Annotated in this window: 77 protein-coding genes and 2 pseudogenes (1 of these 79 cut by a window edge); 38 read left to right on the top strand and 41 right to left on the bottom strand. The window is 62.8% G+C overall.

The features are described 5' to 3' along the window. Positions 1 to 379, top strand: partial view of a hypothetical protein gene (locus tag XI08_RS25010; protein ID WP_271576395.1) — the 3' portion only. It extends 56 nt beyond the left edge of the window; 379 of the gene's 435 nt are visible here — the last part of the coding sequence; its start codon lies beyond the left edge, outside the window; its stop codon occupies positions 377 to 379. A gap of 280 nt (positions 380 to 659) precedes the next feature. On the opposite strand, the gene XI08_RS25015 is transcribed toward XI08_RS25010, so the two are convergent. From XI08_RS25015 to XI08_RS25030, 4 genes are all read right to left on the bottom strand, one after another. Next, positions 660 to 908, bottom strand: coding sequence for a hypothetical protein (locus tag XI08_RS25015; protein ID WP_271576396.1), 249 nt, complete (start codon positions 906 to 908; stop codon positions 660 to 662). A 533-nt stretch (positions 909 to 1,441) separates the two neighbouring features. Beyond that, entirely contained in the window at positions 1,442 to 1,948 is a 507-nt protein-coding gene (locus XI08_RS25020) for a methyltransferase family protein (protein WP_271576397.1), read from the bottom strand. A 1,046-nt stretch (positions 1,949 to 2,994) separates the two neighbouring features. Beyond that, positions 2,995 to 3,324 (bottom strand): hypothetical protein, encoded by a 330-nt coding sequence (locus tag XI08_RS25025; protein ID WP_271576398.1) that lies wholly within the window; start codon positions 3,322 to 3,324, stop codon positions 2,995 to 2,997. Between the two features lie 192 nt (positions 3,325 to 3,516). Next, positions 3,517 to 4,464: an ABC transporter substrate-binding protein gene (locus XI08_RS25030; protein WP_271576399.1), complete on the bottom strand. Its 948-nt coding sequence runs from the start codon at positions 4,462 to 4,464 to the stop codon at positions 3,517 to 3,519. 313 nt (positions 4,465 to 4,777) lie between these two features. Here XI08_RS25030 and ku point away from each other — a divergent pair. After that, positions 4,778 to 5,203, top strand: a pseudogene (gene ku, locus XI08_RS25035) (non-homologous end joining protein Ku); the annotation flags it as partial. A 357-nt stretch (positions 5,204 to 5,560) separates the two neighbouring features. Beyond that, on the top strand, positions 5,561 to 7,216 hold the full coding sequence (locus XI08_RS25040; RefSeq protein WP_271576400.1) for a recombinase family protein: 1,656 nt from the start codon (positions 5,561 to 5,563) through the stop codon (positions 7,214 to 7,216). A 385-nt stretch (positions 7,217 to 7,601) separates the two neighbouring features. On the opposite strand, the gene XI08_RS25045 is transcribed toward XI08_RS25040, so the two are convergent. The 6 genes and pseudogenes from XI08_RS25045 to XI08_RS25070 all read right to left on the bottom strand — a co-directional run bounded on the left by XI08_RS25045 (position 7,602) and on the right by XI08_RS25070 (position 14,498). Further along, positions 7,602 to 9,431, bottom strand: coding sequence for a carbamoyltransferase family protein (locus XI08_RS25045; RefSeq protein ID WP_271576401.1), 1,830 nt, complete (start codon positions 9,429 to 9,431; stop codon positions 7,602 to 7,604). Positions 9,432 to 9,436: 5 nt separating this feature from the next. Then, positions 9,437 to 9,586 carry a DUF5989 family protein gene (locus tag XI08_RS25050; protein ID WP_235886039.1) on the bottom strand — a complete coding sequence of 50 codons (150 nt, stop codon included), beginning with the start codon at positions 9,584 to 9,586 and terminating at the stop codon, positions 9,437 to 9,439. A 2-nt stretch (positions 9,587 to 9,588) separates the two neighbouring features. After that, the gene (locus XI08_RS25055; protein ID WP_271576402.1) at positions 9,589 to 10,014 is read right to left on the bottom strand and encodes a hypothetical protein; all 426 of its coding nucleotides are present in this window, start codon (positions 10,012 to 10,014) and stop codon (positions 9,589 to 9,591) included. 115 nt (positions 10,015 to 10,129) lie between these two features. Next, positions 10,130 to 10,433: pseudogene (locus XI08_RS25060) on the bottom strand (Hsp20 family protein); the annotation flags it as partial. Between the two features lie 201 nt (positions 10,434 to 10,634). Further along, positions 10,635 to 10,877: a GNAT family N-acetyltransferase gene (locus tag XI08_RS25065; RefSeq protein WP_135179575.1), complete on the bottom strand. Its 243-nt coding sequence runs from the start codon at positions 10,875 to 10,877 to the stop codon at positions 10,635 to 10,637. A gap of 3,426 nt (positions 10,878 to 14,303) precedes the next feature. Then, complete coding sequence (locus XI08_RS25070) at positions 14,304 to 14,498, bottom strand: hypothetical protein (RefSeq protein ID WP_271576403.1); 195 nt, start codon at positions 14,496 to 14,498, stop codon at positions 14,304 to 14,306. A 346-nt stretch (positions 14,499 to 14,844) separates the two neighbouring features. Between XI08_RS25070 and XI08_RS25075 the strand changes: the two genes are divergently transcribed. Next, the gene (locus XI08_RS25075) at positions 14,845 to 15,030 is read left to right on the top strand and encodes a hypothetical protein (protein WP_027545902.1); all 186 of its coding nucleotides are present in this window, start codon (positions 14,845 to 14,847) and stop codon (positions 15,028 to 15,030) included. Positions 15,031 to 15,042: 12 nt separating this feature from the next. Here XI08_RS25075 and XI08_RS25080 read toward each other — a convergent pair whose 3' ends face one another. The 3 genes from XI08_RS25080 to XI08_RS25090 form a co-directional block, all read right to left on the bottom strand. Next, entirely contained in the window at positions 15,043 to 15,192 is a 150-nt protein-coding gene (locus tag XI08_RS25080; protein ID WP_271576404.1) for a hypothetical protein, read from the bottom strand. 21 nt (positions 15,193 to 15,213) lie between these two features. Next, positions 15,214 to 15,387, bottom strand: coding sequence for a DUF3606 domain-containing protein (locus XI08_RS25085; RefSeq protein WP_271576405.1), 174 nt, complete (start codon positions 15,385 to 15,387; stop codon positions 15,214 to 15,216). Positions 15,388 to 15,459: 72 nt separating this feature from the next. Further along, the gene (locus XI08_RS25090; protein ID WP_235885733.1) at positions 15,460 to 15,651 is read right to left on the bottom strand and encodes a DUF3606 domain-containing protein; all 192 of its coding nucleotides are present in this window, start codon (positions 15,649 to 15,651) and stop codon (positions 15,460 to 15,462) included. Positions 15,652 to 16,087: 436 nt separating this feature from the next. Here XI08_RS25090 and XI08_RS25095 point away from each other — a divergent pair, with 436 nt between their 5' ends. Together XI08_RS25095 and XI08_RS25100 are read left to right on the top strand one after the other, a co-directional pair. Next, positions 16,088 to 17,338, top strand: coding sequence for an NRAMP family divalent metal transporter (locus XI08_RS25095; RefSeq protein ID WP_271576454.1), 1,251 nt, complete (start codon positions 16,088 to 16,090; stop codon positions 17,336 to 17,338). A 224-nt stretch (positions 17,339 to 17,562) separates the two neighbouring features. After that, positions 17,563 to 18,777, top strand: coding sequence for a mandelate racemase/muconate lactonizing enzyme family protein (locus XI08_RS25100; protein ID WP_271576406.1), 1,215 nt, complete (start codon positions 17,563 to 17,565; stop codon positions 18,775 to 18,777). Between the two features lie 6 nt (positions 18,778 to 18,783). Here XI08_RS25100 and XI08_RS25105 read toward each other — a convergent pair whose 3' ends face one another. From XI08_RS25105 to rocF, 4 genes are all read right to left on the bottom strand, one after another. After that, positions 18,784 to 19,068 (bottom strand): hypothetical protein, encoded by a 285-nt coding sequence (locus XI08_RS25105; protein WP_271576407.1) that lies wholly within the window; start codon positions 19,066 to 19,068, stop codon positions 18,784 to 18,786. A 114-nt stretch (positions 19,069 to 19,182) separates the two neighbouring features. Next, on the bottom strand, positions 19,183 to 19,725 hold the full coding sequence (locus XI08_RS25110) for a c-type cytochrome (protein WP_271576408.1): 543 nt from the start codon (positions 19,723 to 19,725) through the stop codon (positions 19,183 to 19,185). After that, complete coding sequence (gene soxC / locus XI08_RS25115; protein WP_271576409.1) at positions 19,712 to 20,983, bottom strand: sulfite dehydrogenase; 1,272 nt, start codon at positions 20,981 to 20,983, stop codon at positions 19,712 to 19,714. Before soxC ends, XI08_RS25110 begins: the two co-directional genes overlap by 14 nt. Positions 20,984 to 21,143: 160 nt before the next feature. After that, positions 21,144 to 22,121 (bottom strand): arginase, encoded by a 978-nt coding sequence (gene rocF / locus XI08_RS25120; protein WP_271576410.1) that lies wholly within the window; start codon positions 22,119 to 22,121, stop codon positions 21,144 to 21,146. Between the two features lie 270 nt (positions 22,122 to 22,391). Here rocF and XI08_RS25125 point away from each other — a divergent pair, with 270 nt between their 5' ends. After that, positions 22,392 to 22,652 (top strand): hypothetical protein, encoded by a 261-nt coding sequence (locus tag XI08_RS25125; protein WP_135176620.1) that lies wholly within the window; start codon positions 22,392 to 22,394, stop codon positions 22,650 to 22,652. Positions 22,653 to 22,680: 28 nt separating this feature from the next. Here XI08_RS25125 and XI08_RS25130 read toward each other — a convergent pair whose 3' ends face one another. Further along, on the bottom strand, positions 22,681 to 25,419 hold the full coding sequence (locus XI08_RS25130) for an EAL domain-containing protein (protein WP_271576411.1): 2,739 nt from the start codon (positions 25,417 to 25,419) through the stop codon (positions 22,681 to 22,683). Positions 25,420 to 25,478: 59 nt separating this feature from the next. After that, positions 25,479 to 26,654 (bottom strand): FecR family protein, encoded by a 1,176-nt coding sequence (locus XI08_RS25135; protein ID WP_271576412.1) that lies wholly within the window; start codon positions 26,652 to 26,654, stop codon positions 25,479 to 25,481. A 130-nt stretch (positions 26,655 to 26,784) separates the two neighbouring features. On the opposite strand from XI08_RS25135, the gene XI08_RS25140 reads away from it, so the two are divergent. The 3 genes from XI08_RS25140 (at position 26,785) to XI08_RS25150 (ending at position 30,159) form a co-directional block, all read left to right on the top strand. Continuing rightward, complete coding sequence (locus XI08_RS25140) at positions 26,785 to 28,581, top strand: ShlB/FhaC/HecB family hemolysin secretion/activation protein (RefSeq protein ID WP_271576413.1); 1,797 nt, start codon at positions 26,785 to 26,787, stop codon at positions 28,579 to 28,581. Positions 28,582 to 28,733: 152 nt separating this feature from the next. Further along, positions 28,734 to 29,564, top strand: a complete 831-nt coding sequence (locus tag XI08_RS25145) for an alpha/beta fold hydrolase (protein WP_271576414.1) — start codon at positions 28,734 to 28,736, stop codon at positions 29,562 to 29,564. Positions 29,565 to 29,844: 280 nt separating this feature from the next. Continuing rightward, positions 29,845 to 30,159: a c-type cytochrome gene (locus XI08_RS25150; RefSeq protein ID WP_027545890.1), complete on the top strand. Its 315-nt coding sequence runs from the start codon at positions 29,845 to 29,847 to the stop codon at positions 30,157 to 30,159. Positions 30,160 to 30,353: 194 nt separating this feature from the next. On the opposite strand, the gene XI08_RS25155 is transcribed toward XI08_RS25150, so the two are convergent. From XI08_RS25155 to XI08_RS25165, 3 genes are all read right to left on the bottom strand, one after another. After that, a complete protein-coding gene (locus XI08_RS25155) occupies positions 30,354 to 30,695 on the bottom strand; it encodes a phasin (RefSeq protein WP_027545889.1) in 342 nt (113 codons plus the stop codon). A gap of 140 nt (positions 30,696 to 30,835) precedes the next feature. Then, positions 30,836 to 31,021, bottom strand: coding sequence for a hypothetical protein (locus XI08_RS25160; protein WP_027545888.1), 186 nt, complete (start codon positions 31,019 to 31,021; stop codon positions 30,836 to 30,838). Between the two features lie 357 nt (positions 31,022 to 31,378). Continuing rightward, a complete protein-coding gene (locus XI08_RS25165; RefSeq protein WP_271576415.1) occupies positions 31,379 to 31,843 on the bottom strand; it encodes a hypothetical protein in 465 nt (154 codons plus the stop codon). 193 nt (positions 31,844 to 32,036) lie between these two features. On the opposite strand from XI08_RS25165, the gene XI08_RS25170 reads away from it, so the two are divergent. Next, on the top strand, positions 32,037 to 32,393 hold the full coding sequence (locus tag XI08_RS25170) for a hypothetical protein (RefSeq protein ID WP_027545886.1): 357 nt from the start codon (positions 32,037 to 32,039) through the stop codon (positions 32,391 to 32,393). A gap of 46 nt (positions 32,394 to 32,439) precedes the next feature. Here the strand turns inward: XI08_RS25170 and XI08_RS25175 are convergent, their stop codons facing one another. Beyond that, positions 32,440 to 33,015 carry a hypothetical protein gene (locus XI08_RS25175; RefSeq protein ID WP_027545885.1) on the bottom strand — a complete coding sequence of 192 codons (576 nt, stop codon included), beginning with the start codon at positions 33,013 to 33,015 and terminating at the stop codon, positions 32,440 to 32,442. Positions 33,016 to 33,061: 46 nt separating this feature from the next. Then, positions 33,062 to 33,583: a GcrA family cell cycle regulator gene (locus XI08_RS25180; protein ID WP_271576416.1), complete on the bottom strand. Its 522-nt coding sequence runs from the start codon at positions 33,581 to 33,583 to the stop codon at positions 33,062 to 33,064. A gap of 166 nt (positions 33,584 to 33,749) precedes the next feature. Here XI08_RS25180 and XI08_RS25185 point away from each other — a divergent pair, with 166 nt between their 5' ends. Continuing rightward, positions 33,750 to 34,358, top strand: a complete 609-nt coding sequence (locus tag XI08_RS25185) for a S24 family peptidase (RefSeq protein WP_027545883.1) — start codon at positions 33,750 to 33,752, stop codon at positions 34,356 to 34,358. 102 nt (positions 34,359 to 34,460) lie between these two features. After that, positions 34,461 to 34,736, top strand: coding sequence for a hypothetical protein (locus XI08_RS25190; protein ID WP_271576417.1), 276 nt, complete (start codon positions 34,461 to 34,463; stop codon positions 34,734 to 34,736). A gap of 38 nt (positions 34,737 to 34,774) precedes the next feature. Here the strand turns inward: XI08_RS25190 and XI08_RS25195 are convergent, their stop codons facing one another. Then, positions 34,775 to 35,749 carry a quinone oxidoreductase family protein gene (locus XI08_RS25195; RefSeq protein ID WP_011088878.1) on the bottom strand — a complete coding sequence of 325 codons (975 nt, stop codon included), beginning with the start codon at positions 35,747 to 35,749 and terminating at the stop codon, positions 34,775 to 34,777. Positions 35,750 to 35,972: 223 nt separating this feature from the next. Between XI08_RS25195 and XI08_RS25200 the strand changes: the two genes are divergently transcribed. The 3 genes from XI08_RS25200 to XI08_RS25210 all read left to right on the top strand — a co-directional run bounded on the left by XI08_RS25200 (position 35,973) and on the right by XI08_RS25210 (position 38,650). After that, positions 35,973 to 36,173 carry a hypothetical protein gene (locus XI08_RS25200; protein ID WP_027545881.1) on the top strand — a complete coding sequence of 67 codons (201 nt, stop codon included), beginning with the start codon at positions 35,973 to 35,975 and terminating at the stop codon, positions 36,171 to 36,173. 147 nt (positions 36,174 to 36,320) lie between these two features. After that, positions 36,321 to 37,268 (top strand): AAA family ATPase, encoded by a 948-nt coding sequence (locus tag XI08_RS25205; protein WP_025576438.1) that lies wholly within the window; start codon positions 36,321 to 36,323, stop codon positions 37,266 to 37,268. Between the two features lie 5 nt (positions 37,269 to 37,273). Beyond that, on the top strand, positions 37,274 to 38,650 hold the full coding sequence (locus XI08_RS25210; RefSeq protein WP_271576418.1) for a vWA domain-containing protein: 1,377 nt from the start codon (positions 37,274 to 37,276) through the stop codon (positions 38,648 to 38,650). Positions 38,651 to 38,676: 26 nt separating this feature from the next. Here the strand turns inward: XI08_RS25210 and XI08_RS25215 are convergent, their stop codons facing one another. After that, positions 38,677 to 38,859, bottom strand: a complete 183-nt coding sequence (locus tag XI08_RS25215; RefSeq protein WP_271576419.1) for a hypothetical protein — start codon at positions 38,857 to 38,859, stop codon at positions 38,677 to 38,679. Between the two features lie 350 nt (positions 38,860 to 39,209). Between XI08_RS25215 and XI08_RS25220 the strand changes: the two genes are divergently transcribed. Next, positions 39,210 to 39,431 carry a hypothetical protein gene (locus XI08_RS25220; RefSeq protein WP_271576420.1) on the top strand — a complete coding sequence of 74 codons (222 nt, stop codon included), beginning with the start codon at positions 39,210 to 39,212 and terminating at the stop codon, positions 39,429 to 39,431. A gap of 10 nt (positions 39,432 to 39,441) precedes the next feature. On the opposite strand, the gene XI08_RS25225 is transcribed toward XI08_RS25220, so the two are convergent. The 3 genes from XI08_RS25225 to XI08_RS25235 are packed head-to-tail and all read right to left on the bottom strand — an operon-like array spanning position 39,442 to position 43,389. Next, positions 39,442 to 40,833, bottom strand: a complete 1,392-nt coding sequence (locus XI08_RS25225) for an NCS2 family permease (protein WP_271576421.1) — start codon at positions 40,831 to 40,833, stop codon at positions 39,442 to 39,444. Between the two features lie 13 nt (positions 40,834 to 40,846). Then, complete coding sequence (locus tag XI08_RS25230) at positions 40,847 to 42,712, bottom strand: adenine deaminase (RefSeq protein WP_271576422.1); 1,866 nt, start codon at positions 42,710 to 42,712, stop codon at positions 40,847 to 40,849. An 8-nt stretch (positions 42,713 to 42,720) separates the two neighbouring features. Further along, positions 42,721 to 43,389, bottom strand: a complete 669-nt coding sequence (locus XI08_RS25235) for a TetR/AcrR family transcriptional regulator (protein ID WP_271576423.1) — start codon at positions 43,387 to 43,389, stop codon at positions 42,721 to 42,723. A 232-nt stretch (positions 43,390 to 43,621) separates the two neighbouring features. Between XI08_RS25235 and XI08_RS25240 the strand changes: the two genes are divergently transcribed. Continuing rightward, positions 43,622 to 44,635, top strand: coding sequence for a formamidase (locus XI08_RS25240; protein WP_271576424.1), 1,014 nt, complete (start codon positions 43,622 to 43,624; stop codon positions 44,633 to 44,635). 86 nt (positions 44,636 to 44,721) lie between these two features. Further along, positions 44,722 to 46,041, top strand: coding sequence for a dicarboxylate/amino acid:cation symporter (locus tag XI08_RS25245; protein WP_271576425.1), 1,320 nt, complete (start codon positions 44,722 to 44,724; stop codon positions 46,039 to 46,041). A 10-nt stretch (positions 46,042 to 46,051) separates the two neighbouring features. Here the strand turns inward: XI08_RS25245 and XI08_RS25250 are convergent, their stop codons facing one another. After that, positions 46,052 to 47,425: a hypothetical protein gene (locus XI08_RS25250; protein WP_271576426.1), complete on the bottom strand. Its 1,374-nt coding sequence runs from the start codon at positions 47,423 to 47,425 to the stop codon at positions 46,052 to 46,054. 106 nt (positions 47,426 to 47,531) lie between these two features. Continuing rightward, positions 47,532 to 48,791 carry an allantoate amidohydrolase gene (locus XI08_RS25255; protein WP_271576455.1) on the bottom strand — a complete coding sequence of 420 codons (1,260 nt, stop codon included), beginning with the start codon at positions 48,789 to 48,791 and terminating at the stop codon, positions 47,532 to 47,534. 411 nt (positions 48,792 to 49,202) lie between these two features. Here XI08_RS25255 and XI08_RS25260 point away from each other — a divergent pair, with 411 nt between their 5' ends. The 6 genes from XI08_RS25260 (at position 49,203) to XI08_RS25285 (ending at position 55,130) form a co-directional block, all read left to right on the top strand. Then, a complete protein-coding gene (locus XI08_RS25260; protein ID WP_271576427.1) occupies positions 49,203 to 50,315 on the top strand; it encodes a BMP family ABC transporter substrate-binding protein in 1,113 nt (370 codons plus the stop codon). After that, complete coding sequence (locus tag XI08_RS25265; protein ID WP_271576428.1) at positions 50,312 to 51,424, top strand: ABC transporter permease; 1,113 nt, start codon at positions 50,312 to 50,314, stop codon at positions 51,422 to 51,424. The genes XI08_RS25260 and XI08_RS25265 overlap by 4 nt, the downstream gene beginning before the upstream one ends. Further along, positions 51,424 to 52,350 (top strand): ABC transporter permease, encoded by a 927-nt coding sequence (locus XI08_RS25270; protein WP_007612833.1) that lies wholly within the window; start codon positions 51,424 to 51,426, stop codon positions 52,348 to 52,350. Before XI08_RS25265 ends, XI08_RS25270 begins: the two co-directional genes overlap by 1 nt. Before the next feature lie 11 nt (positions 52,351 to 52,361). Beyond that, positions 52,362 to 53,045 (top strand): biuret amidohydrolase, encoded by a 684-nt coding sequence (biuH, locus tag XI08_RS25275; protein WP_135176642.1) that lies wholly within the window; start codon positions 52,362 to 52,364, stop codon positions 53,043 to 53,045. Then, a complete protein-coding gene (locus XI08_RS25280; RefSeq protein WP_271576429.1) occupies positions 53,042 to 54,574 on the top strand; it encodes an ABC transporter ATP-binding protein in 1,533 nt (510 codons plus the stop codon). The genes biuH and XI08_RS25280 overlap by 4 nt, the downstream gene beginning before the upstream one ends. A 70-nt stretch (positions 54,575 to 54,644) precedes the next feature. Continuing rightward, positions 54,645 to 55,130, top strand: a complete 486-nt coding sequence (locus XI08_RS25285) for a nucleoside deaminase (protein ID WP_271576430.1) — start codon at positions 54,645 to 54,647, stop codon at positions 55,128 to 55,130. A gap of 175 nt (positions 55,131 to 55,305) precedes the next feature. Here the strand turns inward: XI08_RS25285 and XI08_RS25290 are convergent, their stop codons facing one another. Continuing rightward, positions 55,306 to 56,412 (bottom strand): hypothetical protein, encoded by a 1,107-nt coding sequence (locus tag XI08_RS25290; RefSeq protein ID WP_271576431.1) that lies wholly within the window; start codon positions 56,410 to 56,412, stop codon positions 55,306 to 55,308. 583 nt (positions 56,413 to 56,995) lie between these two features. Here XI08_RS25290 and XI08_RS25295 point away from each other — a divergent pair. The 4 genes from XI08_RS25295 to XI08_RS25310 all read left to right on the top strand — a co-directional run bounded on the left by XI08_RS25295 (position 56,996) and on the right by XI08_RS25310 (position 61,701). Then, positions 56,996 to 58,567 (top strand): ABC transporter ATP-binding protein, encoded by a 1,572-nt coding sequence (locus XI08_RS25295; RefSeq protein WP_271576432.1) that lies wholly within the window; start codon positions 56,996 to 56,998, stop codon positions 58,565 to 58,567. Beyond that, positions 58,551 to 59,642 (top strand): ABC transporter permease, encoded by a 1,092-nt coding sequence (locus XI08_RS25300; RefSeq protein WP_271576433.1) that lies wholly within the window; start codon positions 58,551 to 58,553, stop codon positions 59,640 to 59,642. The genes XI08_RS25295 and XI08_RS25300 overlap by 17 nt, the downstream gene beginning before the upstream one ends. Continuing rightward, positions 59,629 to 60,546, top strand: a complete 918-nt coding sequence (locus XI08_RS25305) for an ABC transporter permease (RefSeq protein ID WP_271576434.1) — start codon at positions 59,629 to 59,631, stop codon at positions 60,544 to 60,546. Before XI08_RS25300 ends, XI08_RS25305 begins: the two co-directional genes overlap by 14 nt. Before the next feature lie 78 nt (positions 60,547 to 60,624). Then, a complete protein-coding gene (locus XI08_RS25310) occupies positions 60,625 to 61,701 on the top strand; it encodes a BMP family ABC transporter substrate-binding protein (RefSeq protein WP_271576435.1) in 1,077 nt (358 codons plus the stop codon). A 106-nt stretch (positions 61,702 to 61,807) separates the two neighbouring features. Here XI08_RS25310 and XI08_RS25315 read toward each other — a convergent pair whose 3' ends face one another. Next, positions 61,808 to 63,157: an 8-oxoguanine deaminase gene (locus tag XI08_RS25315; RefSeq protein WP_271576436.1), complete on the bottom strand. Its 1,350-nt coding sequence runs from the start codon at positions 63,155 to 63,157 to the stop codon at positions 61,808 to 61,810. A gap of 153 nt (positions 63,158 to 63,310) precedes the next feature. Between XI08_RS25315 and XI08_RS25320 the strand changes: the two genes are divergently transcribed. Genes XI08_RS25320 through XI08_RS25330 form a run of 3 tightly spaced genes read left to right on the top strand, consistent with a single transcriptional unit; the run spans position 63,311 to position 68,279 of the window. Then, positions 63,311 to 64,138 carry an FAD binding domain-containing protein gene (locus XI08_RS25320; RefSeq protein WP_271576437.1) on the top strand — a complete coding sequence of 276 codons (828 nt, stop codon included), beginning with the start codon at positions 63,311 to 63,313 and terminating at the stop codon, positions 64,136 to 64,138. Beyond that, positions 64,135 to 66,858, top strand: coding sequence for a molybdopterin-dependent oxidoreductase (locus tag XI08_RS25325; RefSeq protein WP_271576438.1), 2,724 nt, complete (start codon positions 64,135 to 64,137; stop codon positions 66,856 to 66,858). The genes XI08_RS25320 and XI08_RS25325 overlap by 4 nt, the downstream gene beginning before the upstream one ends. A 23-nt stretch (positions 66,859 to 66,881) precedes the next feature. Further along, positions 66,882 to 68,279: a nucleobase:cation symporter-2 family protein gene (locus XI08_RS25330; RefSeq protein ID WP_271576439.1), complete on the top strand. Its 1,398-nt coding sequence runs from the start codon at positions 66,882 to 66,884 to the stop codon at positions 68,277 to 68,279. Here XI08_RS25330 and uraD read toward each other — a convergent pair. From uraD to XI08_RS25350, 4 genes are all read right to left on the bottom strand, one after another. Beyond that, complete coding sequence (gene uraD, locus XI08_RS25335; RefSeq protein WP_271576440.1) at positions 68,276 to 69,163, bottom strand: 2-oxo-4-hydroxy-4-carboxy-5-ureidoimidazoline decarboxylase; 888 nt, start codon at positions 69,161 to 69,163, stop codon at positions 68,276 to 68,278. The two genes, XI08_RS25330 and uraD, sit on opposite strands and share 4 nt — an antisense overlap. A gap of 6 nt (positions 69,164 to 69,169) precedes the next feature. Further along, positions 69,170 to 70,105 (bottom strand): allantoinase PuuE, encoded by a 936-nt coding sequence (puuE, locus tag XI08_RS25340; protein ID WP_271576441.1) that lies wholly within the window; start codon positions 70,103 to 70,105, stop codon positions 69,170 to 69,172. Next, positions 70,106 to 70,519: a DUF3830 family protein gene (locus XI08_RS25345; RefSeq protein WP_008134648.1), complete on the bottom strand. Its 414-nt coding sequence runs from the start codon at positions 70,517 to 70,519 to the stop codon at positions 70,106 to 70,108. It lies immediately after the preceding gene. Between the two features lie 90 nt (positions 70,520 to 70,609). Continuing rightward, positions 70,610 to 70,888, bottom strand: a complete 279-nt coding sequence (locus XI08_RS25350; protein ID WP_271576442.1) for a hypothetical protein — start codon at positions 70,886 to 70,888, stop codon at positions 70,610 to 70,612. Positions 70,889 to 70,890: 2 nt separating this feature from the next. Here XI08_RS25350 and XI08_RS25355 point away from each other — a divergent pair, with 2 nt between their 5' ends. Both XI08_RS25355 and XI08_RS25360 read left to right on the top strand, forming a co-directional pair. Beyond that, positions 70,891 to 71,328: a hypothetical protein gene (locus XI08_RS25355; RefSeq protein ID WP_271576443.1), complete on the top strand. Its 438-nt coding sequence runs from the start codon at positions 70,891 to 70,893 to the stop codon at positions 71,326 to 71,328. Positions 71,329 to 72,169: 841 nt separating this feature from the next. Beyond that, complete coding sequence (locus XI08_RS25360) at positions 72,170 to 73,576, top strand: tyrosine-type recombinase/integrase (protein ID WP_271576444.1); 1,407 nt, start codon at positions 72,170 to 72,172, stop codon at positions 73,574 to 73,576. Positions 73,577 to 74,866: 1,290 nt separating this feature from the next. Here the strand turns inward: XI08_RS25360 and XI08_RS25365 are convergent. Continuing rightward, positions 74,867 to 75,133: a hypothetical protein gene (locus tag XI08_RS25365; protein ID WP_027571093.1), complete on the bottom strand. Its 267-nt coding sequence runs from the start codon at positions 75,131 to 75,133 to the stop codon at positions 74,867 to 74,869. 480 nt (positions 75,134 to 75,613) lie between these two features. On the opposite strand from XI08_RS25365, the gene XI08_RS25370 reads away from it, so the two are divergent. Further along, entirely contained in the window at positions 75,614 to 75,799 is a 186-nt protein-coding gene (locus tag XI08_RS25370; protein ID WP_271576445.1) for a PRC-barrel domain containing protein, read from the top strand. A gap of 1,746 nt (positions 75,800 to 77,545) precedes the next feature. Here XI08_RS25370 and XI08_RS25380 read toward each other — a convergent pair. Next, complete coding sequence (locus tag XI08_RS25380; protein WP_271576447.1) at positions 77,546 to 77,722, bottom strand: hypothetical protein; 177 nt, start codon at positions 77,720 to 77,722, stop codon at positions 77,546 to 77,548. Between XI08_RS25380 and XI08_RS25385 the strand changes: the two genes are divergently transcribed. Together XI08_RS25385 and XI08_RS25390 are read left to right on the top strand one after the other, a co-directional pair. Further along, the gene (locus XI08_RS25385) at positions 77,721 to 79,544 is read left to right on the top strand and encodes an FG-GAP-like repeat-containing protein (RefSeq protein WP_271576448.1); all 1,824 of its coding nucleotides are present in this window, start codon (positions 77,721 to 77,723) and stop codon (positions 79,542 to 79,544) included. The two genes, XI08_RS25380 and XI08_RS25385, sit on opposite strands and share 2 nt — an antisense overlap. Positions 79,545 to 79,675: 131 nt before the next feature. Then, positions 79,676 to 80,116, top strand: coding sequence for a YybH family protein (locus tag XI08_RS25390; protein ID WP_271576449.1), 441 nt, complete (start codon positions 79,676 to 79,678; stop codon positions 80,114 to 80,116). 340 nt (positions 80,117 to 80,456) lie between these two features. Here the strand turns inward: XI08_RS25390 and XI08_RS25395 are convergent, their stop codons facing one another. Together XI08_RS25395 and XI08_RS25400 are read right to left on the bottom strand one after the other, a co-directional pair. Beyond that, positions 80,457 to 80,942 carry a hypothetical protein gene (locus tag XI08_RS25395; protein ID WP_271576450.1) on the bottom strand — a complete coding sequence of 162 codons (486 nt, stop codon included), beginning with the start codon at positions 80,940 to 80,942 and terminating at the stop codon, positions 80,457 to 80,459. A gap of 37 nt (positions 80,943 to 80,979) precedes the next feature. Next, complete coding sequence (locus tag XI08_RS25400; RefSeq protein ID WP_129557625.1) at positions 80,980 to 81,198, bottom strand: hypothetical protein; 219 nt, start codon at positions 81,196 to 81,198, stop codon at positions 80,980 to 80,982. A gap of 718 nt (positions 81,199 to 81,916) precedes the next feature. Between XI08_RS25400 and XI08_RS25405 the strand changes: the two genes are divergently transcribed. Beyond that, positions 81,917 to 82,159 carry a hypothetical protein gene (locus XI08_RS25405; RefSeq protein WP_271576451.1) on the top strand — a complete coding sequence of 81 codons (243 nt, stop codon included), beginning with the start codon at positions 81,917 to 81,919 and terminating at the stop codon, positions 82,157 to 82,159. Positions 82,160 to 82,263 lie beyond the last annotated feature (104 nt).

An 82,263-nucleotide genomic window follows, 5' to 3' on the forward strand; every position in this document is an offset into this window, starting at 1 on the left:
AGACACCGCGTTGCCGACGCCCGAGACCCCGCAGGAAACGTCGTTATCAGATGAAACTTTGCGGGAAGGGATTGCCAAGGCTGCCGATGACGCGCACTTGCAAGGCCCAATCGAAACATCCTCGCTGCGAAAAACAAGTCTCGGTCCGGGTTCATCTTTTGTCTGCTTGAGAGAGGCAAATCCGATCGCGGGCAAGCAGTCCTCACCCTACTCCGTGTTCTTTGAAGGCAACACCTACAAAGGTGCCCGGCTATCCGTCATCAGGGAAGAATGCGAACGGCAGGCCTATGCGCCCACCGAGAAGATCGACCTTCAGGCTGCAAAGTTGAAAGGTTGCGCCATGCCGGCCAAACCTTGCGCGCCCGTACGACGGTCCTGATTTTCACTGCCGCACGCTGGCAGCTCGCAAGGTGGAAATCGACGTAGTAATATTCGCCAATCACGAGCTGTACGCTTGATATCGCCAGCGCTCATCACGACCCGGCGATCAGCAGCATGGACGGCAGCCGCCAGCCACGCCCCCTCAAGTGCCGATCATGCCGAATGGACATTCTGCGCCAACCGTCCACATGATCAAGCTGATCGAAACGCAGAGCATCACGCCGTACAAGTGGGTCCACCCAAACGAAGAGCGCTGGAGGCGACGGGGCGAAGCTACCTCACTCTTCCGCCAGCTTCCGCTCGATATAAGCGTCCACCGTCTCCGCAAACGAGCGCTGCACGCCGACCGCGAGGTCGTGCTGGTCGAGCGCATCGCGCTGGAGCACGCGTAGGCCGCGCCCGCGGGCGCTGACCGGCGCCGTGTTGAGATATTGATCGATGGCGCCCTTGGCGATCGGGATGGCCTTCGGATCTCCCCTCGCGATCAAAAGGCGCAAGAGGCTCTGGCATTCGGCCAAGACGGGCATGGGATCACCGCCTTCAGCCTTGCCGCGATTTCGGCTTCGGTCGCTTGACCGGCTGGGTGTGGGTGCCGAACAGCGCCAGCAGGAACGCGACTTCTTCCTTCGAACCGATCTGGATCACGATTGTCTCCTTTTCGCTTGGTTGGTCGAGGCCGGCGGAAAAGGAGTTCAGGACAATCGGGTTTCAGGATTGTTTCAGGCGTGTTTCGTCGGGGTTGTCGCGTTGCAGATGGCCGCGTGGAGACAAAGCGGACGTCCACCCGTCGGCCCCCCGGACGTTTCCTGGCCGTGGCCTTTTTCTACGAGGCCTCGCGTACGGAGTGCACATCACGCGCGAAACCTGTTCGCGATAGCAAGTTAAGTGCACCATCACCGCAAAAACGGGCGCTCAGCCGGCAGGTCGGCTCTACCCTCCAACTCCAGACAAACCGCTGCATCCGACCAACTGATGCGAAGGGCCAATTGCAGAAAAACTTTGTTGAGGAGCCTTCGTGAAGCTCATCAATAATCAGCGCCGAGGTCATGCGCTACAGCAGCTACCGACCACCTCGCCACGCAGTTAGGCGCGGGATCCAACGCGGCACATTGATGCAGAACGCATCGTATTCCGCGCCGAATGACCTTATTAGCGTCGGCTCTTCGTAGCCCACGACAAAAAGGTGGAAGAAGACCCAGACGACTGCGCCGTAGGCGAACAGCCGCCAATCGCCGAACAGGAGCGCCTGGCCGAAAATTACGGCGGCGACCGCCACGTAGATTGGATTGCGCACATAGCGATAGAGGCCGGTAACGACGAGATGTTGGGTCGGGGCGATCGGCGCCGGCGTGCCGAGCCCCTGCAGCGCGAAACGCGCGAATGAATCCACGAGCCCGGCTACGCCGGCAAGAATTAGCGCGGCGCCGACGAAGCGCGTGAGCTCGACGCCGAGAAACGGCAAGCTGAACTCCCAGCGTGAAATCCACCACGGGACCACCCCAGCCAGCACGCAGGGCGCGAAGACGAAGAAGATGGCAGTGCCGATAACGGCAGCAGTTCTTGGCATAGGCACGATCCGTTCCCTGCAATTTTAACACACCGCACCAGGAGCGCGTCAGGTCCGCCTTTGGTCAAACTGGGAAGTCCCGGGCGCTCAGCCGGCAGGTCGGCTTTGCCCCCAAACGCCAGCTGCATCGGACCAACTGGCGCGATGGACCAGAAGCCGACATCGCAACGACGCAAGCGGCCGGCATAGAATTGGCTACCGTGTCAAAGGCGACTCATCGTCAGATGCGTTGCCGGTACAGGAATGCTGTGCTACAACCCGTAGCTGTCGGGACGGCTGTTCTGTCCCGGATTTGGGAGGTACCTTATGAGATTGTCATTTGGTTTCGCCGTGCCGTCAGTCGTCGCTACCTAGTCAACGGTCTTGCTGTGCAGCACAAGCGGCACCGCGATGTCGCAACCCACACCAAACTCCTCGATTCCCGCCGTCTCGGTCGAAGCGCCGAAGGCAAGATCGACCGTTGTGCCGCGGCAGGGGCCAACGACCGTAACCTCCCACCGGACAACCGGCTCTTCAACCGCTCAAGCGCCGGCATTCGCGCCGAATTCAGTCTTGGGGAAGATTGCCAAGCTGGAGCGTTCCGCCAGCACCTGCAACGGCGGTTGCGAAACAAGTTACAGGGTCGGCAACGCCCCCTGGGTTGGATGCAGTCATAGTAGCGAAATTTATATCGGAAACTTCTCGTCGACGTGCCGAGACACGCTCAGCTACAACACCTACGCACAGTGCGTAGATACCAAGGCTCTCCTTGGCGCGACCCCGAGAGAATCTCGGTGGATTTGCAGCAGCCTGCTAGCCGCAGGCAAGTTGCCCGGCGAAAAGCAAGTCGCCGAAATCAAGCAATCGGGCCGCCGCTAGTCCACGCCGCCCGCTGGCTATATCAGAGAGAGGGATCGGATAGCATGGCTCGAAGGTATCGAGCTATGCGGAATGCCCGCTTCGGTCAAAAGCGGTGGTTGGCCCCAGGGTCCGTCATGTCGCGTCTTCCGCGAGGAGCGGAAGCCGCCGCAATCGTTGCGGCATTCAGCTTCCAACGCGAACGATGGTTAGCGGGACTTGTCTCCCGTGCTTGCCCCCGTGGTCAGGTCGGTTTCCGGCCGGCCCGGAGGATGGGCAGAAGCGCCCGACTTGTCTTGATTGCTCACGTATCCGGGCTCCCCTGAATTGCGGGTCTTGATTCCTTTGTCTGCTTCGCGCTGCATTTGCGCTCCGGCCTGCTCGTCCGCCTTAAGTCCCTTGTCCGAATCCTGGTGCATCTGTTCGCTGGTTTGCGGGCTGGGTGCGGCCTGCTGCGGCCCGGGCTGTTGTTGCGCGGTTGCGGAAAAAGCGATTCCGCTTCCGGCAACGACAATGATTGCGAGAATCGAGGTTCGCATAGGTTTCTCCCTCAAGAGGGTTACTGCCTTTGGTAACGCGCCTGCTTCCGGACGTTTCCTGGCCGTGGCCTTTTTCTTCGGCCTCGCGTACGGATACGGAAGAGTGACACTTACGCACCCCGGACACCTGCTGATCACGCGCGAAACCTCTTCGCAATGGCACGGCAAGTGCACTGTCACCGAAATCGAGACTCACTCGATCGTCCTGTCGGCACGAGAGAGCAGCATCGGCGGCATTTCGACACCCAGCATTTTGGCTGTCTTGAGATTGACGACCAACTCAAGCTTGGTCGGCTGCTCAACGGGCACGTCAATCACCTTTGCACCCCTCAATAGCCTTGCGACCTGACGCGCGCATTGGTCGAAGACCTGGCTGAGGCGGGGTCCGTAACCCATCAGCCCGCCTTCTTCCGCCTGCTCGGGCCACTGCAGAATGGCGGGCAGGCGGCGCAGGGCCAGCCGATCGCGGATCAGGTACTGGAATCTCGATGACAGGATCGGCGATGCCAGCAGGTTGACCGCTTCGACCTCTTCGGCCCTCATGGAGTCGATCACACGGATAAGATCTTCCTCGGATCGTGCGGCAAACGGAACGATCTCGATGCCGAACCTCTTGGCGGCACTTTCGAGAGCGCTCATGTTTGGTATCGGCAGGCGGTCGGCGAGGACGGCTATTCGCCGGGCATTGGGCAGTGCTTCATGCAGCAGCTCCAGTCGCTTGGCGTCGAGCTGGAACGCAAAGATGGCAACACCAGTGGTGTTACCTTCGGGATGCGGCATGGAGGCGACAAGATTGCTGCCAAGCAAGTCGTCGGCGATCACCACGATTGGAATGTGTTGCGTTGCCTTCTGTGCCGCCCGCCCTGCTTCGGCCCCGACCGCCACCAGGACATTTGGATTCGCCGCGGCTAGTTCAACAGCCATGCTGGCGTAGGAGACGGCAGCCACGCCTTCGCCACGGCCGTCTATCTCAAGGTTGCTGCCTCTGACAAAGCCGGCTCTGCCCAGCTCATCGAAGAAGCTGGGGAATACCGGCCCCAATGTCGCAACGCGATACTGCCGGCCAGCCCGCTGTGCCCGGGCTTCGAGCGGCAATGCCGCAGCGCCAGCAATCAGCGTGATGAACTCGCGCCGCTTCATGGAGCCTCCGGGAGGATCTGACCCGGTTTCAGCCTAGCACATTGGAGGCGAGGTGTCGGCTACGGGTCAAACTGAGACGTCCGGGCGCTCAGCCGGCAGGTCGGCTTTACCCCCAACCCCAGACAAACCGCTGCATCGGACTAACTGACGCGATGGACCAGAAGCAGACTTCAGCGTCGTGGGCGATAGCGCTCCTTGCGGACTACGCGGGCGGCAAATCGAGGCCGTCGGGTAGCCTGATCCAAAGAACGCTTTGCTCGTATGAGGAGTGAGGAGACAGATGGCAATGCAAGCTTGGAGGCGAGGAAGAGCGTACCCGGCCACTTCCGAGAGCGAGAAGATCTCGTTCAACCAGCTCAACCGGCAGACCGGCCACCGCATCAAGTATCTCAAGGTCGACTCCGACCCTGGCGACGAGGTCGCCAACGAGGACATCGTTAAGGGTTACGCCCTGGACAAGGACACCTTCATCGAGGTGACCAAGGAGGAGCTTGAGAACGTGGCGCTGGAATCCACACGCACCATCGAGATCGACGAGTTCGTCGACCGTAGCGAGATCGATCCGCGATACCTGATCCGTCCCTACTACCTGCGGCCGGACGGCAAGGTCGGCCATGACGCCTTTGCCGTGATCCGCGAGACCATCCGCGAGATGGACAAGGTCGCTATTGGCCGCGTCGTGCTGACCAACCGCGAGCACATCATTGCGCTCTCACTGGAGAAAGGACTTGTCGGCACAACGACTCTAATCACATGGTCGCCCCATCCAGAGACGAATTGAGCATGGATGAGAATCGGTTGGGATTGAGGCGTGACGGTTGCTTGGTTACGAGGACCAAACGGCGCGCGCGACAAGTTCACTCTCGCAGCTACCGCTCAGAACTTTCGCAAGATGGCCAAGCATTATCCCGATGCAACCCCTCAAGCCCGCATAAAAGGCCGATACAGCCGTTCGGCCGCATCGCGCCGGCGTCAATGCATTGCCGCCCCTTTTCAACGGAATCGACCAGAATCAGACGCGCGGCGGGCTCCTAGAGCTGATCGACTGAAGTAGGACAGGAGGGCTGATTGTATTTCAGCTCGTTCCGTCTACAGCATGCAGTTTGAGCCTAAGAGCGCATGGTCGATCGGTGCTGTCACTGCCGTGATGTCAAAAGCTCTCATTGTACACAAAGACCGTTTGCTCCAACCGCAAAACACGTATCGCGCGGCGCAATACGTCCGGATGTCAACAGACCATCAGCAATACTCAATCGAAAATCAGGCGGCGGTGATCGCCACGTACGCCGAGCTTCACAATCTAACAATTGTCCGCACCTATCGAGACGAGGGTGAGAGCGGACTGAAAATCGAAAATAGGCAAGGTCTTATCAAACTAATTGATGACGTTCGGTCTGATCAGGCGGACTTTGGTCATCTGCTGGTCTTTGACGTTAGTCGTTGGGGGCGCTTTCAAGACGTCGATGAGAGCGCGCACTATGAGTTCATCTGTCGGAAGGCTGGGGTAAGAGTTACATATTGCGCGGAGCAGTTTGACAATGATGGCAGTCTGCTTTCCAGCATCATCAAGAATATCAAAAGAGTTATGGCGGCCGAGTTCAGTCGAGAGCTCTCTGGGAGAGTTCACGCAGCTTCTGTGCGTCTTGCAAGCAAAGGCTTCAAAGTAGGCGGTCGGGAGCCTTTTGGACTAGAGCGACGAGTTGTGGACGGCGAATTCGGGTGGAAAGGAACCCTACAAGCCGGCGAGCATAAATTTCTGTCGACAGACCGGGTAAGGCTGGCTCCTGGATCAGATGCGAAAGTCGAAGTCGTCCGATGGATTTTCAATGAATACCTCCGGGGAGCGTCCCAAGAGGCAATCGCGCGGGAGCTTAATAGGCGTGGTATTCTGACCAATAGAGGAGGGCCATGGTGCCAAAGCTCCATTAGCACACTTCTGCGGCGGGAGGCTTACATTGGCAACGTTATATACAATCGGCACACGCAGAAACTCGGCGCCAAGAGAGCCACCAATCCGAAAGACCTCTGGGTTAGAAGCGAGGGCGCAATCGAAGCCATAGTCGAGTGTGATGTGTTCAGACGCGTTAGCAAAGCCTTAGAGCAGCGTTGCGTCCACATATCGGAAGAAGAAATGCTTGTTCGCCTTCGGAAGCTTCTAATGAAGAAAGGGAAATTGAGCGCGCCAATTATTGATGCTGCGCCGGGCTTGCCATCTGTAGGGACATATCTAAAACACTTCGGCGCTCTGCGGAATCTCTACCGTATGATCGGTTATGCCGGCAACAAAAGCTACTGGGCCAAGCTTGATACGCATAAACGATTGGTAGAACGTCAGCTAGAAAATGCAGCGCTGCTCCAGGAGGCTTTCGAGAAATCGGGTCGGAGCGCCACCTTTTACTCATCGAATCACTGCTTACGGGTCGATGATGCAGTGAATATCTGTTTCCGTGTAGCTACATGCCGAAAATATGTCAGCATTCCGCCGAAATGGAAGCTAGTTCGCCGTGCACGATGGCCTGCGGGATGGGTGGTGGTTCTGCGGCTCGCCGAGAATAATGAAGCAATCCTGGACTACGTCATAATGCCGTCAACGTCGCTGTCGTTTCAGGGCCAGTTGTTCTGGTTCTCCGAGGCGTCTCGTGCATCTTGCAAAATTGAACGATTCGACACTTTTGAAGAAGTGTCTCGAGTCCTCATCGAAAGTGTCAACAAAGGAGTACGTGGCGCGAAATGTAGAACTCAATCCATTTGATCAGTGCGCAGCCAGACTGGATTAAGGGCAGGGCCCCGCCTATGTCAGGACGATTTGTTTGAGCTGACACGGCGTTCCCCGGATTATCAGCATCCTCCCGCGTAGCACTAAGATGGCCGGCAAGACCGAGCGCGAACAGGTGAACCGTGATCCTAGCCTAACATATGCTGCGCATATACCGATGCCGTGGCCCAACGCGCTGCAACGCCGGTCGCGGTTGCGATGCCGAGCAAAGCTACCAGCAGCAGTCCGCGGTGCTCTGGCCGCCGTTGTAGGACTTCAGGTTCAGCCCGTCGTCCACGCGGCACGGCGACCGCCGCATTCACCCTGCGGCGCGCTGAAACGCCAGAACAGAGCCCGCGCCGGCGACGGGCCTGAAGAAGCGCTAATCCAGTTCGAAAGCCGAACTGTAATCCCGCCTGAGATCGGGATTCTGCTCGCCCTTGCATAGCACGCAGTTGCCGACTACGAGCACATCCAACTCGTTGCCCATGAAGCAGCGGAAAGCATCTTCCGGCGTGCATACGATCGGCTCGCCGCGCACGTTGAAGCTGGTGTTGACCAGAATCGGGCACCCCGTCCGCGCCTTGAATCGCGTGAGCAGCCGATGAAAGCGCGGGTTGGTCTCGGCGCTGACCGTCTGGATGCGGGCGGAATAATCGACATGGGTTACCGCGGGAATGTCAGAGCGGGCAATGTTGAGCTTGTCGATGCCGAACAGCGCCTGCTCCTCTGCGCTCATGGCGCGCCGCTTGTCCTTCCTCACGTCGGCGACGATCAGCATGTAGGGACTGTCTGAATCGAGCTCGAACCAGTCGACGACGTCCTCACGCAGCACCGCCGGCGCAAAGGGACGAAAACTCTCACGGTACTTCACCTTGAGATTGAGGTTCTTCTGCATGGTCGGTGAGCGGGGATCGCCGAGGATCGAGCGCGCCCCCAGCGAGCGGGGGCCAAATTCCATACGGCCTTGGAACCACCCCACCGCGAGCTGATCGGACAGTGCCTTGGCCGTTGCCTCGATCATGTCGTCCTCACTCAGAACGGCATAGCGCGCCCCGCAAGCGGTCAGCCTCCGTTCAATCTCGCTGTCCGAAAATTCCGGCCCGAGAAAAGCGCCAGACATTCCATCAGTCACGGCGATGCTGCGCGGCCCGCCCTTGAACTGATGGAAGGCCGCAAGTGCCGCGCCGACTGCGCCGCCCGCATCGCCCGCCGCCGGCTGAATCCAGAGACGGTCGAACTGGCCGCCGCGCAGCACCTTCCCATTGGCCACGCAATTGAGGGCCACGCCGCCGGCAAGACAGAGATTGCGTGCACCGGTCCGGCTCGCGAGGCTGCGCGTCAGCCGCAGCACCGCTTCCTCCAGCACAGCCTGAATAGAGGCTGCGACATCCATGTGGAACGGCGTCAGCAACTGATCCGGCGAGCGCGCAGGCTGCCCGAACAGCTGGGCGAACCGCTCGTTGGTCATGGCGAGGCCAGTGCAATAGTCGAAATAGGACATGTTCAGCCGGAATGATCCGTCGGGCTTCAGGTCGACCAAATGATCCAGAATACGCTGTGCGTATTTGGGCTGGCCGTAAGGCGCCAAACCCATCACCTTGTACTCTCCGGAATTAACCTTGAAGCCCGTGTAATAGGTCACGGCCGAATAGAGCAGGCCGAGGGAATGGGGAAAATGAATCTCCTGGAAGATTTCGAGGCGGCTGCCGTCGCCTGTCGCCGCCGACGTCGTCGCCCATTCTCCGACCCCGTCCATGGTGAGGACTGCGGCCCTGTCGAACGGCGATGGGTAGAACGCGGACGCGGCGTGGCTCAGATGATGCTCGGAGAATAGCAGCTTCTCCGACGCGAAATCCTCATCGAACTCCCGAAGCAGATTTTGCAACAGGCTCTTCTGGAACAGCTTCTCCTTGAGCCACAGCGGAATCGCCATCTGGAAGGAGCGGAAGCCACGCGGTGCAAGCGCGATATACGTTTCAAGCAGGCGCTCGAATTTCAGGAATGGCTTGTCGTAGAACACGACATGATCGATTTTGGAAAGTCCTGCGCCCGCAGCTTCCAGGCAGTAGCGAACCGCATGGCGCGGAAACGACGCATCGTGCTTCTGGCGTGTGAAGCGCTCCTCTTGAGCGGCAGCGACGATGCGACCGTCCTCGACGAGCGCCGCGGCGCTGTCGTGATAGAACGCAGAGATGCCGAGAATGCGCATTTACCTCAGAACAGCGTGTAGATGAACGGCGCGACCGCAGAGCCCTTCGCTAGCACGATAACGCCCCCAAACACGACCATCATGATCAGGATCGGCAGCAGCCAGAATTTCTTCCGCAGACGCGTGAAGCGCCAAAGCTCGGCCAGAAACTCCATCATCAGAACTGGTCTCTCATCGTTTCCGGCGCGGGCCCCGGCGTGCGCGCGATCCAATAGCTTTCCGCACCGGGCTCGCGTTTCAGCCGCAGCAGATCTTTGCCGCGCAGCCGCATGACGAGGCCCGTCGGCAAGATCGTACCATAAAAGAGAAGACCCATGACGATGGGGTTGATGACCTTGTGCAGAAGCAGGCCGAATTTCATCCAAAGGCGATTGAGCGGGTGCAGCATGGACGGACGAATCCATGCCGCGGCGAGGAAAAGAGCCGCGGCGGATAGGGTCCACGGCCACAGCTGGCCAAGGTGCCAGCCGTTCGAAAGACTTAGAAGCGCGAGCGCACCCGCGATCACCCAGCCGAAGGTCCGGTCCGATCCGGGAAGCGATGCCTCCTCGCGAGTGAAACTTTCGTGGGTTGACTGCGGCATCAGAACTCTGCCTCCTTCACCGGGTTAGCTTGGCTGACTTGGAGCGCGAATAAGAAGATCATAGTCCCTGCCCCATGCATTCTGTCGAGACGCTCGGAGTTCATTTCGGAGATATTCAATGAAGCGATGGTTTCATTACCGCCAGTTCGGCCGAGACAGTCAGCGTCGTGTCGGTCTCGCAGAGCTCGACCTTCGGCCAACCGAAGCGACCTTCCATGGCTTCCGGGACCTCGCGGACGAGGTCGATAATCAGCAGGCCATCCTGGAACGAGGCCGGCTTGACTTGAACGTATTCGGCAAGGTTGAACACCCGCCGGAATGGACGCGCGGCAATTCCTTGGTAGAGATATTCGCGCGGCTGCCTCGGGCTTCCGGCCCTCGATGGTGAGCGCATTCCGCGCTGCCGTCACCGCGATGTCCTAGACCCTGTTGGTAAAGTTTCAACACCTCGAGCAGATCGTGTTCTGCTGCACGGCGGATAACGCCTTCTTTCACGTGCTAATCCCATGGAGATGAGATTTGCGCATATTAGCTGCATCGGACCAACCTTCGTTGCGAGCAGACGGAATAGCAGTTGACCTTGCCGGCGGCGAATGCACGCATTACATGCATCGCCGGGTTCAGCAACGGGTCACTAAAAAATCCGGAAAGGGGGAATGCTGGCCGGGCGGGTAATCGTCGAGTACGCCAAACGCCCTGTAGCCAAGCCGTTTGTAAAATGCGCGTGCTTGAAAGCTGTACGTGTCCAACCATGCCCCACGACAGCCCCGCGCAATCGCTTCTCGCTCCGCTTGGAGCATTATTCTTCTACCAAGTCCGGGGCCGCGCAGGCTGTGCGGTACGAATAGAAGATCGACACGCATGAATGAGAAATTCGTTGCTCCCCACAGCCACCAAAGGTTTCACCGCTGTCATGGTCAGATAGGATAAATTACCAAGGACCGGTAGCTTTCCGGCTGACTGGCCAGGCTAGCCAATCCAATAGGTCCCATAGATCCACATAGGTTGAAGCGTTTCACTCCCGTTGTATGCGCGAACCATCAAGCGCCCGCTTAGGGTACGCCGCAACTCCACCCGCTTACCGTCTCCATGCTCCCGCACACCATGGAGCGGCGGCAAACGCAGCGAATTCAGCGCAGGCATCAGATGCGCGATCGAGAAGGGGTGGCCCGAGCTGCACGAGAGCGGGCCCCACGTCCGGCTTCTGGCATCACGCCGAGCTGTTTCCGCGTCAGTAAAGCAACATTACCGACATCCACGTCGCCAGCGACGCGCAGGGAGCAATTCCGAAATAAGGCAATGCAAGGCGCATCGGGTTTTCCCACCGAGACGCGAATATACGCTTAGCTTCGCATGTCTACCGGCCGACGACTACGAATCTACGGTTGTGCGGTGGCGGCGCCAAGCGAAGCCTTGGTGGCGCGCTCACGCCTCGTGCCAGCTTGAGGGCGAGAACGACCAGATCGAAGAAAAACCCGCCGACCTTGTGAGCCGGCGGGGAGTTGGACTGTAGATTACGATCGGTGTCACCAATCGCCGTAAGATTGTATCCGTAAAAGCGCGCAGCGGGAACCACTTACCTCTTCAAGCAGAGCCCAACTGTTGGCGATGTCCCACACTTTGCGCCGTCGGCGCCGCCGCCGTTTGGGCAGAACACAGAAACAAGCGCTTCGCTGCCATCACAGTTCACAGCGCCATCCGCCTGCACTGCACGGACGCTCGGTTCGGCCTTGTCCCCTTTATCGCCCTTCGGCCCTTGAGGTCCCTGTGGGCCTTGTGCGCCGACTGCACCTTGAGGACCAGGGACGCCCTGAATACCCTGGGCGCCTTGCGGGCCGGCGGGACCTTGTGGCCCCGGATCGCCCTTCGGCCCAGGATCTCTCCCGCATGCTGCAAGTGCAAGGGCGGCGACGAGTGCCACAGCGGCTGTCAGCTTCTGCATGTTTCTCTCCCTCTGAGCGGCGTCATTAAAAGGGCTGCGGGCAGCCGCCGCAATAGAATGCCTGCCATGGGCCGGGCGCGAGCCACAAGCCTGGATCTTTCTGGTTTCACCGCGGATTGGTTCGTCACCGGCTATGCCGATTAGCCGGCTGGAATCCGGCTCCGGCGCCCCTGCCCCCCGTCGTGTACCGGAGCTGTTTAGCAGCTCTGCCCCCAATCGGTCAGCAATGTGATCGGATGCCCCGGAGCCGTTTCGCCAAACCAAACGACTACACGATGCCCCCGAAATCAACCCCGTCTTTGGCAAGCTTCTCCGCTTCTTCGGCGGACGCGGCTGGTTTGGTGTCGAGATAAGAATGCTCGGACGCTGGCAGGACAGTGCGGATATTTCGCCCATCGGCCCGCTTTATGCGAGCGACCCAGCGCTTTGGCCCCCGCTCGAATCGCTCGATATGCGTTTCGTTCCCCTTCTGTTTTTGCTCCTGTCCGGCTGTTCTTCAATGTCGAAAGACACCGCGTTGCCGACGCCGAGGCCCCGCAGGAAACGTCGTTATCAGATGAAATTTTGCGGGAAGGGATTGCCAAGGCTACCGATGACGCGCACCTGCAAGGCCCAATCGAAACATCCTCGCTGCGAAAAACAAGTCTCGGTCCGGGTTCATCTTTTGTCTGCTTGAGAGAGGCAAATCCGACCGCGGGCAAGCAGTCCTCACCCTACTCCGTGTTCTTTGAAGGCAATACCTACAAGAATGCCCGGCTACACCGGGTGGAACGACGCCAGGTCGGCCGGAGTTTTCTCCAGAGAGGCAACCGTGGATCTAACCGAGAGCGAGCGCGCGTTCTTGAAGTAGCTATCTCCCGACCAGTGGATCAGCACCCCGCTGTTTGATCACGAGCTCGTCGCAGGCCTAGTAGAGTTGGGGGCTTGGATGAGGCAATCCCCCAAACATCGGGCGACACCCCATACCGCATTACCGCATTGCGTTGAGCGGATAACGGTACAACTCACGAGCGATATGCACTCTCCCTCGCAGAAGCTTGGGGACATTCTGCCGTTAGGTCAGCGCGTCTGTATTTTCCGAATCGACAGTTCATGGTCGCTCAGCCACGCGCCACGTTCAGGGGTGTAGGAGTGAGCCAGTTTCTGTCGACGCTTCTGCTAGTTACCGCGGTAATTTTGACCGTCTGCTTTGGAGTGGCGGCCTGGCGCCTCTCTGACGAGAAGGACATCGACGTCACTGGCCAAATTCCGCGCCAGTCTTATGGCTGGAAACCGACATCGAGGAATTGAGCGGGCCGCACCGCGATCTGCTCTGGAGCAAGCCACTTTCAGAGTACGCCCTCTGTCAGACGTGCAAGCGTCTCTTGATCCCGCTGCCGATCCGTGGGCATTTCAAGAAGCGGCCGCCATTGGACCGGAGACCCGATAAGGGACCGACTCGACGAGTACGACGAGATAGGCCCGTCGGCGTGGTTCGCCCCACGCAAATGCAAAATCCCTAGCGCGCGAACGCTGGGGTGTCTTCGAAGAAAAATTTGGTCTAAGCAATGAACGAATGATAGCAGACGATGTCCGTTGCGCTTGTGAAGTAGTCCGCGAAGGGCCAAAAACCGACCTACGTGGCACCGACCAACAGTCTAGACGCGCCCCGGTCGCTTCATCGCCAAATCTTGCCAAGCGATCAGAAGGCGGACCAAATCCGTCGCCGAGAACCCATACGTGTCGGGCAGTCCACAGTTTCGGCCTGCGGTCAAACCAGCATTAAACTTCTCGAAAAAGCTGAAGTTTGGCTTCGCAGATCGAAACACCACCTTGCGAGCCGAAAAGACCCAAAGTCGCTGACCTGCCCCCAATAGAAGGCTCTTGTTCGATACAGACTGGTCACTTCAAAGCCGGCCTGACTAAGGCTCAGAGAGCGCGCGCCGAAGAAGAGCACTCTCGCGATGCCAATCGCCAGTCCAATGCCCGCATTGGCAGGAGAACGAGAAAGAGCATTCCAAATCACAAAGACGCAGCTCGCTGTCATTAATGCTGAGCCTAACGTCATGAACCACCATTTGACGCGAGACGGAATTAGGACAATGGGTCCGGGAAATCTTCCGATGACGCCTGATGCTGCTTTGGACACTTCAGCAGTCCCTGTTCGCAATGCTGCATCCTAGACGGGAAACTTATCCGAAACACCAACAAAGCGGCGCGAACTGTTGAAATCTCCGAATGTCGGCAACGGGTCAAAGGCTGGTGTCGCCGTCGCAGCGGCTGCAGCCCGCAAGGGTCGGAAGCGGCCATGCGGGGCTCTCCAGGCTGGGACACGCCCTCCCACGAGGGCGCAACCGGAATGGCGCTCTCACTGCCTCTGGATGATGTCGGGCGATTTGCTTGGCTGCGCTGGCAACGCTTCCTGGACCTGCGCAAGGTAGGCCTTGTCGTAATACTCCAAGGCGAGGATATGCATGGCCCTTGCTTTTTCTGGGTCGGATTCTGCCAGTGCCATCCGGGACGCAATTTCGGCTTGCTTCAAATAGTACTCAGCGGTCGGCACGATGGTTTCTCCCCACGACGCCCCCTAACGCACGGAATTGCAACTTGTTCCCGGGATAGATTCAAATTTCCGAGGCGGGCTTACCTAATCTGCCCAGGGTCAAAAGATCTGCCCAGGGTCAAAAGCCGGCGTCGCAGTCGCAGCGTCTAAAGTCCGCAAGGGTCAGAAGCGGCCATGCGGGGCTCACTGGAAATGCCCGATGCTGCCATCATGCCAGTGTTTTGCCCAACGGTGCAACTTTATTCAAATGCGGCAAATCGGATTTGGCGGAATGAAATCTGTTCGCGCCAGGATGGGACATGCCCTCCCACGAGGGCGCAACCGGAAAGGTTCGGAGAGAACGCCGATGTACTACGTCGCCGCCGCATTGCTGGGGTTGTCGGGACTGTTCTACTCCGCGAGCCATCACGAGCTCGGCCAGTTCGGCGCGGACGTGTGCCGCTACGGCGGTGCGTTCTGCGACAATCCGGTGGTCGTCTTCACCGGCGCGGCCCTGGCCGCGGCCTGGGGCATGTTCGTCAGCATCAAGTAGCCGGACGCCGTCTCACGTCTCGTTGTTCTCATAACGCTCGCGCACGATGCTGTCGGCGACATGCCGCTCGGTGCGGCTGCGGGTGCGGTTGCGCAGCACACCATAGATCAGCGCCACCAGCAGGACGAAGGCGGCGATGAAGAAGACTGCTTCCAGGCCCATGATACCCTCCAGCTGTATCAGCTACACCGCGAGCTCCTTGCGGACGGCCGCGGCCGAATTGCCGACCTTGTCGACGGCCTTTTGCAGCTCCTCCTTCGAGACGCCGAGCGTATGGGTCCAGTATTTGACCTCAAAGGCCTCGTCCATGTTGATCTTGCTGCGGTCCGGCTGCTCGCGCTTCGTCAGATTGTCCATCGGCCAATTCCTCGCTTCCTGAAAACGGGAAACGTCGTCATGGGCACGCCGTTCCTAAATCCGGCCGGCGGCTTACGCCTCCAGCTTGCCCGGTCTCGCGGCGGCCACTTCCTTGACGAGGGCCGAGATCGAATTGCCTGATTTCCGAAGCGCATCGGCGAACTGATCGGGCGACAGCTTGAGGCGCTTGCGCAGGGTCTTGACCTGCACCTTGTCGCTCAAGTCGAGCGAATTGCGAAGATTGACCGGCTTAAGCCTGTTCATGTGCGTCTCTGCTGCCGAGGGGATGGAGCCGAACCGCGACAAGGCGAGCATGACGCGCCGCCGTCGCGATGGTGACCGTCCCGCTCCTCGCTAAGAGACGTCGCCGCAAAGTCAACATGCGCGGTGAAGCGGCGTTCCTCCGCGTCCGGAATGATCGCTCAAAGGGAATGAACACCTCGCGGGTGCCGGAGAAGGCGTCAGCCCGCCAGTGTGCGGTCCGTTTCGAACGGAGCTGCACAGGCGCAAAAGAAAAGCCCGCGACCGATCACGGCGCGGGCTCGACGATGTCTGTGATGGTGCCACACGACGCTGGCTGCGCAGGAACTTTGCGGCCATGAACGCGCTTAAGATCTGGATTCGCAATTCCGGAAGGTCCGCCCTGAAACACCGCCCCGCCGAGAACGACCGCGCCGACGCACCGACGAAGTCCGGGACGATGCTGCTGCAACGACTGGGCCCCGGCCTCGTCACCGGGGCGGCGGACGACGATCCCTCTGGCATCGCCACCTATTCGCAGGCCGGCGCGCAATTCGGCTACGGGCTGCTCTGGACGGTGTTTCTGACCACGCCGTTCATGATCGCCATTCAACTCGTCAGTGCGCAGATCGGCCGGGTCACCGGAAAAGGGCTTGCCGCCAACGTGATGCGGATCGCGCCGCGCTGGGCGGTGCTGGCGCTCGTCGGCCTGCTCGTCGCCGCGAACACCTTCAACATCGCCGCCGACATCGCCGCGATGGCCGAGGCGCTCTCGCTCGTCATCGGCGGCCTCAACCACGAGCACGCGCTGATCTTCGCGGCGGGCTCGACCCTGCTCCAGGTGTTCCTGCCCTATCGCCGCTATTCGCCGGTGCTGAAATTCCTCACTTTGGCGCTGTTCGCCTATGTCGCGACCGCCTTCACCGTGGAGATCCCGTGGAGCACGGCGCTGCTCGCGGCGGTGTGGCCGAAGGCGAATGTCAGCGCCGACTATTTCATGATGGTGGTCGCCGTGCTCGGCACCACCATCAGCCCCTATCTGTTCTTCTGGCAGGCCTCGCAGGAAGTCGAGGAGATGAACCAGGGCAAGCGCGACAAGCCGCTGCGCGAGGAGACGCGGCGCGGCGGCGATCCCGAGCTCGCGCGCATCAAGGCCGACACCACGCTCGGCATGCTGCTGTCGAACGGCATCGCCTTCTTCATCATCCTGACCACGGCCTCGGTGCTGAACGCCAACGGCGTTACCCGCATCAGTTCGGCGACCGAAGCCGCCGAGGCGCTGCGGCCGCTCGCCGGCGACTTCACCTTCGCTTTGTTCGCGCTCGGCATCATCGGCACGGGCCTGCTCGCAATCCCGGTGCTGGCGGGCTCGGCCGCTTACGGGGTTGCGGAGATTTTCGGCTGGCGCGCCACGCTCGAGGCGAAGCCCGAGAAGGCGGTCGGCTTCTACACCATCATCGCGGCCGCGACCGCGATCGGCTTCGGCCTCGGCTTCACCGGCATCGACTCGATCCACATGCTGGTCTGGAGCGCCGTGCTCAACGGCATCGTCGCCGTTCCGATCATGGCGATGATGATGCTGATCGTCTCGAGCCGCACGATCATGGGCCGTTTCAGGGCCCGGTCGTGGCTGGTCGCGCTGGGCTGGCTCGGCACCGCGCTGATGGCGCTGGCCGTCCTCGCTCTGCTCGGCTCGTCGGCGATGGGCTGACTAACCTTGCGACAACGCCGCCGAAATCTGCGACGCGACGATGAAGGCCGCAAACACGGCCGGCGCGCTGATGAACCGCAAGAACTGGTCTATCGAAGGCAGATCATAGCTGTCCCCACCTGCTGCGGGCTTCACGCCGGTCCGTGGTTGGCTTAACAGTTGGCCAGGGTCGGGCCTGCGATTGGCCACAAGAAAAGAAGCCCGACCAGGCGACAGGGAGCGACATGACCAAATCATCAAAAGCAACAAGCCTTGAAATCCTCGCCTGCGATGCCGGTTGGCGAAACTACCACTTCGTCAAGCTGACGACCGACGACGGCGTCGTCGGCTGGAGCGAGTTCGATGAAGGCTTTGGCTCACCCGGTGTTGGCGCGGCGATCCAGCGCCTGTCCACCCGCATCATCGGGCAGAATATCTTCCAGCATGAGCGCATCTACGCCGAGCTGTTCGCCGCCACGCGCCCCGCCGCCGGCGGGGTGGTGGCGCAAGCGCTCGGGGCGATCGAGAACGCCCTGCTCGATGCCAAGGCGAAGTCTCTCGGCGTGCCCTGCTATGAGCTGCTCGGCGGCAAAATCCGTGACCGCGTCCGGGTGTATTGGTCGCATTGCGCGACGTGGCGGATCAATCATCCGTCCTGGTACAAGCCGCCGATCGAAAGCCTCGACGGCGTCAAGGCGATGGGCCGCGAGGTGCGCGAGAAGAAGTTCACCGCGCTCAAGACCAACATCTTCTCCTACGACGACGGCAAGCCGACCGGCTGGCGGCCCGGCTTCGGCTCGCCGTTCGCACCCGAGATCAACGTCGACCGCAAGATCCTGCGCGACCTGCGCATGCATCTGGAAGCGATCCGCGACGGCGCGGGCCCCGACGTCGACATTCTGCTCGACTGCAACTTCAACGCCAAGACCGAGGGTTACTTGAAGATCCTGCGCACCATCGCGGACCTCGACATGTTCTGGATCGAGATCGACAGTTTCAATCCGGAGGCGCTCGGCTACATCCGCAGGCAGGGCCCGCATCCGATCTCATCCTGCGAGACCCTGCTGGGCCTGCGCGAATTCCTGCCCTATTTCCATGAGCAGGCGATGGACGTCGCGATCATCGACACGCCCTGGAACGGCGTCTGGCAGTCGATGAAGATCGCAGCCGCCGCAGAAGCGTTCGAGGTCAACGTCGCCCCGCACAACTTCTATGGCCATCTCTGCTCGATGATGAACGCGCATTTCTGCGCGGTCGTTCCGAACCTGCGCATCATGGAGATCGACATCGATCGCCTGTCCTGGGACCGCGAGCTGTTCACGCACGAGCCGGAAATCCAGAATGGCCATCTGATCATTCCGGATCGGCCCGGCTGGGGCACCGAGCCGAACGAGGAGGCGCTGCGCGCGCATCCGCCGAAGACGAGCGGGGGGCTTCTCAACTATGGTCGCAAGAGCTGACTAGAACTACGGCGTCACGGGATTGACGGTCGGGGACGTCTTCGGCCCCGGCCGCTCCGGCTCGACCGGCGATTTCGGTTCGGTGGGAAGCACCTTGGCGCCGGCGGCATGTGCCGCCTCGCCTGTGGTTGCATGCATCGCGACATGGGCCGGCTGCGCCTTGGCCCGGCTCCACGGCCCATGATCCACGATCAGCATCGCAGCAATCGTCAAGGCGGCCACGATCAACGCGATCACGCCGGGATGACGAAGCGCCGTGGACATGGAGTTAGCGAAGCGATCAGCTGCCATCGAAGGATCCGCGTTTTTTTCCTCTCGCAGGTTAATTCAATGACGTCCCGCGAGTTCCCTCCTCGCCGAAGCAAGTTCCAAGCCAGCGCAGGGAACCTCGCCCCCCGCGCCCGTTCACTTTTTGACGTCGGGCCGCGCATCGCCGACAAACCTGTCGCGGTTCGGCATCTTCACGGCCGCAAGCGATTTCGCGTCGAGCGTCGCGTCCGCTCCCACCAGCCCGTTCAGGTTCAGGACATAGGCGGAGACCGCATAGACATCCTCATCGCTTAGCGACTGCGGCGCGTTCTGCGGCATGGCGCGACGGATATAATCGAACAGCGTCGGCGCATAAGGCCAATAGCTGCCGACAGTGCGAATGGGCTTGGCCGTTCCGATCGTACCTTGCCCGCCGGCAAGCCGATCACCCAAGCCGCCCTCGCCTTTCTCGCCGTGACACGCGGCACATTGCTGGGCGAACACTTCACGGCCACGGCTGACTGAACCGCTCCCCTTCGGCAGATTGCTGCCGTCGCGCCCGATATCGATATTCCAACCCGCGATCTCGGCGGGCGTCGCCGGCCGACCGATGCCATAAGGGCTTTGCGCCTGCGCTCCGCTCCCAAAGGCACACAGCACGATTGCTAATGCGATGCCGCAAATCTCACGCCAGCGCATTGGTCACCTCACCGTCCGCCGCGATGCGCCAGGGCCAGATCGCATTGTTGTGGTAGAAATAATTCTCGCCGCGCACTGCGAGCAGTTCGGCCAGCGTCGGCTGCACATAGCCGCTCTCGTCAATGGCGCGGCTCTGGATCACAGCGGGCTTGCCGTCCCATTGCCACGGCAAGCGGAAGCGTGTCAGGGCACGCGTCAGCACCGGCTCTTGCAATCGCGCGTCCTGCCAGCTCCTCCCGTCGTCGACGGACACCTCGACGCGGGCGATCTTGCCGTGCCCGCTCCAGGCGATGCCGGTGACCTCGTGGAAGCCGGGCGCGCTCAGACGCTGACCGCCGGATGGGCGGGTGATGATCGACTTCGCTTCCATGTAGAAGGAGAACTCCCGCGCCGTGCCGTCGGGCAGGAGATCGGTGTATTTCGAAGTCTCCTCGCGCGAATACACGGGCTCGGCAGTCACATGCAGGCGGCGCAGCCATTTCACGCTCATGTTGCCTTCGAAGCCCGGCAGGAACAGCCGCAGCGGATACCCTTGCTGCGGACGCAGCCGCTCGCCGTTCTGGCTGTAGACCAGCATGGCGTCCTCGAGGCATTTCGCGATCGGAATGCTGCGCGTCAGCGCGGCCGCGTCGGCGCCCTCGGCAACCACCCATTTGGCCTCCGGCTTCAACCCCGCCTCCTGAAGCACCAGCTTCAGGCTGACGCCGGTCCATTCCGCGCAGCTCACCAGGCCGACGAGGTCCGATGCCGTCTTGCCATAGGGTTTGGTGTAACCGGGATTGCCGGAGCATTCGAGAAAGTGGATGCGCGACTCCGACGGGAAGCGCCGCAGATCGTCGATGGTGAAGATCAGGGGCCGTTCGACAAGGCCGTGAAGCATCAACCGGTGCTGCGCCGGATCAATGGTCGGGACGCCGCCATGATGCCGCTCATAGAACAGCCCGTTCGGCGTGATGATGCCGTCGAGCTCCTGCAAGGGCGTCCGGCTGGACGCCGAGATATATTGCTTGAGAGTCTTCGAGATGTTCCTGACAACGCCCTCCTCGAAGGGCGATGGCGCACCATAGAGCTGGCCTCCCGTCGGCTCGCCCGGCGCCTTCATCCAATCGGGAATGTTGGGAGGAAGGTTATTCGTCTCTTCCCCCGCAGCCGCGCCCGCGCCAAGAACAGCGCCGCTCGCCACTGCGGTGCCGCCTTGCAGGAAGCGCCGGCGTGTTGTTGGCGCAGATTTCTCGTCGGCATCGATCATGCTGCTCATTGCGGATCCTCGGCTGAAGCTCGACCCGCATGAAACCCTCGGCGAACTGCATTTGCAATTCGCAGCTGTTTCAAAAGCAGGCGATTTCGATCATGACTGATCTAAATCCGCCGGCAGTGACAGCAGTTCCCTTCTTTGCAATGCACAAACGGCGCGCGCGTCACTCGCCCGGCGCGATCGCATTGCTTGGCGTCGGCCGGTCGGTGATCTGCTGCCCGAACAGGCTGCCGATCAACTCGACCGCGGTGCGCGCAGTTCGACCACGTTCGTCCAGGAATGGATTGAGCTCAACGATGTCGACCGACCCCACCACGCCGGAATCGTGCAGCAGCTCCATGATCAGATGTGCTTCGCGATAGGTCGCGCCACCCGGTACCGTGGTGCCGACCCCAGGCGCCACGCATGGATCGAGGAAATCGACATCGAAGCTGACATGCAGCACGCCATTGCTCGCCCTGACCCGCTCGATGACACGGCGGATCAGCACGGCGACGCCGAACTCGTCGATCTGGCGCATGTCGACAACCCTGATCCGGCGCGCGCGCATCAACTCCTTCTCGAGCTTGTCGATTGACCGCGCGCCGAACAGATCGAGCCTGTCAGGATCGATCGACGCACGCGGGTCATCGCCGAGCAGGCCATCGAGGCCCGGCTCGCCACACAGAAACGCGGCCGACATGCCATGCATGTTCGCCGTGATCGTCGTCTCCGGCGTATTGTAGTCGGCATGCGCATCGAGCCAAAGCACGAACAGCTCGCGTCCACGCTCCTGCCAATGGCGCGCCATGGCATTGACCGAGCCCATTGACAGCGTGTGATCGCCGCCGAGGAAGATCGGGAGCGCACCGGTTTTCGCGATCTCATACCCTCTGCCGCTCAGCACGCGTGTCCAGCGCTGGATTTCGCGGTAATGATTGGCTTTTTCGGGCGGCCTGTCGGCGAGGTCCCTGACCTCGGCCACGGAGAGATCGCCGTAGTCGACGACCTCGAAGTCCAGGCTCTCGAGCAGCGTCGCAAGGCCGGCGGTGCGCAGCGCCGCCGGGCCCATCAGGGTGCCGCGCTGCGAGGCCCCCATGTCGATGGGCGCGCCGAGCAAGGCGATGCGCCGGGCTCGATCCGGCATGGTCCGATCGGTCACGGCAGCCTCCTGACATCCACAAGGTGGTGCCAGCCTAACAGAGATTCGGACCCGTCGTTTCACGGGTATTTCCGGTGCAAAGACGCCGCGCGAGAAACCGTCCTGGAACTAAATCCCGCGCCCCGCATTTCCCCTGCAAGGCCGGCACCCGCCGTACATCACGGCGCCTGTCGCGGATAGCCAAAGGTCTTCGGACCCGCTAACGAGCGCTCGCGCGGATAGCCAAAGGTGCCGGCCTCATTCACTTCGTCAGGAGCGGAGTTCGCGAATTTGAGCACCGAAATTCCGCAGCCCCCGTCCCAGCCCGGCATGGCCGAGCGCGCCATCGACGCCGCGACCGACGTCTCCCACACGATCGGCGAGGTCGCGGGAGGCTTGCGCGCCGCCGTCGACCGCTTGACCCATGTCATCGACGAAGCTCGAAAGCCGGGTAAACCGCTCGCGACGGTCGCCGCAATCACACGTGAAGCGCCGCTCGCGAGCCTGTTCGTTGCCTTCCTGTTCGGCGTTGCCATCGCCCGCCGGCGTTAGCAATCAAAACTCGCGTGACGTGGGCCAGCTAGGCCGCGCTGACGGATTGAGGCTGCGTCAGGAACTGCCGTTCGAAGGCATCCGCGGGCATCGGCCGACCGAAGAAATAGCCCTGCCCTTCCTTGCATCCCATGCTGATGAGGAAATCGGCCGTAGCCCGGTTCTCGATACCCTCGGCCACGACGGTAAGCCCGAGCTGCTTGCTGAGGCCGATGGTCGAACCGACGATCGCGGCATCGTCGGAATCGGCGAGCAGATCGAGCACGAACGTCCGGTCGATCTTGAGCCCGTCGAGCGGAAACTTCTTCAGATAGCTCAGGCTGGCGTAGCCGGTGCCGAAATCATCGAACAGGACGCGGACGCCGAGCTCCTGGATCCGCTTGAACATGTCGAGCACGCGGCCCTCGTCATGGAGGAGGATATCTTCGGTGACCTCGAGCTCAAGCAGCGCCGGCGTCAGCCCCGTCGCGTCGAGCAAGGCCGCGACCGCATGCGCGAGATCGCCGGAGTGCAACTGCGACGGCGAGAGGTTGATCGCGACGCGCACGCTGTTGCCGGACAATTCCCACGCACGCGCCTGCCGGCACGCCGTCTCCATCACCCAGTTCGCGATCCGCTCGGACAGCGCTGAGGTATTGACCACCGGCATGAACTCCCCGGGGGAGACGTAGCCGCGCACGGGATGCCGCCAACGGATGAGCGCTTCCGCCCCGACCAGACCGCCGTCGACCAGGCGAACCTGCGGCTGGTAGAACAGTTCGAACTCGCCGTGGTCCGCGGCAAGCGCCAGCTCGCTCTCAAGCGTCAAGCGGTTCTCCAGCTCCTGCCTGATCGCACTCTCGAAGATCACGTGGCTGCCGCGTCGCGTCGCCTTGGCGCGGCTCAGCGCGAGATGGCCGTTGCTCAGGAGGTCGTCCGCGTTGTGTCCACCGTCGGGATAGACGGCGACGCCGATGCTGATCCGCACGCGGTGCTGCCGCGTGCCCGTTGCAAGCGGCGCTTCGAACGCAAGCGCGATCCGCTCGGCGAATTCCACAATGGGCTCGCCAGCCTCCGCGCAATCGAGCGCAATGGCGAATTCATCACCGCTGAGCCGGGCGACGACCGCTTTGCCACCGGCCTCGGTCCGAAGCCGCTCGGCGACGGCCCGCAGGACGAGGTCGCCGGTCGAATGTCCAAGCATATCGTTGATCTGCTGGAAGCCGTCGAGCCCCAGCACGAGCAGCGCGACGCCGGACGACCGCCGCTCCGCCGCGGAAATCAGACTGGTAAGGCCGGCATGCAGCATGTTGCGGTTGGCAAGACCGGTCAGCGCATCGTGTTCGGCGAGATATCTGACGCGTTCGACCTCACGCTTACGGACCGAAATGTCGCGCAGGATCGCTCCATACTGGAAGCCGTCCGTTCCCTGCCAGCCTGAGAAGCTCGCCTCGACGGGGAAGGTTTCACCATTCTTGCGCCGGCCCTCGAACTCCACGACGACCGCCCCGCCGGGCACGAGGAGCGCCTGGCGCGCGACATCGCGCATGGACGGCCTTGCGGCGCCGTCCGCCGGCGCGGCGCACAGGGTGTCGAATGGGCGGCCGATGATCTCGGCAGGCATATAGCCGAAGATCGCGCTCGCGCCGGGATTCCAAACCGTGATCCGGTGATCCGCGTCAGTGCAGACGAGACCGTCGCCGAGCGACATGGCGATACGATGAAAGCGGCTCTCGGCGATACGTCCGAGGAGACCGCGGAAATCGATCTCGTCCAGCGCGATCGCGGTCAGATAAGCGATGATCGCGATGTGGAGTAGCGATGTGTCGACGACGAGGGGCCATCTTGCCTGCACAAGGGCCGCGGTCAGTTCGACCGCCGCCCCGGCGGCGATGAGGACCGCAACGCGATATCCCGATGCCAAGCGGCGCCACGAATACATCATCAGCAGGCAGATCACACCCAGGCCGAGGATCATGCCGGCATCGGACGTCCAGCGCAGCATCCGGTGCTGGAGGATCGATTCCGCCGCCAGCGCCTGCAGGACGGGCCCCGAGACGATGCCGCCATTTGGAACGCTGAACCGGTCACCCAGTTCGAGCGCAGTCGCGCCGACGATGATCTTCTTGTCTCTCAGCTTGTCGAGTGTGGCGGCATCGCCGTGCAGCACGTCGGCATAGGAGACACGCGGAATGGAGGCTGCTTGAATACTGAAGTCGATAAGGAAGGGGGACCGCCGATTGGCGTCCTGCCCAGCCAGAACGACGGCCATCGACGGCATCAACGCGTCGCCGAGCTTCTCGCCGACCGGATAACGGCGAACGAGCCCATCGGATTCAACCCCAACATTGACGACGGCGGGCCACGACTGGTTGCTGAACGGCTTCAGGGGGCGATTGACGTGAGCCGCGCCACCATTCGGCGCCGGCTGCCTGAAGGACGGCAGGATCGTCGAGCCGCCGACCTCTCGAAGCGCCTTGACGAACGCCTCGTCGGAGGCCGTATCCGACGGCGTGCTGAAATCGACATCGAAGGCCACGTCCTGCGCGCCGGCACTTTCGAGTTTGTGCAACAGCTCCGCGTGGAGCCGGCGCGGCCAGGGCCATACCCCGATCTGGTCGATCGAGGGCGCGTCGATGGCCACCACGACGACATTGCCGCTGGCGGCATGCGATTGCCAGGCGAATCGCAGATCGGTGAGCGCGTTGCGAAGCGCACCATGCCATCCCGTGGACAGCACGACCGCCAGCGCGATCACGACAAGAATATGCGGCCGGTAGCGTTTCACCCGATCCTCCTGCACACCCGCTTCGGCGAGTGCGCCCCCTCATCCCCTAGGAAATCGCCTTAGCGTCTGTTGTGACCGTAGGCATTTCCGTGGCCGTGGCTGCCGTTACCGCCGCCGTTGTTGCCTTTGCCGTTACCGGTGGCACCGTTGTCGTCGTGACCGTTGTTGTCCTTGCTATTCCCGTTGCTGCCCTTTCCGGGGCTTCCTCCGGACGCATCGTTGGTGGACCCAGCGGTGGTCGCAACGGTCGTCGTCGCACTTGACGACGAGGTCGCCGCCGTTACGGCGGAGCTGCTGGCAGCCGTGGTCGTGCTCGCCTTCGTATCGCTCCAGACCGTCTCGGTACCGGTGTTCGCGTTGCGCACGCGCCCCGGTGCAGTTGCGTCGTGGGCCAGCCCGTGCGTGACCTTATGGACGTTCAGCCTGACCTCGCCGAGCGAGCTCGAGATGCGCACGACACCGGCCCTGGGTGGCTGACCTCCGGCCGTGAGATGCGATGGCTTCGGCGCACCGTTTGCCTTGGTCCCCTTGTCGATCGGACCGAGCGCATGGATCGCATGGCCGCTCGCCGCATTGCGCGGCGCCGACAGTCCCGATTTCGGCACAGGAATTCGCTCGATCGTCGAGGCCCGCGGCTTGCCATGTTCGATCGGGTTGAACGTCCCCGCACCGCTCAGGCTGAGGCCGGGCTTGCCATGCTCAAAGGCAGTGGCCGCTTGTCCGGGCATGACCTGAGCGATCTGTCCCGTCTTGAAGTCGGAGACTTCGACCTGGCCACGGAGCACGCCGACCCGGGTGCTGCCCGCATTCACGGTGACGCTGAACTGCGTTCCCTTGACCACGGCGGCGAGATAGGGCGTCTCGACCTCGAAATGCTTGACGTTGCGCTTCTCCACCTCGAGCAGGATCGAACCTGCCTGCTGGATGATGGTGGTCGAGAGACCCTCCTTCGTCTCGGCCGGCAAGCCGACCACCGAGTTGGGAGAGATCAGGATCGTTTCCTCGCCACGGACAAGCAGAACGCGCCCGCTACGTCCGGTGCGAATGGTATCGCCGGGCTTGAGCGCGTCCTGCTGATTCAATGACACCTGCTGCGCGCCGTTGGTGGCGACCCAGACCTCGCCGGCGGCTTTGCTGACCGACCAGACGCCATCCTCCGCAGCGAGTGCACCGGAAGCCATTCCCAGGGTCAGCACCGCCGCGAAGGTGCACCGCATTCCACTTCTGCCGAGCATGCCGATCCTCAGTCCGCGTTACAGCCAGACCTGAGGCGTATCCGAAATCACTCAAGAGAGAATTAGCGGGAACTGGCGAGCCGAGCAGCCGCATTAACCAATCATTGACCATAAAAAACTAAGAAAAATCATGCGACTAACGAACCCTTACCCTCCTATGCGAAAATCTCCGTCAAACTACGGAGACGGGTTCGCGGCGCGTGTTGAGAAGCGGTTCCTCCTTACCGCGATGGTACTGTTGGCACCGATTTTCACGGGAGTTCCGCAATCATTCGCTCAGCAGGCGAACCAGCCGGGTTTTGATCCGCGCCAGCCCGAGAAATACTTTGAAAACCAAACCGAGCGGGAAACGCTGAGCCGACCTCCGGTCAAGCTACCGACGGTCGGCCAGCCCAACACCGGCGGCGATACCAAGCCTCAGTTCGTGCTCCGCGGCATCAATGTCACTGGGGCCCACATCGTCTCCCGTGATCGCATCGCCGCGGTCTATCAGCCTTATCTCGGCAAGAAGGTCTCACAGGCTGACCTCGCCGCGATCGCCGGCGCGATCAGCGACCTCTACCGTGCCGATGGATTCCATCTGAGCCGGGCCGTCGTGCCGCCGCAGGACATTGCCGACGGCATGGTCCGGATCCAGGTGATCGAGGGCGCCATCGTACAGGCCGAACTGAAAGGCGACGGCGCCGAGCAGTTCGGTGTGAGGCCGATGCTCGGGCCGGTTCTGGCCGAGCAGCCGTCGCGCCTGGCAACGCTTGAACGCCAGCTTTTCCTCATCAACGGCAGGCCGGGCGTCCGGATCACCGATACCGCGTTGGAGGAGATCGGCGGTGCGACCGGCCGCTTCCGCCTCACCGTTTATTTGAAAACCTGGCACGTGTTCACATCGTTCGGCCTGGACAATCTCGGCTCGTCCTCGGTCGGCCCTTGGCAGACCTATGCGACCGGCGCGTTCAATTCCTACCTCGCGCCTGGCGACACGCTGGCGGTCAACCTGTCGACCATTGCCAACGATCCGCGCGAGCTCGGCTTCGCACGGCTGTCCTACGACGCGCCGGTCGGCGTCGACGGCGTGCGCCTTGGCGCGTCCGTCCTCTACAGCGCGGTCCGGCCGGGCGATGCCCGCCGCCTCGACAGCGACATCACGACGACCGAAGCTTTCGAGGTACGGGCAAGCACCGTGCCCTTCATGTCGCAATCGTCGGCACTGACACTTACGGTGGCTGGGGCCTTCAGCAACGTGTCCGAGCACGATCTTTACGGACCCTGGTACAACGACCACATCCGGACCGCGAGCCTGACCGCCGACTACCGGCTCCAGGACCGCTTCGGCGGCACCAATTTCGCAACGCTGACCTACCGTCAGGGCCTCGACGTCTTCGGCGCATCGCATTTCGACGACGATCTGTTGTCGCGCGACGGTGCCTCATCGAACTTCTCGGTGCTGAATCTCTGGTTCACGCGCTACCAGACGCTCAACGGCGCCTGGTCGCTCAAGTTCGCGGCGGCGAGCCAGACGGCATCGCGGCCGCTGTTCACCTCGCAGCAGTTCTATCTCGGCGGCGCAGCCTTCGGCCGGGGCTACGGCGCAGCCGAGATCAGCGGCGACAACGGTCTTGCCGGCTCGCTCGAGTTGCGCTTCGACCAGAAGCTCAATTTCCGCTACTGGACCGGCTACCAGCTCTACGCCTTCGGCGACGCCGGCGCAGTCTGGAACGACGGCTACCGGCTGAGGGACGGCCTGTCGCTGACATCGGCCGGAGTCGGCGCGCGGTTCTTTCTGTGGGACGATCTCCAGGCCGATCTCGGGGTTGCCGTCCCCTTGAGCTACCGGGCGCCGGACAACGAGCGCCGCAGCCCGCGTTTCCTGTTCACGCTGTCGAGCGCATTCCGGCTCTGCCCCGAACGCGGCAGGAGCGGCTGCCTCTAGCTGCAAACCCCTCATGCCGCGTACCCGGCATGCGGCCCTTTTGCGGCCTTGCTCATAGACTTGCCTAAATTTAATCCCGTAACCTGGTCACGATCGCTCGATCCGGGGGCTTCTAATGACCATTTTCAGTCGAATGTGATTGGGACGGAACCATGAAGAGGGTGTTTGCAATTCTGGCGTTTCTTTGCGTCCTCGGCATCGGCGAATATTTCGTCGTCAGCCGGTTCGCGATCCGCCATGAGGTTTGGACCCTGTTCGACGCCTCGCGCCAGCGGCCAATCTCGGTCGAAATCGCGGTGCGGCGCGATTACGAGACCAAGGCCAATCTCGGTCTCTGGAAGCTGCCGCTCGCCATCATCAGCAACGGTAATACCGTCAAGGCCACCGAGTATTCCTTCCTTGCCAACGCGCTCGCGGCGCGGGGCTATCTCGTCGCCAGCATCCAGCAGGACCTGCCCAGCGATCCGCCGCTAATGACCCATGTCGGCCAGCAATTTGTCGGCCGGCGCGAAGTCTATATCCGCTGCGAGGCCAACATCCTCTTCGCCTTGGGCGAACTGAAGAGGCGGCAGGAGAACGCCGACTACGACCACATCACCCTCGTCGGCCATTCCAACGGCGGCGACGTGTCCATGTATGTCGCCCATCAGCACCCGGAGCTGGTGTCGAAAGTGATCACACTCGACAATCTTCGGGTGCCTTTCGTGCTCAGCGACAACTTGAAGATCCTGTCGTTCCGCTCGAAGGATCCGCATTTCCTGACCGACCCGGGCGTGCTGCCGACGCCGGAAGAGGCCAAGGCGCGCGGCATCGACATCGTCCACACCGGTGCGCAGCACACCGAGATGAGCGATCGCGGACCCGACGCGGTCAAGGAGAAGATCCAGGCGACGCTCGACCGCTTCCTGCGCGACAGCGCCAGCAGCGCGCTCGCGCCGGCCGAAACGAAAAGTCCGATGATCATGAACCCCGGCGACTATTAGTTAGCCGGGGACGCCTTGCGGCAGATCAAGGCCGCTCCGGGCCAGCCACGATAGACACGGTCTCACAACTCGGAGAGGCACGTGTCGCACTACATCGAAAGCCTTGATACGAAACGGCTGGGCCTGCCCGCGACAAGGACGCCCGGATTCGTGCGGCATCTCTATCGTTCGGCCCGCAGGCTGCTGCGGTCGATCATCGCCCGCATCGATCTCTCCCAATTTCCGGGATCATGCTGCGGATGAGCACGGTGGCCGCAAGCGAACGCATGAGGGTTGCCTGATGCACCAGCATTTGAGACGAATTTGCCTGCTGCTTGCCGTGGCCTCGAGTTCCTCATCCGCTCTCGCCGCCGATGCCGGTCACGGTGCCGACCTGGCCAAGCGCTGGTGCGCAAGTTGCCATGTCGTGGCCAATGGCCAGGCGGAAGCCAGCGCCGACGTCCCTTCCTTCGCATCCGTTGCGCGCCGGCCGGACTTCAGTCCGGAGAAGCTCGCCTTCTTCCTGCTCGACCCGCATCCGAAGATGCCGAGCTTTCCCTTGAGCCGGACCGAAGCCGGCGACATAGCGGCCTATATCGGATCGCTGCGTCCATAGAGCGCCGGCCAATCGCGAAACTTGTCACAAAATGCAAATCCCTGCCGGAGGACCGACAGGGATCAGCAGAAAGGATGATGGACGGCGAATGAGAAACCATTCGGTGGCCCATCATGGACCTGCGCCAGCATCGAAATCCGGATCTCCATGCTGCGCAAGATCAATTTGTAGGCACGCAGCGCACAGACCGGGAATCAGGATTTGCCCTTGCCTGGCTGCATGAGACTGCCGGTCATCTGGCGCATGTGGTCTCCGGCGCTGGTGAACTGGCTGCGCAGGAAGTCGGACTGGATTCGCATCGCTTCCTGAAGGTCGGTGGCATGAACGAGCTTGCGCGCATGCTCGAACGCCGACTTCATGTTCTGCTCGGTGAAAGCGAGCGCCTGCTTCGACACTTCCGTCCCTGCTCCGGGAACCGATGACATCGATTTGGTGGCGGCATCGAAAAACATGCCGAATGCCTGTTCCGCCTGGTCGATCGTCTTCTCGGCCAAGTCGCGCAGTTCGGCCGGAACTTCGAGCTTCGGTTCGATCATGGTCGCACTCCTCCCTTTTTCTTAGCTGAATACCACACTTGCCGGACCGCATTCCAGCGGCGAACCCGGGGGCAAACGTCCCCCGGCGATCCGGCTTGGGCAGGAAAACGAAGGAAAAGGCGTTAGGACGTGCGCCCGGCTCAGGACAGGGGGTGTTCGGAAAGGGCTTCTTCGGTGGCGAGGTCTTCAACGAGCTTGATGACCTCGAAGCGCTGGCGAGGCGCGAGCTTCAAAAAAGCGCGGAGCAGGCGCAGGCTTTCGACCGTGCCGCTCGCAGGCGCGCCGAGCTTGAGGTGCAGTTCAGCGGCGAAATTGAGGTTCTTCATCTCGCACCCATGACAAGCATCGGCCTTCCTGATCGTCCCACTCGAGAGCCGAACACCATAACCGGGTGCCATGGAGAGGACGAACTCTCGGCTGGGGCCCCGGCGGGTTAGCACGCTCAGGCTCAACCGAACAGGTTGTAGTTATGCCAAGAAACAACCCTTCCGGCAAGCCCGACCAACGGCTTAGCGATGCTTCGTCTGCATCGCACCACCGCGATTCCGGATAACAGGAATATGGACCGCCGTCACCCACCTGCGTCAAGAAGCGGCATCAGTCACGCACACGGCCCTGATTGCTGTCAACCGGCACAGCATTTCGCCTTGTTTCCGGCATGAATGGGCATTGACGCAGGCGATCTAACGCTTCTTCAGCGTATACACGTAATTGTTGAGTCCCACCTCGGCGGTTGTATCGTCGACGAAATGAACGTCGATCTCGCAGCCGGTCTCCAAAGTCCTGATCGGGGCGCCCGCGAAGCCGAGCGAGGCGGCAAGCGCCTTGGGATCGGCCTTCTTGTCCGCACGTTGCATCTCGTCGAAAGCGCCCTGGAAGATCATGTCGGGGCCATACTCCGTCACCTTGTACTGCGGCCTGGCGCAGGCAAAGGGGCGCGGCCCCGAGATTTCCTTCGCCTTCAGGACGACTGTCTTGCCCATCAGCCGCGCCCGCTCCGTGTCGTCAGGCTTGCGTTGCGCATCGGCCCATGGCGCGACCACGGCAGCCGCAAATGTCCAGCTTCCGAGGTAGAAGGGATCTGCCGCCGCGGCGGTGCCTGCGGTACCGGCAGACACAAGAAGGCAAACAATGCCGGCGAATTTCATCTGACGTATCCCCTCGAGCCTTCTTGGACTCGCCTCTTCGCATCAAGGTTCATCGCTCCCGACATGTTGCCGCCGATGAACCATCGTTCAAGATCGGACGACCAAGCGTTGCGATACGGCCACGCAGATCACGGGCGCCATGGCTGACGGACTCAACCGATTCGGGCGCGCGTCAGCACCAAAGGACGACGGCATGCTTTCTCGCTGCGATCTCATCAAGGGCGCCGCGGTTGCGCTCTTCACCCTCTCGATACAAGGCGCATGGGCGCAGGAGACCAAGATGAATCTGTTCAAGATCGTCACCATCAAGGACGAAATCGTCGTCGGACTGTCGGCGGAGGAGCTTCAGGCGCTCGGCGGCAATGACGCGAGCGCGGTTGCGCACGCGCTGGCGCAGAAGGGTGACCTCACCGTCTGGCAATACAACGTGCATCGCGGCCCGAACGGCGAATTGCAGCAGGCACCGACCGCCAGAATCGGGCTTTTGGCCAACGCCTCGCTGCGTGTCGAGCCCTACACGACGCCTTACCAGATTGTACCGCATCCGTAAGCAGCAGACCGGCACGCCGGCGGCCGAGACCGCCGGCGGGCCGCAATCATCTGCGCTGGTCTGCACGCTGCGTCCCCGCCTCCGTCGCAAAGCCATAGATCAGTGCCAGCCGGTCCAGGCATTCGCGAAACCGCCGCGCAAAATAGTCGTTCCAGCGCTGCGTACGGACGGCGCGACGCTGCCCGATCTGATCCATGGTCAGCCCCAGCACCAGCACGTCGTGCACCAGCGCGGCGCCGTCGGTGCCGAGTTCGCGCTCGATCCGGTTCAGCCGCAGCACCGCTTGTCGCTGGCTCTCGGTGACAGGCTCGCGCGTGCGGGCGCCATCGACATATTCGCGGGTTGGGTCCATCGCCTGAGGGCCCCGCTCCGCCCGCTCCCAATCGTTCTGGAAGGCGCGCCCGCCGCGATATTGTGCCTCGTCGATCTGGTGGTGCGAGTGCAGGCGGCCGAGCGGATCGCTACGGATCGACCGGATTGCCATGATCTTCTCGCCGGGATCGAGCGCCAGCGGATTGTCGATCTCGACCTCCGCCACTTCCGCATTGAATGGCACCTCGCGCGACCGCCGGTCGTAGATCTGTGCCAGTTTGTAGGATCTGTTGCGTCGGACACGTCCCACTCGGATACTCCTTGCAAGATTGACGATTGAACGGGCGAGCGCACTTTCAGGCGGCGGAGACCAGCCTCAGCACGACGGGACCCGCGACACGGGCGGACGCTGCCCCGGAGCGGCGCGTCAGGCGCGCATGCGGCGCGCAATAGCTGGAGGCCGGCTGGCGCGGGTGGCCGCAGAAGGCGAGTTCCTCTCCGTCCTTGTCACCGCCATAGGGGTAACGGCAGTCGGCCGGCGCAAGATCGACCAGCTGGACGAGGCGCGGCTGAACGCCGACACAGCGCAACTTGGCCCGCGCGGGCTTCAGTGCAGACTTCGGCGGCAAATTTAACGCCGGCCGGCGCGGCGAAAGCAGACCGGTCTCGCCCGGCAGCGAAGGCACGATCGACGGGCTCGTCACCCGTTCCGGCGCAACGAGCCCGAGCCGCTTGGCGCGGCCAGCCACTGCGCTGCGCGTATAAGCCGTTCCAAACCTTGCGTTAATCCGCCTTCCGATCTCCGCATAAGATATTCCCTTGAGAAAATAGTCGCGAAGCGCGTCGGAGTGCTCCGACGGCCAATGACCCGGTTCCATGCTGCTGTCCTGTGATGCACCTCCTCCGATCGCACGACCGGGAGGCGAGACACACATTCCGGTATTCCGAAGCGAGAGTCAAGCCGTAATTCTGATATTCATAATTGCATCAATTCCGAATTTCGGATTACAAGAGGCGAGACGATGGGCAATCGAGGGAATCACCATGTTGGACGTTGCAATGATCGAGCGGGGCCTGGAGAAGACGGGCAAAAGCAAGGGGGGCCTGGCGGCAGCGATGGGCGTGCGCCCCGGCGCGGTCTCGGAGATTCTTGGTGGCGAGCGCCTTGTGAAGGCCTCGGAGATCATTCCGATCATGGAATATCTCGAGCTCAACCTCGCGCCGATCATGGGGCGCGTGGGTGCCGGCGCCGTGATCGAGCCGGACTATGAGCAGGTTCCTCCGGAGGGTCTCGGCGACATCGCGCTGCCCTTCCCGATCATGGAAGAGACGATTGCATTCGAGATCGTCGGCGATTCGATGCTGCCCAAATACGAGAGCGGCGACGTGATCGTGGTCTACAAGGACCAGCGTCATCCGCTGTCGAGCTTCTACGGCGAAGAGGCCGTGGTCCGGCTCAAGACCGGCGAACGCTATTTGAAGACCATCGAGCGGGGCAAATCCCCCTCCGTCGTCAATCTCACCAGCTTCAACGCCAAGCCGATCGTCGGCGTCAAGCTCGACTGGGTCGGGGAGATCTGCCTCTCCATGCCCAAGGGTCAGCTCGAGCGGCTGCGCGCCAAGTCGGCGCGCCCCCGCAAGAAGGGCAAATAAGTCGCCGATTTCCGATTTTTGGAAATCGAACTTGACTTAATTCTGTTTTTCGGAAATACTCTGCCGCGCTCCCGACCGCTGGGGCGCGGCAGGATCGTCTCCATGCAGTATTTCGTCGTGACGATCGACTACGGGCGGCGCGGCCGCGAGGCCGTCGTCGATCCTGAAATCACGAGGCGCGAGGTCATCGCCCGCGTTGCCTCGGGTGAATACCGGAACATCTCGTTCATCCACGAGATCGCGGAGAGCTCGGTCGAGGACGTCACCGAGGCCATCCTGACCGAGGCCGCCCTTCCCCACGTTCCGCCTGAAGATGTCGACCTCCAGGCGATCGGCCTCGATCACGTCCGCGACCTGCGCAAACACGAACGGACGTGACGCAGGCCGGGCGGTCTGCGTCAGCGTCCGGCAGAGCATCACACCAGGAGTACGGTCGATCCCGTCGTCTTGCGTGCCGCGAGATCGGCGTGCGCCTTGGCCGCGTCCTTCAGCGGATAGGTCTGGTGCACCTCGATCTTGACCGCGCCGGACTTGACGACGTCGAACAGCTCGCCCGCCATCGCCACCAGGCTCTCGCGCTTGGCGGCATAGGTGAACAGCGTCGGACGGGTGACGTAGAGCGAGCCCTTCTGGGCGAGCAGGCCGAGATTGAGTGGCTCGACCGCGCCGGAGGACTGGCCGAACAGCGCAGCGACGCCGAGCGGCGCGAGGCAGTCCAGCGATTTCAGGAACGTGTCCTTGCCGACGGAGTCGTAGACCACCGGCACCTTCTTGCCACCGGTGATCTCGTCGACGCGCTTCACGAAATCCTCGCGCGTGTAGATGATGACATGGTCGCAGCCATGCGCCTTGGCCAGCTTTGCCTTCTCGTCGTTGCTGACGGTGCCGATCACGGTCGCGCCGAGATGCTTGGCCCATTGGCTCAGGATCAGGCCAACACCACCGGCCGCGGCATGGAGCAGGATCGTGTCGCCGGCCTTCACCCGGTAGGTCTGCCGGATCAGATATTGCGTCGTCAGCCCCTTCAGCATCATCGCCGCCGCCGTCTTGTCGTCGACGCCGTCAGGCAGCTTCAGCAGACGGTCGGCGGGGATCAGCCGCGCCTCGGAATAGGCGCCAAGCGGCGAGGCGCCATAGGCGACGCGATCGCCCGGCTTCAGATCTGTGACACCTGGCCCGATCTCCTCGACGATGCCCGCCGCCTCGCTGCCGAGCCCGCTCGGCAGCTGCGCTGGATAAAGACCCGAACGGTTGTAGATGTCGACGAAGTTGAGACCGACGGCGGTGTGACGGATGCGGGCCTCGCCCGGTCCCGGCTTGCCGACACTGACCTCCTCCCAGACCAGGACTTCCGGCCCGCCGGTCTTGTGAAAGCGAATGGCATGCGTCATGGGGTTGCTCCCTTATCGTTGCAGTGAAGGTCCGAGAACCGGATCGGCCTGTGAAATAGGCATTTGATCTGCCCGTTACAGTACAGAGACGTAACAAGAATGTCACAGCGAACGACAAATGCCCGCCGTTCCGCCTCTGTTCGAAAGAGTTGATGACGGCCTCGGGGCAACCGGCAGTAGCTTTTGCGCGGGGTTTGGTGGTCGCCTGCGAAGGAGAACCGAGATGCCGGCTTATGTACAGCATCATCAGGATGTCGAGATCGCGCCCGTGAATTGCCCCACCTGCATGGGGTTCCTGCCGATGTATGTGCGCGAGGTCGAACCGCATTGGAGCCTTGCCAAGATCGACTTCGTTTATGAATGCGCCGATTGCGGCGCCGAGGTCCGGCAGACGATCCGGAAGCCGGAGCTGCTGCGGCACTGACCGCGCGATCGGAAAACCGCTCAAGTATTTGCGTTAAGCGGAAAAAACGCCGTTCACGCGGGTCTGATGTCTCCCAAAGGAGGCTTGTCCTTTGCCTGGAACGCAGGCAGAACAGGCTTCAAGCAAGACCTTTGGGAGCGCCCATTCGTGGCTGAACAGAAGCCCTCGACCGCGATCGAGGCAGTGGAGAGCGGCCTCGCCGCGCAGGGTTATATCGCGAGCCGCCAGATCGCGACCGCCGTCTATTTGTCGCAGCAGATCGAGAAGCCGATCCTGGTCGAGGGCCCTGCGGGCGTTGGCAAGACCGAGCTTGCCAAGGCGATCGCCGCCTGGCGCGGCATGAAGATGATCCGCCTGCAATGCTACGAGGGCCTCGACGAGGCCAAGGCGCTCTATGAGTGGAAATACGCCAAGCAGCTTCTCTATACGCAGATCCTCAAGGACAAGCTCGGCGAGGTGCTCGGCGGCGCGCAGACGCTGCACGCTGCGCTCGATCAGCTCCACGATTTCGGCGACGTGTTCTTCTCCAAGGAGTTCGTCGAGCCGCGGCCGCTGCTCCAGGCGCTGGAGCAGCCGGGCGGCTGCGTGCTGCTGATCGACGAGATCGACAAGTCTGACGCGGAATTCGAATCGCTGCTGCTGGAAATCCTTTCGGACTTCCAGGTCACGATCCCCGAACTCGGCACCGTCTCCGCCATCACACCGCCGACGGTGATCCTTACCTCCAACAGCGAGCGCGACCTGGGCGATGCCCTGAAGCGGCGCTGCCTGCATCTGCATATCGGCTTCCCCGAGCAGCGGCTGGAGGAGCGCATCGTCGAGAGCCGCGTGCCCGGCATCTCGCAGACGCTGCGGCGGCAGATGGTTGGATTCATCCACGAGATCCGCTCGCTGGATTTGAAGAAGCTGCCCTCGGTCAGCGAGACCATCGACTGGGCGCGCGTGCTGGTGCTGCTTCAGGCTTCCGAGCTCGACACCGAGATCGTCAAGGACACGCTCAACGTGCTCCTGAAATACGAAGCCGATATCGAGGCGGCCCAGCCCCAGATCACGACCTTCATTGCCAAGGCAGCACGATCCAACGTCTTCGGTTGACGCCGATGCGCGAGAACATCCATCGTTTCTTTCGGGCAGCACGTGGCGCCGGCGTACACGTCTCGCCCGCCGAAAGCATCGATGCGATGCGCGCGGTTGCGCAGGTCGGCTTTTCAGACCGAACCATCCTGCGCGACACCCTGCTTCTGACGCTCGCCAAATCGCAGGACGAGAAACTCGCGCTCGCCGACTGCTTCGACCTGTTCTTCAGCCAGCCCGAGCCGCGGCAGGAGCAGCCTGAGGGCGCTGACGAGGATGCGTCGCAGGATACGGATCAAGCTCCCTCTTCCGGAGCGGCCAGTGATGCGGGCGGCGGTTCGCCGCAAGAGGAATTGGGCCCGCTCGCGCAGATGCTGCTGTCGCAGGATCGCAATGCGACCGCGGCTGCGATCGCCAGCGCGGCCGGCGCCGCGTCCCTGTCCGACATCCGCTATTCCACGCAGCGCGGCATCTTCTCCAGCCGCATCCTCGACGCCATGGGCCTTCAGCGCCTGCGCGACGACCTCGACCAGCTGACTGCAACCAATCCCGCGCTGGCCGAGCGCCTGCGCGCCGCGCTCGACGCCTTGCGCGAAGCGGTCCGCGACACCGTCTCGCAGGGGCTTGCGCTCTATGCCCGCGAAGAGGCCGAGAACCTCCGCAACGATATCCTGCGCAATGCGCCGCTTGCGCGCATCGAGCGGCGCCAGGTCGCCGAGATGCGCGCCCTCATCCGCCAGATCGCGCGCCGCCTGCGCGAGCGCTATTCCAAGCCACGCAAGCGCCAGCGCCGCGGGCATCTCGACGTCCGCCGCACGCTGCGTCGTAACGCGGCCTGGGGCGGTGTGCCCTTCCTCACGGCGTGGAAGCGCAAGCATCGCGACCGGCCGAAAATCGTCGCGCTCTGCGACGTCTCCGGCTCGGTCGCGCAGGTCTCCGATTTCTTCCTGCTCCTGATCCACTCGCTGCACGAGGTGGTCGACGACGTCCGCTCCTTCGCCTTCTCCTCGCACCTGATCGAGGTCAGCGACATCCTGGAAGCGAAATCGCCGGAAGAGGCGATGGCCGAGATCATGTCCAAAGTCGGCTTCGGCTCATCCGACTACGGCTCGTCGCTGGTCGATTTCGAGAAGGATTTCATGAGCGCGCTGACGCCGCAGACGACGGTGATCGTGCTCGGCGATGCCCGCAGCAACAATCTCGATCCACGCGCCGACATCCTGCGCCGGATCTCCGAGCGCTCGAAGCGGCTGGTCTGGCTCAATCCCGAGGGGCGGCTCGCCTGGGGCTTTGGCGATTCCGAGATGCCGCGCTATGCGACCTTTTGCAGCGTGGTGCGCCAATGCGCCACGGCGCAGCAGCTCGAGCGCGCAGTGTCCGACATCGTGGCGACTTATCAGTAGACGACGATCACGTCCGTCGTCTGGCGTCAGGCGGCAGCCAACTCGGCCTGGACGAAGTTGCACTCCCGAAAGTGATACGCAATTTCGTCGAGTGCGCGCTGCTCCCATTCCTGGGCCTGCGCGAGCCAGAACACCCGGCGCTCCGAATCCAGCGCGGCGCGCTCCCGGCACAGGAATTCCTGACTGCGAATTTCCACCAGCCTGTTCATGCACTCACACTCCTGTCGTGTGAAGCCAATCCCCTGCGAATCAACGTAGCAAACTCCCGCACCTCCTCGCCTCACGATTTGTGTGCATATCGCGACGCAGAATGGGACAGCAATACTTCCCGTGCACTGCGGTAGCTCCGCACGATCAAGAGGCAATCATCAATTAGTGATCGCAGATCGGGACGATATTCGTGCGCGAACGATCTTAACTCTTGTGGCGCAACGAAGTGCGGCAATTCGTGAAGAGAAGTTCTAAACCGCCCACCGAATTCCCGACTCATTGTCGTCGCATGGTCTTCATGCAGCGCCGTTAACAGAGGCGTGCGAACGGTACGATCGCTTGAGGCAACATGAGCAACGATTTCGACTTCGATCTTTCACCCGACCAATGGGAAGCGCTGAAGGCGCTTCGCAACCCGGTGTCGAACGGTCGCCTCGTGAAGGCTTATGTCGTCGAAAGCCTCGTCAAGCTCGGCCTCGTCGTCGTCGATGACGGCACGCCAGCGATGACACTGGCCGGCCGCAAGGCGCTGGTGCGCGGATCGTGCAAGTTGCTGGATCTCGCGGCGTAGCGCCCGCGCGTCAAAAGATCTGGGCGATCACGATCGCGTAAGCGATGAACACGGCGCCGAGCCCCCACACCATCGCCGGAATCTGCGACCGCCGGCCGACAGCCACTTCCAGGGCGATGTAGCTCAGCGTGCCCAGGGCCATTCCGTTGATGAGGTTATTGGTCAGAACGGTGACGAGCAGCGTCAGCACGATCGGAACTGCGTTGCCGAGATCGGTCATGTCGATACGGGCAAGCCCCTGCATCATCAACACACCGACCAGCACCAGCGCGGGCGCAGTCGCTTGTGGCGGGATGATGACGAAGACCGGCCAGAAGAACAGCGCGAGAAAGAAGAGTCCCGCAACGGTCAGCGAAGTCAGTCCCGTGCGGCCACCAGCCTGCACGCCGGTGATTGACTCGATGTACGCCGTGACGACGGAGGTGCCGAGCAGCGGGCCGACGATGGATGCCGTCGCATCGGTTGCAAATGCGGCGGTGGCGTTCGGGATCGAGCCATCGGGCTTGCGCAGATTGGCGGCGCCCGTGACGCCGATCAGCGTGCCAAGCGTCGAGAAGAACTCGGCACACAGGAAATAGAACAGCAGCGGCAGCGCCACAACGAAATGGCTGAAGAGATAGCCGACGTCGAGCGCCATGAAGGTGCTGGTCGGCCAGCGGGGCCATGACATGATCGCCGAAGGCACCGACGTCACCATCTTGCCGTTGCCGCCGGGAACGAAGAAGCCGATCAGGGTGAGTACCGCGATCGACAGGATCAGCGCCGCCGGCACCCGGCGCGCCACCAGCACCGGCGTGAGCAGGAGGCCAAACAGCGTCAGCAGCACCGGCGGGCTGCGCAGCGATCCCATCGCGATGTAGGTCGACGGGTTCTGGACCACGAAGCCGGCGCCGCGCAACGCAATGAAGACGATGAGCGTGCCGACGGCCGCCTGGATGCCGATCTTCAGTGCCTCCGGAACGTCCTTCGCGACTTTCTCGCGCAGCTTCGACAGGCTGAGGATCAGGAACAGAACGCCGGTGAAGGCGACCATGGCGAGCGCGCCCTGCCAGGGCATGCCCATCTGCTTGACGATGACATAGGTGAAGATGACGTTCGATCCCATCGCCGGCGCAACAGCGAGCGGCAGGTTGGCCCACAGCCCCATCATCACCGAGCCGACAATCGCGGCGAGTGCCGTGGCGCTGACCAGATCGGCACGATCCATTCCGGCGTTGGACATGATCGCCGGGTTCACGGCGATGATATAGGCCATCGCTGCGAACGTCGTCGCGCCGGCCATCACCTCGCGGCCGACGCTCGTGCCACGTTCGGTGAGGCCGAAGATACGATCGAGCGGTCCAGCGGCTGCGCGCGGCGCCGGCTCCGTGGAGGCGGCTTGCGGCTTCGTCATCTCGTTCATCCCAATCCTCCCCCTACCAGACCACCGGGTGTGCTTCGCCGGTCTGCACGTTGATGAAGCCGAGCGGCGCCTGCTCACACGGCGCCACCAGCACCCAGCTCCAGGGCGCGCAGGTCAGCGTCGCGAACATCAGCCGCTCGGGGAATCCCGGATACCAGCGTGGCCGGTAGGTCGGCTCATACATCCAGTCGACCTTGCGTCCCTCCGCGTAGAGCGCCTGCATCTCGGCATCGAGCGCTTGCGCCGAGCGGCAGCTCATCAGCCCGCCGACCTCGAAGCGCACGGTTGCAACGAGCTCGCCCTCGCGCACCAGCGCCCATCCGCCCTGAAGTTCGATCAGCGCGTTCACCGCCTTCGCCATCGCCGCGTCGGACGAGCCGACCACCCAGATATTGTGCTTGTCGTGCGCCACCGAGCAGGCAACTGCCGTCTCCGGCGTGCGCGGTCCACAACCGCGCCAGAACATCTTTGCGATGCGTCCGTCGCCCGAAAAGCGGTCGACGATCGCAAATTTGGTGATGGCCTCGCTCTCGTCGCGCTGCACGGCACCGTCGCGCACCGGCAGTTCGAGGGTGTAGAATTCGGGATGCCAATGGAAGGGACGGATCACGGCCGCCTTCATCGTGGTGCGGCCGGGCTCGGCCCGCAGCTCGAAATCCTGAGGCTGGATCGAGCGCTTGATGTTGACCGTCTTCGTTGCCCAGTCCGGCCAGAGGATCTCGGGCACTTGGCCAACGTAGCGCTTGCCTTCGGAGATCTGGGCGCCATCGGCCCACACTTCGGCGATCGTGAGTTTGGCAACATCCGAAAGCAGCACCACGTCGCCGAAACGGCCTGGAGCCAGACTGCCGACGAACGGCGTGAGGCGCATGTGGCGCGCCGGATTGATGGTGAGACACTGGATGGCGATTTCCGGCGCAAGGCCGGCCTCGATCGCGACCCGCGCATTGTGGTCGCTGGCGCCGAGCTCGAGCGTGTGGCTCGCACTGCGGTCATCCGTCGTGAACGCGATCTGCGACCAGTCCTGCAGACCCTTCGCGAGCAGCCATCTGACGATCTCGTCCATGGCATAGACGCGCAGCTCGACGAACAGGCCGCGGGTGAGCTTGTCCCAGGTTTCCTCCGGAGTCTGCACTTCGTGGTCGGACGCGAGCCCGGCCGCGGCAAAGGCGTTGATGGAGGGCAGATCCCGCAAGCCAGAGGCATGGCCTTCGACGACGCCGCGCGCCGCGAATGTCGCCTCGATCATGCCCCAGAGCCGCTTGTAGGACGGATTGTCGGGATTCCAGACCGCTGGCCAGTCCATGACCTCGTCGAGCCCGGTCACCATTAGGCTCTCGCTCATGAAGCGCGCCTGCTCATCGTGGCCATACCAGCCGCCGCCCCATTCATAGGCCGTGGGTGGAACCGCCGAGCCGGGCTGCGGAAAGATCTTGAGCGGCGAGCCGCGGCGGCGTGCCTCGAACCAGAATTCGAGATTGCGCGCGCCGTTGACGTTGGAGAACTCATGGCTCGCCTCGCAGGTCCAGGTATTGCCGTGCGGCAGCACCAGCGCGGCTTCCCATTCCGGCGTCAGATGCGAGCTTTCGATATGCTTGTGCACCTCGCCGAAGCCGGGCACGGCCGCAACGTCCGGCCGATGCACCCGCTCGCGGACCTCGCCCGGATAGCTACCGGCGGGTCCGACCCAGGCGATGCGCCGGCCCTTGAAGACGATCTCCTGATCCTCGCTCCAGGTGCGGCTGTGTACATCGAGCAACCTGCCGACCCGCAAGGCACGATCGGCCGGGCGCCGGCCGAGCGCCGTCAGCACCAGATCCTGGCGGATGCGAACCTCGTCGGGCGCGTTGATCAGAAGATCGTCGGGGATCGCATTCATGGCCTACCTCACTCTACGCCGGTACGTTCGCGGATCGTGGCTCGCTTCCGCGGCGACTTGCCGGCCTTGCCGCTGCGCGCCGCGGCGGCATCGCGCTGCCGAACGTCCTTCAGGAGGGTGGTGAGCGCCCACTCGATCGCGTCGGCGATCTCGGCGCTGGACATGCCGAAATCCTCGCGCATCGCATTCCAGGCCAGCACGTTGTTGAGATAGGACGCGAGCGCCTCCGCCTGACGGACCTCCTTCGCAGGGAGATGCTGCACCAGCGGCGCCATCGCCTTGCGATGCTGGTCGATCAGATGCCGCCGGAAGCCAGCGCGTACCCGGCGGCCGGCCCGCGTCATCGCAATGGCGCGCGCCAGATGCGGATGGCGGTCGAACCGCTTGCACAGCTTGCGGAAGATCTCCGGCAGCTCGTCGGGCGAGGTGAAGGGAATGTAGCTGAAGACGTTGTCCTCGATCCATTCGCCGGCCGCAGCAAACAGTTCCGCGCGGGTCTTGAAGTGCCGATAGATGGTTCGTTCAGCCACCTTCGCGCGCTTGGCCACTGCCGCCATGGAAATATCGTCGGCCGCCTCGTCCTCCAGCGTCTCGACGAAAGCCGCAACGATGCGCTGCCGCGTCATCTCGGCATATTCGTCGCGAAGATTGGCGATATGTCGCTTTGCTGTACTCATGTCAGAAGTCTGACATCCGTCGATTTGGAGGGTCAAGCCGAGATTTGAGGCACGCCGCGCCGCAGCAATGGGCGTCGGCACCCTGGGGGCGGCGGGCGCATCACGCGATGCACGACTTTCGGCCGCCCGCCTGAAAAATGGACTTTTGCGCATCGTCGAAATCGGATTTGCTCTTCGACGAAACGATGGCGCGCAACGGCGCTGCGCTCTGGTTCCAGCAAGGGAGCTGATCATGAACGGGCTTGGCGGGCTGAACAAATCGCCTGAGGGCGTGGTCATCGGGCTGGTGCAGCTGCAACTGCCGAACGTCGTCACTCGGGCCGATCTGGCAAAGCAGACCGAGCGTATCGTCTGGATGGTCGGCAAGGCGCGCCGCAACCTTTCCACCATGGATCTGGTGGTGTTCCCCGAATACTCGCTGCACGGCCTCTCGATGGACACCAATCCCGAGATCATGTGCCGGCTCGACGGGCCCGAAGTCGCGGCCTTCAAGCAGGCCTGCGTCGACAACGGGATCTGGGGCTGCTTCTCCATCATGGAGTTCAACCCGCACGGCAATCCCTACAACTCCGGCCTGATCATCGACGATCACGGCGAGATCAAGCTGTACTACCGCAAGCTCCATCCCTGGATTCCGGTCGAGCCGTGGGAGCCCGGCGACATCGGCATTCCCGTGATCGAGGGACCGAAGGGCGCCAAGATCGCACTGATCATCTGCCACGACGGCATGTTCCCGGAGATGGCGCGGGAATGCGCCTACAAGGGCGCCGAGATCATGATCCGTACCGCCGGCTACACTGCTCCGATCCGCCAAGCCTGGCGCTTCACCAACCAGGCCAATTCGTTCCAGAATCTGATGGTGACGGCGAATGTCTGCATGTGCGGCAGCGATGGCTCGTTCGATTCCATGGGTGAAGGCATGATCGTCAATTTCGACGGCACGGTGCTGGCGCACGGCACCACCGGTCGCGCCGACGAGATCATCACCGCCGAGGTGCGGCCCGACCTCGTGCGCGAGGCGCGGATCAATTGGGGCGTCGAGAACAACATCTACCAGCTCTGGCACCGCGGCTATGTCGCCGTGAAGGGCGGCGCGATGGACTGCCCCTATACCTTCATGCAGGACATGGTCGCCGGCACCTTCCGCCTGCCGTGGGAAGACCAGGTCAAGGTCACCGACGGCAGTTCCTGTGGCTTCCCGGTACCGACGCGGATGTTCGGCAAGACTGCGAAGGCGGCGGAATAGGGCCGTTTTCGGTTCCCACCGCGACATTCTGGCACGGTAGTTGCTCCTTTTTGACGTCCAAGACGCGTCAAATTGGGGAGTCCACCATGTCGACCATTGCCGCGGCCCCGGCCGCCGAGCGCAAACCGCTTTACGCCTCACTGTTCGTCCAGGTCCTGGCCGCGCTGGCGCTTGGCGTCATCCTGGGGATGGCGGTCCCGGACTTCGCCATCGGGCTCAAGATCCTCAGCGACGCCTTCCTCAAGCTGATCTCGATGATCGTGGCGCCGATCGTGTTCTGCGTCGTCGTCCACGGCATTGCCGGCGCCGGCGACCTCAAGAAGGTCGGCCGGGTCGGCGTCAAGGCGCTGGTCTATTTCGAGGTCATGACGACGGTCGCACTCGTGGTCGGCCTGCTGCTCGCCTACCTCTTTGGCCCCGGCCACGGCATGAACATCGATCCCTCGACGCTCGACGCCAAGGCGCTCAACACCTACGCCGACAACGCCCACAAGCTGTCCGGCGGCGGCATCGGCGCCTTTCTGATGAACGTGATCCCGACCACCTCCTTCGATGCGCTGTCGCGCAACGACGTGCTTCAGGTACTGTTCTTCGCGGTGCTGTTCGGCGTCGGTCTTGCGCTCGTCGGCGGCGAGAAGGGCGCGCTCGTCACCTCCATCATCGACTCGGCCTCCACCGTGCTGTTCCGCGTCATGGGGCTTATCGTCCGTGTCGCTCCACTTGGCGTGCTCGGCGCAGTCGCCTACACCGTCGGCAAATACGGCGTCGGCTCGCTGAAGCAGCTCGTCTCACTGGTGATGCTGTTCTACGTCTCGGTCGGCATCTTCGTGCTCGGCGTGCTCGGGGGCGTGATGGCGCTCGCCGGAATCAACATCCTCAAATTCCTCGCCTACCTGCGCGAGGAGCTCACCATCGTGCTCGCGACCGCGTCCTCGGACGCGGTGCTGCCCCAGATCATGAAGAAGCTGGAGCGGATGGGCGTGAAGGATTCCGTGGTTGGCCTCGTGATTCCGACCGGCTATTCCTTCAACCTCGACGCCTTCTCGATCTACCTCACACTCGCCGTCGTGTTCATCGCGCAAGCGACCAATACGCCGCTGTCCTTCGGCGATCTCCTCTTGGTGCTCGGCGTGTCCCTGATCACCTCGAAGGGCGCGCACGGCGTGCCGGGCTCGGCCATCGTGATCCTGGCCGCGACGCTCAATGCGGTGCCGAGCATTCCGGCGATCGGCCTCGTGCTGGTGCTCTCGGTCGACTGGTTCATCGGCATGGCCCGCGCGCTCGGCAACCTCGTCGGCAACTGCGTTGCGACGGTCGTGGTGGCGGCCTGGGAAGGCGACCTCGACCGCGCCACGGCGGCCAAGGTGCTCGAAGGCGGCGAACTGGTGGACGTGACGGCGGGATAGCGCCTGCGGATCAATCATTCCACTGGAGGAGCGGCGTTCCATACGCCCTCCTCCAAACGGACAGGAAGCGCGGAAACCAGGAGTGAGCGACGGCGCCCTTGTAAGCCCAGGTGCGATATTTCAGACCATGTTCCGAGATCAGTTCCTGATAACCGCCATGGACCTCGGTCGCGGTCCGGATGTCCTTCAATATCCCTTGCGCGCAGGCCCGATAGGTATCCCCTCCCGAGAATTCATCATAGTCCAGCATGCGATCGGCAAATTCGACGTTGAACGTCGGCCAGGACGAACGCCCCTGGTAGGCGGGAGCCGCGATCTTGTGGATCATCTTGTTCCGGGGATTATCGGCGGACACCAGGAAATGAAACGTGCTGGGGATGCGGAAACGCGGTTCGGCAATGATCAGATCCGTCGTGGCCGCAAACAGCGCGCGCTCGCTGGCCTCGCTCATATCCCAAAATCCGCGATGCACGCCGACGAAGTCCAGGGCGACCGATGACACCGGCGAGCTCGCGGGGCCATCCAGGGAGTGCCTGATATAGCCGCCCTTGCCGAACAGGCGGAGCAGGTCCTTCTTGTATTGCGCGAGGTCGCGTCCGAGCAGCCGCTTCAGCTCGTTCTCGTCGACGACCCCGAGCTGCACGGCCCACGCGAACGTCGTGTAGACGCAGGCGTTGGTGACGAAACGCCTTCGTTCGGCACGCGTGTCCGTCGCCGCGGAACGCGGCGCGCGGGCGTCGCAGAGCAAATAGCTGACACCGTGGTCGTCGAACGGCTCCAGCTCGCTCGCGAGCTGAAGGGTCGCGCGCTTCAGGTCGCCGCCGTATTCGGCCAGCAGCAAGCGGCCGGCATGCGCGCATTGTGACATCGCCAGATAGGACGACGCCCTCTCCTCGGCGGAGATCATCTGCCGGAGGCCGGCCAGAATGCCGAGCAGCGTGTCCGACGGGCGCGAGAAATAGTTCACGCCGAGATACCGCGCGCGTCCCGCCGGGACGATGGTCGTCGTGACGACATCGGCGCGAACCGCCTCCAGCAACAGGCGAACGCTCTTCTCGAGCAGGCGCACCCGCCGCACCGCGTCCTGTGCATCCATGATAGTCTCGGGGTCGAGAACGTCAGGATAGAACCAGGCGAAATCGCGCGGGTAATAGGCGGAGGCGTGCGGCGCCCCCGTGACGAGGAAAGCCTCGGTCACCGAGAAGGCGCTGTCCATCGAATGCCGGTAGAGGTCCTCAATGGCCGACAACGAATGAGGCGATTGTCTCAGGAATCGATCGCCGAGAAAATTGACCGCCTGAAGGGCGTTGGCGACAAACGTCGCAGCCATGCCCTGGTAAAACCGGTTCTCGCGATGTGATGGAAAAGAGATGTCGCTGTTCATGTCCGTCAATCGGCTGATGTCTCGTGACCCCGGTGATGGCGGCCACCATTTTAAACATGACTGATTCGTATCTCTACCCGGTGACCTGCGGGCTCATGACGCTCGCCTACGCCGCCCGCGGCCGGAAATTCTCGACCACCCTGAGCAGCACCCGGGCGCCGGCGTCGGCGTCGGCGAGCTCGACATGCTCGTCCGGGTGATGGCTGACGCCGCCGCGGCAGCGGACGAAGATCATGCCGACATCGGCGATGTCGATCATGGCCATGCCGTCATGCCCGGCCCCGCTCGGCAGTTCGAACACGGACACGCCTTCCGCGGCGATTGCCCGCGCGATCTGGTCCTTCAGCCAGGGCGCGCAGGGTGCGGTGCGGTTCTCATGGGTGACATCGAGCTGGAGCGCCAGCTGCCGGCGCTTGGCGATCGCCTCGACCTGTCGGACGACGTCGGCGACCGCACGCTTGCGGTGCATGTCGGTCGGCGCGCGCATGTCGATGGTGAAGGACACCTCGCCCGGAATGACATTGGTCGCGCCGGGCTTTGCCTGGATGTAGCCGACGGTGCCGACCAGGCCGCCCTCGTCGGTCCGGCAGAACTGCTCGATCGCGCCGATGCATTCGGCAGCTCCAGTGAGCGCGTCACGGCGCAGCGCCATCGGCACGGTGCCGGCGTGGCCGGCCATGCCGTTCAGCCGTGCGGCCAGCCGTGTCGCGCCCGCAATCGCGGTGACCACGCCGACGGGCAGGCTCTGGGCTTCCAGCACCGGGCCCTGCTCGATGTGCAATTCGAGATAGGCGAGCAGCTCGCGCCGGGTCCGCGCGGCCGCGCCGATATGATCGGGATCGAGACCAAACTTGACCAGCGCATCGCGCATCGACACGCCATCGCGATCGCGCGTGTTCATGACGCTCTCGTCGAAAGTGCCGGCCACCGCGCGGCTGCCGAGCAGCGTCGAGGCGAAACGTACCCCCTCCTCGTCGGCAAAGCCGATGACCTCGATCGCGAACGGCAGTCGCTTGCCGCGGCGGTTGAGATCGGCGACGCAGGCGATGGCCGTGATCACACCCAGCGGCCCATCCCATTTGCCGGCGTCGCGCACGGTGTCGTAGTGCGAGCCGAGCATCAGGCAGGGCGCCCCCGGCCGCTCGCCCTCATAGCGACCGCAGACATTGCCGATCGCATCGAGATGCGCGCTCATGCCGGCCTCGCGCATCCAGCCGAGGATGAGATCCGCAGCCGCGCGCAGCTCCTTGCTGAGATAGATGCGAGTGAGCTTGTCGGTCTCTTCCGAAATCGCACCGAGCTCGTTGATGCGGCGAACGATCTCCTTGCCGAGCGATGCATCTTGAACGGCGGTGGCAGCACCCATCTCGGTCGAGCTTTCCATCTTCTGGGACCCGCAGCGGCGGCAGTCCTTGCGACAATCGATACAAGTTCGGTGCCAGCAAAATCACGCGTCCGGCGCCGTCCCGATCAGCGCGTGGTTAGCATGAATGCGCCTTGCCGGCAGACCGTCCGACGCCGGTCATACACATGCGAACGCTGGTTAAGACTGCTTAACTCCACTGCATACAATCAAACAATATTGCCTATAAAATAATCTGCCATTTTCCTCAGCAGGATTCTCGAAAGAACCATATCTATTATTTTTCAAATACTTGTATCGGAATGCACGCTTCATAGCCTCTGGCACAAAGCTTGCGACAACTTATCCAGGGCTCCGCCAACCCGGCGGTGGCCGCGAGATCAAGGCGGGACATCCGCCCAAGGGGAGCAAGCAATGGATTTTGGCAGGATTTCACGACGTCATTTGTTGCAGGGCGGCGCGGCCCTCACCCTCGGCGCGGCGGCCGGCGCCCGCCCGGCCTTCGCGGCCGACACCACCATCGGCTTCATCTATGTCGGCTCGCGCGACGACTACGGCTACAACCAGGCGCACGCGCAGGGCGCGGCGGCGTTGAAGAAGATTCCCGGGCTCAAGGTCGTCGAGGAAGAGAAGGTGCCGGAGACCGACGCGGTCGAGAAGACGATCGAGTCCATGATCAATCTCGACGGCGCCACCCTGCTCTTCCCGACCTCGTTCGGCTACTACAATCCACACATGATCAAGATGGCCAACAAGTACCCGAAGCTGCGCTTCGAGCACTGCGGCGGCCTCTGGACCGACAAGGACCCGAAGAACGCCGGCAGCTATTTCGGCTATATCGACGAAGCCCAATACATCTCCGGCATCGTCGCCGGCTACACCTCCAAGAGCGGCAAGCTCGGCTTCGTCGCCGCAAAGCCGATCCCGCAGGTGCTGCGCAACATCAACGCCTTCACCCTCGGCGCCAGGCTCGCCAACCCGAAGGCCACGACGCAGGTGATCTTCACCGGTGACTGGTCGATGCCGGTCAAGGAAGCCGAAGCCACCAACAGCCTGATCGATCAGGGCGTGGACGTGCTCACCTGCCACGTCGACGGGCCGAAGACGATGGTCGAGAACGCGGCGCGCCGCGGCGCCTTCGTCTGCGGCTATCACACCAACCAGTCGCCGCTTGCGCCGAAGGCGTATCTCACCGGCGCCGAGTGGAACTGGGAAGCGCTCTATCCGAAGTTCGTCAAGATGATCGCCGCCGGCGAGAGCATCCCGAACTTCTTCCGCGGCGGCCTCAAGGAAGAGATCGTCAAGACCTCGCCTTATGGCGAAGCCGTCGCCGCCGAGGCGCGCAAGCATGCCGACGACGTCAAGGCCAAGTTCTTGTCGGCGGAAGGCTACACGATCTTCAAGGGAGGCCTCCTCGACAACAAGGGCAAGATGGTGATCCCTGCCGGCACCGATCGCGGCCAGAAGGATCCCGAACTGGAGAAGATGGACTACCTCGTCGAAGGCGTGATCGGAGCGACTTCGTGACCACGGAAGCGGCGGATTCTGCCGAGGTGGCCGGGACAATTGCCCCGGCCGCCGACCCCGGCTTTCTCCAACGCCACGGCGGCACGATCGAATATGTCCTGATCCCGGGCGCGGCGCTCGCAGGCGCGCTGGTGGTCTTCGGCATCTTCGTCGCGATGTTCGGCAAGAATCCGCTCGACCTCTATTTCTACATGTACTACGGCGCCTTCGGCACCTGGTTCTCCTGGCAGAACACGCTGACGCGTGCTGCGCCGCTGATCCTCACCGCGCTCTGCACCGCGCTGCCCGCGCAGCTCGGCATGGTCATCATCGGCGGCGAAGGCGCGCTGCTGATCGGCGCGCTGTCCGCGACGAGTGCTGCGCTCGCACTCCAAGGCATGCCGCCGCTCGTCGTGCAGATCGCCATGATCATCGCCGGCGTGATCGGCGGCGGATTGTGGATCATGCTGTCCGGTGCGCTGCGGCAGTATCGCGGCGTCAACGAGACCATCTCGAGCCTGCTGCTCGTCTATATCGCGCTCGCGATCCTCAACCATCTCGTCGAGGGGGCGATGCGCGATCCTGCCAGCCTCAACAAGCCCTCGACCCGCGAGATCGGCGCCGCCAACATGATCGGCAGCATTCCCGGCACCGACGTGCATTGGGGCCTCGTCTTCGGCCTGATCGCCGCAATCGCCGCCTACATCCTGATCTACCACACCGTGTTCGGCTTCGCCGCGCGGGTTGCCGGCGGCAACATCCGCGCCGCGAAGATCGTCGGCCTCGGCGTCAGCAAGCTGATCCTGACCGTTTGCTTCCTCGCCGGCGGTGCGGCAGGCCTTGCCGGCATGGTCGAGGTCGCCGCCGTGCAGGGGCGCACCAACGCCAATCTCGCGGCCGGCTATGGCTTCACCGGCATTCTCGTCGCGTTCCTGGCGCGGCAAAATCCGCTCGCCATCATCCCCGTCGCGATCCTGCTCGGCGGCATCAGCGCCAGCGGCGGCCTCTTGCAGCGCCGCCTGGGGTTGCCCGACGCGTCCGTGCTGGTGCTCCAGGGCATCATCTTCGTCTTCGTGCTGGCCAGCGATGCGCTTTACGGCCGCATCGGATTCTTGAAGGGAAGATCCTGATGGCAGACGGATCGATCGGACTCTGGACCGTCCCGCTCGCCGTGCTCGGCGGTGCCATTCGCGTCTCCACCCCGTTCCTGTTCGTGAGTCTCGGCGAATGCATCACCGAGCGCTCGGGCCGCATCAATCTCGGCCTCGAAGGCACGCTGGTGATGGGCGCGATGAGTGCCTACGGCATCTCCTACCTCACGGGATCACCGTGGCTGGGTGTACTCGCCGCCGGCATCACCGGCGCGCTGCTGGGCGCACTGCACGCCGGCATCTGCTCGCTGCCGCGCGTCAACGACGTCGCGGTCGGCATCGCCTTGATGCTGTTCGGAACCGGGCTTGCCTTCTATCTCGGCAAGCCGCTGATCGAGCCCACCGCACCGCGACTACCCGCAATCGATTTCGGCTGGTGGAGCGACATCCCGCAGGTCCGCGCGGCGCTACGCGTCAACGTCCTGTTCCTGATCGGCGTCGCGCTCGCCCCGATCCTGTACTGGGCCTTCCGTACCACACGCTGGGGCCTTCTCATTCGAACCGCCGGCGAAAGCTCGGACGCGGCGCGTGCCATGGGCCACTCGGTGCTGCTGATCCGCCTGCGCGCCACCATGGTCGGCGGCTTCCTCGCCGGCATCGGCGGCTCGTTCCTGTCGCTGTTCTATCCCGGCAGCTGGAACGAGGGCCTGTCCTCCGGACAGGGCATCACGGCCGTCGCGCTCGTCATCTTCGCGCGCTGGGATCCCCTGCTCTGTCTGTGGGCCTCGCTCGCCTTCGGCGGCGCCGCGGCGCTGGGACCGGCGCTGCAATCGGTTGGCGTCACCTCCGGCTATCACCTCTTCAACGCCGCGCCCTACATCCTGACGCTGGCGATCATGATCATCACCTGCTCGCCGAAACGCACACTGACCGGAGCCCCGGCCGAATTGTCGATCACCCGCTAGAGAGCGAAATCATGCCCGAGCGCTACATCAAGTCCGAGCCCTACGCCTGGCCCTATAACGGTGACCTCCGCCCCGAGAACACGGCGCTGATCATCATCGACATGCAGACCGATTTCTGCGGCGTCGGCGGCTACGTCGACAAGATGGGCTATGACCTCTCGCTGACGCGGGCGCCGATCGAGCCGATCAAGAAGCTGCTCAGCGTCATGCGTGCCCAAGGCTTTCACATCATCCATACCCGCGAGGGCCATCGTCCCGATCTCTCCGACCTGCCAGCCAACAAGCGCTGGCGCTCGCGCCAGATCGGCGCCGGCATCGGCGATCCCGGCCCCTGCGGCCGCATCCTCGTGCGTGGCGAGCCCGGCTGGGACATCATCGAGGAGCTTAGCCCCCTGCCGGGCGAGCCTGTTATCGACAAACCCGGCAAGGGCTCGTTCTGCGCCACCGATCTGGAGCTGATCCTGCGCGTACGCGGTATCGAGAACATCGTTCTCACAGGCATCACCACCGACGTCTGCGTCCACACCACCATGCGCGAGGCCAACGACCGCGGCTTCGAATGCGTGCTGCTGCACGATTGCTGCGGCGCCACGGACAAGAGCAATCACGATCATGCGCTGAAGATGATCAAGATGCAGGGCGGCGTGTTCGGTGCGGTCTCCACCTCCGACGCCTTCATCGGAGCGATTTCGTGATCATCGGCGAAACGCCCCCGCCCTCAGGTGCGTTCGGCGTCGACGCCATCGCCATGACCATGCGCTTCGGCGATTTCCTGGCGCTCGACAATGTCGAGCTGAAGGTGCGGCCGGGGTCATTCCATGCGCTGCTCGGCGAGAACGGCGCCGGAAAATCGACGCTCGTCAAATGCATCATGGGCTATTACCACGCAACCGAAGGCGACATCATCGTCGGCGGCCGCGAGCAGGCGATCGCCAACCCGAAAGACGCTCACGCCCTCGGCCTCGGCATGGTCTACCAGCACTTTACGCTGGTGCCGGCCATGACGGTCGCCGAAAACCTCGTGCTGGCCCGCGACAACGTGCCGGCCGTGGTGGACTGGTCGAAGGAGATGAAGGAGCTCGAGGCCTTCCTGGCGCGGATGCCCTTCAAGGTCCCGCTCTCTGCAAAAATCTCCGACATCTCGGCTGGCGAACGGCAGAAATGCGAGATCCTGAAACAGCTCTATCTGAAGCGCCGCTTCCTGATCCTGGACGAGCCCACCTCGGTGCTGACGCCGGCGGAGGCCGACGAGGTGCTCGGCATGCTCCGCGACATGGTCGTCAAGGGCGAGCTGACGATCCTGATGATCACGCACAAATTCCGCGAGGTCATGGCCTTCGCCGACGAGGTCACCATCCTGCGCCGCGGCAAGCTCGCCGGAGCCGGCAAGGTCGCTGAGCTCACGCCAGACGCGATGGCGCGCACCATGATCGGTGCCGAGGAGCTGACCGTGCAGCCGCCACGTACCGGCAAAGCCGGCCAGGCGCGGCTGGAACTGGAAAAAATTCGCGCGCTCGACGACGCCGGCGCCATTGCCGTCCATGACGTTTCCCTGACCGTGCGCGCCGGCGAGATCGTCGGCATCGCCGGCGTCTCCGGCAACGGCCAGCGCCAGCTCGTCGAGGTGCTGGCCGGCCAGCGCAAGGCCGAGAGCGGCGAGATTCGTGTCGCAGGCGATCCCTATCGCGCCAGCCGCGAGGAGATGCGGCGCCACAAGATGTCGCTGCTGCCCGAGGAGCCGCTGAAGAACGCCTGTGTCGGCGGCATGAGCGTCGCCGACAACATCGCCTTCCGCGAGTTCGACCGCGCGCCGTTCGCCAGCGGCGGCTGGTGGCTCAATCGCAGCGCCTTCCGCAACGACGCCAGGAAGAAGATCGGGCAGTACAAGATCAAGACCCGCACGCCCGATACGCCAATCTCGGCGCTCTCGGGCGGCAACGTCCAGCGCGCCGTGCTCGCCCGCGAGCTCGGCGGCGACGTCGAGGTGCTGATTGCCGCCAATCCCTGCTTCGGTCTCGACTTCGCGGCGGTGGCGCAGATCCACGCGGAGATCATGGCGGCGCGCAACCGCGGCGCGGCGGTGCTGCTCGTCAGCGAAGACCTCGATGAACTGCTCGAATTGTCCGATCGCCTCGTGGTAATGTTCCACGGCGAGTTCGTGTATGAAGCACGGACCAGCGAGGCCGATCTCACCGTGGTCGGCCGGCACATGGCGGGACACTGACTAATCGTTTGAGCATGATCTTTTCGGAAAACCGCTGTACACTTTTCCGGATCATGCTTTGGGAGGACCGATGGACGGCGCAGACGAACGCGACGAGCACTTTCTGCGTCTGTCCTTTGCGGTCGCCCGCCGTTCCCTCACCCATGGCAACCATCCCTTCGGCTGCATCGTCGTCGATGCGGACGGCAAGGTGCTGATCGAAACCGAGAACGGCTACATGCCTGATAGCGACGGCACTGCGCATGCCGAGCGCCTTGCGGCCACGCAGGCCTGCCGCTCGCTCGGCCGGGACGTGCTGGCAAAGGCCACGCTTTACTCCTCGGCAGAACCGTGTGCGATGTGCGCCGGGGCGATCTACTGGGCCGGCATCGGCCGCGTCGTCTACGGCCTCAGCGAGCACCGCCTGCGCGGCGTTACCGGCAACCATCCGGAGAACCCGACCCTCGACCTGCCCTGCCGCGCGGTCTTTGCCAGCGGCCAGCGACCGACGGAGGTCGTCGGGCCGCTGCTGGAGGTCGAGGCCGAAGCGCTGCACGACGGCGTGTGGACGAAGTAGCTCGACTTCGTAGGGTGGGTTAGCCGATGGCACCCACCTCTTCTGTTTCCGCAGACAAAAACCGTGGTGGATTACACCTTCGGCTAATCCACCCTACATCACAGCACCTCAAAAACGAATGGCGCCGCGCGGGTCATGCGCGGCGCCATCGCTTCAGCTTGGAGACTTCAGTCGATCAGAACTTCACCGTGATGCCACCGTAGACCGTGGACTCGGTGCAGCTCTTGGTGCTCTGGCCAGTCGGCGCGATCGTGCAGACGCCCGCCATGGCGTTGTGGTCGAGGCCGAACTTGTTCTGCCAGTAGCGGTAGGCAACCCACAGGTCGACGAAGTGCGAGTACTTGTCACCCCACACCGCCTTCGAGGCATCGAAGGTCAGGCGGATCGGCTCGCTGTTCAGCTCGGTCTTGGACTTGGTGCTGAAGATGCCTGTGCCAGACAGCGCGGGAAGGCCGTTCGAGTCACCCTTCGGTCCGTACCAGCCGGCGCGACCGCTGATCGACCAGAACTGCATGTTCGGCGGCAGGAAGCCGAGGTCCATGTAGTAGTTGATTTCGACGGCCCAGGTCGGGTTGTAGCTGACATTGCCGTCGGAGTTACAGGTCACGCCGGGGACGCCAGCGCCGAATAGGCCGCACTGGGTGAAGGCGTTGTGGTTCGAGAACTCCCAGTACATCAACGGAGCGACGTTGATGTAGCCCTTGTAGGGAAGGTCGAAGGCGAACTGGAGACCGGCGACGACGTCGCGCTTGGCGGGCGCGAGGAAGTTGTTCTCGGTGTTGGCATCCATGCCGACTTCGAACGAAATGTTGTGCAGCGGCCCCATGGTGAAGGCCTTGGTGTTGAAGATCTCGTTCCAGCCGAAGGTCGAGCGGAACAGGCCGTAGATTTCGGTGGCGCCCGCGCAATCGCTGGCGGTGCCGTTGATGTTCACGCCCGGCGCAACGCAAGGCGAGGCAGGGTCGTTATGACCCGACTTGAACATCGAGATGGTGAAGAAGTTGGTGCCGTAGGCCCAGAGGTCGAAGTGGGTGAAGGAGTAGACCTGCTTCGCGGTGGTGCCGTTGATGCTGCCGTCCGGACGGACGCTCCACATGCCGGGGTCGGTACCCTTGGGCATCCACGAGAAGGACACGCGGTTGTCGATCACCAGGAAGAACGGGAGGTCGGCCGCCTTCTTGGCAGCCTTGACCGGCAGATCCGCCGCCTGGGCCAGGCCAGAGGTAGCGAGCGTAGCAAGTGACAGCGCGGCGGCTGCAATTGCCTTGAAACGAAACGACATCCTGAATACCCCCAAGTTTGGACACGTAAAAATGAACGTCCCTTGGGTGCGACACTTGCGCCGATCTCCCGGGGTGAGAAGCCTCAACTTCTTTCAAGGCATGCCGCATGTTTCGGCACGCGGCGGCATTTCACTGCGGAATCCTAGGGATTCTTGCGCGCTCCCTTCCGCCGGCCTACGACAAGGCAAGGCGGGCTATTGCCGGACATTCCCGTTTGATTTTGTTCGGCTTTCATGTCGGAGCGAACGTGCAAGGCATGATGACAGACGGCCATCGTCACATCGGTCCGCAAATGCATACGCGCGGTGGCGCGACTTTGCTCAACTTCAGGTCAAGCCTGCACAGCCGGTTCCGATTTGGTTTGAACCGTCACAAATTTGCAACAGACGTCACGTGCAAGCCGCGCCCGCAAGGACAGTCCCGAGGCGCTGGAGCACGATCCGCACCCGGCCGGAGCGGCGACTCGCCGATATCAACCGCCTGCCGAAGCGTTGAGCAAGGGATGACGCTTTTCACACCTTACGCGGCGGTTCAAACTAGCTCACTATTGAGACACTTCACCCCATGCAAGCGCATCAGCGAATGTTAGATCCGACGCCTAACGGCCTGCATTCCGGCGAGTCCCCGCTGCTTCAGACGCTCGGGCTCACCAAGCGCTATGGGGATTTTCTCGCCAACGATTCCATCGACATCGATATCTGGCCGACGGAAATCCACGCGCTGCTGGGCGAGAACGGCGCCGGCAAGTCCACGCTGGTCAAGGCGATCTACGGGCTGATCCAGCCCAGCGCCGGCGAGATTCGCTGGCAGGGCCAGCCGATCGTACTGTCCGGTCCGTCGGAAGCTCGCAGCCGCGGCATCGGCATGGTGTTCCAGCATTTCTCGCTGTTCGACAACCTCACCGTCGCCGAGAACGTCGCGCTCGGCCTCGACGGCAAAGAGTCCTTCAAGGACATGTCGGCGCGGCTGGAGCAGGTGTCGAAGACCTATGGACTGCCGCTCGATCCCAAACGCGAGGTCTGGCAATTGTCGGTTGGCGAGCGCCAGCGTATCGAGATCGTTCGCGCGCTGATGCAGGATCCGAAATTCCTGATCCTGGACGAGCCTACCGCCGTGCTGACGCCGCAGGAGGCCGACCAGCTCTTCATCGTGCTGGAGCGGCTCAAGGCCGAAGGCCGTGCCATCCTCTACATCAGCCACAAGTTGGAGGAGGTGAAGCGGCTCTGCGACACCGCCACGATCCTGCGCGGCGGCAAGAAAGTGGACACCTGCAATCCCCGGCTCGAGACCGCCGCCTCGCTCGCGCGCATGATGGTCGGCGGCGAGATCAAGGAAGTCAAAGCGCCCGCCGGCCGCAAGACCACCGTGCCGCGGCTCGTCGTCAACGACCTCACGCTCGCACCGAGCGAAGCGCACGGCGTTCGGCTTGAGCACATCTCGTTCGAGCTGAAGGGCGGCGAGATTCTCGGCATCGCCGGCGTCGCCGGCAACGGCCAGGACGAGCTGTTCGCCGCGCTTTCCGGCGAGCGCCTGTCCAAGGACCCCGGCACGGTGGTCATCGAGGGCATCGCCGCCGGGCATCTGTCGATCACGCAGCGGCGCAAGCTGGGGGCCGCCTTCGTTCCCGAGGAACGGCTCGGTCACGGCACCGCGCCGCGCATGAAGCTGTCGGAAAACGCGCTGCTGACCGGCCACGCCGCCAGCGGCATGGTCCATCGCGGCTTCATCGACACCGCGGCCACGCTGAAGACCGTCGACCGCGCGACCGAAACGTTCGATGTGCGCAAGGCCAAGCGTGATCCGGAGGCTGCGAGCCTTTCTGGCGGCAATCTGCAAAAGTTCATCGTCGGCCGCGAGATCCTGCGCAATCCGGCGGTGCTGGTGGTGAGCCAGCCCACCTGGGGCGTCGATGCCGGCGCTGCCGCCGTCATCCGCCAGGCGCTGCTCGATCTCGCAACCGCCGGCGCTGCCGTGCTGGTGACAAGCCAGGATCTCGACGAGCTCGCAGAGATCGCCGACCGCATCGCCGTGATGTTCCACGGCCACCTGTCCGCGCCGCTCGCAACAAGCGAGGCGACTCGCGAAAAGCTCGGCCTTCTGATGGGCGGTAGCAGCCTGGAGCCGAAGGAGGCCGCGCATGCAGTTGGTGCTTGAGAAGCGCGCCGAGCGCTCCAACACGATCGCGCTGGTCTCGCCGCTGATCGCGATCGGCCTGACGATCGTCACCATGACCATCCTGTTCGCGATCCTCGGCAAGAATCCGCTGCTCGCCCTGCATGCCTATTTCATCGCGCCGCTCACTGACAGCTATTCGCTCCAGGAGATCGCGGTGAAGGCAACACCGCTGGTGATGATCGCGATCGGCCTGTCGCTCTGCTATCTCGCCAATGCCTGGAACATCGGCGCCGAAGGGCAATTCCTGATCGGCGCGGTCGCCGGAAGCTGGATTGCGGTGAAGACGCAAGGCACCGACGCCGGGGCCTGGGTGTTGCCGGCGATGCTCGTGCTCGCAGCCGCAGCAGGCGCGCTCTATGCGCTGATCCCGGCGATCTGCAAGGTGAAGTTCGGCGCCAGCGAGATCCTGACCAGCCTGATGCTGGTCTATGTCGCCGATCTTCTTCTCGACTACCTCGTGCGCGGCCCCTGGCGCGATCCGCACGGCTTCAATTTCCCGACCACCGCCGAATTCGATCCGGTGGCGACGGTGCCGCTGCTGATCGAAGGCGGCCGGCTCCACCTCGGGTCGATCATCGCCCTGCTCGTCGTTGCAGCGGCGGCGATCCTGCTCGGACGAACCATCAAGGGATTCGAAATCCGCGTGGTTGGCGCGGCGCCCCGCGCGGCGCGGTTCGGCGGCTTCAACGCCAACCAGCTGATCATCCTGACCTTCGCGGTGTCGGGCGCGCTGGCCGGCCTCGCCGGCATCATCGAGGTCGCAGGCCCGGTCGGACATCTCCAGCCCGGGATCTCGCCGGGCTACGGTTTTACCGCGATCATCGTCGCTTTCCTCGGCCGGCTGAATCCCCTTGGAATATTAATTGCAGGCCTTTTTCTCGCACTGACCTTTATCGGCGGCGAGCAGGCGCAGATCGCGATGAAGATCCCGTTGGACGTCACCAAGGTATTTCAGGGCATCCTGCTGTTCTACGTGCTCGCCTGCGACTCCCTCATTCTCTACCGCTTCAAGCTGGTCTTCCCGAACCGACAGGTGGCCCGTGGAACTGGTTGAAGCCATCATCCTTGCGGTGCTCGCCGCCTCGACGCCGCTTCTGATCGCGGCGACCGGCGAGCTCGTGACCGAGCGCTCCGGCGTGCTCAATCTCGGCGTCGAGGGCATGATGATCGTCGGCGCCGCCTGCGGCTTTGCCGGCGCCTGGCTGACCGGCTCGATCTTCGTCGGCGCGCTGTTCGGCATCGTCGCGGGCGCGCTGATGTCGCTGATCTTCGCCCTGATGGCGCTCGGCCTCGCGGTCAACCAGGTCGCAACGGGCCTGGCACTGACCATCCTCGGCATCGGGCTCTCCGGCCTGATCGGCGCCGGGTTCGTCGGCGAGCGCATCACGCCGGCGCTGCATCTTGCCATTCCCGGCCTCACCGGCATCCCGTTGATCGGCCGCGTGCTGTTCGGCGAGGACGCCTTCGTTTATTTCTCCATCGCACTCATCATCGGCGTCTGGTGGTTCCTGTACCGCACGCGGGCGGGCTTGATCCTGCGCGCCTGCGGCGACAATCACGTCTCCGCGCACGCGCTCGGCTATCCCGTGCTGCGCATCCGCACTTTCGCCGTGATGTTCGGCGGCGCCTGCGCCGGGCTTGCCGGTGCTTACCTGCCGCTCGCCTACACGCCGTTCTTCATTCCCGGCATGACCGCGGGCCGCGGCTGGATCGCGCTGGCGCTGGTGGTGTTCTCGTCCTGGCGGCCGGGCCGGCTCGTGGTCGGCGCTTATCTGTTCGGCGCGGTGACGATCCTGCAACTGCACGCGCAGGGCTGGGGCGTCGGCATTCCCTCGCAGTTCATGTCGGCGCTGCCTTACCTCGCAACCGTCATCGTCCTGGTCCTGTTGTCCCGGGCGCGCACCGGCGGCTCGACCGCACCCGCTGCGCTCGGCACCGTGTTCGTGCCTGACCGCTGAGTTTTCATTTCCACGGCGGGCGCGATGGGGCGCGCACGCTGCGGATCGTGGCTTTCCCCGACTATCTGGAGATTGATGATGAGAAAATCACTTCTTGCGCTGGCTGCCGGGCTTCTGCTTGCCGGAAGCGTCAGTGCCGCCTCCGCCGCCGACAAGCTGAAGGTCGGCTTCATTTACCTCGGCCCGGTGGGCGACCTCGGCTGGACCTACCAGCACGAACAGGGACGTCTGGCGCTGGTGAAGGAATTGGGCGACAAGATCGAGACCACCACGCTCGAGAACGTCCCTGAAGGTCCCGACGCCGAGCGCGCCATCGAGCAGCTCGTCCGCGCCGGCAACAAGCTGATCTTCACGACGTCGTTCGGATACATGGATCCGACGCTGAAGGTCGCCAAGAAATACCCGAACGTGCATTTCGAGCACGCCACCGGCTACAAGCGCGACAAGAACATGTCGACCTATTCGGCCAAATGGTATCAGGGCCGCTACATCCAGGGCCTGATCGCGGCCAAGATGTCGAAGTCCGGCGTGCTCGGCTATATCGGCTCGTTCCCGATCCCCGAAGTCGTCTCCGGCATCAACGCGACGATCCTCGCGGCGCAGACGATCAATCCGAGCATCAAGGTCAAGATCATCTGGGCCAACACCTGGTTCGATCCGGGCAAGGAAGCCGACGCCGCCAAGGCGCTGATCGACCAGGGCGCCGACGTCATCATGCAGCACACGGACTCGCCGGCGGCGATGCAGATCGCCAGCGAACGCGGCAAGCTCGCCTTCGGCCAGGATTCCGAGATGATCAAGTTCGGGCCCAAGACCCAGCTGACCTCGATCCTCGACACCTGGGGCCCCTACTACATCGAGCGCGTCAAGGCCGAACTCGCCGGCACCTGGAAGTCCGAGGACACCTGGGGCGGCCTCGACAGCCACATGTTCGCGATGGCGCCCTACACCAACATGCCCGACGACGTGAAGAAGATGGCCGAGGATGCCCAGGCCGCGATCACCGCCGGCAAGCTGCATCCGTTCAAATGCCCGATCGTTGGGCAGGACGGCAAGGAGGTCGAGTGCAAGGGCGGCGCCAATCTCGCTGACGGCCAGATCCTTGGCATGAATTTCTACGTCAAGGGCATCGACGACAAGCTGCCGGGCAAGTAGCACGCTTCTTGCATTGCCTGGACCACCTGCTCCTCCCGGAGGAGGTTCGGAGGGGGTAGCCACAAGCACCCGGCACTTGTGGTTGCCCCCTCTTTCTATTCTGCCCCTATCCCGCCTGCATCGCCCGCGCCGCGGAACTGTGGCGGCGAATGAGATCGGCGACGTCCAGTCCCGGAATCGCGCCGTCGATGACGGCCCATTGTCCTGCCACCATGACCCTGTCGGCCCGGTGCGCCCCGCACAGCACCAATGCGGCCAGGGGATCGCCATGGCCGGAGAAGCGCAGCTCGTCGAGCCTGAACAGCGCGAGATCGGCCGCCTTGCCGACGGCAATCTCACCGAGTTCCGGCCGGCCGACACAGGCCGCCGAGCCCCTGGTCGCCCAGCGCAGCGCATCCTTGTGGCTGACCTTCGTCACCCCGTAGCGCGCCCGTTGCAGCAGGAACGCGGCCCGCACCTCCTGCATCAGGTTCGACCCGTCGTTCGAGGCCGAGCCGTCCACGCCGATGCCGATCCCGACGCCGGCCTCCTCCATCTCGCAGACCGGGCAACAACCGGATGCCAGAAGCTGATTGCTGCAGGCGCAATGGCTGACGGTCGTCCCGGCCTTGCCGAGCCGCTTCATCTCGTCCGGATTGAAGAAGATTCCGTGGGCGAGCCAGGTCCGCGCATTGAGCCAGCCGCATTGCTCCAGATAGTCGAGCGGACGGCAGCCATACATCTGCTGGCAGAACTTGTTCTCGTCCTCGGTCTCGGCGAGATGGGTGTGCAGGCGCACGTCGAGCTTGTCGGCGAGATCGGCGGTCGCGCGCATCAGGGAGGTCGTCACCGAGAACGGCGAGCAAGGCGCGAGCGCGATCTGCACCATCGCATCCGCACCGCGCTGGTGATGCTTTGCGACCACGCGCGCGCTGTCGGCGAGAATCGTGTCCTCGTCCTGCACGACGCTGTCGGGCGGTAGGCCACCGTCGCGCTGCGACAGGTTCATCGAGCCGCGCGTCAGCAGCACGCGCACGCCGAGCCGTTTTGCGACTCCGACCTCGATATCGACGGACTCCTCGAGCCCCGCCGGGAACACGTAGTGATGATCGGTCGTGGTGGTGCAGCCCGACAGCAACAGCTCGGACATCGCCACGGTCACGCCGAGCTCCAGCGCATCAGGCGTCATCCTCGCCCACACCGGATAGAGCGCCTGGAGCCAGGGAAACAGCTCGCGGTCCATCGCCGCCGGCAGCGCCCGCGTCAGCGTCTGGTAAAAATGATGATGGGTGTTGATGAGACCCGGCAGCACGACGTGTTCGCCCGCGTCGAACACCGCGACATCCGCGGTCGCTGGCACGCCGCCGGCCGGCACGAGCTCGACGATTCGGCCATCCTTCACCACGATCCCGCGCCCGGCGCCGTCGGCGAGGATGGCCAGGGGATCCCTGATCCAGATCGGCTTTGCGTCGCTCATGATCCTGCTTCTCCCCACATAAGCTGACGGCAGACCGGCAAGGCGGAGGCCAGCCCGATCGCGTTCCAGCTGCGACTTCTTGTTGCGACTTGGCTCTGGTCTTGCAAGACTTTCCCTCGGTACAAATCACTCGGTGCAAGCGCTGGCGCAGTCATGGACTTGAATACCATCACAGCCGTAGCCCATCCGCAAACGCGCGCGCAGCTGCCCGTTTGGACGCCAGGTGATGCTTGGCTCGCAGGCGGCACGTGGCTGTTCTCGGAGCCGCAAGCGCAGCTGACACGGCTGATCGATCTCACCGATCTGAAATGGCCGGCGCTGACGATCACCGAGAGCCATCTCGGCATAGCCGCAACTTGCACTGTCGCGCAGATCGATGGTTTCGCCTGCCCACCAGACTGGCTCGCGGCGCCGCTGATCAACCAGTGCTGCCGCGCCTTCCTTGCGTCGTTCAAGATCTGGAAGACCGCGACCGTCGGCGGCAATCTCTGCATGTCGCTGCCGGCGGGACCGATGATCTCGCTCACATCAGCGCTCGACGGCGTCTGCACGATCTGGAAGGCCGGCGGCGGCGAGCAGAAGATTCCCGTCATCGACTTCGTCACCGGCAACCAGCGCAACCGCCTGACGCCGGGCGACCTGCTGCGGCAGATCGATATCCCGATTGCCGCGCTGAAGCGCCGCACGGCGTTTCGTCAGATCTCGCTCGCCCCGGTCGGCCGCTCGGCGGCGCTCCTGATCGGCAGCCTCGATCCCGATGGCACGCTGGTACTGACCGTCACCGCATCGACGGTGCGGCCGATCCGGCTCTCCTTCCCCAAACCGCCGGACGCGAACGCGCTTCGCGACACGATCGTGCAGCAGATCACGGATGACCTGTACCACACCGACATCCACGGCAAGCCGCTCTGGCGCAAGCACATGACGCTGCGGCTCGCCGAAGAGATTCGCCGCGAACTCCTGGGGGCAACGCCCTCATGAGCATCGAGATCAACGGCAAGACGTTTCCGCAGGAGCCACGCGCCGGCCAGTGCCTGCGCACGTTGCTGCGCGAGCTCGGTCATTTCGGCGTCAAGAAAGGCTGCGATGCCGGCGATTGCGGCGCCTGCACCGTGCTGCTGGACGGCGAGCCGGTGCACAGCTGCCTGATCCCGGCATTCCGCGCCGAGGGGCGCACCGTCACCACGATCGAGGGCCTCGGCGGCGACCACGGCGCGCATCCGATGCAGCAGGCCTTCCTCGATGCGCAGGGCTTTCAATGCGGCTTCTGCACCGCCGGCATGATCCTGACTTGCGCCGCGCTGAACCAGGCGCAGCGCACCGATCTCGGCGCCGCGCTGAAGGGCAATATCTGCCGCTGCACCGGCTATCGCGCGATCGAGGACGCGCTGCTCGGCAAGATCAACGTCGAGGAGAGCGTCGAGGCCGGTGCCGCCTTCGGCCGCAGCCTTCCGGCGCCAGCAGGTCCCGATGTCGTGCGCGGCAAGGCACGCTACACCTTCGACACGCAGATTGACGGCCTGCTGCACATCAAGCTGCTCCGCTCGCCTCACGCCCACGCCAGGATCATCGCGATCGACAAGTCCGCGGCGCTCGGCGTTCCCGGCGTGCATGCGGTGCTGACGCATGAGGATGCGCCAGCCGTCCTGATCTCGACCGCCCGGCACGAGAAGGACTGGATGGACCCGGAGGACACCCGCATCCTCGACGACGTCGTGCGCTTCGTCGGCCAGAAGGTCGCCGCCGTCGTCGCCGACAGCGAAGGCGCCGCCGAGGAGGCCTGCCGGAGGCTCACGGTCACTTACGAGATCCTGCCTGCGCTGATCGATCCAGAGCAGGCGATGGCGCCCGGCGCGCCGATCATTCATCCCGACCGGACCACCGAGAACCGGGTCGCCGACGCCCAGCGCAACCTCGCGGCTGAGACCCATGGCGAGTTCGGCGATGTCGCAGCAGCACTCGCCACATCCGCCGTCACTTACGAGGCCACCTTCCACAGTCATCGCGTGCAGCATGCGGCGCTGGAGACCCATGGCGGCCTCGCCTGGCTCGACGCTTCCGGTGTGCTCAACGTCCGCACCTCGACGCAGGTGCCGTTCCTGACCCGGCGCGCGCTGTCCGACATCTTCCAGCTGCCCATGGACAAGGTCCGCGTGTTCTGCGAGCGCGTCGGCGGCGGCTTTGGCGGCAAGCAGGAGATGTTCGTCGAGGATATCCTGGCCCTCGCGGCGCTCAAGACCGGACGGCCCGTGAAGCTCGAGCTCACCCGCGAGGAGCAGTTCATCGCGACGTCGACGCGGCATCCGATGCGGGTCCACATCAAGGCCGGTGCCGATGCGGACGGCAAGCTCACCGCACTCCAGCTCGACGTGCTCTCCAACACCGGCGCCTACGGCAATCACGCCGGTCCCGTGATGTTCCACTCCCTGTCGGAGTCCATCGCCGTCTACAATTGCCCAAACAAGCGAGTGGACGGCTACGCCGTCTACACCAACACGGTGCCATCGGGCGCGTTTCGCGGCTATGGCCTGCCGCAGACGCTGATCGCGATCGAGGCCGCGATCGACGAGCTGGCCAGGCAACTCGACATCAGCCCCTACGACATGCGCCGGCGCAACATCGTCAAGCCCGGCGACCCCATGCTGTCGCCGCCGCCGTCCGAATTTCACGACGTGCTGTATGGCTCCTACGGCCTCGACCAGTGCCTCGATCTCGTCGAGCGCGCGATGCAGGCCGATGGCCCGCAACCGGCCCTGTCGCCGGAATGGCTGATCGGCGACGGTGTCGCGCTGACCATGATCGACACGGTGCCGCCGGCCGGGCACATCGCAGACGCCATGATCGCGCTCAACGACGACGGCGGCTTCGACCTCACCGTCGGCACCGCCGAGTTTGGCAACGGCACCAGCACGGTCCACCGCCAGATCGCGGCGACGACGCTTGCGACCACCGTCGACAAGATTCGCCTGCGCCAGTCCGACACCGCCCATGGCGGCCACGACACCGGCGCCTACGGCAGCGCGGGCACTTTCGTCGCCGGCAAGGCGACGCATGCAGCCGCCATGCAGCTTGCGACCGAGCTGAGGGCCGCGGCCGCAGACGCCTGGCTCTGCGACGTCGAAAGCTGCACGCTCGAGGGCGAGACCGTCGTCAGCGGCGTGCGACGGATGTCCTTTGCTGAACTGGCGACGCTTGCACGCGAGCGTGGTCGACCGCTCGCGGCCAGCGGCAATTCCGGCGGCACGCCGCGCTCGGTCGGCTTCAACGTGCAGGGCTTTCGCGTCGCGGTGAACAAGGGCACCGGCGAGCTCAAGATTCTCAGGAGCGTGCAGGCGGCGGATGCCGGCGTCGTCGCCAACCCGATGCAGTGCCGCGGCCAGGTCGAGGGCGGCGTCGCGCAGGCGCTTGGCGCTGCGCTCTACGAGGAGATGGTGATCGACGCGACCGGCCGCGTCGCCAACCCGAAGTTCCGCGACTACCACCTGCCTTCTTTCGCGGACGTACCGCGCACCGAAGTCTTCTTCGCCGAGACCTCCGACACGATCGGACCGCTGGGCGCGAAGTCGATGAGCGAGAGTCCGTACAACCCGGTCGCCGCCGCGCTCGGCAACGCGATTGCAGACGCCACCGGCATCCGCTTTACCGCACCGCCCTTCAAGCCGGACCGGCTGTTTCCGGCGCTGCACGACAAATTTGGTTAGGCCTATTTCAGGGGGATTCATTCATGAGCAGCGAGGTCCATCCCGTCGACGAGGTCCTGCCGGTCCCGCGCCTGCTCGCACTCGGGCTCCAGCACGTGCTGGTGATGTATGCCGGCGCGGTCGCGGTACCGCTGATCATCGGACGCGCGCTGAAGCTGCCGCCGGAGGACGTCGCCTTCCTGATCAGCGCCGACCTGTTCGCCTGCGGGATTGCGACGCTGGTGCAATGCCTCGGCTTTCCCGGCGTCGGCATCCGCCTGCCGGTGATGATGGGCGTGACGTTTGCCTCGGTCGGACCGATGCTCTCGATGGCCGCCGCGCCCGATATCGGCCTGCTCGGCATCTACGGCTCCGTGATCGCCGCCGGCATCTTCGGCATCGTCGCCGCGCCCTTCGTCAGCCGGCTTCTCCCTCTGTTTCCGCCCGTCGTCACCGGCAGCATCATTCTAGTCATCGGCATCTCCTTGATGCGGGTCGGCATCAACTGGGCCGGGGGCGGCCTGCCGACGCTGACGAAAGTCGTCGACGGCGTCGCCGGCAGCTTTCCCAATCCGGCCTATGGGCAATTGCAGGGCCTCGGCATTTCGCTGTTCGTGCTGCTCTTCATCCTCGGCCTGATCAAATGGGGCACCGGCTTCCTCGCCAACGTTTCCGTGCTGCTCGGCATCGTCGCCGGCGCCGTACTCGCAACCATTCTGGGCGTGATGCATTTCGACAAGGTCACTGCCGCCTCCTGGGGCGCGCTGGTGATCCCCTTCCGCTTCGGCATGCCGCAATTTCACCTGGTGCCTGTTATCACCATGTGCGTCGTCATGATCGTGGTGATGATCGAGTCGCTCGGCATGTTCCTCGCGCTCGGCGACATCACCGGCAAGGCGGTGGACCGCGAAGCCCTGAGCCGGGGCTTGCGCGCCGACGGCGTCGGGACGCTGCTCGGCGGCATCTTCAACACCTTTCCCTATACCTCGTTCTCGCAGAATGTCGGCCTGGTCTCGGTCACCGGCGTACGCTCGCGCTGGGTGACGGTGACGGGCGGCTGCATCATGCTCGGGCTCGGCTTGCTGCCGAAGCTCGCCGCGCTGGTCGAGGCGGTGCCGCTGGTCGTGCTCGGCGGCGCGGGCCTCGTGATGTTCGGCATGGTCGCGGCAACAGGCGCGCGCATCCTCACCTCGGTCGATTTCCGCACCAACCGCTACAATCTCTTCATCGTCGCGATCTCGATCGGCTTCGGCCTGATCCCGCTCGCCGCGCCCGGCTTCTTCCGGAACCTGCCGCATGATCTCCAGCCCCTGCTGGAGTCCGGCATTCTGCTTTGTGCGGTGGTCTCGGTGCTGCTCAATGCCTTCTTCAACGGCTTGAGCGGTGGCGCTGCGGCCGAGGCGGATGCTGCGGCAGCCGCATCATCCGCGCAGCATGTTTAGCTGCCGCGATAGGTCGCGTAGCTCCAGGGCGTGACCAGCAGCGGCACGTGGTAGTGATTTTCCGGCTCGCTGATCGCAAAGCGCAACGGGATCTCGTCGAGGAACGCCGGCTCCGACAGCGGCACGTTGCGCTCGGCGTAATATTTGGCGACGCGGAAGCGGAGCTCGTAGCGGCCGATCGGAAGCGGACGGCCGCCGATCAACGGTTGATCGGTCCGCCCATCCGCATTGGTGACGGTGCGCGCGATGACGCGGCTCTCGCCGAGACTCGCGAGCTCGATCAGCTCCACCGGGATGCCTGGCGCGGGCTTGCCGGCGTGATTGTCCAGCACATGCGTCGAGAGCCGACCGTGCACCTTGAGCTTGTCGTCGGCGATGACGAGCTGATCGAGCCGCAGCGCCGAGATGCGGCCAATCTCCTCGATCGCACGTCGCGTCTCGGTCTTGGCAATATTGAGCAGCCGCGTCTCGAAGTCGCGCAGCACGGAATCCTTGGTGTGGCGGCGCACGCAGACGATGTAGGGGAAGCCGAATTTTTCACGGTACGCATTGTTGACGCGCTCGAACGCGGCATATTCGGCGTCCGACAGCCGGTCGAGCCCGGCGCTGTTCTGCTCGTCGGTCGATTCCGCCGTCAAGCCCGCGGCGCGCTGGGTCTTGTTGGCGAGATCGGGATGCGCCCGGATCAGCGCCAGCTGCACGTCGGGTTCGGCGCTCTGGATCGCTGCCATCAGCGCGGTGTGCAACTGGTTGATGCCAGTGAATGGCCGCTGCCCGGCGAGCTTCTCCGCAATCCACGGCGAATATTCGACGACATTGGCGAGCGCCGCGACGAAGCCGGCCTTGTCAGCGGCGTTGAGATCGGCGAGCGGGATTTGCGACATCGTTGCTTACCCGATCTCGAATGCGTCGGCGGCCAGGTGCGCGTGCTTGTCGTGCCAATGCTGCGCGATCTGGAGCCGCGTCGGCACCCAGACGCGCTCGTGCTTGCCGATGTAATCCAGGAAGCGGATCAGCCCCGCGGCGCGACCGGGGCGGCCGGCGAGGCGGCAATGCAGCCCCACCGACATCATCTTCGGCGCAGTCTCTCCTTCGGCGTAGAGCACGTCGAAAGCGTCCTTCAGATAGGTGTAGAACTGCTCGCCTTCGGCGAAGCCCTGCGGGTTGATGAACCGCATGTCGTTGGCGTCTAACGTATAGGGAATGATGAGCTGCTTGCCCCTGGCGCCCTTGACCCAATAGGGCAGATCGTCGGCATAGGAGTCGCAGAGATAGAGGAAGCCACCCTCCTCCATCAGGAGACGGTTGGTGTTGATCGAGGAGCGACCGGTGTACCAGCCGAGCGGCCGCGATCCGGTCGCCTCAAGGTGGACGCGGATCGACTCGGCGATCTCGGCGCGCTCCTGCGCCTCGGTCATGTCCTTGTGCTCGATCCATTTCAGGCTGTGGCTGGCGATGTCCCAGCCGGACTCCTTCATCGCGGCAACGATTTCCGGATTCCGCTTCAGCGCGGTTGCGACGCCGAACACGGTGGTCGGCCATTTGCGCTCATTGAACATCCGCCACAGCCGCCAGAAGCCGGCGCGCGAGCCATATTCGAACATCGATTCGATATTGGCGTGACGCTGGCCCGGCCAGGGCTGCGCGCCGAGCACGTCGGACAGGAAGGCTTCCGAGGCGCGGTCGCCGTGCAGGATGTTGTTCTCGCCGCCCTCCTCGAAATTGACGACGAACTGCACCGCAACCCGCGCGTTGCCCGGCCATTGCGGATGCGGCGGGTTGCGGCCGTAGCCGCGGAGATCGCGCGGGTAGCGGGTATCAGTCACTCAGACTTCCTCGAAGCGGATCGGCAGCGCGCCCTTCCACAGCACGCTCTTGCCCAGCGTCGCGAGATTCTCCAGCCCCGAGGTCACCGTGATGAAGTGATTGCCGGCGAGCTGGCCCATCTTGCTCGCGAAGCTCACGCCGCCATACGCCATCAGGATCTCGGTCTCGCTGATGCCGCCGGGATAGAGGATGATCTGGCCGGGCGCGGGATAGCTGGTGTGGTTCTCATAGCCGACGCCGAAATCGAGGTCGCCGAGCGGCATCCACACCGCCTCGCCGCTCCAGCGCACGTGGATGATGTGGCTTTCGAACGGCATGGCCTTGCGGAACGCGGCAACGGTCTTGGGCGCCGCTTGCTCCTCGAAGCGGGCATCGAAGGTATAGTCGCCGGCACGGATAACGAGTTTGCTCATCTCATCTCTCTGGATCGGGGGCTAGAGGCCCCACGGGGAACTTTCAAGCAAAGAGCATTCCATCGAGCTTCGCGCAAGGGGCGCGACACCTCACCTGCGGTCGTAGGACCAGCCGAAAATGCCGCTCCGCCGCGTTTCCGGCTCGGGCTCGGCGGCAGGCGGCGGCGCCTCCTTGAGTTCCGCCTGCGGCGGGGGTGGAGGCGGTGCGGGAAGGTTCTCGCATTTCATCGAGTAGACCAGCTTGCCGTCCGCGGTCCGCCCGATCGGCGCGCAGGGGTCGGGATGCGCCGCCGAACTCCTCGGAGTGGGCTTGACCTGCGCCGCGACCGGCGCCGCGATCAGGAGAAGGACCAGCAGATATTTCGACATCGTTGTCGCCTGAAAACCAATTCGCCCCATTCAACCGGATTGCCGGGGGCAAGTCCATCGGGCCCGACCGGCCGACTGCCGAATATTTAGCCGGGACCAAAAAATTTGCTCGCCGCAACGTGAAGGTGGCGCCGCTGATATTCGCAAGGCCCCATCGCCATGTCAGCCGCGACGACGAACACATTTCTCACAGCCGGAGCGTCGTCACGGGAGAAACAACGATGCAAAAAACTTTCGCCATTCTCGGCGCCACGCTGATTGCCGCCGCCACCATCCAGACCGCCGCTGCGAGCGACCGCCACCACAGCCGCAAGGCGCAACCGGCCCCCATCACCCAATCGGTGCGCGACTCCAACGCCGCGCTCTGGCCGTCGCAGCCAACCACGCCCGACTGGTCGCGCTACGCCAACGGCGCCACGTCGGCACCGGCGGGACGGTAGAGGTAGACGATCTTACTATCTCCATCATCGTCACCCGGTGATGGATTGGGACTCGCCGCCTCCACATCGTCATTGCGAGCGGAGCGAAGCAATTCAGAATCCCTCCGCGGAAAGACTCTGGATTGCTTCGCTTCGCTCGCAATGACGGAGTATGACGCATCGGCTTCGTCCTCCAGATACAACTGTCATTCCCCGCGAAGGCGGGGAATCCAGTACGCCGCGACCTCTCCGCTGAACCACAACTGTCTCGGAGTACTGGATCGCCCGCCTTCGCGGGCGATGACGCGAGTGTGTAGTCGCAGACACGCCTTCCCGATCCCGCGGCGGATTTCGCCCGAGCTTTGCTTCGTCGCTCCACCCTCTTTGTCCAAGAGGGCGCAGGGAAGGCCAGGTGCTGACCTGGCACCCGCGGTCTGCTGCGCGAAAGGTAGCGCAGAAGAAACCGCACAGCAGCATACAGGTGGTGCCAATCACTCGGCCTTCCCTGCGCAGTGGTTGGACGGCTTATGCCGTGCTCTCCCGGGAGCCGAGTTCGTTCTGGCCTCCCTCGCCTTCGCGGAATTCACCGACGCCGCGCCGGTTGACGCGACTGCCGCCTCCGCCAGAGCTTGACCGTAGCAACGACGGCCAGGACCACACGTCTATATTTTGGCATTCGGTGAAACACGCCGAAACTAAGAAAGCCCTTTAAAACAAGCGCTTTTGGACTAGCCTGATGCGGGCTGTTTCAGCGGGCTTCACCAAAATAAGGGCCCGGCCCTAAGCCTTTCAGCGTCCGCACGACAGACTGAAAGCCGCAAAGCCGAGCCCTTTGGTCCCAAGCCTTAGGAGCCGAAACCACATGAATACTACCATTGTCCCCTCCCCCGCCGGCAAGCGGGGCCGCAATAGCAACGTCATCTTGACCGATCGCCTCTGCGAGAAACGGGTCTCAACGCGGGCAAAGATCTACGACCGCAAGTGCCCTGGCTTGTACGTCAGCATCACTACGGCCGGGGTGGCGACCTTCTCGTTCAAATTCACCGACAAACAGACCGGCAAGCAGCGCACCGGCTGGCTGGGCGTCTATAACCCGGAGACCTTCACGGTCGAGGACGCCCGCAGCAAGGTCTACGGCCTCAAGGGTATGGGTGGCGAGGCACTCGCCGAGACCTTCCGCGACCATGAGGCTGCAAAGGCCAAGCGCGGCAAGACTGTCGCCGAGATCATTGACGAGCGCATCGCGTGGATGAAGACGCTGGTCAAGAAGCCCGACGGCGAGATGCGGCCGCGGCTTGAGGCTTGGGAGTACACCGCGAGCCACCTCGACCGCTTCATCCGCCCCCGCCTCGGCAAGAAATTGGCCATGGAGGTCACCAAGCACGACATCGCCACACTCTCGAACGACATCGTCGCGGGCAAGTTCGGCAAGCCGTCGGTCAGCAACGCACGCCACATGCGTAAGGCTGCCTCCGGCCTGTTCAACTGGGCAGCTGAGGCCGGCCGCGACTACGTCACCGCCAGCCCCTGCGTCAACCTGCCGAAGCTCGATCCGGAGCATCCCCGCACTCGCGTTCTCTCCGAGGACGAGATCAGGACGTTCTGGCACGGCTTGGACCGCAACGACCCCCCCTATGACCGCCGGACCCGCCTCGCCCTCAAGTTCGAGCTAGTCACCATGCTGCGGTCACGCGAACTGCTCGGCGCGCATCGGGATGAGCTATTTGACCTCGGCGGCGAGCATCCGCGTTTCGACGTGCCCCTCAAGCGGGTCAAGAAGCGGCGCGTGATCCAGCAGCCATTGTCCGATCTGGCGGTAGAGATCATCAAGGAAGCGCTGGCGTCGGACGACCAGCAGTATGTTTTCGAGAGCCCGATGTACAAGGGCCAGCCAGTCCACCGCAAGGCAATGGCCGATGCCCTTCGCGGCACCAAGCACGAGAAGAACAAAGACAAGACCAAGACCCCCGGACTTTGCGAGCTGTTCGGCCTCAAGCCATTCACGCCGCACGACTTGCGCCGGACGGCAGCGACATTAGCCGGCGACCTCGGCTTCGACGATGCTTCGATCGCGAAGTGCCTCGACCACGTCGCCAGCAAAAAATCGGAACAGATCGTACCGACCGTTACCGGCAAGGTCTACAACCACTCCAAGCGGATGAAGGAGAAACGCGCGGTGCTGGACGGCGTCGCCGCCGAGCTGAGGCGAATCGTCGGCGTGCCTCTCGCTAAGGCCCTGGAGCAGAAGGAGCCACGGGTCGCCGCCTGATCGCGTCATCCGACCAATTGCGAGCCCGGCCACAGCTCACGCTGGCCGACTCTCCCCTGCGCAGGGACTTTTGTGGCGTAAAAACATCAGTAAAATCAATGGGAATTGCGGTCTGTATCCCCGGTTGTGTCCCGATGCGCAGCGGCCATGATTTTTCACCGTGGAAGCCCCGATGATGCGTCGGCGGGCTGGCAGGTGTCTGACCGGTCACTTCCGAAGTTTCGCACCGGCCGTGGCGAGACAAGGGCGGCCCTGTGAATAGGTGGGACAATCCTCCCATCTCTCGCGTTGCTACCCTGCATTGTGCCACCGTCACCACTCGCGATTCGCAGGAAAGCCGAACTCATGCCCATTACTCTTGAGGACTTAAAGCGGAGGATCGATCCCAAGCGCACCGTTTTACTTTTGGGCGCGGGAGCATCGGTGCCTTCCGGTGCGCCTTCCGGCGAAGAACTGGCGAGGCGGCTTTGGTTGAAGGTTGCGCAAAGCGAACCCCAAAGCGATGACCTCATCGAGACGGCCAGCATCCTTGTGCGTCGCCATACCCGGCTTCCTGTAGTTCGATACCTCCGAATGCAATGACAGCGCCTTGGTCTTCTAAGAGCGGAGCGCGCAGGTCATCCGGATTGTAGATGAGCGAATAGACTCGGCCTACCGAGCCTTCCTGTTTGGACGCAAGAACCTGTCGCAAGCGGGCTGTGCCGCGTCTCTGGTGCGGCAGGCGTCATGGGGTGCGTGCAACGCTGCGTCGATGTCCTGATCCCGATTGGCGTTTCCCATGGCTGGAGATGCAAGGCGTCGATCTGACAGGAGTACGCGAGAACGACCGCAACGAATTCGGCAATTGCAACTATGCCCCGGCATGCAGCTCCCTTGATCCACAAGCCGAAGCTGCGAGATGACGCTAATGCGAAAAAGTCGCGTATGCCTGGCGCCGCCGACCATCCCCGCTGATGCGCTGAGCATCAGTTATCACCGCGCGGTAGCTTCGCGATGGCTCGACGGAGCTTGACTTCAATGCACCGAGCACAGATCAACTCGCCGTCCCCAGCCGGTGGCGCGAGCACGGTCAGCTCTTCAGGCGCGAACTCTTCTTCGCAGTGATCGCAGCGCGTGGCATTTCGAGCATCCGCGCATTTGCTCACGTAGTGGCGGAATTCGGCAAAGGCCGCCGGAATGAACCCAAGAACGCAGGTCAGTTGGTGTCTGGAGAACACAAAAAGTCGCGCCGACAGGAATGGGCGCGACTTTTCTCGAATAGCCAAAGACGATCAGGAATGATGCCCTCGACTATTTCTCCTTGATGACAGTCGTGCTGCTGCTGCTACCAACTGTCCCTTCCTCGCAGACTTTGGTCTGCTTGATGCGATCTTCGGCTTCCACGCGGCTCTTGAAGGCCAGCGGACCGATCTGTGTTACGACCTCCTTGTCCGCCGGACGTGTCGTGGTAACGGTGCATTGGCGGTTCGGACCCTGCACGACATAGTACTCATCGGCCAGTGCCGGGGCGGCGCATCCGATGATGAATGCGCCAGCAAGAAGAAGTGGTGCCTTCATTGTCGCCTCTCTCTGTTCAAGTGCCGCCGACCGGCGCGATCGAGAAACCGTCACGTGCTATCGCGCACGCGACCGCTCATGCTCCATCCAGTCGGCGGCTCTGTAACTCATTGCGGACTGCAAGAGTTCCGAACGGCCACGTCTGTGGTGAAGATAACAAGTGAGACCCGAGGGATCGTTTCAGAATTCAATTCACGCGCCCTGGAACTCCCCCGATTGCGTCCTCGCGTCAAAATACCAGAGTGGTAGAATACAAGAATTCGCACCAAACAGGGTGCATTCGTGAGTGCTGCAAGTACTGGCGACGCGCGAGCGATGAACATCTCGCGCGAACTGCACGAGGCCGCAGAAATCAATTCACGCGCCCTCGAACTCCCCCGATTGCGTGCTCGCGTCAAAATGCCAGAGTGGTAGAGTACAAGAATTCGCACCAAACAGGGTGCATTCGTGAGTGCTGCAAGTACCGGCGACGCGCGAGCGATGAACATCTTGCGCGAACTGCACGAGGCCGAGACGGAGCTGGTCGGCAAGACCGTCGTCTTGACTGACGGCAAGGCTGGCACAATTGATCGCGTCTTCCTCGATGATGAGCACGGACTTCGCATCTCGGTCGCGGGACATGAAGGTCGCTGGCCGATTTCGACGGTGAAACACATTGAGGGCTGATCGGCCGTGCGCCCGGTGGCAGCGTACCCTCCCAGCAGCGCGCGCTCGACGACCTGCGATCAATCAGTGAATGGTTGACTTCACCGGGTCTGCCGATTGATCGAGAGCTGTATTCTCCTAGGCCTCTCGCACTCGGCCTCGAAGGGTGTCAAGTTCGGTAAGCTGAGAACGAAGCGCCTGAGCGCGCAGGCACAGGACAACGCGGTTGTACGCCCGATTACGTTTACTCATTGCACGCCCCCGATGTTTGTACAGTTGGCCGTGGTCGGTTTTCATCACCGTGTTGCAGGAGTTTTCTCACCCAGCCGGATCAAGCGAGCTGGCTGAGCTAGCGACGTTGCATTCCCGGAAGTGGGACGACAGCTCAAGCTCAGCCAAGTGCTCCCAGCCTTCCGCGTCCGCGAGGAGTTTCCATTTGTTCATGCTGTTGTACGCGGCCTGTTGACGGCACAGAGAACCCATCGCGCGCAAGCGTCGCACCTTCTCCACTGCGAACCTCCTTCGGACTTGCTTTTCGCAAGCCATTGTTTGTCTCGGATTGAAAGTCTCGCAGATTAAAATGACAGGTGATAGTCCGGTGTTTGACTGGTTGGAATGACAGCGTAATCGTCTGACTTTTCAACGGCGTCGTATTTTCAGAAAGCGCTTGATTGCATCCAATGCTTCGATCAGCGGGAGCCGCGCCAATCGAGAAGGTAACCGTGGCCTGCGAGGGGGCATCGTGATCACAACAAACAAAACGTTGATCAGCAGCCATAACCCAACAATTACTAGGATAGTCCGCACGCGAACCTCCCGAAAATTCAAATAAATATAGGTTCGCGTACTCAGATCATCAGGCCGTTAGCGCCGTACCTTCTGATCCTTTGGTGTTGCGATTACCGCACTCGATCTGGTGCAGCCAAAGCGCTATGGCGATCTCTCTAGGCATGGTGCCCAACATCATGCGCCGTACTACGGTCCAAGCGCGTAATTTTATGAAGTAGATGCTCGTAACCGCTGGGGCGATCAGCAGTGCGCCACCCACCCTCGCGAAAACAGACGCGCCGGGATCGAATACGTAGCGAACTGGGGTTCTCTGATGGTCACGCTACGGCGTCCGTCACGAGCACCACGAGCACCATCACCATCACCATCACCATCACGACCGCGACTAGGCGCAAAGATTTCAAGACAGCAAGGCCGCCCTAGAGGCGGCCTTAGCTCTTTGTCAGGGGATATCCCGGCTCCTCTGCCATTGCCTAAGTATCAACCGGGGGAAGCTCGCCCGTGTGGTCCTTCAGATCGGCTGCACCCTGGATCAATCCAGACCCACAGCCGGTGCGGATCGAGCGCCGCACCATGAAAACACGAAGCCAAAGCAATGGGGCCGAGCAGGAGGTCCCAATGATTAGTTAGACTGGCGCGGCAGGGAGTTGGCACATCGATGTCATCGAGAGCGACGGCACACGCAGTGCTCATCTCGAGCACGACGCTGTTTGCAAGTGAAGAGCAATGCCCAAAATCCAGATCGTCGCGCAGTTCCGAACTGGGAACTCCTAGTCCTTCATGGGTACCCAATCCGCCATATTGATTTTGTCCTGACCCGAGAGCATAGCCGCTGCAGGGCAAGTATTTCTTGCCATCTGCTGTCCGTAAAACGGCGACGTACCGAATTCTCCGTTTCCTGATGTGGCAGCGCTGGTGCCATCAGCAGGCTCTTCACAAGTCTTCAAGTCTGGATAATGCCATAGCGCGCCGCCGTCTTTATGCGTGGGCGCAGTCATAAGCCATCCTTGCACCAAGGAGGTCTTCATGGCCGTTCAATCCATCGGGAACGACTTCATCATCAACACCACGACTTTGGAAACGCAGGCCGAGCCGCGCAATATTCAATAAGCAATCCGAAACCTCGGCAGCACAGACATAGGGAGCCATTGCCATGGCAAGCTCATTCACCTTCTCGGAAGAGACCTATTCGAGCGGAAGTGCCAATTGGGTATCGTCGCGCGATTTGGACGGAGACGGGGACCTTGATCTTGTTTTTTCCGTGCCGAACGACTCGCAGGCGAACGTCCTAATGAACCAGGGCGATGGGACATTCGTTTTGACTCAAAGTCTGTTCGCTCCCCGCGTCGAGAGCCTTACCATCGCAGATCTGAATGGCGATTCTGCGCCAGACATCATTACCGGAGACAACGCATTTGCCTCGGCTGTCGGAGTTTTTCTAAATAATGGCGACGGATCATTCGGGCCGGAAGTTGAATACTTCGCGGGGCCGGTGATACCACATGTCGAGACCTTCGACGTAAACGAGGACGGTAAGCTCGATATCATCGCCAGCAGCTACTATGACGGAGCAATATCCGTGTTGCTCGGCAATGGCGACGGCACATTCCGGCCAAGGATGACTTTTCCTGTGGGAGGGATATCAAACTATGGATTCGCCGTTGCCGATCTTGGTAACGGCCACGGCGATATCGTGCTGGCCAATCCAAACAACAGCCAAATCTACGTGATGATGGGAGATGGCACCGGCCAGTTCTCAAGCCCGACGACGATCAATGCCGCTGCAGTACCGCTTTATGTCACGGTCGCCGATCTGGGTGATGGCAACCCTGATCTCATCGTGGGTAACCGCGACAGTGCGTCGATCTCGGTCTATCAGGGCAACGGTGATGGGACGTTTGCCCCCGCCGTGGAATACAGCGTGGGCAATACGCCCTACACGGTCGCTGCGGCAGATATGAACAACGACGGTATTCTTGACCTAGTGGCTGCAAGCGCCGGCTCAGCGTCGATCTCGATCCTTCTTGGAAATGGTGATGAAACGTTCCAGCCACAGATCGAAATAGGTACCGCTGCTGGCCAGTTCGACTTGATTGTTGGCGACTTCAACGGGGACGGGCTTAATGATATCAGCTACACCACAGGCGATGGACTGCATGTTCTTCTCAACTCCACAATCCTAAATCAGAACCCTGCCATCACCTCGGACGGCGGCGGGGACACAGCGGCCGTGTCGATTGCGGAGAACACCACCGCGGTGACGAAGGTGACGGCAACCGACCCGGACGCTGGCCAAACACTACGCTACTCGATCGCCGATGGCGCGGACGGTACGCTATTCACGATTAACGAGACGACCGGCGCGCTCGCGTTTACCAACGCTCCCGATTATGAGAATCCGACCGACGCCGGAGCCAACAACGTCTACGACGTGACTGTCCAGGTCTCCGATGGCAACGGCGGCATCGACGTGCAGGCAATCGCGGTCACGGTGCAGAACCTTGCAGGTTCGACGATCAATGGTACCAATAAGGCAGACACACTCACCGGATCGGGTGAAGAAGATTTCCTTTACGGGAAAGGCGGTAACGACAATCTCCAGGGCCTGGGAGGAAACGACTACCTCGACGGCGGATCGGGAAAAGACACAATGAATGGAGGAGCCGGAGCCGACAGGTTTGTCTTTTCCGCCTTCGCGGACAGCACGATTGCAAACTTTGATATCGTGCAAGGTTTCGTTCATGGCACCGACACGATTGATATTGCTCTCATCGACGCGAGCGCCTCCAAGAAGGGCGACCAAGCATTTGCGTTTGCCGGTCAAAACAGCACCGCCGTTGCCAATAGCGTGACTTGGTACGAGAGCGGCGGAAATACGTTCGTGCAGGCCGATGTGAATGGAAATACGACCGCGGACCTTCGGATCGAATCGGTACCAACCTCGGTCTCAGCGCGTCGGACTTTTTGTTGTAAGTAGTGGCCGTTGGCTTGTAGCGGCCACGGCAACTTTTTGCCGCTGTGCGGCTCATCAGCCCCTCATTATCTGAGCCGCCGGGGACGGAGGGCAAATATTTGAATAGAAGCGTCAACCAACAGAGGAGACTTTCCATGCGATTGGCTCATACGTCTGCATTAGTCGCTTTTCTGCTCACCGCCGCTCCGGCGATAACGCTCGCCGCTGACGCCAAGGCCGACGTCGAGAAAGCCTACGCCACCTTTGATGCTGCATTCAACAAACAGGATGCGAAGGCCGTCGTTGCTAACTATGTCCCGACCGCCAAGGTGCTGCCGCCGACGCACGAAGTCGCGTCAGGCCCAGCGGAGATCGAAAAGTTCTTTGCCGGGTTTTTCGCGAATGGTGTGACTGGCCACAAGCTGGAGGTTATCGACGCGGGCGGAGACGACAAGGTCGTCGTCGGCACAGCCAAGTGGAGCGCTACGGGCAAGGACAAGGACGGCAAACCGACTCCCTTTAGTGGACTTGCCGTGCACGTCTTCGAACGCCAAGCGGATGGTTCGTTAAAGCTGAGGTTTCATACCTTCAATTGAGTTGGCGTCTGATCAAAGCCCCAAGTATGGCAAGTAGGCCAGCGATCAGTCCTCGCGCCGCAAGTCTCAGTTGGAGCTTTATGGCCCGGGCACGACAATGGCCCCGACGATATTGCACGTCGGGGCCATTCAAGATCATCAGGCCGGTTACATCCGCCGTGCCTTACGATCCTTGATGTCGTCGATTACCGCACGCGATCTGGCGCAGACCGTGGCAAGGCTGCGGTATCAGCGTGATCACATGCGGCGCGAAAGCGCTCGGCGACCAGCTCCGCCTTGCGCCACTCGGCTCGCCGCCGGCGCTCGGCCGCCAACTGTAGACCCGCGACCGTAGTTGCGATCACGTGTCGATCTCCGCTCCCGTCAAGGTACGACGAATTTTCAGCACAATGCTCAAGGCCATGATGATCGGACCATGGGGCCGCAAGAGGTCGTGGGCTTGCTGCTCGCAGAATGCCAGGAAACGCTCGACCGCCTCCGCCGACTTGCAGACCAATGACGCGAGCGCGACCGGTTGCTCAACGTCACTAACAGACGGCACGGGCTCTCCTGGCAGAAGCAGGCGCTCTGCGACGGATGCCGCAGCCAGTTCGATGCAGCGGTCAAGCACGCGCAAGTACACGTCTGCGGCATCGCTGCGATCTTCGCCCTCCTGCGGCATCAAATCCTGCAAATTGTCGCACAACTCTGGCACATCATCGCCGTCGTCATCGCTGCCGAAGGCGACGCTGTGACGCGGCCCCCACACCAATCCGCCGTACTGGCCGGTCGGATCAGGATTGATTGTCGCTCCGCCGAGCGGTTTGCTAAGCAAGCGCGCGGCCACGGCGTGACCGGCCTCATGAATAGCAATCCGCTCGTCCTCACCAAAGCAATGAAAAGCCGTGTTTGCCCAGCCATCCTAACACGGCCGAGCAGACGAGAGAAAACAGGCCGGCCCACAGCCAAGAACGCCCACGGACTGCATTGATAGATCTTAGATACAGGACTGCGCCAAGCAATGTGCCGTAGTTCTTCCTGAAGTCTCCATTGAGCTTCGCAATCTTGGACAGCTCGGAAGAAGTCTCGACTTCAGTCGCCATGGCGCTGGTTCCTATCACGACAGTTAGAGCCAGCGCCTTATGAACCACTGTTTTGCCCGACAGAGCAAGCGGAATTTCGGTATATCGAAAGCTTCCTTTTTCGACTCGAGGTGCGCGCGTTTTCCACACCCACGACCGGCAGTAGCTCGCGCGCTTCCCGAGCCGCTAGGAATCGATAATTTGCAAGGTGCTCACGACGGCGCTTTGATCTCGGCATGCCTCGTCCTGTTCGACGCCACACGCCTGCGCATGTTGACGGCCGTCCCGTCAAGATCACCTTCGGCGAGATGCGGGAGATGGGCTTGCGCGGCGCGCTGGTCTATTGCCATTGCGGCCATCACGTTGTTCTCAGCGCCGATCGCTGGCCCGACGATGTCCGGCTGTCAGATCTCGAGCCGCGATTTGTCTGCCAGGGCTGTGGTTCTCGCGGTGCCGACGTTCGGCCGGACTTCAACTGGAACGCCAAAGGGGCCTTTCGGTGGCTTGGGCTATCGATAGCCACTTAAAAGACGGCCCCGGCCGTGGGGTGTCGTGGTGGGCGTTGAGGCCGGGGCCGTGGGTGCTTGGACCTTGGGGAAGCTCAAGCAGGTCCGAGCTTACTCACAGCTCGGAGCGCCGTTCTGTTCGTTTCCCAACATTGGCAGTAGTGTTCCGGAGGACAGGAACGGAGTAGCTGCAATGAAAGACATGCAGGCTCAATTGGAAAAGCTCCGCACAGATGCCGCCGGCCCACCAACGGCGCTTTGACGCATCGGGAAAAATCGGCAATACTCGCCGTATGGTTGCTCTCGATGAGATTGCAGATGCCAGCCGCCGCGAAGCTGACCGCGCGCATCGACTGAGATTAGAGGGTCTGGTCGAGGACATCCGGAAGACCATAGAGGGACCGAGCAGCGCCAAAAAGAAGGTGGCGAGGATCAGAGAGCTGCTCGCCGTCCACGGCTATCGCGCCCAAGAGTAGGCGCGCCAGCTTGAACCGACCACCACCTGAGGCGGCCTTACTTCCAGAACGTCAGCACTGCTAGCGCCACCACAGGTGTGAGCCCTAAACAGATAATGGCGATA

The sequence above is a fragment of the Bradyrhizobium sp. CCBAU 11361 genome (genome assembly GCF_028128935.1).
Taxonomy (GTDB): domain Bacteria; phylum Pseudomonadota; class Alphaproteobacteria; order Rhizobiales; family Xanthobacteraceae; genus Bradyrhizobium; species Bradyrhizobium niftali.

Coding starts and splice junctions, on each gene's coding strand:
- XI08_RS25015 (WP_271576396.1), bottom strand. CDS start 908: ATGCCCGTCTTGGCCGAATGCCAGAGCCTCTTGCGCCTTTTGATCGCG.
- XI08_RS25020 (WP_271576397.1), bottom strand. CDS start 1,948: ATGCCAAGAACTGCTGCCGTTATCGGCACTGCCATCTTCTTCGTCTTC.
- XI08_RS25025 (WP_271576398.1), bottom strand. CDS start 3,324: ATGCGAACCTCGATTCTCGCAATCATTGTCGTTGCCGGAAGCGGAATC.
- XI08_RS25030 (WP_271576399.1), bottom strand. CDS start 4,464: ATGAAGCGGCGCGAGTTCATCACGCTGATTGCTGGCGCTGCGGCATTG.
- XI08_RS25040 (WP_271576400.1), top strand. CDS start 5,561: ATGCAGTTTGAGCCTAAGAGCGCATGGTCGATCGGTGCTGTCACTGCC.
- XI08_RS25045 (WP_271576401.1), bottom strand. CDS start 9,431: ATGCGCATTCTCGGCATCTCTGCGTTCTATCACGACAGCGCCGCGGCG.
- XI08_RS25050 (WP_235886039.1), bottom strand. CDS start 9,586: ATGGAGTTTCTGGCCGAGCTTTGGCGCTTCACGCGTCTGCGGAAGAAA.
- XI08_RS25055 (WP_271576402.1), bottom strand. CDS start 10,014: ATGCCGCAGTCAACCCACGAAAGTTTCACTCGCGAGGAGGCATCGCTT.
- XI08_RS25065 (WP_135179575.1), bottom strand. CDS start 10,877: ATGCGTGTCGATCTTCTATTCGTACCGCACAGCCTGCGCGGCCCCGGA.
- XI08_RS25075 (WP_027545902.1), top strand. CDS start 14,845: ATGTACTACGTCGCCGCCGCATTGCTGGGGTTGTCGGGACTGTTCTAC.
- XI08_RS25080 (WP_271576404.1), bottom strand. CDS start 15,192: ATGGGCCTGGAAGCAGTCTTCTTCATCGCCGCCTTCGTCCTGCTGGTG.
- XI08_RS25085 (WP_271576405.1), bottom strand. CDS start 15,387: ATGGACAATCTGACGAAGCGCGAGCAGCCGGACCGCAGCAAGATCAAC.
- XI08_RS25090 (WP_235885733.1), bottom strand. CDS start 15,651: ATGAACAGGCTTAAGCCGGTCAATCTTCGCAATTCGCTCGACTTGAGC.
- XI08_RS25095 (WP_271576454.1), top strand. CDS start 16,088: ATGCTGCTGCAACGACTGGGCCCCGGCCTCGTCACCGGGGCGGCGGAC.
- XI08_RS25100 (WP_271576406.1), top strand. CDS start 17,563: ATGACCAAATCATCAAAAGCAACAAGCCTTGAAATCCTCGCCTGCGAT.
- XI08_RS25105 (WP_271576407.1), bottom strand. CDS start 19,068: ATGGCAGCTGATCGCTTCGCTAACTCCATGTCCACGGCGCTTCGTCAT.
- XI08_RS25110 (WP_271576408.1), bottom strand. CDS start 19,725: ATGCGCTGGCGTGAGATTTGCGGCATCGCATTAGCAATCGTGCTGTGT.
- soxC (WP_271576409.1), bottom strand. CDS start 20,983: ATGAGCAGCATGATCGATGCCGACGAGAAATCTGCGCCAACAACACGC.
- XI08_RS25135 (WP_271576412.1), bottom strand. CDS start 26,654: ATGCTCGGCAGAAGTGGAATGCGGTGCACCTTCGCGGCGGTGCTGACC.
- XI08_RS25140 (WP_271576413.1), top strand. CDS start 26,785: ATGCGACTAACGAACCCTTACCCTCCTATGCGAAAATCTCCGTCAAAC.
- XI08_RS25145 (WP_271576414.1), top strand. CDS start 28,734: ATGAAGAGGGTGTTTGCAATTCTGGCGTTTCTTTGCGTCCTCGGCATC.
- XI08_RS25150 (WP_027545890.1), top strand. CDS start 29,845: ATGCACCAGCATTTGAGACGAATTTGCCTGCTGCTTGCCGTGGCCTCG.
- XI08_RS25155 (WP_027545889.1), bottom strand. CDS start 30,695: ATGATCGAACCGAAGCTCGAAGTTCCGGCCGAACTGCGCGACTTGGCC.
- XI08_RS25160 (WP_027545888.1), bottom strand. CDS start 31,021: ATGAAGAACCTCAATTTCGCCGCTGAACTGCACCTCAAGCTCGGCGCG.
- XI08_RS25165 (WP_271576415.1), bottom strand. CDS start 31,843: ATGAAATTCGCCGGCATTGTTTGCCTTCTTGTGTCTGCCGGTACCGCA.
- XI08_RS25170 (WP_027545886.1), top strand. CDS start 32,037: ATGCTTTCTCGCTGCGATCTCATCAAGGGCGCCGCGGTTGCGCTCTTC.
- XI08_RS25180 (WP_271576416.1), bottom strand. CDS start 33,583: ATGGAACCGGGTCATTGGCCGTCGGAGCACTCCGACGCGCTTCGCGAC.
- XI08_RS25185 (WP_027545883.1), top strand. CDS start 33,750: ATGTTGGACGTTGCAATGATCGAGCGGGGCCTGGAGAAGACGGGCAAA.
- XI08_RS25190 (WP_271576417.1), top strand. CDS start 34,461: ATGCAGTATTTCGTCGTGACGATCGACTACGGGCGGCGCGGCCGCGAG.
- XI08_RS25195 (WP_011088878.1), bottom strand. CDS start 35,749: ATGACGCATGCCATTCGCTTTCACAAGACCGGCGGGCCGGAAGTCCTG.
- XI08_RS25200 (WP_027545881.1), top strand. CDS start 35,973: ATGCCGGCTTATGTACAGCATCATCAGGATGTCGAGATCGCGCCCGTG.
- XI08_RS25210 (WP_271576418.1), top strand. CDS start 37,274: ATGCGCGAGAACATCCATCGTTTCTTTCGGGCAGCACGTGGCGCCGGC.
- XI08_RS25215 (WP_271576419.1), bottom strand. CDS start 38,859: ATGAACAGGCTGGTGGAAATTCGCAGTCAGGAATTCCTGTGCCGGGAG.
- XI08_RS25220 (WP_271576420.1), top strand. CDS start 39,210: ATGAGCAACGATTTCGACTTCGATCTTTCACCCGACCAATGGGAAGCG.
- XI08_RS25225 (WP_271576421.1), bottom strand. CDS start 40,833: ATGAACGAGATGACGAAGCCGCAAGCCGCCTCCACGGAGCCGGCGCCG.
- XI08_RS25230 (WP_271576422.1), bottom strand. CDS start 42,712: ATGAATGCGATCCCCGACGATCTTCTGATCAACGCGCCCGACGAGGTT.
- XI08_RS25235 (WP_271576423.1), bottom strand. CDS start 43,389: ATGAGTACAGCAAAGCGACATATCGCCAATCTTCGCGACGAATATGCC.
- XI08_RS25240 (WP_271576424.1), top strand. CDS start 43,622: ATGAACGGGCTTGGCGGGCTGAACAAATCGCCTGAGGGCGTGGTCATC.
- XI08_RS25245 (WP_271576425.1), top strand. CDS start 44,722: ATGTCGACCATTGCCGCGGCCCCGGCCGCCGAGCGCAAACCGCTTTAC.
- XI08_RS25250 (WP_271576426.1), bottom strand. CDS start 47,425: ATGAACAGCGACATCTCTTTTCCATCACATCGCGAGAACCGGTTTTAC.
- XI08_RS25255 (WP_271576455.1), bottom strand. CDS start 48,791: ATGGGTGCTGCCACCGCCGTTCAAGATGCATCGCTCGGCAAGGAGATC.
- XI08_RS25260 (WP_271576427.1), top strand. CDS start 49,203: ATGGATTTTGGCAGGATTTCACGACGTCATTTGTTGCAGGGCGGCGCG.
- XI08_RS25270 (WP_007612833.1), top strand. CDS start 51,424: ATGGCAGACGGATCGATCGGACTCTGGACCGTCCCGCTCGCCGTGCTC.
- biuH (WP_135176642.1), top strand. CDS start 52,362: ATGCCCGAGCGCTACATCAAGTCCGAGCCCTACGCCTGGCCCTATAAC.
- XI08_RS25285 (WP_271576430.1), top strand. CDS start 54,645: ATGGACGGCGCAGACGAACGCGACGAGCACTTTCTGCGTCTGTCCTTT.
- XI08_RS25290 (WP_271576431.1), bottom strand. CDS start 56,412: ATGTCGTTTCGTTTCAAGGCAATTGCAGCCGCCGCGCTGTCACTTGCT.
- XI08_RS25295 (WP_271576432.1), top strand. CDS start 56,996: ATGTTAGATCCGACGCCTAACGGCCTGCATTCCGGCGAGTCCCCGCTG.
- XI08_RS25300 (WP_271576433.1), top strand. CDS start 58,551: ATGCAGTTGGTGCTTGAGAAGCGCGCCGAGCGCTCCAACACGATCGCG.
- XI08_RS25310 (WP_271576435.1), top strand. CDS start 60,625: ATGAGAAAATCACTTCTTGCGCTGGCTGCCGGGCTTCTGCTTGCCGGA.
- XI08_RS25315 (WP_271576436.1), bottom strand. CDS start 63,157: ATGAGCGACGCAAAGCCGATCTGGATCAGGGATCCCCTGGCCATCCTC.
- XI08_RS25320 (WP_271576437.1), top strand. CDS start 63,311: ATGGACTTGAATACCATCACAGCCGTAGCCCATCCGCAAACGCGCGCG.
- XI08_RS25325 (WP_271576438.1), top strand. CDS start 64,135: ATGAGCATCGAGATCAACGGCAAGACGTTTCCGCAGGAGCCACGCGCC.
- XI08_RS25330 (WP_271576439.1), top strand. CDS start 66,882: ATGAGCAGCGAGGTCCATCCCGTCGACGAGGTCCTGCCGGTCCCGCGC.
- uraD (WP_271576440.1), bottom strand. CDS start 69,163: ATGTCGCAAATCCCGCTCGCCGATCTCAACGCCGCTGACAAGGCCGGC.
- XI08_RS25345 (WP_008134648.1), bottom strand. CDS start 70,519: ATGAGCAAACTCGTTATCCGTGCCGGCGACTATACCTTCGATGCCCGC.
- XI08_RS25350 (WP_271576442.1), bottom strand. CDS start 70,888: ATGTCGAAATATCTGCTGGTCCTTCTCCTGATCGCGGCGCCGGTCGCG.
- XI08_RS25360 (WP_271576444.1), top strand. CDS start 72,170: ATGAATACTACCATTGTCCCCTCCCCCGCCGGCAAGCGGGGCCGCAAT.
- XI08_RS25365 (WP_027571093.1), bottom strand. CDS start 75,133: ATGAAGGCACCACTTCTTCTTGCTGGCGCATTCATCATCGGATGCGCC.
- XI08_RS25370 (WP_271576445.1), top strand. CDS start 75,614: ATGAACATCTTGCGCGAACTGCACGAGGCCGAGACGGAGCTGGTCGGC.
- XI08_RS25385 (WP_271576448.1), top strand. CDS start 77,721: ATGGCAAGCTCATTCACCTTCTCGGAAGAGACCTATTCGAGCGGAAGT.
- XI08_RS25380 (WP_271576447.1), bottom strand. CDS start 77,722: ATGGCAATGGCTCCCTATGTCTGTGCTGCCGAGGTTTCGGATTGCTTA.
- XI08_RS25390 (WP_271576449.1), top strand. CDS start 79,676: ATGCGATTGGCTCATACGTCTGCATTAGTCGCTTTTCTGCTCACCGCC.
- XI08_RS25400 (WP_129557625.1), bottom strand. CDS start 81,198: ATGGCGACTGAAGTCGAGACTTCTTCCGAGCTGTCCAAGATTGCGAAG.
- XI08_RS25405 (WP_271576451.1), top strand. CDS start 81,917: ATGCCGCCGGCCCACCAACGGCGCTTTGACGCATCGGGAAAAATCGGC.